The 115343-nt window shown below is 41.9% G+C and carries 122 protein-coding genes (2 of these 122 running past the window's edge); 78 read left to right on the top strand and 44 right to left on the bottom strand.

Features of this window, described 5'->3' with window-relative positions; all coding sequences use genetic code 11:
* The 6 genes in view from FBF75_RS08340 to ssuE are tightly spaced (at most 34 nt apart) and all read right to left on the bottom strand, a layout consistent with a single transcriptional unit that may run on beyond the window.
* Positions 1-240, bottom strand: partial view of a transporter substrate-binding domain-containing protein gene (locus FBF75_RS08340; RefSeq protein WP_056704190.1) — the start only. The gene continues 603 nt to the left of window position 1, outside the view; 240 of the gene's 843 nt are visible here — the first part of the coding sequence; the start codon lies at positions 238-240; its stop codon lies off the left edge, out of view.
* Positions 241-257: 17 nt separating this feature from the next.
* Complete coding sequence (locus FBF75_RS08335; RefSeq protein ID WP_008343545.1) at positions 258-1019, bottom strand: amino acid ABC transporter permease; 762 nt, start codon at positions 1017-1019, stop codon at positions 258-260.
* 13 nt (positions 1020-1032) lie between these two features.
* Entirely contained in the window at positions 1033-1596 is a 564-nt protein-coding gene (locus FBF75_RS08330; RefSeq protein ID WP_008343543.1) for a GNAT family N-acetyltransferase, read from the bottom strand.
* Positions 1597-1630: 34 nt separating this feature from the next.
* Positions 1631-1885 carry a glutaredoxin family protein gene (locus tag FBF75_RS08325; protein WP_008343541.1) on the bottom strand — a complete coding sequence of 85 codons (255 nt, stop codon included), beginning with the start codon at positions 1883-1885 and terminating at the stop codon, positions 1631-1633.
* On the bottom strand, positions 1885-2910 hold the full coding sequence (locus FBF75_RS08320; RefSeq protein ID WP_008343539.1) for an LLM class flavin-dependent oxidoreductase: 1026 nt from the start codon (positions 2908-2910) through the stop codon (positions 1885-1887). The genes FBF75_RS08325 and FBF75_RS08320 overlap by 1 nt, the downstream gene beginning before the upstream one ends.
* A complete protein-coding gene (gene ssuE, locus FBF75_RS08315; protein ID WP_025208150.1) occupies positions 2894-3445 on the bottom strand; it encodes an NADPH-dependent FMN reductase in 552 nt (183 codons plus the stop codon). The genes FBF75_RS08320 and ssuE overlap by 17 nt, the downstream gene beginning before the upstream one ends.
* 150 nt (positions 3446-3595) lie before the next feature.
* Between ssuE and FBF75_RS08310 the strand changes: the two genes are divergently transcribed.
* Positions 3596-4480 carry a LysR family transcriptional regulator gene (locus FBF75_RS08310; protein WP_076821284.1) on the top strand — a complete coding sequence of 295 codons (885 nt, stop codon included), beginning with the start codon at positions 3596-3598 and terminating at the stop codon, positions 4478-4480.
* 39 nt (positions 4481-4519) lie between these two features.
* On the opposite strand, the gene FBF75_RS08305 is transcribed toward FBF75_RS08310, so the two are convergent.
* Positions 4520-5848: an LLM class flavin-dependent oxidoreductase gene (locus FBF75_RS08305; RefSeq protein WP_025208149.1), complete on the bottom strand. Its 1329-nt coding sequence runs from the start codon at positions 5846-5848 to the stop codon at positions 4520-4522.
* A 374-nt stretch (positions 5849-6222) separates the two neighbouring features.
* On the opposite strand from FBF75_RS08305, the gene FBF75_RS08300 reads away from it, so the two are divergent.
* On the top strand, positions 6223-7035 hold the full coding sequence (locus FBF75_RS08300) for a zinc-dependent metalloprotease (protein WP_008343532.1): 813 nt from the start codon (positions 6223-6225) through the stop codon (positions 7033-7035).
* 52 nt (positions 7036-7087) lie between these two features.
* Here FBF75_RS08300 and FBF75_RS08295 read toward each other — a convergent pair whose 3' ends face one another.
* Positions 7088-7273: a 2-hydroxymuconate tautomerase gene (locus tag FBF75_RS08295; protein WP_008343530.1), complete on the bottom strand. Its 186-nt coding sequence runs from the start codon at positions 7271-7273 to the stop codon at positions 7088-7090.
* A 113-nt stretch (positions 7274-7386) separates the two neighbouring features.
* Between FBF75_RS08295 and FBF75_RS08290 the strand changes: the two genes are divergently transcribed.
* On the top strand, positions 7387-8043 hold the full coding sequence (locus tag FBF75_RS08290) for a site-2 protease family protein (protein WP_223255609.1): 657 nt from the start codon (positions 7387-7389) through the stop codon (positions 8041-8043).
* A gap of 12 nt (positions 8044-8055) precedes the next feature.
* Entirely contained in the window at positions 8056-8574 is a 519-nt protein-coding gene (locus FBF75_RS08285) for a YwhD family protein (protein WP_007497712.1), read from the top strand.
* Between the two features lie 125 nt (positions 8575-8699).
* Here FBF75_RS08285 and FBF75_RS08280 read toward each other — a convergent pair whose 3' ends face one another.
* Entirely contained in the window at positions 8700-10769 is a 2070-nt protein-coding gene (locus FBF75_RS08280; protein ID WP_136944616.1) for a transglycosylase domain-containing protein, read from the bottom strand.
* Positions 10770-10994: 225 nt separating this feature from the next.
* Between FBF75_RS08280 and speE the strand changes: the two genes are divergently transcribed.
* The 5 genes from speE to argS all read left to right on the top strand — a co-directional run bounded on the left by speE (position 10995) and on the right by argS (position 15408).
* A complete protein-coding gene (speE, locus tag FBF75_RS08275) occupies positions 10995-11825 on the top strand; it encodes a spermidine synthase (protein WP_003214614.1) in 831 nt (276 codons plus the stop codon).
* A gap of 69 nt (positions 11826-11894) precedes the next feature.
* Positions 11895-12767, top strand: a complete 873-nt coding sequence (speB, locus tag FBF75_RS08270) for an agmatinase (protein ID WP_017360073.1) — start codon at positions 11895-11897, stop codon at positions 12765-12767.
* 76 nt (positions 12768-12843) lie between these two features.
* Complete coding sequence (locus FBF75_RS08265) at positions 12844-13191, top strand: hypothetical protein (RefSeq protein ID WP_035389831.1); 348 nt, start codon at positions 12844-12846, stop codon at positions 13189-13191.
* 124 nt (positions 13192-13315) lie between these two features.
* Entirely contained in the window at positions 13316-13738 is a 423-nt protein-coding gene (locus FBF75_RS08260) for a YwiB family protein (protein ID WP_007497707.1), read from the top strand.
* Positions 13735-15408 (top strand): arginine--tRNA ligase, encoded by a 1674-nt coding sequence (argS, locus tag FBF75_RS08255; RefSeq protein WP_007497706.1) that lies wholly within the window; start codon positions 13735-13737, stop codon positions 15406-15408. The genes FBF75_RS08260 and argS overlap by 4 nt, the downstream gene beginning before the upstream one ends.
* Before the next feature lie 520 nt (positions 15409-15928).
* Here the strand turns inward: argS and FBF75_RS08245 are convergent.
* Positions 15929-16897, bottom strand: a complete 969-nt coding sequence (locus FBF75_RS08245; RefSeq protein WP_108611064.1) for a S66 family peptidase — start codon at positions 16895-16897, stop codon at positions 15929-15931.
* Positions 16898-17048: 151 nt separating this feature from the next.
* Between FBF75_RS08245 and cls (FBF75_RS08240) the strand changes: the two genes are divergently transcribed.
* The 3 genes from cls (FBF75_RS08240) (at position 17049) to FBF75_RS08230 (ending at position 21580) form a co-directional block, all read left to right on the top strand.
* Positions 17049-18551 carry a cardiolipin synthase gene (gene cls, locus FBF75_RS08240; RefSeq protein WP_025208143.1) on the top strand — a complete coding sequence of 501 codons (1503 nt, stop codon included), beginning with the start codon at positions 17049-17051 and terminating at the stop codon, positions 18549-18551.
* A 105-nt stretch (positions 18552-18656) separates the two neighbouring features.
* The gene (locus FBF75_RS08235) at positions 18657-20372 is read left to right on the top strand and encodes an ABC transporter ATP-binding protein (protein ID WP_048001119.1); all 1716 of its coding nucleotides are present in this window, start codon (positions 18657-18659) and stop codon (positions 20370-20372) included.
* 209 nt (positions 20373-20581) lie between these two features.
* Entirely contained in the window at positions 20582-21580 is a 999-nt protein-coding gene (locus FBF75_RS08230; RefSeq protein ID WP_136944615.1) for a S66 family peptidase, read from the top strand.
* A gap of 30 nt (positions 21581-21610) precedes the next feature.
* Here the strand turns inward: FBF75_RS08230 and FBF75_RS08225 are convergent, their stop codons facing one another.
* From FBF75_RS08225 to cls (FBF75_RS08215), 3 genes are all read right to left on the bottom strand, one after another.
* The gene (locus FBF75_RS08225; RefSeq protein ID WP_008343494.1) at positions 21611-21865 is read right to left on the bottom strand and encodes a hypothetical protein; all 255 of its coding nucleotides are present in this window, start codon (positions 21863-21865) and stop codon (positions 21611-21613) included.
* A 73-nt stretch (positions 21866-21938) separates the two neighbouring features.
* Positions 21939-22901, bottom strand: coding sequence for a UV DNA damage repair endonuclease UvsE (gene uvsE, locus FBF75_RS08220; RefSeq protein ID WP_136944614.1), 963 nt, complete (start codon positions 22899-22901; stop codon positions 21939-21941).
* 12 nt (positions 22902-22913) lie between these two features.
* Positions 22914-24110: a cardiolipin synthase gene (gene cls, locus FBF75_RS08215; protein ID WP_136944613.1), complete on the bottom strand. Its 1197-nt coding sequence runs from the start codon at positions 24108-24110 to the stop codon at positions 22914-22916.
* A gap of 143 nt (positions 24111-24253) precedes the next feature.
* On the opposite strand from cls (FBF75_RS08215), the gene FBF75_RS08210 reads away from it, so the two are divergent.
* The 6 genes from FBF75_RS08210 (at position 24254) to FBF75_RS08185 (ending at position 31134) form a co-directional block, all read left to right on the top strand.
* On the top strand, positions 24254-26365 hold the full coding sequence (locus tag FBF75_RS08210; RefSeq protein WP_017360061.1) for a (Fe-S)-binding protein: 2112 nt from the start codon (positions 24254-24256) through the stop codon (positions 26363-26365).
* Between the two features lie 103 nt (positions 26366-26468).
* Positions 26469-27644, top strand: coding sequence for an acetyl-CoA C-acetyltransferase (locus FBF75_RS08205; protein ID WP_048001114.1), 1176 nt, complete (start codon positions 26469-26471; stop codon positions 27642-27644).
* Between the two features lie 19 nt (positions 27645-27663).
* Complete coding sequence (locus tag FBF75_RS08200; RefSeq protein WP_079919286.1) at positions 27664-28527, top strand: 3-hydroxybutyryl-CoA dehydrogenase; 864 nt, start codon at positions 27664-27666, stop codon at positions 28525-28527.
* An 11-nt stretch (positions 28528-28538) separates the two neighbouring features.
* Positions 28539-29651 carry an acyl-CoA dehydrogenase family protein gene (locus FBF75_RS08195; RefSeq protein ID WP_136944612.1) on the top strand — a complete coding sequence of 371 codons (1113 nt, stop codon included), beginning with the start codon at positions 28539-28541 and terminating at the stop codon, positions 29649-29651.
* A gap of 16 nt (positions 29652-29667) precedes the next feature.
* Positions 29668-30810, top strand: a complete 1143-nt coding sequence (locus FBF75_RS08190; protein ID WP_136944611.1) for an acyl-CoA dehydrogenase — start codon at positions 29668-29670, stop codon at positions 30808-30810.
* Between the two features lie 126 nt (positions 30811-30936).
* A complete protein-coding gene (locus FBF75_RS08185) occupies positions 30937-31134 on the top strand; it encodes a hypothetical protein (protein ID WP_136944610.1) in 198 nt (65 codons plus the stop codon).
* A 13-nt stretch (positions 31135-31147) separates the two neighbouring features.
* Here the strand turns inward: FBF75_RS08185 and FBF75_RS08180 are convergent, their stop codons facing one another.
* A complete protein-coding gene (locus FBF75_RS08180; protein ID WP_240692339.1) occupies positions 31148-31621 on the bottom strand; it encodes a DUF2798 domain-containing protein in 474 nt (157 codons plus the stop codon).
* A 377-nt stretch (positions 31622-31998) separates the two neighbouring features.
* Between FBF75_RS08180 and rpoE the strand changes: the two genes are divergently transcribed.
* Positions 31999-32535 (top strand): DNA-directed RNA polymerase subunit delta, encoded by a 537-nt coding sequence (rpoE, locus tag FBF75_RS08175; RefSeq protein ID WP_035389808.1) that lies wholly within the window; start codon positions 31999-32001, stop codon positions 32533-32535.
* A 238-nt stretch (positions 32536-32773) separates the two neighbouring features.
* On the top strand, positions 32774-34381 hold the full coding sequence (pyrG, locus tag FBF75_RS08170) for a glutamine hydrolyzing CTP synthase (RefSeq protein WP_017360053.1): 1608 nt from the start codon (positions 32774-32776) through the stop codon (positions 34379-34381).
* 41 nt (positions 34382-34422) lie between these two features.
* Here pyrG and FBF75_RS08165 read toward each other — a convergent pair whose 3' ends face one another.
* Positions 34423-34953 (bottom strand): DUF2529 domain-containing protein, encoded by a 531-nt coding sequence (locus tag FBF75_RS08165; protein WP_136944608.1) that lies wholly within the window; start codon positions 34951-34953, stop codon positions 34423-34425.
* Between the two features lie 180 nt (positions 34954-35133).
* Here FBF75_RS08165 and FBF75_RS08160 point away from each other — a divergent pair, with 180 nt between their 5' ends.
* The 10 genes from FBF75_RS08160 to FBF75_RS08115 all read left to right on the top strand — a co-directional run bounded on the left by FBF75_RS08160 (position 35134) and on the right by FBF75_RS08115 (position 45526).
* Complete coding sequence (locus FBF75_RS08160) at positions 35134-35508, top strand: response regulator (RefSeq protein ID WP_003214681.1); 375 nt, start codon at positions 35134-35136, stop codon at positions 35506-35508.
* Positions 35509-35686: 178 nt separating this feature from the next.
* Positions 35687-36544 carry a class II fructose-bisphosphate aldolase gene (locus FBF75_RS08155; RefSeq protein WP_007497678.1) on the top strand — a complete coding sequence of 286 codons (858 nt, stop codon included), beginning with the start codon at positions 35687-35689 and terminating at the stop codon, positions 36542-36544.
* 111 nt (positions 36545-36655) lie between these two features.
* A complete protein-coding gene (fsa, locus tag FBF75_RS08150; RefSeq protein WP_003215343.1) occupies positions 36656-37294 on the top strand; it encodes a fructose-6-phosphate aldolase in 639 nt (212 codons plus the stop codon).
* A 246-nt stretch (positions 37295-37540) separates the two neighbouring features.
* The gene (locus tag FBF75_RS08145) at positions 37541-38830 is read left to right on the top strand and encodes a UDP-N-acetylglucosamine 1-carboxyvinyltransferase (protein ID WP_017360051.1); all 1290 of its coding nucleotides are present in this window, start codon (positions 37541-37543) and stop codon (positions 38828-38830) included.
* Between the two features lie 32 nt (positions 38831-38862).
* Positions 38863-39828, top strand: coding sequence for a class II fructose-bisphosphatase (gene glpX / locus FBF75_RS08140; RefSeq protein WP_007497670.1), 966 nt, complete (start codon positions 38863-38865; stop codon positions 39826-39828).
* Positions 39829-40193: 365 nt separating this feature from the next.
* Positions 40194-41477, top strand: coding sequence for a transcription termination factor Rho (gene rho, locus FBF75_RS08135; RefSeq protein WP_007497667.1), 1284 nt, complete (start codon positions 40194-40196; stop codon positions 41475-41477).
* A gap of 130 nt (positions 41478-41607) precedes the next feature.
* Entirely contained in the window at positions 41608-41808 is a 201-nt protein-coding gene (rpmE, locus tag FBF75_RS08130; RefSeq protein ID WP_003215407.1) for a 50S ribosomal protein L31, read from the top strand.
* A gap of 87 nt (positions 41809-41895) precedes the next feature.
* Positions 41896-42498 carry a thymidine kinase gene (locus tag FBF75_RS08125; protein WP_007497666.1) on the top strand — a complete coding sequence of 201 codons (603 nt, stop codon included), beginning with the start codon at positions 41896-41898 and terminating at the stop codon, positions 42496-42498.
* 279 nt (positions 42499-42777) lie between these two features.
* Complete coding sequence (gene malS / locus FBF75_RS08120) at positions 42778-44478, top strand: oxaloacetate-decarboxylating malate dehydrogenase (RefSeq protein ID WP_136944607.1); 1701 nt, start codon at positions 42778-42780, stop codon at positions 44476-44478.
* A gap of 91 nt (positions 44479-44569) precedes the next feature.
* On the top strand, positions 44570-45526 hold the full coding sequence (locus tag FBF75_RS08115) for an AEC family transporter (protein WP_007497662.1): 957 nt from the start codon (positions 44570-44572) through the stop codon (positions 45524-45526).
* 35 nt (positions 45527-45561) lie between these two features.
* Here FBF75_RS08115 and racA read toward each other — a convergent pair whose 3' ends face one another.
* Complete coding sequence (gene racA / locus FBF75_RS08110; protein WP_056704212.1) at positions 45562-46113, bottom strand: chromosome-anchoring protein RacA; 552 nt, start codon at positions 46111-46113, stop codon at positions 45562-45564.
* A 210-nt stretch (positions 46114-46323) separates the two neighbouring features.
* On the opposite strand from racA, the gene prfA reads away from it, so the two are divergent.
* From prfA to FBF75_RS08005, 21 genes are all read left to right on the top strand, one after another.
* Complete coding sequence (gene prfA, locus FBF75_RS08105) at positions 46324-47391, top strand: peptide chain release factor 1 (RefSeq protein ID WP_008343422.1); 1068 nt, start codon at positions 46324-46326, stop codon at positions 47389-47391.
* Positions 47381-48268 (top strand): peptide chain release factor N(5)-glutamine methyltransferase, encoded by an 888-nt coding sequence (gene prmC, locus FBF75_RS08100; protein WP_058213509.1) that lies wholly within the window; start codon positions 47381-47383, stop codon positions 48266-48268. Before prfA ends, prmC begins: the two co-directional genes overlap by 11 nt.
* 137 nt (positions 48269-48405) lie before the next feature.
* Positions 48406-48885, top strand: coding sequence for a hypothetical protein (locus FBF75_RS08095; protein ID WP_019743247.1), 480 nt, complete (start codon positions 48406-48408; stop codon positions 48883-48885).
* Between the two features lie 163 nt (positions 48886-49048).
* Complete coding sequence (spoIIR, locus tag FBF75_RS08090) at positions 49049-49699, top strand: stage II sporulation protein R (RefSeq protein WP_007497652.1); 651 nt, start codon at positions 49049-49051, stop codon at positions 49697-49699.
* A gap of 63 nt (positions 49700-49762) precedes the next feature.
* Complete coding sequence (locus tag FBF75_RS08085) at positions 49763-50206, top strand: GNAT family N-acetyltransferase (RefSeq protein WP_136944606.1); 444 nt, start codon at positions 49763-49765, stop codon at positions 50204-50206.
* A gap of 161 nt (positions 50207-50367) precedes the next feature.
* Positions 50368-51420, top strand: coding sequence for an L-threonylcarbamoyladenylate synthase (locus tag FBF75_RS08080; protein WP_024718758.1), 1053 nt, complete (start codon positions 50368-50370; stop codon positions 51418-51420).
* Between the two features lie 60 nt (positions 51421-51480).
* Entirely contained in the window at positions 51481-52035 is a 555-nt protein-coding gene (locus FBF75_RS08075) for a manganese efflux pump MntP (RefSeq protein ID WP_025208133.1), read from the top strand.
* A gap of 63 nt (positions 52036-52098) precedes the next feature.
* Positions 52099-52557 (top strand): low molecular weight protein arginine phosphatase, encoded by a 459-nt coding sequence (locus FBF75_RS08070; protein ID WP_017360042.1) that lies wholly within the window; start codon positions 52099-52101, stop codon positions 52555-52557.
* Between the two features lie 141 nt (positions 52558-52698).
* Complete coding sequence (gene rpiB, locus FBF75_RS08065) at positions 52699-53148, top strand: ribose 5-phosphate isomerase B (protein ID WP_025208132.1); 450 nt, start codon at positions 52699-52701, stop codon at positions 53146-53148.
* 12 nt (positions 53149-53160) lie between these two features.
* Positions 53161-53700 (top strand): TIGR01440 family protein, encoded by a 540-nt coding sequence (locus FBF75_RS08060; RefSeq protein WP_136944605.1) that lies wholly within the window; start codon positions 53161-53163, stop codon positions 53698-53700.
* Positions 53701-53877: 177 nt separating this feature from the next.
* On the top strand, positions 53878-55125 hold the full coding sequence (glyA, locus tag FBF75_RS08055; RefSeq protein WP_024718755.1) for a serine hydroxymethyltransferase: 1248 nt from the start codon (positions 53878-53880) through the stop codon (positions 55123-55125).
* A gap of 147 nt (positions 55126-55272) precedes the next feature.
* On the top strand, positions 55273-55902 hold the full coding sequence (gene upp, locus FBF75_RS08050; RefSeq protein ID WP_003214553.1) for a uracil phosphoribosyltransferase: 630 nt from the start codon (positions 55273-55275) through the stop codon (positions 55900-55902).
* Positions 55903-56400: 498 nt separating this feature from the next.
* Positions 56401-56784 carry an ATP synthase subunit I gene (locus tag FBF75_RS08045; RefSeq protein ID WP_007497639.1) on the top strand — a complete coding sequence of 128 codons (384 nt, stop codon included), beginning with the start codon at positions 56401-56403 and terminating at the stop codon, positions 56782-56784.
* A gap of 7 nt (positions 56785-56791) precedes the next feature.
* On the top strand, positions 56792-57526 hold the full coding sequence (gene atpB / locus FBF75_RS08040) for a F0F1 ATP synthase subunit A (protein ID WP_007497637.1): 735 nt from the start codon (positions 56792-56794) through the stop codon (positions 57524-57526).
* A gap of 48 nt (positions 57527-57574) precedes the next feature.
* Positions 57575-57787, top strand: a complete 213-nt coding sequence (gene atpE, locus FBF75_RS08035; RefSeq protein WP_003214968.1) for a F0F1 ATP synthase subunit C — start codon at positions 57575-57577, stop codon at positions 57785-57787.
* 120 nt (positions 57788-57907) lie between these two features.
* Positions 57908-58420: a F0F1 ATP synthase subunit B gene (atpF, locus tag FBF75_RS08030; protein WP_007497634.1), complete on the top strand. Its 513-nt coding sequence runs from the start codon at positions 57908-57910 to the stop codon at positions 58418-58420.
* A complete protein-coding gene (locus FBF75_RS08025) occupies positions 58417-58962 on the top strand; it encodes a F0F1 ATP synthase subunit delta (protein WP_007497632.1) in 546 nt (181 codons plus the stop codon). The genes atpF and FBF75_RS08025 overlap by 4 nt, the downstream gene beginning before the upstream one ends.
* 16 nt (positions 58963-58978) lie before the next feature.
* Positions 58979-60487: a F0F1 ATP synthase subunit alpha gene (gene atpA, locus FBF75_RS08020; RefSeq protein WP_008343398.1), complete on the top strand. Its 1509-nt coding sequence runs from the start codon at positions 58979-58981 to the stop codon at positions 60485-60487.
* A gap of 88 nt (positions 60488-60575) precedes the next feature.
* Positions 60576-61442, top strand: a complete 867-nt coding sequence (locus FBF75_RS08015) for a F0F1 ATP synthase subunit gamma (protein WP_007497628.1) — start codon at positions 60576-60578, stop codon at positions 61440-61442.
* A gap of 24 nt (positions 61443-61466) precedes the next feature.
* Positions 61467-62888 (top strand): F0F1 ATP synthase subunit beta, encoded by a 1422-nt coding sequence (atpD, locus tag FBF75_RS08010; RefSeq protein ID WP_008343395.1) that lies wholly within the window; start codon positions 61467-61469, stop codon positions 62886-62888.
* A 24-nt stretch (positions 62889-62912) separates the two neighbouring features.
* Positions 62913-63308, top strand: a complete 396-nt coding sequence (locus FBF75_RS08005; RefSeq protein WP_008343393.1) for a F0F1 ATP synthase subunit epsilon — start codon at positions 62913-62915, stop codon at positions 63306-63308.
* A gap of 42 nt (positions 63309-63350) precedes the next feature.
* Here FBF75_RS08005 and FBF75_RS08000 read toward each other — a convergent pair whose 3' ends face one another.
* A complete protein-coding gene (locus FBF75_RS08000) occupies positions 63351-63827 on the bottom strand; it encodes a hypothetical protein (protein ID WP_035389791.1) in 477 nt (158 codons plus the stop codon).
* 170 nt (positions 63828-63997) lie between these two features.
* Between FBF75_RS08000 and FBF75_RS07995 the strand changes: the two genes are divergently transcribed.
* From FBF75_RS07995 to FBF75_RS07970, 6 genes are all read left to right on the top strand, one after another.
* Positions 63998-64228, top strand: a complete 231-nt coding sequence (locus FBF75_RS07995) for a DUF1146 family protein (RefSeq protein ID WP_008343389.1) — start codon at positions 63998-64000, stop codon at positions 64226-64228.
* Positions 64229-64356: 128 nt separating this feature from the next.
* Entirely contained in the window at positions 64357-65091 is a 735-nt protein-coding gene (locus tag FBF75_RS07990; protein ID WP_048001103.1) for a YwmB family TATA-box binding protein, read from the top strand.
* 32 nt (positions 65092-65123) lie between these two features.
* Entirely contained in the window at positions 65124-66431 is a 1308-nt protein-coding gene (gene murA, locus FBF75_RS07985; protein WP_007497616.1) for a UDP-N-acetylglucosamine 1-carboxyvinyltransferase, read from the top strand.
* A gap of 256 nt (positions 66432-66687) precedes the next feature.
* Positions 66688-67710: a stage II sporulation protein D gene (gene spoIID, locus FBF75_RS07980; RefSeq protein WP_008343381.1), complete on the top strand. Its 1023-nt coding sequence runs from the start codon at positions 66688-66690 to the stop codon at positions 67708-67710.
* Between the two features lie 324 nt (positions 67711-68034).
* The gene (locus tag FBF75_RS07975; RefSeq protein ID WP_008343379.1) at positions 68035-68733 is read left to right on the top strand and encodes a VWA domain-containing protein; all 699 of its coding nucleotides are present in this window, start codon (positions 68035-68037) and stop codon (positions 68731-68733) included.
* 81 nt (positions 68734-68814) lie between these two features.
* Positions 68815-69489, top strand: a complete 675-nt coding sequence (locus tag FBF75_RS07970; RefSeq protein ID WP_026050166.1) for a VWA domain-containing protein — start codon at positions 68815-68817, stop codon at positions 69487-69489.
* Positions 69490-69540: 51 nt separating this feature from the next.
* On the opposite strand, the gene FBF75_RS07965 is transcribed toward FBF75_RS07970, so the two are convergent.
* Positions 69541-71889: an FdhF/YdeP family oxidoreductase gene (locus FBF75_RS07965; protein WP_017360033.1), complete on the bottom strand. Its 2349-nt coding sequence runs from the start codon at positions 71887-71889 to the stop codon at positions 69541-69543.
* 82 nt (positions 71890-71971) lie between these two features.
* Complete coding sequence (locus FBF75_RS07960) at positions 71972-73237, bottom strand: L-lactate MFS transporter (protein WP_017360032.1); 1266 nt, start codon at positions 73235-73237, stop codon at positions 71972-71974.
* Positions 73238-73371: 134 nt separating this feature from the next.
* On the opposite strand from FBF75_RS07960, the gene fdhD reads away from it, so the two are divergent.
* Positions 73372-74160: a formate dehydrogenase accessory sulfurtransferase FdhD gene (gene fdhD, locus FBF75_RS07955; RefSeq protein WP_017360031.1), complete on the top strand. Its 789-nt coding sequence runs from the start codon at positions 73372-73374 to the stop codon at positions 74158-74160.
* A 10-nt stretch (positions 74161-74170) separates the two neighbouring features.
* Positions 74171-75178 (top strand): GTP 3',8-cyclase MoaA, encoded by a 1008-nt coding sequence (moaA, locus tag FBF75_RS07950; protein WP_017360030.1) that lies wholly within the window; start codon positions 74171-74173, stop codon positions 75176-75178.
* 254 nt (positions 75179-75432) lie between these two features.
* On the opposite strand, the gene rpsN is transcribed toward moaA, so the two are convergent.
* From rpsN to FBF75_RS07930, 4 genes are all read right to left on the bottom strand, one after another.
* Positions 75433-75702, bottom strand: a complete 270-nt coding sequence (gene rpsN / locus FBF75_RS07945) for a 30S ribosomal protein S14 (RefSeq protein ID WP_008343369.1) — start codon at positions 75700-75702, stop codon at positions 75433-75435.
* Positions 75703-75718: 16 nt separating this feature from the next.
* A complete protein-coding gene (locus FBF75_RS07940) occupies positions 75719-76915 on the bottom strand; it encodes a GTP-binding protein (protein ID WP_017360029.1) in 1197 nt (398 codons plus the stop codon).
* Between the two features lie 80 nt (positions 76916-76995).
* Positions 76996-77145, bottom strand: coding sequence for a 50S ribosomal protein L33 (gene rpmG / locus FBF75_RS07935; RefSeq protein ID WP_003214771.1), 150 nt, complete (start codon positions 77143-77145; stop codon positions 76996-76998).
* Positions 77146-77285: 140 nt separating this feature from the next.
* Complete coding sequence (locus FBF75_RS07930) at positions 77286-77708, bottom strand: DUF5362 family protein (protein ID WP_007497598.1); 423 nt, start codon at positions 77706-77708, stop codon at positions 77286-77288.
* Between the two features lie 516 nt (positions 77709-78224).
* On the opposite strand from FBF75_RS07930, the gene FBF75_RS07920 reads away from it, so the two are divergent.
* Entirely contained in the window at positions 78225-78623 is a 399-nt protein-coding gene (locus tag FBF75_RS07920; RefSeq protein WP_017360028.1) for a hypothetical protein, read from the top strand.
* A 48-nt stretch (positions 78624-78671) separates the two neighbouring features.
* Here the strand turns inward: FBF75_RS07920 and FBF75_RS07915 are convergent, their stop codons facing one another.
* Positions 78672-79181 carry a hypothetical protein gene (locus tag FBF75_RS07915; protein ID WP_017360027.1) on the bottom strand — a complete coding sequence of 170 codons (510 nt, stop codon included), beginning with the start codon at positions 79179-79181 and terminating at the stop codon, positions 78672-78674.
* A gap of 98 nt (positions 79182-79279) precedes the next feature.
* Here FBF75_RS07915 and FBF75_RS07910 point away from each other — a divergent pair, with 98 nt between their 5' ends.
* Genes FBF75_RS07910 through FBF75_RS07900 form a run of 3 tightly spaced genes read left to right on the top strand, consistent with a single transcriptional unit; the run spans position 79280 to position 82177 of the window.
* On the top strand, positions 79280-81079 hold the full coding sequence (locus FBF75_RS07910; RefSeq protein WP_017360026.1) for an ABC transporter ATP-binding protein: 1800 nt from the start codon (positions 79280-79282) through the stop codon (positions 81077-81079).
* Position 81080: 1 nt separating this feature from the next.
* Complete coding sequence (locus tag FBF75_RS07905; protein WP_017360025.1) at positions 81081-81650, top strand: MauE/DoxX family redox-associated membrane protein; 570 nt, start codon at positions 81081-81083, stop codon at positions 81648-81650.
* Entirely contained in the window at positions 81647-82177 is a 531-nt protein-coding gene (locus FBF75_RS07900) for a TlpA family protein disulfide reductase (protein WP_007497592.1), read from the top strand. The genes FBF75_RS07905 and FBF75_RS07900 overlap by 4 nt, the downstream gene beginning before the upstream one ends.
* 236 nt (positions 82178-82413) lie before the next feature.
* Here FBF75_RS07900 and FBF75_RS07895 read toward each other — a convergent pair whose 3' ends face one another.
* Positions 82414-82911, bottom strand: a complete 498-nt coding sequence (locus FBF75_RS07895; RefSeq protein WP_017360024.1) for a GNAT family N-acetyltransferase — start codon at positions 82909-82911, stop codon at positions 82414-82416.
* A gap of 127 nt (positions 82912-83038) precedes the next feature.
* Here FBF75_RS07895 and spoIIQ point away from each other — a divergent pair, with 127 nt between their 5' ends.
* On the top strand, positions 83039-83935 hold the full coding sequence (gene spoIIQ / locus FBF75_RS07890) for a stage II sporulation protein SpoIIQ (RefSeq protein WP_008343344.1): 897 nt from the start codon (positions 83039-83041) through the stop codon (positions 83933-83935).
* Positions 83936-84020: 85 nt separating this feature from the next.
* On the opposite strand, the gene FBF75_RS07885 is transcribed toward spoIIQ, so the two are convergent.
* From FBF75_RS07885 to FBF75_RS07865, 5 genes are all read right to left on the bottom strand, one after another.
* Positions 84021-84368: a P-II family nitrogen regulator gene (locus FBF75_RS07885; protein WP_007497589.1), complete on the bottom strand. Its 348-nt coding sequence runs from the start codon at positions 84366-84368 to the stop codon at positions 84021-84023.
* 18 nt (positions 84369-84386) lie between these two features.
* Positions 84387-85595, bottom strand: a complete 1209-nt coding sequence (locus tag FBF75_RS07880; protein WP_008343343.1) for an ammonium transporter — start codon at positions 85593-85595, stop codon at positions 84387-84389.
* A 193-nt stretch (positions 85596-85788) separates the two neighbouring features.
* On the bottom strand, positions 85789-86529 hold the full coding sequence (locus tag FBF75_RS07875) for an amino acid ABC transporter ATP-binding protein (RefSeq protein WP_008343342.1): 741 nt from the start codon (positions 86527-86529) through the stop codon (positions 85789-85791).
* Between the two features lie 10 nt (positions 86530-86539).
* Positions 86540-87217, bottom strand: coding sequence for an amino acid ABC transporter permease (locus FBF75_RS07870; protein WP_007497584.1), 678 nt, complete (start codon positions 87215-87217; stop codon positions 86540-86542).
* 41 nt (positions 87218-87258) lie between these two features.
* Positions 87259-88146 (bottom strand): transporter substrate-binding domain-containing protein, encoded by an 888-nt coding sequence (locus FBF75_RS07865; protein ID WP_017360022.1) that lies wholly within the window; start codon positions 88144-88146, stop codon positions 87259-87261.
* A 176-nt stretch (positions 88147-88322) separates the two neighbouring features.
* On the opposite strand from FBF75_RS07865, the gene FBF75_RS07860 reads away from it, so the two are divergent.
* Positions 88323-89714: an MFS transporter gene (locus tag FBF75_RS07860; protein ID WP_136944604.1), complete on the top strand. Its 1392-nt coding sequence runs from the start codon at positions 88323-88325 to the stop codon at positions 89712-89714.
* Positions 89715-89747: 33 nt separating this feature from the next.
* Here the strand turns inward: FBF75_RS07860 and FBF75_RS07855 are convergent, their stop codons facing one another.
* From FBF75_RS07855 to FBF75_RS07845, 3 genes are all read right to left on the bottom strand, one after another.
* On the bottom strand, positions 89748-90347 hold the full coding sequence (locus tag FBF75_RS07855; protein WP_008343330.1) for an undecaprenyl-diphosphatase: 600 nt from the start codon (positions 90345-90347) through the stop codon (positions 89748-89750).
* A gap of 109 nt (positions 90348-90456) precedes the next feature.
* Positions 90457-91644 carry an MFS transporter gene (locus FBF75_RS07850; RefSeq protein WP_136944603.1) on the bottom strand — a complete coding sequence of 396 codons (1188 nt, stop codon included), beginning with the start codon at positions 91642-91644 and terminating at the stop codon, positions 90457-90459.
* 15 nt (positions 91645-91659) lie between these two features.
* Positions 91660-92073 carry a MarR family winged helix-turn-helix transcriptional regulator gene (locus tag FBF75_RS07845; RefSeq protein ID WP_025208119.1) on the bottom strand — a complete coding sequence of 138 codons (414 nt, stop codon included), beginning with the start codon at positions 92071-92073 and terminating at the stop codon, positions 91660-91662.
* A gap of 347 nt (positions 92074-92420) precedes the next feature.
* On the opposite strand from FBF75_RS07845, the gene spoIIID reads away from it, so the two are divergent.
* The 4 genes from spoIIID (at position 92421) to FBF75_RS07825 (ending at position 95708) form a co-directional block, all read left to right on the top strand.
* Entirely contained in the window at positions 92421-92699 is a 279-nt protein-coding gene (gene spoIIID, locus FBF75_RS07840; protein ID WP_008343327.1) for a sporulation transcriptional regulator SpoIIID, read from the top strand.
* Positions 92700-92884: 185 nt separating this feature from the next.
* Positions 92885-93886 (top strand): cell shape-determining protein Mbl, encoded by a 1002-nt coding sequence (gene mbl / locus FBF75_RS07835; protein ID WP_007497573.1) that lies wholly within the window; start codon positions 92885-92887, stop codon positions 93884-93886.
* A 134-nt stretch (positions 93887-94020) separates the two neighbouring features.
* Positions 94021-94860, top strand: a complete 840-nt coding sequence (locus FBF75_RS07830; protein WP_017360018.1) for a flagellar hook-basal body protein — start codon at positions 94021-94023, stop codon at positions 94858-94860.
* A gap of 29 nt (positions 94861-94889) precedes the next feature.
* Positions 94890-95708 carry a flagellar hook-basal body protein gene (locus FBF75_RS07825; protein WP_025208118.1) on the top strand — a complete coding sequence of 273 codons (819 nt, stop codon included), beginning with the start codon at positions 94890-94892 and terminating at the stop codon, positions 95706-95708.
* A gap of 14 nt (positions 95709-95722) precedes the next feature.
* Here the strand turns inward: FBF75_RS07825 and FBF75_RS07820 are convergent, their stop codons facing one another.
* On the bottom strand, positions 95723-96778 hold the full coding sequence (locus FBF75_RS07820) for a tetratricopeptide repeat protein (RefSeq protein ID WP_136944602.1): 1056 nt from the start codon (positions 96776-96778) through the stop codon (positions 95723-95725).
* Between the two features lie 219 nt (positions 96779-96997).
* Here FBF75_RS07820 and fabZ point away from each other — a divergent pair, with 219 nt between their 5' ends.
* Together fabZ and mscL are read left to right on the top strand one after the other, a co-directional pair.
* Positions 96998-97432 (top strand): 3-hydroxyacyl-ACP dehydratase FabZ, encoded by a 435-nt coding sequence (gene fabZ / locus FBF75_RS07815; protein WP_007497564.1) that lies wholly within the window; start codon positions 96998-97000, stop codon positions 97430-97432.
* A 126-nt stretch (positions 97433-97558) separates the two neighbouring features.
* On the top strand, positions 97559-97954 hold the full coding sequence (mscL, locus tag FBF75_RS07810; protein WP_007497563.1) for a large conductance mechanosensitive channel protein MscL: 396 nt from the start codon (positions 97559-97561) through the stop codon (positions 97952-97954).
* 224 nt (positions 97955-98178) lie between these two features.
* On the opposite strand, the gene FBF75_RS07800 is transcribed toward mscL, so the two are convergent.
* Positions 98179-98589, bottom strand: coding sequence for a YwpF-like family protein (locus tag FBF75_RS07800; RefSeq protein ID WP_003215215.1), 411 nt, complete (start codon positions 98587-98589; stop codon positions 98179-98181).
* A 117-nt stretch (positions 98590-98706) separates the two neighbouring features.
* Here FBF75_RS07800 and FBF75_RS07795 point away from each other — a divergent pair, with 117 nt between their 5' ends.
* The 3 genes from FBF75_RS07795 to ytvA all read left to right on the top strand — a co-directional run bounded on the left by FBF75_RS07795 (position 98707) and on the right by ytvA (position 101257).
* Positions 98707-99063, top strand: a complete 357-nt coding sequence (locus tag FBF75_RS07795) for a hypothetical protein (RefSeq protein ID WP_008343305.1) — start codon at positions 98707-98709, stop codon at positions 99061-99063.
* A 391-nt stretch (positions 99064-99454) separates the two neighbouring features.
* Positions 99455-100315 carry a Cof-type HAD-IIB family hydrolase gene (locus tag FBF75_RS07790; protein ID WP_208970838.1) on the top strand — a complete coding sequence of 287 codons (861 nt, stop codon included), beginning with the start codon at positions 99455-99457 and terminating at the stop codon, positions 100313-100315.
* A gap of 153 nt (positions 100316-100468) precedes the next feature.
* Positions 100469-101257, top strand: a complete 789-nt coding sequence (gene ytvA, locus FBF75_RS07785) for a YtvA family blue-light photoreceptor (RefSeq protein WP_019743575.1) — start codon at positions 100469-100471, stop codon at positions 101255-101257.
* A gap of 73 nt (positions 101258-101330) precedes the next feature.
* On the opposite strand, the gene FBF75_RS07780 is transcribed toward ytvA, so the two are convergent.
* Both FBF75_RS07780 and FBF75_RS07775 read right to left on the bottom strand, forming a co-directional pair.
* Positions 101331-104108 carry a DEAD/DEAH box helicase gene (locus FBF75_RS07780; RefSeq protein ID WP_017360014.1) on the bottom strand — a complete coding sequence of 926 codons (2778 nt, stop codon included), beginning with the start codon at positions 104106-104108 and terminating at the stop codon, positions 101331-101333.
* Positions 104095-105702 (bottom strand): SWIM zinc finger family protein, encoded by a 1608-nt coding sequence (locus FBF75_RS07775; RefSeq protein ID WP_008343292.1) that lies wholly within the window; start codon positions 105700-105702, stop codon positions 104095-104097. The genes FBF75_RS07780 and FBF75_RS07775 overlap by 14 nt, the downstream gene beginning before the upstream one ends.
* A gap of 186 nt (positions 105703-105888) precedes the next feature.
* Between FBF75_RS07775 and FBF75_RS19655 the strand changes: the two genes are divergently transcribed.
* Positions 105889-106032: a YwzD family small protein gene (locus FBF75_RS19655; RefSeq protein WP_003214884.1), complete on the top strand. Its 144-nt coding sequence runs from the start codon at positions 105889-105891 to the stop codon at positions 106030-106032.
* A 114-nt stretch (positions 106033-106146) separates the two neighbouring features.
* A complete protein-coding gene (locus FBF75_RS07770; RefSeq protein WP_136944601.1) occupies positions 106147-107466 on the top strand; it encodes a UDP-glucose dehydrogenase family protein in 1320 nt (439 codons plus the stop codon).
* A gap of 40 nt (positions 107467-107506) precedes the next feature.
* Here FBF75_RS07770 and chrA read toward each other — a convergent pair whose 3' ends face one another.
* From chrA to alsS, 5 genes are all read right to left on the bottom strand, one after another.
* Positions 107507-108040: a chromate efflux transporter ChrA gene (gene chrA, locus FBF75_RS07765; RefSeq protein WP_007497548.1), complete on the bottom strand. Its 534-nt coding sequence runs from the start codon at positions 108038-108040 to the stop codon at positions 107507-107509.
* Positions 108040-108600, bottom strand: coding sequence for a chromate efflux transporter ChrB (gene chrB / locus FBF75_RS07760; protein ID WP_041091499.1), 561 nt, complete (start codon positions 108598-108600; stop codon positions 108040-108042). Before chrB ends, chrA begins: the two co-directional genes overlap by 1 nt.
* A 37-nt stretch (positions 108601-108637) precedes the next feature.
* On the bottom strand, positions 108638-109114 hold the full coding sequence (chrS, locus tag FBF75_RS07755) for a chromate efflux transcriptional regulator ChrS (protein ID WP_017360010.1): 477 nt from the start codon (positions 109112-109114) through the stop codon (positions 108638-108640).
* 152 nt (positions 109115-109266) lie between these two features.
* The gene (gene budA, locus FBF75_RS07750) at positions 109267-110028 is read right to left on the bottom strand and encodes an acetolactate decarboxylase (RefSeq protein WP_370529243.1); all 762 of its coding nucleotides are present in this window, start codon (positions 110026-110028) and stop codon (positions 109267-109269) included.
* Positions 110029-110072: 44 nt separating this feature from the next.
* On the bottom strand, positions 110073-111773 hold the full coding sequence (alsS, locus tag FBF75_RS07745; protein WP_136944600.1) for an acetolactate synthase AlsS: 1701 nt from the start codon (positions 111771-111773) through the stop codon (positions 110073-110075).
* 150 nt (positions 111774-111923) lie between these two features.
* On the opposite strand from alsS, the gene alsR reads away from it, so the two are divergent.
* Together alsR and FBF75_RS07735 are read left to right on the top strand one after the other, a co-directional pair.
* Positions 111924-112811, top strand: coding sequence for an acetoin biosynthesis transcriptional regulator AlsR (alsR, locus tag FBF75_RS07740; RefSeq protein WP_047945714.1), 888 nt, complete (start codon positions 111924-111926; stop codon positions 112809-112811).
* Positions 112812-112870: 59 nt separating this feature from the next.
* On the top strand, positions 112871-113488 hold the full coding sequence (locus FBF75_RS07735) for a flavin reductase family protein (RefSeq protein ID WP_169476080.1): 618 nt from the start codon (positions 112871-112873) through the stop codon (positions 113486-113488).
* A gap of 235 nt (positions 113489-113723) precedes the next feature.
* Here the strand turns inward: FBF75_RS07735 and rbsB are convergent, their stop codons facing one another.
* Both rbsB and rbsC read right to left on the bottom strand, forming a co-directional pair.
* The gene (gene rbsB, locus FBF75_RS07730) at positions 113724-114641 is read right to left on the bottom strand and encodes a ribose ABC transporter substrate-binding protein RbsB (protein ID WP_024718716.1); all 918 of its coding nucleotides are present in this window, start codon (positions 114639-114641) and stop codon (positions 113724-113726) included.
* 13 nt (positions 114642-114654) lie between these two features.
* Positions 114655-115343, bottom strand: the 3' portion of a protein-coding gene (gene rbsC, locus FBF75_RS07725; protein WP_008343271.1) for a ribose ABC transporter permease RbsC. The gene runs 265 nt beyond the window's last position; 689 of the gene's 954 nt are visible here — the last part of the coding sequence; its start codon lies beyond the right edge, outside the window — the gene reads right to left on this strand; its stop codon occupies positions 114655-114657.

The following is a 115343-nucleotide window of genomic DNA, read 5'->3' as shown; positions in this document are numbered from 1 at the left end:
CACTTCATCTAATACAGCCTTCTCGTAGCCTGTTAATTTGCCGTTTTCATCTAAGTAAACGAAGGGTTGATAGGCGTTCCCTGTCCCGATGACGATTTCTTTTGCATCTGGGTCATTATTGTTTGCTTCTGCTTTGATTTCATCCGATTGCTCATTATTTCCGCAGGCGGCAAGGAGCAATGAACCAAGTAGAAGCAGGCCGATGATGTAATGATTACTGAATATTCTGTTATTTTTCATGTAAATTCCTCCTCAGTTTATTTTGCACGTTTTTCTACAGTAAAGGCCGCTTCGGCTCTTTTTAAGGGAAGCAATGCCGTCTGACGCTGTTTTTTTGTTTTCGGTGTATTGATCCGTTTTTCCAATAGGTCAAATGATTTTTCTAACACCATACTTAAAATGATAAATATAACGGCAGCAATAAAGTATCCTTCTAATACGCGATAGTATAAAGCCCCTAATGTTTGAACCTTTCCGATCATGTCCATCACACCTAATGTAAAGGCGAGGGAGGTATTTTGTAATAAGTTGACAATGGCCACGCCGATATTAGGTAGGGCGATTCTCCCTGCTTGAGGAATAAGCGTTCTTCTATAAATCTGCCATTTCGTCAGTCCAATCGAGGCGGCCGCTTCATATTGAGATGCTGGGACACTCGATAGGGCAGATCGGAATATTTCTGAAAAATACCCAGCTGTATTGAGTCCATATGTAATATACAGAAAGATCAATTTGTTCCACATGGAGATATCAAGCCCTATTGTTGCAAGCACACCAGGCAGGCCATAAAACACAATAAACATTTGAACAAGGATAGGTGTTCCGCGAATAAATGAGACATAAATTGCACTGAGCTGATGCAGGATGGGAATACGCTCAATTCGAAAATAAGCAAGAATGAATCCAAGAAAACTGCCAATCAAAGTGGCAAATAAAACGATCAGTAAGGTTGTTGGAAGAGCTGACAATACTTTAGGGAAGAGTGTGACGACATACTCCCATTTGAAAAACTCCCCCATGTTGAATCACCTCCTATGTTGAAGTCGTTTGGACTTTTTCTTCTGAGGGCGGTGCGCCTAATATGGCGGCATCGAACCGTTCAGGGATGAGGACTTTATACATTAATACACCTAAGTCGCCATTATCGGCTTCACGTTCAATATATGCTGTATAGCCTTTTCGTTCGTACATCTCTAGAAGCCAGGGGTGTTTCCGGCCAGAAGTGCCCAGTGTGTATGCTGGTGCTTTAAATGTCTGCCGGAGCAAGGTGTTTTCTACATAATCGAGCAGCTTATTTCCGATCCCTTGACCGGCTAAATCAGGAGCTGTGGCAAACCACCAAACAAATGGATAGCCTGAAACCGGTTGAGTGCTCTCCCACGGAAAACGTATGGTGATGGTTGATATGAGCCGCCCGTCTCGTTCTAACACAACAGCAACGGATTGTTTGATGTTTTCTGTGACCATTTCAAGTGTGGCGTTCGTGGATGGCCAATCAATGCCCATTTCTCCAAGCGGTTTAAATGCACTGGACAGCAATTCTAGAAAAGCCGGTGCATCTTCTTCGGTAGCGATGCGAAAAATATCTCGACTCATGACAAACCTCCAATCAAAAGGGTAGTGTGTAATGTCAGCTCAACGCTTTTCGTAAAGCATCGATATCTGGATTCAGCAATGCTTGATACACGTGGGGATCACGGCTGATTTCTACTACTGGCACGTAACGGACGCCGTATTTTTCTTCTAAAATATTTCTGTAATGATCATGTTCTGTTACATCAATGGTTGAATAAGTAATGTGCTGTTCGTTGAAATAGGACTGAATGTCCTGACAATAGCTGCATCCATTTTTGCTCCATAAAATGATTTTTTGATTATTTGACATTAGACGCTCACCTCTTGGTTTATTTGGTTTTTGGCTGTTAGTTCATGATCAAATGCTTCTTTTAATAATGTGATAGACGCTATTCTTGCCTCAATGTCTACAATCGGAGATAGCACAATGAACTCATTGATATCATATGTCTCGGCTAGTTCAGTCAGCCGGTGATGAACGGTTTCTTTTGTGCCAGCTGTATAACCGGTTTTTTGAACGTGAATGTTGTAGTGTTCCTTGTTTGTTCCTTTCACCAGCTTTTCTGCATCTTCTAGTGACGTCACATTAAGCTTTCTTCCATCGGAAAAGGAGACCTTTACTGTTTCCTTTTGCTTGATGTACGAGAGGGCTTGTTCATGGTCTTCTGCTACAGATACGGTGATGGCGAGAAGAAATTGCTGGTGCGTGTTCTGTGTCTTGAATTTTTGAAAAGTCTCTCTTGCTTCTTTTAATAATGCGTCATCCCCGTTAATAAAATAGGCAAACACAAAGGATATCCCAAGTTTTGCTGCGAATTCCGCGCTCTCAATACTGCCGCCTAGAAGGAACATGTCGGGTGATACGCTAGGAATTGGTTGAGCATTTAACTCATTTGCTTGTTCAGTAAGATACGTTTTGAGATCCACTAATTTTTGAGAAAAGTCTTTCCGTGACGCTTGATAATCTTCCTGAAGCGCTTGTGTCGAGAGGTTCAACCCTCCCGGTGCTTTCCCAACGCCTAAATCGACTCTGCCAGGCGCTAGTGATGCCAGTACATGAAATGTTTCAGCCACCTTAAACGGGCTGTAATGCTGAAGCATGACACCGCCAGACCCAATTCGCAAATGGTTCGTTTTTGCTAAAAGATAACCAGCGAGGGCTTCAGGGGATGATCCTGCCACTTGAGAATTATTGTGATGTTCAGACACCCAAAACCTGTGATAACCAAGCTGATCTGCTGCTTCAGCCAATCTGACAGTATGCTGAATACCGGTCTCTGCTTTCTCGTTTTCACTGACGAGGCTTTGATCAAGAATACTAAGGGTGAGCGACATTAGCTGTTCCTCCTATTAGACTTTGATATTGAGATAGTGCGAGATTTAATCTGTTTGTGGCATCTGGATCAAGCACATAGCTATTTGAATCCTGCTTTGTGACCTGTTGATCGACAACATACACACCAGATTGAACGACGGTTGCACCGAGTTGATGAATAATAGGTTTAAGTGCATATTCAATGACGAGTAAATGTCCGTATGTTCCTCCTAAAACACAGGGAAGAACGGGTTTCCCTTGTAACGCTTTCTGGGGGAGTAGATCTAAAAAAGTTTTTAAAATACCGGAAAAAGACGCTTTGTAGACAGGTGTTAACACAATGACACCGTCGCTCTCATTCACAAGATCAATGGCTTTCACAATGGCTTCGTTTGAAAAATCTGCTCCTATTAAGGCGCCGCTAGGAAGCTGGTGGACTTGAATGACATGAACATCAATCCCATGTAACGCCAAACGATGATGGATATGTTGCAGGACACCGGTTAACCGAGATTGGACGGAATGCCCGCCTGCTATAATCGTTACTTTTGCCAATTCGTCTCCTCCATTTCTGATAATTCCTTCTAAACAACTTGGAATAGTTGATAATATAAATTATAATAAGGCAAACCAATAGAAAAGTATAATTAGTAATCATAAATACACGATTCAGATATTTAAAATATAGGGAGAAGAGGGGTTTTCATGGAGATTCGAGCGATACGCACCTTTGCCACGATCGTGAAATACGGAAATTTTTTAAAAGCAGCAGAAGCGCTGAATTATTCTCAGCCAACCATCACTTTGCACATCAAACATTTAGAAGAGGAAATTGGAGAGAAGCTTCTAGAAAGAGGGAAGACCTTAAAGTTAACAGCATCAGGACAGCTTTTTTATGAAAGAGCCAATTCTTTACTCAATGAATATGAGAAATTGACGAAAACACTCCAAGATTTAGAAGTGGGCATTGCGGGGTTCATTAGAATCGGTGTTTCTGAGCCTACAGCCAGCTTAGAATTTCCTGCACTTATTGCAGAATTCAAGGAAAGGTTTCCGAATGTAGAATTTTCTGTGCAAGTAGCGGATGCGAATACGTTGAGTTCCTTACTTTCTCATGATGAGATTGATTTTGCGATTTGCGGAGCACCAGAAGCTTCGATGGAGAATAGCTATAAGCCTCTTTTTCAAGATGATATCGTGCTGCTCGTCCCATCTTCCCATCGATTAGCGGAAAAAAGGGTAGTGGAGGTGACAGATTTAAAGGATGAGACCATTTTATTCACGCCACACAATTGCCCCATCCGTATTCAAATCGAACAACAAATCGTCGATGTCATTGGGACCAATTACAATAAGTTAGAGATTACGAGCAGCATGTCCCATAAACATTATGTTCAGGCTGGATTAGGTGTCTCTCTTTTTACACGAACTGCTCATTCCTTTACCCTTCCAGGCACCAAGGTATTAGAGATAAAGGGCATTCATGTTTCTCCGCCAGTTGGTCTATTGAGAAAAACAAATGATTCGCCAGGAAGAGCCGTACTTCAATTCATTGATCTCATCGAAAATCGACTGCATCAACCAACATGAAAAGAGGGGGAGCCTTTGAGCTAACCCCTCTTTTCATGTTTATTTCACGGTTTGTTTAAGAAACTGATTCTTCTTGATAGGCAGACCCAAATTTTCACGAAGGGTATGAGCTGGATAATTCGGGTCGTAATATCCTCTTTCTACTAATATCGGAATGACGTGTTCCGTCCATTCAGATAAACCGCTTGCTAGAATAGGCGCGCCAAAAATAAATCCATCTGCGGCATCTTCTTCGATCCATTGGATCAGCTGGTCTGCCACTTGTTCATAAGTTCCGAAAAAAGCACTTTTGGGAGTGGTCACTCGTAGAGCGACTTCTCTTAAGGTCAAGTTTTGTTCTTTCGCCATTTTTTTAATCGATTCTGTTGTGGATTGAAAGCTGTTTGAACCGGCATCACCGATATCAGGAAATGGCTCATCAAGTGGAAATTGACTGAAGTCCAAGTGATCAAAGAACCTGCCCAGGTAATGAAGGGCTTCTTCAATAGAAACCAGATGTTGAATGGCTTCATATTTTTCTTCTGCTTCTTCGACTGTTCTCCCTGTAATCGGGTGGATGCCAGGGAAAATTTTGATATCAGCTGGATTTCTGCCCAGCGCTGCGGCTCTATTTTTCACGTCGCGGTAATATGCTTTCGCCTTCTCAAGTGAGTCTGCATTCGTAAATACTGCGTCCGCTTCTTTTGCGGCTAGATCCTTTCCTGCCTCTGACGCACCTGCCTGAAAAATCACGGGCTGACCTTGTTCAGATCGTTCGATATTCAAAGGACCTTTGACAGAAAAGTGTTTGCCATGATGGTTTAATGTGTGCAGTTTATCCCGATCGAAGAAAACCCCTGTTGATCGATCTCTTATAAAAGCATCTTCTTCCCATGAGCTCCATAGGCCGTTCACTACTTTTAAGTATTCTTCTGCAATTTCATATCGAAGTGAATGGCTTGGATGCGGACGAATGATGTGATTTTCAGCAGAGCCTTCAAGTGGGGAAGTCACAACATTCCATCCGGCCCGGCCTTTACTTAATTTATCTAGGGATGCGAATTGCCGTGCAATGGTAAAGGGCTCACTGTAAGAAGTGGATACGGTGCCCACAAGTCCAATCTGTTTCGTGACCGCTGCAAGAGCGGATAAGATGGTTAATGGTTCAAATCGGTTCAAGAAATGAGGAATTGAATGTTCATGAATATATAAGCCATCTGCGACAAAGACAAAACGGAAACCCGCTGCTTCTGCCTTTTTTGTCATTGCTTGATAATAATCAATGTTCACACTTGCATCTGCTGGAACGGATTCATCCTTCCATGCATTCATATGACCTCCTGGACCATGTAACATTAATCCAAATTGTATGTGCTTTTTTTCAGACATGTGGATCGTCCCTTCTGTTTTGAAGTAGCATTGTTTTTATGTTCTTCATCATAAGGGAGAATCGCAAAGAAGTATAATTCGTATCAGTAAAGTCTGACTTTATCTTTTCTAATATCAATTTTTTCTCCCTTATATGATGTGGCTGGGTCTATGACATCATTTTAGAAAAAGGCGGATGATTACTATGTAAATGACCCAGACCAAAAGTGCTGTTTTTTGATGAAATGTGTGTCAAAATATCCGAAAAATTAGTGAAAATGACATGTTTCGACTTTCTTCCTGTATATCCAATTCCCTGTTTTTGACTGAATAGAAGGAAAATGGTGAATTTTCAGTGAATATATAACTTTGTGAAAAACAAAGGAGGGATAGGAATGAAAAAGCGTTCAGTCTTTTTGTCATTTTTATTGGTAGGTAGTTTGTTACCGGGGGTAAGTTCAGCTTCTGCACCAGTTGCAAGTGCAGGTCATGGGCATGATCATGATCATGCGCCGTTTGAAACACATATTAGTGAAGGGTTGCCAAAGGCAAACGATTTTAAAGATTTGACGAAGGCACCTCCTATTGAAAGAGATGTGACAACAAAGATTTTAGATGAGTCTGGTAAACAGGTAGGGTCTAGAACCTTTAAAGCAAATACAGGAGATTCGATTTCAACAAAAGCTAGTACAGGCAGTCAGAAAGTGACCGTCTACGCAGTAGCTGATGCGCAGTATCGTGCGAAATATAGTGATTGGCAGACACGCATTGTCAGCATCATTGAGCAAGCGGATGTGACATTTAACCGTGATCATGATGTGGACTTTGTTGTACAAGCCGTAGGGTCTTGGACGTCTTCAGGATCAAATTCATCACAAATTTTGTCCAACCTTCAGCGCAGCTTTGATGGCAGAGGATACGATTTTGTCACAGGATTTACAGCAAATCCAAACTTTGATGCTGGCGGAATCGCTTATGTTTACAATAGTGCACCGAGCGGAAGTGCATTCAGTGTCAACCTTGATCAAGGAACAGCGAATACAGCAAAAGCGGCTACACATGAATATGGCCATAACTTTGGTTTGCCGCATGACCCTCAAGGCAGCGGAATTGTCTGCTTAATGAATTATGATTATTCTTACACTGTCGATTACTTCGATGCGGCTCATAAAAATCAAGTGAACCGTAATAAAGCTTGGTACAGATAAGGTAAGAGACAAAAGGACAAACACCGAAAAAGTGTTTGTCCTTTTTATATGCTTACAGGTCGCTCATTCGCTTTCCTGCTACAGCATAATGTTCTTTTTTCATTTCTTCAATAATGACAGAGACTTTTTCTGCACCTGCGCCTGTTGTTTCAACAACGGCATCTGTGACTTTCTCCACAAGAGCTCTTTTCTGCTCATCTGTTCTTCCTTCAAGCATTTGAACGGTGATAATTGGCATGGCGAAAACCTCCTTTTTCCTTTCATGCTACGCTTCCCTTTAGTTTAAGGGACTTCTTATAGTATACTGAATGAAGTAAATCATTGTATAGAAAGAAAGAGGGATTCATGCCTTTGGACCAATTTCTTGTTTATCCATTAGAACTGATTCCATATGTCGCCATTACGCTTGTTGTGGCTTTTACGATGCACGAGCTGGCGCATGCATATGTTGCGTATCGTTTTGGAGATCCGACAGCTAAAAATCAAGGCAGACTGACGCTCAATCCATTGAAGCACCTTGATATTTTCGGGACGATCTTGATCTTTGTGGCTGGGTTTGGCTGGGCGAGGCCTGTACCTGTGAATCGGTACCATTTCAAAAACCCGCGCTTAGCAGGAATTTGCGTCTCGATTGCTGGCCCATTAAGTAACTTGGTGTTGGCGTTTCTAGGCTTTTTTGTGTATGTGCTTCTTCAGAAATTTGGCGGGGAGTCGCTCATGCGCTTTGAGCCGGGGATCGATTATTTCTTCCAAATCTTTATTAACTTGAACGTGATTTTGTTCCTATTTAACTTATTACCGATCCCGCCGCTGGATGGATATCGTATTATTGAGGATGTTGTCAGTCCCGGCATCCGTGCAAAGATGACGCAATTTGAACAGTATGGAATTATCATTTTCCTCATCTTCGTCATCACACCGCTAGGTCAGTTTGTTTTTGGTCCGTTGATCGGAATGCGTAATCAAATTATTGACTGGTTCAATCTTATTTTTAAGCCGCTGCTTTAGGAGGTCTAATGAATGGAAGGTAAAAAGAAGAAACCAATTGGTTTTAATATCATTAAAAAAACAGATGCAACGGATGGGCATGGAGGTTTTGGGGCAGGTGCCCTCAGCCTTGATAATATCTCGCCAGTCATCATTGATGTGGAGGAAAAGGAAGCCGTCATTGATATTGGTGCGATGCATGCAAGAAGTGCCGTCGAAAAAGGAATTAAATTTTTAAAAACCAAAGAAGAGGTACCTAACGGAAAACCGTATTGGCTCGTATGGGTGACGATTGACCGTAGAGAAGAGGGGCCATATTATGCAGGAGTCACAGCTTGTGAAATGACGGTTGACCGCTCGATCCGCAGAGGATATAAGTCACTTCCTGAGCATGTGAATTTAATGGATAAATCCATGAAGCGTAAAATCGTTGTCAGTCATATGGATGATGGTTCGAAAAAGGTGCTCGCTGATTTCTTGAAGAGTCACAATGAGGCGTTATGGGAAGCATCCACAGATGAATTAAAAGAAGGATTGGCTGTTCCTGAGTAATTGTGAAATTTTTGTGAAGAATGATGAATGGATACCAATTCCAGTCGTTTTTTCAGTAAACTGGTGTTAAAGCTAGGACATGGAGAATCCCGAGATGCAGATCTCGGGGTTTTTCATGTCCATTTTTAACGTTTCAGCCACTTTTCCCACCATTTCTTAGGCTGTTGATCCTGAGCCGTGTCTTGCTCAGATGCTTTGTTCTCGGCACCATAGCAGACACCGGTCGGCTCCGTTCCTTCTATAAAATAGGTAAATACCTTTGATTCGCATCCTGGGCCTGCGAGATCACCGGTTTTTGGATTGATATATACGCCTTTTACACCGTCTGGCGGCATGAAGGAGGAGGCTGGCTGGTTTGAGAGGGCTGATTCCATAAAGGAAGCCCATATCTTTTTCGCATAGGCGGTTTCTTTGACCGAGTCAATGGTGCGTCCTTTATCATAGCCGGTCCACACACCTGTGACGAGCTGGGGAGAGAAGCCGATCATCCAGCTGTCAGCGCCTGTCGTCCCTGATTTTCCTCCATAATTTCTGGTAAGATCTTTTGAAATGGTACGTCCTGTGACACTTGTATAGCCATTTAATTGATCATTGAACATCCCTGACATCATGTCAGTGGTGACAAATGCTGCTTTTTCATCTAGTACTTGCTCTCGTTTTTGTTTCTCCTCAAATAGTACGTTGCCCTTTGCGTCCGTTACTTTCGTAATAAAGGTTGGTTTGACGCGTTTTCCTCCATTGACCAGCATCGCGTAAGCATTGGTCATTTCGATTGGTTTGACAGGTGAGGTACCTAGCGCAAGTGAAGGCACTTGATCTAGTTTTTCGTGAATCCCAAACGCCTTGCCTGCACGTACGAGCTGTTCCATTCCTAAAAACAGATGGGTTTTGACCGCATAAATGTTATCAGATAGAGCCAAAGCCTGAAGCATCGTAATACCGTCATTGGCGTAATAGCCGTGATAGTTGCTTGGTGAATAAGCAGCGCCGCTTCCTTGCTCATCCAGTTCAAAAACGGTTTCCTCACTGCGCATCACCGTTGCTGGTGTAAACCCATTTTGCAAAGCCATGTAATAGAGAAGTGGTTTCATTGTTGAACCCGGCTGTCTTTTTGCTTGTGTGACACGATTGAATGGGCTTTTCTCGTAATCTCTCCCGCCTATGAGGGCGAGTACATGCCCTGTTTGGGGATGGATGGCAGCAAAGCCGATTTGGATATCTGATTCAGAATCCATGATGTTGGTTAAAGTCTTTTCAGCGATTTTTTGTAATTCAGGTTGTAAGGTCGTTTCGATATGAAGACCATACGTTTCAATTTGTTCCTCGGTTAAACCCAGCGTTTGTTTCAGTTCGCGAATCACATCATCATAAAAATACGGGGCCTGCTTTGCTTGCAGCTGCTTTTGCTTGAGCGGGCGATAGGACAGCTTTTCCTTGCTGGCATCAGCAGCCGCTTTTTTCGTAATCATGCCATCCTCTTGCATTTGCCTCAGAATCATATTCTTTCTTGCGCTGGATTTCTCCTCATTCACATAAGGGGAGTAGAGAGAAGGCCCCTTTGGAATACCAGCAAGCAAGGCAGACTCAGCTAAAGTTAAGTTCTTCGCTTTTTTCCCAAAGTAAAGGCGGGATGCCGCTTCCACACCGTATGCGCCGTGGCCATAATAAATGGTGTTCAAGTATCCTTCCAATATCTCATCTTTTGTATAGTTTTGTTCTAAGCGGATCGTGTAAAAGGCTTCATTCCACTTCCGCTTCCATGTTTTATCATGATCTAAATATAAATTTCGTGCGTATTGCTGGGTGATCGTGCTGGCGCCTTGTACTTTTGCCATTGCACGAATATCTGCCACCGCAGCACCTGCCATTCGTTTCACATCAAAGCCGTGATGCTGATAAAAGGTTTTATCCTCAACCGCGACCACTGCCTGCTGTATATGAGGAGACATGTCCTTTAACGGAACCCAGTATCTCTTTTCTCCAAAGCTCGATTCGCCAAGTTTAGACCCATCGGCTGCATAAATGGTCGTGGATTGGGGAACTTGAACAGAGGGAGCGCCTTGCCACTTAGCAAGTAAAAGAATCGTCAAAAAGACTGTGCCTGCAAATAGAAAAGCGAGCAAGCCGATAAAAAAACAGGCCCGAATCGTTTTCACGGTCATGCGGATTTTTTTATTACTCATGATTGTGTCCATGCAAAGCCCCCATTTTGACGATTTTTTATCAGTATGGGACAAAGAAAACCGTTTTAAACAGGCGACTGCAAGGGTGCGCTTTAAAAATGAAGTTATCTCATGCGGTTCTTTACAATTTGATACGAATCCACTATACTTTTTTCTTGGACAATCGATATAGTCATAGCCGATAAAAGGCGCTAACAATAGATGTTTGTTTATTATTGGATGAGAGGAAGATGAACAATGAGCGAACTTTGGTATACAGAGAAGCAAACGAAGAATTTTGGCATTACATTGAAGGTGAACAAAACCCTTCACACAGAACAAACAGATTTTCAGCATTTAGAAATGGTGGAAACAGAAGAGTTTGGCAATATGCTGTTTTTAGACGGTATGGTGATGACATCAGAGAAAGATGAGTTTGTATACCACGAAATGGTGGCACATGTTCCTCTTTTCACTCATCCAAACCCTGAAAATGTTCTTGTCGTAGGCGGAGGAGACGGTGGTGTTATTCGTGAAATCCTGAAGCATCCAAGTGTGAAAAAAGCGACACTTGTTGATATTGATGGCAAGGTCATTGAATACTCGAAGAAGTTCCTTCCTTCAATTGCTGGGAAACTAGACGATCCTCGTGTAGATGTGAAAGTCGGAGACGGCTTTATGCACATTGCGGAAGCCGACAACGAATATGACGTGATCATGGTTGACTCAACTGAGCCAGTTGGACCAGCTGTAAACCTGTTCTCTAAAGGATTTTACGCAGGAATCTCAAAAGCACTCAAAGAAGACGGTATTTTCGTTGCACAAACGGACAACCCTTGGTTCACACCTGAGTTAATTACAAATGTACAGCGTGATGTGAAAGAAATTTTCCCGATTACCAAGTTATATACAGCGAATATCCCAACATATCCAAGCGGTCTTTGGACATTTACTATCGGTTCTAAGAAGTATGATCCACTTGCTGTAGAAGACAGCCGCTTCTTTGATATCGATACGAAATATTACACAAAAGAATTGCACAAAGCGGCATTCGTTCTGCCGAAATTTGTGAGCGACTTAATCAAATAAATCAAGCGAAGTGGAAATGCGCAAATGAAAGTTTGCGCATTTTTTGAAGCGTAAAAGGAGGAATCTTGCATGAGATTCGACGAGGCTTATTCAGGAAAAGTGTTTATTGGAAGTCATCCGACATGGGAAGATGCAAAAGTCATTTTATACGGGATGCCGATGGATTGGACCGTCAGTTACCGTCCAGGCTCACGTTTTGGCCCGAACCGTATTCGTGAAGTATCCATTGGATTAGAGGAATACAGCCCTTATTTAGATCGTGAACTGCACGAGGTGCCATTCTTTGATGCTGGCGACATCCCGCTTCCATTTGGCAATGCACAGAAAAGCTTAGATTTAATTGAAGAGTATGTCGACAGCATTTTAGAAAAAGGGAAGTTTCCATTAGGAATGGGCGGCGAGCATCTTGTGTCTTGGCCGGTTTTCCGTGCGATGTATAAGAAATACCCTGATTTGGCCATCATCCATATGGACGCACATACCGATCTTCGTGAGGAATATGAGGGTGAGCCGCTTTCACATTCGACACCGATTCGTAAAGTTGCAGGACTTATTGGACCTGAAAATGTATACTCTTTCGGCATCCGTTCAGGGATGAAAGAAGAATTTGAATGGGCAAAAGAAGCAGGCATGCACATTTCTAAATTTGAAGTGCTGGAGCCATTGAAACAAGTATTACCAAAGCTGAAAGGCCGCCCAGTTTATGTGACAATTGACATCGATGTACTCGACCCGGCACATGCGCCTGGTACTGGAACGGTGGATGCTGGCGGTATTACGTCAAAAGAATTACTGGCATCCATTCATGCTATTGCAGGTTCTGATGTGCATGTCGTCGGTGCAGACCTTGTAGAGGTAGCGCCTGTATATGATCATTCCGATCAAACGGCGAATACAGCAAGCAAACTTTTACGAGAAATGCTGCTTGGATTTGTGAAATAACATTGATAGAGGAGCTTGTCATCTCATATGGACAAGCTCTTTTTTTACATGGGTGACATGATAAAGGAGGCAGGTCGTGTTTTCTTCTGTATTGATGGTATTACTCGCTTTATGTGTGTTAGCGGCAGGCTTTCTTACGCTGAAAAGAGAGCTTGCAGCGAGTCCGCCTACTTTTACCTCGAAAAAAGAGGCAAAGGATGAGATGGTTCATCTGTTTCAGGATCGAGGCTTTTTCTATCTCACTGGCATCGCGCTGTTTATGCTATTTGTTTATAAGCAAGGGCATCTTCTCCCATTTGATTTCTTTCAGGCATTTTTGGCAAGTTCAGGTATCCAAGCACTGTTTTATCTCATCAATCGAAAAAGCGCAGGGCTCAAGACTGGACTCGTGATAGGCGTGAGCTTCATTTTTCTTTTTTTCTAAAGAGACAGGTGAAGATCAAGAATGGGGTTTCATCCACACGAAGATGAGAAATGATGGGATGATAGGCAATCGGGATTATGGTATACTATTTTAGTTAAACGGGTCTTAGCAAAGGAAGTGCAAAATGACACAAAACCAAATTTCAATTCATGTAAAGTCAGTGATGAAACCAGAGACGGAACCGGCTGAAACGATCGAATTCCGAACAACTGGAACGTATCAAGAGAAGAATGACAAAACGTATCTCACTTACCATGAAGAACATGAAATGGGTCAAGTAAAAACTGTTGTCAAAATAAGTGAAAAAGAAATTTTTGTCATGAGATCAGGTGCAATTCAAATGAAGCAGCGCTTTCTCATTGGAGAAACGACCGTGACACATTACACGATGCCATTTGGCACACTTCAGCTCGATGTGCACACACATGGCATTGATCTTGATGTAGACAATGGGCTTCTGCACATTACGTACGATATGCTGACAGGTGAAGATCAAAAGCATTTACATACATTATCGATTTCATATAAGGAGGATTTACGTTCATGAATATCGCAGAACAGGTCAAAGATGCGTTAAAAGAAGAAATCATTGCGGCAGTCGTCAAAGCAGGACTTGCTGATGAAAGCCAGGTGCCGGATGTTCTTTTGGAAGTGCCAAAAGACAAAACTCACGGTGATTATTCCACCAATATGGCGATGCAGCTTGCACGCATTGCGAAAAAAGCACCTCGTCAAATCGCCGAGGACATTGTGAATGCATTTGACAAAGGCAAAGCGTCAATTGAAAAACTGGATATTGCAGGTCCAGGATTCATCAATTTTTATATGAACAATCAGTATTTAACGAAACTGATTCCGGCAGTTCTTGAGGCAAAAGAGGCTTATGGCGAAACGAATACAGGCGGCGGTCAAAAAGTGCAAGTCGAATTCGTCTCAGCCAACCCAACAGGTGACCTTCACCTTGGACATGCCCGCGGCGCAGCTGTAGGAGATTCTCTTTGCAACATCCTTGATAAAGCAGGCTTCGACGTGAGCCGTGAATACTATATCAACGATGCAGGCAATCAGATCAATAACCTTGCTCTATCTGTAGAAGTACGTTACTTTGAGGCGCTCGGTCTTGAAAAAGAAATGCCAGAGGACGGGTACAGAGGAGAAGACATCAAAGGCATCGGACAGAAACTTGCGGATGAATTTGGTGACCGTTTCGTGCATGAACCAGAAGAAGAGCGTATGAAATTCTTCCGTGAGTACGGTTTAAAATATGAACTAGAAAAACTACGTGTCGACCTAGAGAATTTCCGTGTCCCATTTGATGTGTGGTATTCTGAAACGTCTTTATATGAAAACGGAAAAATCGAACCAGCGCTAGAAACACTTCGCGCTAAAGGCTATGTCTTTGAAGAAGATGGCGCAACATGGTTACGTTCAACTGATTTTGGTGATGACAAGGACCGTGTCCTGATTAAAAAAGACGGCAGCTTCACGTACTTGCTTCCAGATATCGCATATCACAAGGACAAATTGGACAGAGGTTTTGACCAGCTCATCAACATTTGGGGAGCGGATCATCACGGGTACATTCCTCGAATGAAAGCGGCGATCCAAGCACTCGGATATCCAGAGGACAAACTGGAAGTCGAAATCATTCAGCTTGTTCACCTTTACAAAAACGGTGAAAAGATGAAGATGAGTAAACGTACAGGTAAAGCCGTCACAATGCGTGACTTGATTGAAGAAGTGGGCTTAGACGCCACTCGTTATTTCTTTGCGATGAGAAGTGCGGCGACACATATGGACTTTGACTTAGACTTAGCGATTTCTACGTCTAACGAAAACCCTGTGTACTACGCGCAATATGCACATGCGAGAATTTGCAGCATGCTCCGTCAAGGGGAAGAAAAAGGCTACGAGCCAAACCTTGAAAAAGCAGATTTCTCTCACATTCAATCCGATAAAGAATACGATCTTCTGAAAATCATCGGCAGCTTCCCAGAGGTTGTAGCAGAAGCAGCAGAAAAACGTATTCCGCACCGCGTCACAAACTATATCTATGATCTAGCATCAGCCCTTCACAGCTTCTACAACGCCGAGAAGGTCATTGATGTTGAAAATGAAACAAAAACAACAGCACGTCTATCACTAATGAAGGCGACACAAATTACACTAGCCAACGCATTAAAACTCATTGGCGTATCTGCACCGGAAAAAATGTAATGCACAAAGCCCCGCTCTATTTTATGAGCGGGGCTTCTTTATATAAAAACCCGCTATTCTCGAGAGATAGCGGGTTTTGAAAATTAACCAAGCGTATTAATAATGTTAGAAATAGAATCGAATAATTGACTAAGTACATCAGAGAACATGAGCGTATCCTCCTTTCAGAAAGCATGTAGTATGTGCGTGTCATAGGAATTACCCAAGTGTGTTAATGATGTTAGAAATAGAATCGAATAATTGGCTAAGTACATCAGAGAACATAGTTTGTATCCTCCCTTCGGCAAGCATGTAGTATGTGTGCGTTAATGGGATTATCCAAGTGTATTGATAATGTTAGAGATAGAATCAAATAATTGGCTAAGTACATCAGAGAACATGTTTTTGCCTCCTCTCTTTTCTTTTTACATCTACTTAACGAAGGGGATGAAGGGTTGGATCACTTTTTCTAAAAAAATTTTAAAAAGAAATGATGGCATAGAAAAAGCACCAACAAATGAGGGTGCTTTTTAGGTTTTATTTATGGATGAACACGCCATTGGATTTGTCCGTCGTAGCAGGATAGCTCGGCACTCCCGCCAATCGGCAAGGTGAAGACCGGCTGTGTATGTCCTATGTCTACATCATAGATCACCGGGATGTGTTTGAGCATTGGATGTTTATCTAGAATGAACCTCAAATGTTCCTCTGTCATCTTGGATTTCTTTTGAAAACGTCCGATGATTAACCCTTTAATAGATTCGGCATGTTGCAAGAGCGAGGCAAGGTCTCTGGCGAACATTTCAGGAAAGACCAAGTCATCATCCTCCACAAATAAGATGGCATCCTTGAGGTGAGGCATAAAGGGTGTCCCTTGCAATAAGTTCAGTGTACAAAGATTTCCGCCATACAAGGTGCCTTCAGCTGTTCCTTCCTGATAAATCCCCCATGTTGTCGGATGAAACTGCCTATTTGCTTGATCAAGATACCACGCATCATCACTCCACTTTGTAGAAGGGGTGACATCAAATGGCTCGCTACTCATCACGCACGCTTGAAACATGGCTGTCTGCTCCTCTTGTCCTTGTTCCATTTGGAAACTGGAGAAATGAGGACCTGAGTACGTCACCATGTCACATTTGGCGGTAATGGCGTTTGCAAGTGCGGTAATATCACTGTAGCCGCAAAGAACTTTTGGGTGCTGACGGATCAAATCATAATCTATATAAGGCAAAAGCTCATTGCAGTTAAAGCCACCGATTGCTGTCAAAATGCCGTCGACTTCATCATTTGAGAATGCCTCATGTAGATCAGATAAACGGTATTCAATAGAAGAAGAGGAATGCAGATCACATTCAAACACGTGTTGTCCAAAAGAAACAGTGAACCCTAATGCCTCTAAACGTTTTTTCGCCTGAGCCATTCCTTCTTCTGATAAAATGCTGGCACTTCGGCTTGGAGCAATTACCCGAATGTGGCTTCCCTTTTTTAAAGCAGATGGTGTACACATAAGTCATTCGTCCTTTCCTTCACATATTTTCCATTATATCGGATCAAAACGCTCCAGTCTGTAAAAGCTAAAAGAAAGCAGCAAACCGTGCGTTTCAGACAAGCTGTGCAAAGGGTATGGAAAAGAAAAAGACAGAATGAGGGCGGAGAATGTGAAAAAGAGGAGACTGGAATTTCTATTTTTATATTTCATGATATTTGGGGCATATGTGGTGTTTTGGTGGCCGGTTCCAGCGTGGGGTTTTCAGCTTTACGCAGCTAGTTATATCGCCATCATTTTATTTAGTATTATCTCGCTTATGCTAGAGAACCGGACATCACAGCACACGCTGTTATGGATGTATGTACTGATCTTTTTCCCGATCATCGGCTATATGTTTTATTTGTTCTCGGGGCAGCTTTATGTCAAAGGACATTTGTTTAAATCAAAGAGAATGTATAACCGAGAAAAATTACGCAGAATATCAGAGCTTGAGAGTAAACCGGATGAGACGCGTTTAACCGATAATCAGCGTGCTTTTTTTCATTACACAGAAAAAGCAACAGGGATGCATGTAAATACAAATAGTGATATGGAGATTTTAAAGAATGGAGAGGAAACCTTTCCACGTATTTTTGAAGAATTAAAAAAGGCAAAAACGTTCATCCATATAGAATATTACATGTTCAAATCTGATTTTCTCGGTCACCGGATGATGGAGATCTTGATTGAAAAAGTGAAAGAAGGAGTAGAGGTTCGATTCATCTATGATGCGGCTGGCAGCATTCGCTTCTCACGAAAAGATATTAAACGATTGAAGCAGGCGGGGATAAAGGTCGCTCCTTTTCTGCCATTAAAATACGGATTCTTTAATCAAAAATTCAATTTCCGAAATCACCGAAAAATCGTGATTATTGATGGAGAAACAGGATTTGTTGGTGGGCTCAATGTGGGGAAGGAATATGTAGGACGCGATGAAAACATCGGCTTTTGGCGTGATACGCATACGATGTTAAAGGGTGAAGCCGTTCAGACACTTCACTCCATATTTATGCTGGACTGGGAGTATGTATCAGATGAAGTGTTAATTGATGATCCCAAGTATCACACCCCGCATCCTGTGACAGGAGAAGATGTCATACAGGTCGTGCCGACTGGACCTGATATGAAGGAAAGTATGAGTGATTTATATGACGCACTCATTTCGAATGCACAGCAATTTGTCTGGATTGCGACGCCTTATTTTGTCCCAAATGAATCCATTCGCACAGCGTTAAAAATTGCGGCCACAAGAGGGGTGGATGTGCGTGTGATGGTGCCTGAGATAAACGATGGCTTTCTCACGCAATACGCCACACGATCTTATTTTTCTGAGCTTTTGAAAGAAGGCATCAAGGTGTATCACTATCAAAAAGGATTCATGCATCAAAAGGTCATGATTGCAGACGGAGAGCTTGCCTCTGTCGGAACGGCCAATGTTGATATGAGAAGCTTCCAACTCAATTTTGAGGTCAATGTCTTTACAGCGGCAAAGAAACCGATCGAGCAATTGATGGCTCATTATGAGGAAGATATGAAGGAATGTGAGCAAATGGGGCCGGTTCATTTTTATAAAAGGGGCTTAAAGGAACGTTTAAAGGAATCGTTTGCTCGGTTGTTTTCAGGTGTATTGTGAGGGAATCCAGGGGAAGAAATCATTTCCTGATCTAGTATTTCGATAATGATTCCTCTATAATTGAAAATGATTATCAATTATAGAGGAAGTGAGGTTCTTTTACATATGCTAAAACGCTTTTTTGCCTATTACAGGCCCTATCGTGGTCTGTTCTTTTTAGATTTCTTTTGTGCTGTGGCCGTTGGGCTCATGGAACTCGGCTTCCCGCTGATCGTGAATTACTTCATTGATACATTACTGCCGACAGGGAACTGGACGGTCATTGCCTGGACCGCACTTGCGCTGTTTGTCATTTACGCACTCAGCTCAGTGATGCAATTTATTGTGTCATATTGGGGGCACATGCTTGGCATTAATATTGAGACAGATATGAGAAAAAAGCTATTTGATCATTTTCAGCGTCTGTCCTTCAAATTTTTCGATAATAACAAAACAGGCAAACTCATGTCACGGATGACAAATGACCTCATGTATATTGGTGAGGTGGCGCATCACGGACCTGAGGATTTGTTTATTGCGATTATGACCATTCTTGGCGCCTTTGCCGTCATGCTCATGATTAACTGGCAGCTTGCCATTTTAACCTTCTTGATTATGCCAGTCATCATCTGGTTAGCCCTTCATTTTAATAAAAAAATGACACAGGCAATTACACAACTCAACAATGACATTGGAGATTTTCATGCAAGGGTTGAGAACAATATTGGCGGTATTCGTCTTGTTCAAGCCTTTGCAAATGAACATTTTGAGAAAAAGCGCTTTGCTGAAAACAACAACCGCTTTCGAAAAGCGAAACTTCTTTCCTATAAAATTATGTCGGTTAACGGATCAATCAGCTATATTCTCACAAGGCTTGTGACGTTGTTTGTCCTTCTGGCAGGTACATGGTTTGTCCTTCAAGGTCAATTAACGGCAGGCGGATTTATCGCCTTTGTCTTGATCACAAATGTGTTATTCAGACCAATTGATAAGATCAACACGGTGATTGAAATGTATCCAAAAGGCATTGCCGGTTTTAAAAGCTATGTCGATTTGCTTGAAACAGAGCCAGATGTGAAGGATACAGAAGGAGCACGTGATATTTACGGCTTGAAAGGTGAAATTGAGTATCGAAACGTGACATTTGGCTACGATGAGCACAGTCATGTATTGAAGGATATCAACTTGAAGATCAAACAAGGGGAAACTGTTGCGTTTGTCGGGCCATCAGGAGCGGGGAAATCGACCATTTGTAGTCTGCTGCCTCGTTTTTATGATGTGGACGAAGGAGACATCACCATAGATGGTGTGAGCACAAAATCGATGACCTTGTCCTCTTTAAGACAGCAGATTGGCATTGTGCAGCAGGATGTCTTTTTATTCTCAGGCACCATTCGTGAAAACATTGCGTACGGTAACCTAGAAGCGAGTGATGCAGACATTTGGGAGGCGGTGCGACGTGCCCATTTAGAGGAGCTCGTTCAGCGTTTCCCAGAAGGGTTGAATACGGTCATTGGTGAACGCGGTGTTAAGCTATCCGGCGGTCAAAAGCAACGTCTGTCAATTGCACGGATGTTTTTGAAAAACCCATCTATTCTTATTTTGGATGAAGCGACGTCAGCACTTGATACAGAAACAGAAAAAGCAATCCAAGACGCACTAAACGAACTGGCAGTCGGCCGGACGACACTCGTCATTGCTCACCGCCTTGCGACAATTAAACATGCAGATCGAATCATCGTCGTGACAGAGGAAGGCATTGAAGAACAAGGCCGTCACCAAGATTTAATTCAAATGGGCGGTGTATACAGCAGACTGCACGAAGCGCAGTTTGGTCATTGAAGAGAAGTGATTGAATGAGTCCAGTTATTAAGCTGGGCTCTTTTTCGTATTGAGATATTTGCGACGCTGGTCATCAGTTTTACTGTCATCATATTTGGCCTGTTTAAGCTGTTAAATTGAAGTGTACTTTATTTTTAAATCGAGGCCCTTTTGAAAAAGGGCTTTTTTTGCTAGGATAGTAAAAACTCGTGTAGGAAGGATCTGATGGAATGAAGGGGCTTCGGCGTTTACAGAAGGGCGATAAAATAGGTATTTATTCTCCCTCAAGTCCAGCATCTGCCACCTCGCCTCTTAGGTATGAGCGGGCGAAGGAATGGCTTGAACAAAAAGGATTCATTGTGGTACCAGGATCATTAACAGGGAAAGAGGATCACTATCGTTCAGGAACGATTCAAGAACGAGCAGCTGAGCTGAATGAGCTGATGGCGAGAGAAGATTTGTCCTGTATCATGTCGATGATTGGGGGGACGAACTCGAATAGTTTGCTTCCTTATCTCGACTTTGAGCTGCTGATGAAGCATCCGAAAATCATGATTGGTTATTCAGATGCGACGGCAATTCTTTTAGCGGCTTATGAAAAAACGGGTCTTCCTGTTTTTTACGGGCCTGCACTTGTGCCGTCTTTTGGAGAGTTTGAACCATTTGTCAATCATACATATCAATCTTTCGAGGACATTCTCATTCATCCGCAGCCCATCCCATATCAGGTGAAAAAACCGCCCTTCTGGACGGAAGAACGGATCAACTGGGAAGAGAAAATACGAGAAAAAGAAAAACGTCCAAACGAGTGGATGTGCGTCATTGAAGGGCAGGCAGAAGGCAGACTGATCGGCGGGAACCTAAATGCCATGTATGGCATATGGGGAAGTGAATTCATGCCTCAAATCCAAAAAGGCGATATCCTTCTCATTGAAGATTGTATGAAAACAGCCTCCATCGTCGAAAAGAACTTCTCTCTGTTAAAGATAAATGGTGTGTTTGAACGGGTATCTGGTATCCTCTTAGGGAAACATGAGCTGTTTGATGATGAAGGAACGGGCAAAAGGCCGCACGATCTTTTACTTGAAGTACTGGGAGATACAAAACGGCCGCTCATTGCGGAATTTGACAGTGCCCATACGCATCCGATGCTCACGATGCCAATCGGTACACAAGTAAAAATGAATGCAACGTCACGCGAGGTTTGGCTGACAGAAGCGTGGATATAGAAAAAAGAGCGGCTCTAATGCTGCTCTTCTTTACGAAGCATTCTCTTTTTCAAATGGCTGTAGAAGGTCTTGTGCCTCTTTTCCTTCTACCACGATTAAATAGTCTGATTCTAAATGAGTAAGCCTAAAGGTTTCTAGCTCTACGATGTTCTTAATGTTGCACATTGTTTTTTTAGAATATACATATAAACGATGCTGAGCGTGCTGGCACTTTTCGTATAGAGAAATAAGCTTATGTAAATTCAATGCTTTCGCAGCAATTCGGATTGAATAGATTTGTGACATCTTCATATCCTCCTGTTAAATACTTTCTCACAATAGCTTTGTTACCCCCGTTGTGATAGAGGTAAACCTTTCTCTACGATTTCCACTCAATGGTGCCTCCGCCCGTCCGCCGATTGCCTCTGATCGCTGACAGCTCCTCAACAAGACGGAGCAAAGCCTGATCCTTTTTCTTTGCCTCAATCATAAAATCCACATCACGACCATACGGCTTTAAAGCTTGAAAAAGTGGCAAAACAAACGACATCTCCACTCCATCCGCATGGCTTCGTATCGCCTTTTCTGATTTTGGTGAGGATAAGTGGATTTTAGGCGGTATGCCAGTGTTTGCCCACGTGTCAAACACTCTTGGCAAAATGTCATCAAGTGCCGCATCATCATCTTTGTTTGCCATGTGATGGTGGTAATCAAATACAAACGGGATGCCATGCTTTTCACAAACATCAAGCGTTTCTAATGACGTATAGGTTTTGTCATCATTTTCAAGCGTCATTCTCGCCTTGATATGTGCAGGAAGCTGCTTTATATTTTCATCAAAACGCTGTAAAGCAGATGCCTTGTCGCCATATGCACCTCCGACATGAATGTTCATATAGCCTTCCTTTTCAAGCTTCATGGCCTCAAGCATTTCATAATGATAGGTCATATCAATGACGGCGTTTTCTGTAATAGATGGCTTTGGACTTGTGAACAAAGTAAATTGATTGGGGTGAAAGCTCACTCGTAATCCGTGCCGCTTTACGAGTTGACCAATCTCTAGAAATTCTTTGCGAAAGGGTGTCACAAAGTCCCACCGCACCTCAGGATGGGTGGCGAGCGGGACAATCGAGCTTGAAAAACGGTAAAGCGGAATATCATGGGCAATCGCAAAATAAAGCGTTCTTAATGTATTGGCGAGGTTGGCTTTCGTCGTTCGCAATAGAGCCTCTGTCCTCTCTTCCTTTGAGAGCTTACTGTATCTTGCAAAGGTCAGCGACTTGGCAGGTGAAGCTTCCCATAAAGTGACGGCGTTGGATACATAACCAAATCGATAACGCATAGGTCAACTCCTTTATAAAAAATACGAGAACAGGGCGCCTATCCACTCAATTGGACGCGTGAGAAGTGGGCGTTGTTTGTATTTTTCTTCAGTCATCAGTTCTGACACTTCCATGTGTTCACGAATCTTTTCCTCTACATGTGCGGTGAAGGCGGGATCATCAATGGCCACATCCACTTCTTCGTTGAAAAACAAACTTCGTTTATCAAAGTTCGCTGTACTGATCATACAACGGCTATGATCGATGAGAATGGCTTTCGCATGATAAAACCCTTTATAAAAACGATACACAAGACATCCAGCAGCAATCAGATCTTTCAAATAATGAAATCCAGCTTCTTTCACAAGCGGGTGATCTGCCTTCATTGGGATGATGATGTCGACAGTCACGCCTCGCTTCCGTGCGTCAAGAAGGGCGCTTAGAAGAGGAGCAGATGGAATAAAATAGGGCGTGCAGATGGTGATTTGCTTTTTCGCCTGTTGAATATCGTGAAGAAATAAGGCTTCTAAAGAAAAACCTGCCGTCGCACGTGTTGTACACTGTAATGTTCCCGGTTCCAGTGTAGGAAAAACCTCGTATTGCAGATGGTGAATACCAGATGACCGGTACAAATCATTCAGAAACACATGCTGGAGGTCTGCGACAACCTGTCCTGTCATGCGCAGGTGATAGTCTTTCCAAATGCCAAACCTACCGTTTTTCCCTACATATTCATCGCCGATATTAAACCCGCCAATGTAGCCGATCTTCCCATCGATCACCGTGATCTTTCGGTGATTTCTCATGTTTAAACGATAAATGAAAAAAGGAAAACGTGGTTTATTTAAAAAGTAAAATTGAATGCCACTTTTTTCTAGCATCTGAATGGATGTTTGATCAAATGGATAGGAGCCTAACCGATCAGTGAGCAAAAAAACCGAAACACCTTGCTCTGCTTTCGCTTTAAGTGCTTGCAGAATCCTTTGCCCAATCTTGTCGTTCTTTACAATAAAGAACATCATATGAATAGAAGAAGAGGCTTGCTGTATATCCGTAAGAAGCTGATCAAACAGTGGTTCGCCATCATGATAAAAGGCTGCATCGCCGCTTGTTTGGTCAAAAGACCGTTCAAAAGCATGGGTAGAAAAATATTTTCTCCCTATATAAAGATCTAGCCTGACGAGTAGAACAATGACGAAGACGACGAGTAAAATGATCCATGCGATCATGAAGGTTCCTCCTTTTTTACATATGACGATAGTGTACCCAAATGGGCAAAAAATATTGACTGAATACTCATTCATTATTTATGATAGAGGTACAACATGGAAACGGAACAAAGTGGGTCTTGGGGAATGAAAGGGGGAGCAAGATGAATAGCCTTTTAATTGTTAACTTGATTGCATTTGCGGCAGTGACCGCTTACGCTGTGTATTTGTTTATTTATCTCATTCGAACACGAGCGGCGTATATTCGTCTTGGCAAAAAAGAAGAATTTCAAAAAGACATGAAAAAACGCTTAGAACGTGTTTGGGTGAATGTGTTTGGGCAAAAGAAACTGCTGAAGGACAAGAAGAGCGGCATCATTCATGTGCTGTTTTTCTATGGATTTATTTTAGTGCAGTTCGGAGCCCTTGATTTTATTATGAAGGGACTTGTTCCAGACAGCGGGCTACCATTAGGTCCGCTTTACGGTGTCTTTACGTTCTTCCAAGAGGTAGTCACACTTCTCATTTTAGTGGCGGTGGTTTGGGCGTTCCATAGAAGATATGTCGAGAAGTTAGTCCGTTTAAAAAGGGGCTTTAAATCAGGGCTTGTCCTTTTGTTTATTGGCGGATTGATGCTGACCGTATTACTGGGAAACGGAATGAACATCATTTGGCATGGGCACTCACTATCAGCAACTGAGCCCATTGCTTCCGGCATTGCTTTCTTGCTGGGCTGGCTGTCACCACTTGCGGCAACAATTGTGTTCTATGTCGCATGGTGGGTGCATCTTCTCATTTTACTGACGTTCTTAGTGTACGTCCCGCAGTCTAAGCACGCCCATCTCATCGCTGGCCCGGTCAACGTATTTGTCAGCAGATTGGACCCGCCAGGCAAACTGCAAAAAATTGATTTTGAAGATGAGACACAAGAAACGTTCGGCGTTGGGAAAATTGAAGATTTCCGTCAATCTCAGCTGATCGATCTTTACGCTTGTGTGGAGTGCGGGCGCTGTACGAATATGTGCCCGGCGACAGGGACAGGGAAAATGCTGTCTCCAATGGATTTGATTTTACGATTAAGAGATCATTTAACAAATAAAGGGGCTGCCATTACTTCAAAGACACCGTGGGTTCCGCAACTTGCTTTCAAACAGACGACAGGAAATCAGCTGGCATTACAGGCAAGGGGAGCTGGAGCGGAAGAATCTGCGGCGAGCGCAATGTATCATCCTTCTCTCATTGGTGAGGTCATTACAGAAGAAGAAATCTGGGCATGCACCACATGCCGAAACTGTGAAGATCAGTGTCCTGTCATGAACGAACACGTCGACAAAATCATTGATATGCGCAGATACTTAGTGCTGACTGAAGGAAAAATGGACGCAGATGCACAGCGTGCGATGACAAGCATCGAGCGACAAGGGAATCCATGGGGATTGAACCGAAAAGAAAGAGAAAACTGGCGTGAACTAAGAGAAGATGTTCATGTTCCGACAGTGAAAGAGCTGAAAAAAGCAGATCAGACCTTTGACTATTTATTCTGGGTTGGATCGATGGGTGCATATGACAATAGAAGCCAAAAGATTGCTCTTGCCTTTGCAAAACTGCTCAATGAAGCAGGGGTTTCTTTTGCCATCCTAGGCAATAAAGAGAAAAACTCAGGCGATACACCGAGAAGACTTGGGAATGAATTTTTGTTCCAAGAGCTTGCTGCAAAGAACATCGAAGAATTCCAAAAAAATGACGTAACCAAAATTGTCACGATCGATCCGCATGCTTACAATTTATTTAAAAATGAATACCCAGACTTCGGGCTCGAGGCAGAGGTGTACCATCATACAGAATTACTGGCAGAGCTAGTAAAAGAGGGAAAATTAACGCCTATTCATGAAGTGAACGAAGTCATTACTTTCCACGATTCTTGCTACCTAGGCAGATATAACGAGGTCTATGATCCGCCAAGAGATATTTTAAAATCCATTCCGGGTGTGACACTGAAAGAAATGGAACGGAATCGTGAATCCGGGATGTGCTGTGGTGCCGGCGGCGGCTTAATGTGGATGGAAGAAGAGACAGGTACTCGAATTAACACAGCGAGGACGGAGCAGGCCTTACAGGTACAGCCATCCATCATCAGCTCAGGATGCCCATATTGTTTAACCATGCTTGGGGATGGGACGAAAGCGAAGGAAGTAGAAGAGCAGGTCGGAACATTTGATGTCGCAGAACTTCTTGAAAAATCAGTGTTTGGCGAAACGAGAACGCAGGCTTCATAAAGGTGTCAGGCCGATGGATCTTCTGTTCATCGGTCGATAGATGCCGATGTTTTAAGTGCTGTCTAGCATTTATGTAAGCGGTAACAAATAGGAGGGGAAAGAAATGAGCACGACGGTCATTGTATCTGGAGCGAGAACACCATTTGGAAAACTAGGTGGAACTTTAAGTCGTTTGACTGCTGCAGAATTAGGGGGGATGACGATAAAAGCTGCGCTGGAAAGAGCCTCAAATGTTCATGAAGTGGATGAAGTCATCATGGGCAGTGTCCTTCAAGGAGGACAAGGTCAAATTCCTTCAAGGCAGGCAGCTAGACATGCAGATCTTCCTTGGTCGGTTCCGACGCAAACCATCAACAAAGTCTGTGCTTCAGGAATGCGCAGTGTCACGACAGCCGATCAAATCATTCGAGCGGGAGATGCCAAGGTGATCGTGGCAGGCGGCATGGAATCCATGTCCCATGCTCCTTATCTTCTAAAAAAAGCACGATGGGGTTACAAAATGGGAGATGGTGCAGTACAAGATGCCATGATTTTAGATGGATTAACCTGTTCGTTTACAGGTGTTCATATGGGTGAGTATGGAAGCATGGCGGCGAAAGAGCTTGGCGTCACACGAGAAGAACAAGACCTTTGGGCGTTAAGAAGTCATGAACGAGCCATTGAGGCGCAAAAAAGCGGCTTTTTTAAAAATGAGATTATCCCCGTTACCGTCAAGAATAAAAAAGGAGATCAGCTGATTTCAGAAGATGAAGCCCCGCGGCGTGATACGTCATATGAACGTTTGTCAAAACTGATGCCCGTTTTCAATCAGGCAGGTACGATCACCGCTGGCAATGCACCTGGTGTCAATGATGGTGCAAGTGCGCTTCTATTAATGAAAGACACATATGCCATGCAGCAAGGTGAAAAACCTATGGCAGTTGTGCTTGGGCATGCCCAAGTAGCAGTAGAGGCAAAGGATTTTCCGAAAACACCAGCCTATGCCATCGAAAAAGTGTTAAAGAAAACAGGGAAGCGAGTAGAGGATATCGATTTGTTTGAAATCAATGAGGCTTTTTCAGCGGTTGCATTGGCATGCGAAAAAATGCTTGGACTGGATCGGCGGAAAATGAATGTGAACGGAGGGGCAGTCGCGATTGGTCACCCGATTGGAGCAAGCGGAACACGTATTATATTGACCTTGATCCATGCACTCAGACAAAGAGGCGGCGGGATCGGCATTGCGGCGATTTGCAGCGGCGGGGGTCAAGGTGATGCGATCATGATCAAGGTGGATTAAAAGGGAGGCGTTCATTGTCATGAGTATAGAAGAGACCGTCATGGTCGTTGGGGCTGGTCAAATGGGCTCGGGTATTGCCCAAGTATTTGCACAGTCAGGTTATACCGTCCTGCTCCATGATACGGAAGAGGAGCAGATTCATCGAGCCATTTCCTCTATGACCAAACAACTGACGAAACGAGCAGAAAAAGGAAAGCTGGCACATCAGGCAGTCCGTGATATTACACAGCGATTGGCTGTTTCAACTGATTTAAAGGATGTACAGCAGACGCATTTAGTGATTGAAGCCGCATCTGAACAAATGAAGATCAAAAAACAAATCTTTGAAACCCTCGATCAATTTGCACCTGATGACACGATATTTGCGACAAATACGTCTTCCTTGTCAATCACAGAATTAGCAGCCGTGACGAAACGGCCAGAGAAAGTGATTGGCATGCATTTTATGAATCCAGTTCCCGTGATGAAACTTGTGGAAGTGATCCGTGCGCTACAAACGGATGATGCCACGTACCAATTTGTTTTTGGCACCGCAAAGACATTAGACAAAACCCCAATTGAAGTGGAAGACTTCCCTGGGTTTGTGTCAAATCGCATTTTGATGCCGATGATTAATGAAGCCATTTACACCCTTTATGAAGGCGTGGCAGATGTAGAAAGTATTGACGGCATCATGACGCTTGGAATGAACCATCCAATGGGCCCGCTTCGTCTTGCCGACCTCATCGGGCTCGATACTTGTTTATTTATTATGAATACCCTTCACGAGGGTCTTGGAGATAGCAAATATCGACCTTGTCCTCTTTTGAAAAAATACGTGAACGCAGGCTGGTTGGGCAAAAAGACAAAGAGAGGTTTTTACACTTACCACGACCACTCATAGGGGGAGTCAAGATGGATGTGTTGCTGACAGAAAAACAACGTCTTTGGAGAAAACGAGTAGCAGAATTTGCACGCCAACATGTATTCCCTGAAATAGAAGCGATGGAACAGGGCGATTTCCCGAAAATGCTTTTAGCTGAAATGGGTCGGCTAGGCTTTTTAGGCATTCCGATCCCAGATAAGTATCACGGATTAGGGGCAGATTTTACAACCTATATCATGGCGATTCATGAATTATCCAAAGTAAGTGCAACCATCGGTGTCATTGTATCCGTTCATACATCTGTTGTGACGATGCCGATTTTGGCGTTTGGAACAACTGAACAAAAAGAATCCTACGTTCCCAAGCTTGCGTCCGGGCAGAAGCTGGGCGCCTTTTGTCTAACTGAACCGAAGGCAGGATCAGATGCCTCTAGTATTCAGTTGAAAGCAGAGCGCACAGACGATCACTATGTGTTAAATGGAACGAAAATTTTTATCACAAGCGGCGGTGAAGCGGAAGTGTATCTTGTATTTGCTGTGACAGACCCTGCTTCTGCTAAGAAAAATATATCAGCGTTCATTGTGGAGAAGGGGACACCAGGATTTACGATTGGAAAAGATGAGAAAAAGATGGGCCTGCATGGATCAAAAACAGTCACACTTCATTTTGACGGTGTTCGAATTCCAAAAAAACAGCTGCTCGGTGCAGAAGGAGATGGTTTTCGGATTGCCATGTCTAGCTTAAATGCGGGGAGAATTGGCATTGCGGCTCAAAGCCTTGGTATTGCAGAAGCCGCATTAGCTGAGGCGGTGACGTATTTAAAGCAGCATCCAGCTGGCCTTGAAACGACCATTCGGTTGGGCGATCTGGGCACCAAGCTGGAAGCGGCAAAACTTCTTGTTTATCAAGCGGCTTCTTATAAAGAGGCCAATCGCCCTGTCACGAAGGAAGCGTCGATGGCGAAGTTGTTTGCATCTAAAACAGCGGTTGATATTAGTACAGAAGTCATCCATTTGCTTGGTCTAGCCGGTTACACGAAGCAATACCGAGCAGAGCGGTACTTTCGTGATGCGAAAATTTGTGAGATTTATGAAGGAACAAGTGAAATACAAAGGCTGGTTATTTGTAAACAGCTAATATGAAGTGAGGTGGCTCATGATGCAGTTCCAATTAAGTGACGAACACGAAATGATACAAAAAATGGTGAGAGATTTTGCGAAAAATGAAGTGGAGCCAACAGCAGCAGAGCGAGATGAAACAGAATCGTATGATCCCGCTATTTTTCGTCAAATGGCGGAGCTTGGTTTAACGGGAATCCCTTGGCCAGAAGAAAATGGGGGGATTGGTAGTGATTATTTGGCCTATGTCATAGCGGTTGAAGAGCTCTCGCGAGTGTGCGCCTCAACAGGCGTCACCCTATCTGCTCACACATCACTCGCCTCATGGCCGATCTATACATTCGGAACAGATGGGCAAAAGGAGACGTATTTAAAGCCGCTTGCAGCGGGTCAGAAGATCGGCGCATACGCACTGACCGAGAGCGGCTCGGGCTCAGATGCCGGCGGAATGAAAACAACAGCAGTAAAAGCAGGGAATGAATACGTTTTGAACGGGGCAAAGATTTTTATTACCAATGGAGGCATTGCGGATTATTATATTGTGTTTGCTGTTACTGACAAGGATGCTTCATCGCGCAATACAACCGCTTTTATTGTAGAAAAAGAGACGCAAGGCTTCTCAATCGGCAAAAAAGAAAGCAAACTGGGCATACGCTCATCGCCAACGACAGAAATCATCTTTGAAGACTGTCGTATACCCGAAAGGAACCGGCTTGGTCAAGAAGGAGAGGGGTTTAAAATAGCGATGATGACACTTGACGGCGGCAGAAACGGTATTGCCGCACAAGCTGTTGGTATTGCTCAAGGTGCTCTGGATGCAGCAGTCAATTACGCAAAGGAGCGCAAACAATTCGGCAAACCAATCATTCAGCAGCAAGGCATTGCTTTTAAGTTAGCGGATATGGCAACGGCAATTGAGGCCTCAAGACTGCTCACCTATCAGGCAGCATGGCTTGAAACGAAAGGGCTTCCGTATGGGAAAGAATCAGCTATGTCCAAGCTCTTTGCCGGTGATACAGCCATGAAGGTGACGACAGAAGCTGTACAAATCTTCGGCGGATACGGCTATACAAGGGATTACCCAGTCGAACGCTACATGCGTGATGCGAAAATCACTCAAATCTATGAAGGTACACAAGAAATCCAGCGGCTGGTCATCTCACGGAAACTGCTAGATATGTAGAAACGAAGCAAAGACCACCTGATGTGAGGTGGTCTGTTTTTGTATCAAATGTGAAATCTCTCCAATATGATCTCATATCACCTGATCACTATGGTAAAATTGGGAAAAAACATGGAGGTTATCATGATGAACACAACATTGATTGGCATTTTAGCAATCGTCACAATGATCATATGGATTATGGTCTCCACAGAGCTTTCAAAGTCTCCAAAAAAGAAGGAAGAAAAAGAAAACAGCCGCAGAAAACTCATTGTACTCATGTCTGCGGGCACATTATTCACCGTACCTTTGGTTTTTTCACTCATTCAGAATATCCAGCTGTAACCTATCCATTCGACTAAACCGCTGCGGACTGTTTTAATTTCACCCATTTGAAAAAAACAAAACGGACAAGTGGTCCCATAATCAACATCTGCAAAGGGAACGCCAACATGACATTATGACCGAAAATCGTTAAGTAATCAGATAGAATCGATTGTGTTTGAAATCCTGTGCTGATGCTTTGAACGACATATCCGCATAAAGACATGAGACACACCATCCCAAACACGATAAAGATAGAAAGAGTGAGAATAAAATAGACTTTCTTGCCTTTTGGGGCAAAACGGTTGGCTGCTTTTTTTGCTGAAGGCCCAACAATACACATCTCAATCAACAACGTGATGGCAAAACCGATCACATAGGTGAGTACACCTTCTAACCATGTCATATGTCCAAGCCGTCCATTTAGAAATAGGTTATAAAAGAACAGCACTGAAAACATACAAAAACACATCAAGACACCAAATTGTATATCTTCTTTTTTTGTCATTGGCAATTCGATCAACCTCTCAAAATTAGTCTATTTATTATAGATTTCTGTTTCAATTCGTCGTAAGTGAACATTTTGTGAAGGAATAATTCCCCTTTTTTAAGAAGAGTAAATGACTTTGTATTCATCAAAAGAGAAGACAAAAAAGCATGCAAAACGTGTGCTTCACACATGAATTATGCCAATTCGGCACAAATGATTGACCGCTAGAGGCTCCTCTTGTGAAAAAATCAAAAATTAACATCAATAAAGGTGGCATAAACTCCCCTAATTTGTTTATAATGAGAGGTATGGTTTGTCGTAAGAATAAGGTATAAATACTTATTATTTCACTGATAAATGGATACATACATGTAATAGAAAGGGAGTGTCTGACCTTGAGTTTGAAAGAATACTCACAGGAACAGCTCAAACAAATGTCTTTAGTTGAACTTGCTTATGAAATTTTCAGAGACAGCAAAACGCCGATTACGTTTTCCGAGTTAATAGATGAAATGGTCCGTTTGCAAGGGATACAAAAATCTGATCTTGATGATCGACTTGCTCAATTTTATACAGACTTAAATATAGATGGCCGCTTTATTTCGTTAGGTGATCAGAGATGGGGACTTCGCAGCTGGTATCCAGTTGATCAAATTGAAGAAGAAGTTCAGCCAGCTGTGAAAACAAAAGCGAAAAAGAAAAAAACAAAAGCTGCTGTCGTTGAAGAAGACTTCGATGATATTGAAGAGGAAGAAGAAATCGACGAGCTTGAAGAAGATCTTGATCTTGTTGAAGACGACGAGGACCTTGACCTAGATGATGAAGAAATCGATGAAGAGATAGAAGACTTCGACGAAGATGATGATGAAGATGATGACGGCTTAACGGAAATTGATGAAGACGATTTAGACGATGATGAGGAAGACAAATAACCCTCACAAACCGGTCCTGAAAACAGGACAAAACCGTCTTGACTTTCCAGAGCGAACTATGTAGTATGTATTTTGGGCTCTCTAAAAAAGAGTACGTAAAGATACGTTCATTTACGCTCCCTTTCATTTATTTGAAAGGGAGCTTTCTTATTTTTCAAGAGATTTAGGGATACACTCTAAAAGGATGAAGCTGTGCATGTCTAGTCATGCAAGGGTAAAAAAGAGAGGAGCATACGAAATGACAAAGTATATTTTTGTAACAGGAGGAGTTGTTTCCTCACTTGGAAAAGGGATCACGGCTGCATCGTTAGGCCGCCTTCTGAAAAATAGAGGGATGGATGTCACCATTCAAAAATTTGATCCATATATCAACGTAGACCCAGGGACAATGAGTCCATACCAGCACGGTGAGGTATTTGTTACAGACGACGGTGCTGAAACAGACCTTGACTTAGGTCACTACGAGCGTTTCATTGACATTAACTTAAATAAGTACAGCAACGTTACAACAGGTAAAATCTACTCTACTGTTTTGAAGAAAGAGCGCCGCGGCGACTACTTAGGTGGAACAGTACAGGTTATTCCCCACATTACAAATGAAATCAAAGACCGTGTGTACCGTGCCGGAAAAGAAACGGGTGCAGATGTGGTCATTACAGAAATCGGTGGAACAGTAGGAGACATCGAATCCCTTCCATTCCTTGAAGCGATTCGTCAAATGAAGAGTGACATCGGCCGTGAAAACGTGATGTACATTCATTGTACCCTTGTTCCTTACATCCGTGCTGCAGGCGAACTGAAAACAAAACCAACACAGCATAGTGTAAAAGAACTTCGCAGTCTTGGTATTCAGCCAAACGTCATTGTGGTCAGAACTGAAATGCCATTGGCACAAGACATGAAGGACAAAATTGCGCTATTCTGTGATATTGATACGAAAGCAGTCATCGAATGTCAGGATGCAGATACCCTTTATTCGATTCCGCTTGATTTACAAAAACAAGGATTAGACAAGCTTGTATGTGAGCACATGAAGCTTGACTGTCAAGATGCGGACATGACGGAGTGGACGGCACTTGTTGATAAAGTGCAAAACCTTTCAAAACAAGTCACGATTGGTCTTGTAGGGAAATATGTTGAGCTGCAAGATGCATACATTTCTGTCGTTGAATCACTTCGTCATGCGGGCTATGCATTTGATGCGGATGTTCAAATCAAATGGATCAACGCAGAAGAAGTCACAGCAGAAAATATGGCTGATTTCGCTCAAGATGTAGACGGCATTATTGTTCCTGGAGGCTTCGGAGACCGCGGAGTAGAAGGGAAAATCATTGCAACACAATATGCGCGCGAAAACAAAGTGCCATTCTTCGGAATTTGCTTAGGTATGCAAGTCGCATCTATCGAATATGCGAGAAACGTACTAGGTTTAGAGGGAGCACATTCCGCTGAAATTGATCCAGAAACAGCATTCCCAATCATCGACCTTCTTCCAGAACAGAAGGATGTTGATGACTTAGGTGGAACACTTCGCCTCGGCCTATACCCTTGTAAATTAAACGAAGACTCAAAAGCATTTGCTGCATACAATGACGAAGTCGTGTACGAACGCCACCGTCATCGCTATGAGTTTAATAACGAATTCAGACAGCAAATGGAAGCAGCAGGTTTTGTCTTCTCTGGTACAAGCCCAGACGGACGCCTTGTTGAAATCATTGAACTGAAGGATCACCCATGGTTCCTTGCTTCTCAGTTCCACCCAGAATTCATTTCAAGACCGACAAGACCACAGCCATTATTTAGAGATTTCGTTGGTGCTTCACTACAGGCATCTGAATCAAAATAAAACAAAAAACTGCCGAGAATATCATCTTCTCGGCAGTTTTTTTATTCATATTCCTCAACGATTTCTTTCACAGTAAACGATAGAGCATGGTAGACATATAAGCAGGTTATCAGTGCAGGATAGCCGAACCTTGTTCCATCTTCTGCAGGCACAAGTGGTTTTTTGAGCTGAAAATCAATGTGGACATCACAATGCTCTTCAATGAATGACGTCTCCTTTTGTGCAGGGCCGACACCGACAATAGGTGTACCTTGTTCGTGCAGCTCTTTGACAAGGGATTGAATCTCTTGATCTTCTGGATCTGAATAAAATAAAAGCACCCTGTCACTTGGATGAAGTAAGCTGCGCTCCTTTTGATCCAGCGGCAGAACCTTCGCACCCGGAAACGGCTCTTTGCTCTCGGATGCCTCTAAGGCTACAGCCGCCAGTTCATTCTTGCCATGAAAATACACGGCATGGCCACTGACAACGGCCTGAGCAAGAAGGCGTGCACCGTCTTCGATCGCTTCGGCCTGTTTATCTCCAATACGTGAAAAAATACCTGATAATTGGGTAGTGAAAATTTTTAACAAGACTCATTTCCTCCTTCTGTCAGATCATTTTATAATAGAATATAAAGAGAATATTAGGAAAAATGCTCAGAAAATGTCGTAAAGTAAACTATTATAATTAAAGGAAATGTGAAAATCAAACAGAATTATTTAACAACAGCTCTTTTTATGGCGAAAAATGAAAGCAATGGGGTGTAACAGATGAATGAGAAAATTTTAATTGTCGATGATCAGTACGGTATTAGAATATTGCTAAATGAAGTGTTTCATAAAGAAGGCTATCAAACCTTTCAAGCCGCTAACGGACTGCAGGCATTAGATATTGTGAAAAACCATAGACCAAATCTCGTCCTGCTTGATATGAAGATTCCCGGAATGGATGGCATTGAGATTTTAAAACGCATGAAATTAATTGATGAAGACATCCGCGTGATCATTATGACAGCTTATGGCGAACTAGATATGATTCAAGAGTCTAAAGAGCTCGGTGCATTAACGCATTTTGCTAAACCATTTGATATTGATGAAATCCGTGATGCGGTCAAAGAATACTTGCCGCTCGAAACAAATGGCTAGATGGAAATGATTGAATCAAGTCATTCTGTTGCCGATTTGTCGAATAATTGGTATTCTAGATAAGAAGAAGAAAGCGATCTGACTTTGAAAGTTTACATATGGCGAGAAATTCTGGTCATGCTAGGGTGGAGAGCTTTTTTTAGTAAGCAAATTAGCTACATAGGGAGGATTTTTCATCATGCCTTTAGTTTCAATGACAGAAATGTTGAAAGACGCAAAGGAAAAAGGTTACGCTGTTGGACAGTTTAACTTAAATAACTTAGAATTCACGCAAGCGATTTTACAAGCTGCTGAAGAAGAGAAATCTCCAGTTATCTTAGGAGTATCTGAAGGAGCAGGACGCTACATGGGCGGCTTCAAAACAGTTGTCGCAATGGTAAAAGCGTTAATCGAAGAATATAATGTAACAGTTCCTGTTGCGATTCATTTAGATCACGGTTCAAGCTTTGAATCTTGTGCAAAAGCCATTCATGCAGGATTTACTTCTGTGATGATTGATGCTTCTCACCATCCATTTGATGAGAACGTAGCGACAACTGCAAAAGTAGTTGAGCTTGCACATTTCCACGGTGTATCTGTAGAAGCTGAGCTTGGAACTGTTGGTGGACAAGAAGACGACGTCATCGCTGAGGGCGTTATTTATGCTGATCCAAAAGAGTGCCAAGAGCTTGTAGAACGTACTGGTATTGACTGCCTTGCGCCTGCACTAGGTTCAGTTCATGGTCCATACAAAGGTGAACCAAACCTTGGTTTCGCTGAAATGGAAGAGATTGGTAAAACAACTGGACTTCCACTTGTTCTTCACGGCGGAACAGGTATCCCAACTGCTGACATCAAGCGTGCGATTTCACTTGGTACAGCAAAAATCAATGTAAACACTGAAAACCAAATTGCTTCTGCGAAAGCAGTTCGCGAAACACTTGCTGCAAAAACAGAAGAGTATGATCCACGTAAATATCTTGGACCAGCTCGTGACGCAATTAAAGCGACTGTTATCGGCAAAATGCGTGAATTTGGTTCTTCTAACCAAGCATAATTTGATGAGAACCGAAAGCCGCCTGAGTCACAGGCGGTTTTCTCCATATCTTGAGAAAGCGCAATCAAATTTACATTTCAGACAATTTATTGATAGGAGAGTGGCACAGTTATGTTATTTTTCGTAGACACAGCGAATATCGCAGACATCAAAGAGGCACACGAGCTTGGCATTTTAGCAGGCGTGACAACAAACCCTAGTTTAGTAGCGAAAGAAAAGGACGTATCGTTCCACGACCGCCTTCGTGAAATCACTGACGTGGTATCAGGTTCAGTTAGTGCGGAAGTCATTTCCCTCAAAGCAGAAGAAATGATCGAAGAAGGAAAAGAGCTTGCTGCTATTGCACCAAATATTACAGTTAAAATCCCAATGACAACAGACGGTCTTAAAGCGGTCAAAGCGTTAACAGACCTTGGGATTAAAACAAACGTCACGTTGATTTTTAGTGCAAACCAGGCACTTCTTGCAGCTAGAGCTGGTGCGACGTATGTCTCTCCATTCCTCGGCCGCTTAGATGACATTGGCCAAAATGGTCTTGATCTCATTAGTGAAGTGAAAACCATTTTTGATGTTCATGGATTAGATACACAAATCATTGCTGCATCCATTCGTCACCCGCAGCATGTGACAGAAGCTGCGCTTAGAGGTGCTCATATCGGCACAATGCCGCTGAAAGTCATCAAGCAGCTGACAAAACACCCATTAACGGATGCAGGCATTGAGCAATTTTTAGCAGACTGGAATAAATAAGTGATTGTGGCAGACGGATACGCATCCGTTTGCCGCAGTTTTCCTTAAATACGCTAAGAAATGTTTTGTGCAAAGAAGAGAACATCACAGCCTCGCAAAGCTTCGATTATTTTTCTTCCGACAAATTTCGTTTAACCTGTATTCTTTCTCTTGATATTGGCTAAATTTTGGACAAGACCTTTTAAAGCGCGACATCCACAAACAGTATAACTCCAACAGTGATCTTCTTTAAGAAGGGAGACAAATATGGAAAAGTTAAACATTGCCGGCGGTGACCCCTTGCGCGGGACCGTACATATTAGTGGTGCGAAAAATAGTGCTGTGGCACTGATTCCTGCCACGATTCTCGCTGATTCTCCAGTAACCATTGAAGGCCTTCCGCATATTTCAGATATTGACACATTACGAGATCTGTTAGAAGAGATTGGCGGAAAGGTCACGTTTGAAAAAGGTGAGATGGTTGTCAATCCTACCTCCATGATCAGTATGCCGCTTCCTAATGGGAAAGTGAAGAAACTACGAGCATCCTATTATTTAATGGGCGCCATGCTCGGTAGATTCAAGCAGGCTGTCATTGGGTTGCCAGGGGGATGTCACTTAGGACCTAGACCGATCGATCAGCATATCAAAGGCTTTGAAGCACTTGGAGCCGAGGTGACAAACGAACAGGGTGCGATTTATTTGCGCGCTGAAAAATTAGTCGGAGCCCGAATTTATCTTGATGTTGTCAGTGTAGGTGCGACCATCAACATCATGCTGGCAGCCGTGCTGGCTGAAGGGAAAACAGTGATTGAAAATGCCGCAAAAGAACCCGAAATTATTGATGTAGCGACACTGCTTGCAAGCATGGGAGCTAAAATCAAAGGTGCGGGGACGGATGTGATTCGGATCGAAGGTGTGGAATCTCTCCATGGTTGCAGGCATTCCATCATCCCTGACCGCATAGAAGCAGGTACATTTTTAATTGCAGGTGCAGCGATGGGGGATGAAGTTGTGCTTGATAATGTGATCCCAACTCATTTAGAATCAATTACGGCGAAACTTAGAGAGATGGGGTTCACAATTGAAACAAGCAACGATCAAATGCTGATCGTTGGCAGAAATGAAGGACTCAAGCCTGTCGATATCAAAACCCTTGTGTATCCGGGCTTTCCGACCGATCTTCAACAGCCGATGACGGCTTTGTTAACAAAAGCGAAAGGCACGAGTGTCGTGACAGATACCATTTACTCTGCCCGCTTTAAACACATTGACGAATTGCGTCGAATGGGTGCTAATATGAAGGTGGAAGGAAGATCTGCCATTATTACAGGTCAAACGCAGCTTCAAGGTGCAAAGGTCAAAGCAAGTGATCTGCGAGCAGGTGCTTGTCTCGTTGTTGCAGGGTTAATGGCAGACGGTGTGACCGAAATCACAGGGCTTGAACATATAGACAGAGGATATAGTATGCTTGAGGAGAAGCTTGAAGGCTTGGGTGCAACCATCTGGCGTGAAAAGCTGAGTGACCAAGAAATAGAAGAACTTCAAAATTCATAAGGCTTTGACTGTGAGAGGAGATTTGGACAAAAATGGAAAGAAGTTTATCGATGGAACTAGTACGGGTGACAGAAGCAGCTGCATTAAAATCTGCTCGTTGGATGGGTAGAGGTTTAAAAGACGAAGCGGATGATGCTGCAACAAGTGCCATGCGTGATGTATTTGATACGATTCCGATGAAGGGAACTGTGGTCATCGGCGAGGGAGAAATGGACGAAGCGCCAATGCTTTATATTGGGGAAAAGCTTGGAAACGGATATGGACCTCGCGTGGATGTCGCTGTTGATCCATTGGAAGGAACAAATATTGTAGCAAGCGGCGGCTGGAATGCTTTAGCTGTTATCGCTGTTGCAGATCATGGCAACTTGCTGAATGCACCTGATATGTACATGGATAAGATCGCAGTAGGTCCAGAAGCGGTAGGCTGCATCGACATTGAAGCGCCTGTCATTGACAATCTTCGTGCTGTTGCAAAAGCAAAGAACAAAGATATTGAAGATGTTGTTGCGACAATTTTAAACAGAGAGCGACATGAAAAGATCATTGCTGAGCTGAGAGAAGCTGGAGCAAGAATCAAGCTGATCGATGATGGTGACGTTGCAGGAGCCATTAATACAGCATTTGATCACACAGGTGTTGATATTCTATTTGGTTCAGGTGGAGCGCCTGAAGGTGTCCTTTCTGCTGTTGCGTTAAAAGCACTTGGTGGAGAAATCCACGGTAAGCTTCTTCCACAAAGTGAAGAAGAGCTGAGACGCTGTGAGAAAATGGGGCTGGATGTTGGAAAAGTCCTCAGAATGGAAGACCTCGTGAAAGGCGATGACGCCATTTTTGCAGCGACAGGTGTAACAGATGGCGAGCTATTAAAAGGTGTTCAATTTAAAGGCTCTGTTGGAACAACACATAGTGTTGTCATGCGTGCGAAATCAGGTACTGTTCGATTCGTCGATGGCAGACACAGTTTAAAGAAAAAACCGAATCTTGTCATTCGTCCGTAATATGAAAGCGGGTATTCTTTACCCGCTTTTCATATAGGTGTCAAATATATATCATTTTCTTTTTAAAGTTGAATATTCCCTGCAAATGAGGTAAAACTAAAGAGTGCTGCGAAATTTTCTGCGAATTTACTTCTTTTTAAGCTTCAACAAGTTTAAATACTGCCGCATCATGACGATATACTCATTATCCTTCTCTATGTTGACAAAGCTCAATTTCACATTGTTCCTATCTTTACGATAAAACGAGTGGGAGCGTTACCATGAGAGCGAGGTCATTCCAACAAAAACGGAATTAAAAGCTAATCAAATACAATGGTCATGCATTTGTAATGAAATACATTGACTAGAAAAGTGTGGTGTCCATATTGAAAGATGTTTCGATTTCATCTTTGGAAAATATGAAATTAAAAGAGCTGTATGAGTTAGCAAAAAAGTACAAAATCTCTTATTACAGCAAACTAACAAAAAAAGAATTAATTTTTGCCATCTTAAAGGCGAATGCTGAGCAAGAGGATCTCTTATTTATGGAAGGGGTTCTAGAAATTATTCAGTCAGAGGGATTTGGTTTCTTAAGACCAATTAACTACTCCCCAAGTTCTGAAGACATTTATATTTCAGCTTCACAAATCAGACGCTTTGATTTAAGAAATGGTGATAAGGTGTCTGGAAAGGTACGACCTCCAAAAGAGAATGAACGCTACTATGGCCTCCTTCATGTCGAAGCGGTAAATGGGGACGACCCAGAATCAGCTAAGGAACGTGTTCACTTTCCTGCACTCACGCCGCTATTCCCTGATCGTCAAATGATTCTTGAAACACAGCCTAATCACCTGTCTACTAGAATTATGGATATGATGGCGCCAGTTGGGTTTGGGCAACGTGGTTTAATTGTTGCACCGCCTAAGGCTGGGAAAACCATTTTGCTCAAAGAAATTGCCAACAGCATCTCTGAAAATCATCCAGAGGCAGAACTGATTGTTCTTCTTATTGACGAACGTCCAGAGGAAGTAACAGATATCGAACGTTCTGTTGCAGGGGATGTCGTTAGCTCAACCTTTGACGAAGTACCGGAAAACCACATTAAAGTAGCAGAGCTTGTATTAGAGCGTGCGATGCGTCTAGTTGAACATAAAAAAGATGTCATCATCTTAATGGACAGCATCACAAGGCTTGCTCGTGCATACAACCTTGTCATCCCGCCAAGCGGTCGAACGCTTTCCGGCGGTATTGATCCAGCGGCTTTCCACCGTCCAAAACGCTTCTTTGGTGCTGCGCGTAACATCGAAGAAGGTGGGAGCTTGACCATTTTAGCTACTGCACTTGTTGATACGGGGTCGCGTATGGATGATGTGATTTATGAAGAGTTTAAAGGAACAGGAAACATGGAGCTCCATTTAGATCGTTCTCTTGCAGAAAGAAGAATTTTCCCAGCCATCGACATTCGTCGTTCCGGTACAAGAAAAGAAGAACTGCTTGTGCCTAAAGAACATCTTGATCGTCTATGGGCGATGAGAAAATCAATGTCAGATACACCTGATTTCGCTGAGAAATTCATGCGCAAAATGAGAAAAACAAAGACAAACCAAGAATTTTTCGATATTTTAACGCAAGAGTGGAAACAAGCAAATATGTCTGCATCAAGAAGATAGCTTCCTGAAAAAATACATTTGCAATCATAGACTCACACTGTTATAATTTTATCATGTGCGTTTCAGAATTTATTCTGAGATATTAACTCTGTTTCCGAATTGGATTCAGGGCGGAAGGAGATGACAGTAGATGAAAACAGGAATTCATCCTAACTACAAAAAAGCTACAGTCAAATGCGCTTGTGGAAATGAGTTTGAAACTGGATCAGTAAAAGAAGAGGTACGCATCGAGATTTGCTCTGAGTGCCATCCTTTCTATACAGGCCGTCAAAAATTCGCTTCTGCTGATGGACGTGTTGACCGCTTTAACAAAAAATACGGTCTTAAGTAATAATAGATACAATAAACAGGCAGGAATCCGTTCTTGCCTGTTTTTTTACGTGGATTGATGGAACTTTAAAACGGGGGAGAAGACCTTATGTATGTGATGAAACAAAGCGGTTGGCTTGAAGTCATCTGCGGAAGTATGTTTTCTGGAAAGTCGGAAGAATTGATTCGGAGAGCCAAAAGAGCCACCTTTGCCAAACAAGAAGTAAAAATATTCAAACCAGCGATTGATAACCGGTATAGCACAAGCTCAGTTGTGTCACATAACGGTTCATCCGTCGATGGGATTGCAGTAACCTCACCAAAAGACATAATAACGCACATATCAGAACGAACCGATGTCATTGGCATTGATGAGGTGCAATTTTTTGATGAGACAATCATTGATATTGTCACTCAGTTGGCTGATAAAGGCTACCGAGTCATTGTTGCAGGCCTTGATCAAGACTTCAGAGGAGAGCCATTTGGTGTTGTTCCACATTTAATGGCATGTGCAGAGCTTGTAACAAAACTTCAAGCAGTTTGTTCGGTATGCGGCTCCCCAGCGAGTAGAACACAACGCTTGATCGACGGTAAACCCGCATCCTATGATGATCCCATTATTTTAGTAGGTGCGCAGGAATCATACGAAGCACGATGCAGACATCACCATGAAGTACCAAAACTAGATGTTGGTACAACACTTGACAATTAAAAAAATAGCAAATGCCGCTGTGTTTCGTTTTTCGAGTTTTTGGCTGAACACCCATCATTTGTACTTAAATAAATTAAATAACGCTACGAAAAAATTATCTAATTTTCAACGCTTGCGTTTTGGTATAAGCAGGCATAAAATGACTAACTGTAGTGTAAAGCATTTAAACGAAAAGTTCGATTTCTTGTCATAATTTTTTTGATTAAGGATTTTTCTCCTTGATCGTTCTTTGTATTAATAGTTCACTTTATTTATATTTTAGAAAGAGGGTAGTTTTTGATGAACAACGTGAAGAAAACAAAAGAAGGGTACCTCGAAACCACTTTGACAGGTAAAGATGTATTATCGATTCCAACGTTGAACAAAGGCGTTGCTTTCTCTGAAGAAGAAAGACAAGAGCTTGGACTAGAAGGATTACTTCCTCCAACTGTTCTGACTTTAGAACAGCAAGCAGAGAGAGCATACAAACAATTTCTAGCTCAGCCAGATCGTCTTCGTCAAAACGTATACTTAAGTGATTTGCAAAACCGTAACGAAGTATTATTCTATAAGCTTCTAACGGACAAGCTTCGTGAAATGCTTCCTGTTGTTTACACACCAACTGTTGGTGAAGCGATTCAAGAATACAGCCATGAATACAGAAGACCTCATGGTGTCTACCTTTCAATCGACAACATTGACGGTATTGAGAAAGCATTTGAAAACTTACATGCAACAGCAGGCGACATCGACCTCATCGTAGCAACTGACTCTGAGAGTATTCTTGGAATTGGTGACTGGGGTGTTGGTGGTATCAACATCGCAATTGGTAAATTAGCTGTTTACACGGCTGCAGCAGGGATTGATCCAAGCCGCGTCATTCCAGTTGTATTAGATGTTGGAACTAACAATGAGAAATTATTAAATGATCCATTGTACATCGGGAACCACCACAAACGTGTACAAGGTGAAAAATACGAAGAGTTCATTGATGCGTATGTCAAAGCAGCACTTAAATTCTTCCCGAAAGCATTGCTTCACTGGGAAGACCTTGGAAACAAAAATGCGCGTAACATCATGAAAAAATACAACGACAACATCTTAACATTTAATGATGATATCCAAGGTACTGGTGCCATTACTTTAGCGGGTGTTCTTGCAGCTGTCAAGAAAACTGGTACTCAATTGAAAGATCACCGTGTGATGATTTTCGGAGCTGGATCAGCTGGAATCGGAATCGCCGATCAAATGCGTGACACAATGGTTCTTGAAGGTCTAAGTGAAGAAGAAGCAAACAATGCATTCTGGACGTTAGACTACAGAGGATTGCTAACAGATCAGTTTGAAGATGAAGTGCTTGATTTCCAAAAACCATACCTTCGTTCTTCTGATGAAGTAGAAGGCTGGGCTCGTGATGAAAAAGGACAAATCTCATTTGCTGAAGCTGTTCGCAAGGTGAAGCCAACTATTCTTATTGGTACATCAGGTCAAGGCGGCGCATTCACTGAAGAAATTATTAAAGAAATCGCAGCTCATACAGAGCGTCCAGTGATCATGCCGATGTCTAACCCAACACCACTTGCTGAAGCAGTACCGGAAGATCTATTCAAATGGACAGACGGTCGTGCGCTTGTTGCAACTGGAAGCCCATTCGAAAATGTCGAGTATAACGGAATTGAACATGAAATCGGACAATCAAACAATGCGTTCGTTTTCCCTGGACTTGGTCTTGGTTCAATCGTAACGGAATCAAAAATCATCACAAAAGGCATGTTCGTTGCTTCAGCGGATGCGATTGCTGAAATGGTTGATCATGATAAACCAGGTGCTGGTCTACTTCCAAGCATTGATAAGTTACAAGAAGTTTCTATCAAAGTAGCTATTGAAGTGGCAAAAGCAGCAATTAAAGATGGTGTCGCAAGAAGAACACCTGACAACATCGAACAAGCTGTGAAAGATGCTATGTGGATTCCTGAATATAAAAAAATTGTAAGAGCATAATAAAATGTGTAACGCGGCATTGTTTCGGGTAATGTAAGCAATGCCGCTATAAAATAAGAAACATGTAAAGGATTCAAGGAGGAATAGTAAGATGGACTTTTTAAATATTTTGATCCTCCTAGCACCGATTTTTTTCGTTATCGCGCTGGGTTGGTTCGCAGGGAACTTCGGCAGCTATGACGCTAAATCTGCAAAAGGTGTAAGTACACTTGTTACAAAGTATGCTTTACCAGCGCACTTTATCGCCAGCATTCTGTCAACACCAAAAGATAAATTCTATAGTCAAATTCCATTTTTCGTTGCATTGATTCTCGGAATCGTAGGCTTTTATATCATTATCCTTTTAGTTACGAAATTTGCTTTTAAATATGATTTAACAGATTCATCTGTTTTCTCATTAAACTCAGCACAACCGACCTTTGCATTTATGGGGATTCCGGTCTTGGGCAGTTTATTTGGGGCTCAAGAAGTTGCAATTCCGATTGCTATTACCGGAATAGTTGTAAATGCATTGCTTGATCCAATTGCTATTATTGTGTCAACTGTCGGTGAAAAAACAAAAGGAAAAGCCAAAGACGGCGAAAGTTTCCTAAAAATGACGACGAAAGCGATTTTGCACGGTTTATCTGAGCCGCTTGCGCTTGCACCGTTAGCAAGTATCATTCTTGTTCTTTTAGGATTTAAACTTCCTGAAATCGGACATGAAATGCTAGAGGAAATTGGAAGTGTGACATCAGGGGTTGCGCTCTTTGCAGTCGGTGTCACAGTCGGTATCCGCAAAATTAAACTGAGCTTACCAGCTTTCAGTATCGCATTGCTCAAAGTAGCTGTACAACCGTTACTTATGTATTTTATCGCCATTCTTATGGGTCTTTCGGCGGATGAAATTACAAAAGCTGTATTGCTTGTTGCCTTCCCAGGTTCAGCTGTTGCGGCCATGATCGCCACTCGATTTGAGAAACAGGAAGCAGAAACAGCATCGGCATTTGTGATCAGTGCAATCATGTCACTCATTACATTACCGATCATTATTGCACTTACCGTATAATATAGTAGAAAGGCTGCCTCGTTAGGCAGCCTTTCTTAGCGAAATGAATGAAACAGAGGGAAGAGCACACGCTTTTTTTTCATGTCGGGGTGTGCCTTTTCCTTTTCTTCTTCTTTTGATGGTTTTGGTTTTGTCAATGTGGCTGTGAGGCGTTCTAATTTTGCAGTTAATTCTTCAATTTCTCTTCTGTGCTGGAGGAGCTGGTAGGAAACGCCTTCATCTGCTTTCTTAGCGAGTTTCCGTTCTATTTCTTGGAAACGGGCTTCAATATGACTGACATGTGATTGCTCTTGAAGGAGCTGTTTCACTTGTTCTTCTAAGGCTTCTATCCGTTTTGATGAGTCAGAAGTTTCTACAGTAGGTGATAATTGCTGGGCGGTTTCTTCATGGATCGGCAGTCTAATGTCATGGAGAATCACACCTTCGTTCATTTGGTGTTGGACCTCTTTGAGCAGCTGGACAATGTCATCATGAAATTCGTAATGTCCAAGTTCATTCCGGGCGACAGGGATGTTGAGCTGTTTGACCCAGCGCTGAATGGTTTTTGAAGATACACCAATTTCCTTTGCAACCTCATTTGTATTCAAACCAATTGCCCTCCCTTTTTTCAATTACAAGTACCATTCTCTTTCGTGAGCATCCGTTCCTTCACGTTAGACAAAACAAGTAACCAATCGCCAAAGATCGTGTTTTCTAGTGAAAAATTGCAGAAAATCAATTGTTTTGGAAATTTTTTTGACTGTCATACCCCGCTATACTATAATTAGACTGTTACGCACAAAACAGAGGTGAAGACCATGTTAGACCGTTTAAAATCAATTGAAGAACGCTATGAAAAGCTAAATGAATATTTAAGTGACCCTGAAGTGGTGAACGACCCTAAGAAGCTTCGTGAATATTCGAAGGAACAATCTGATATTCAAGAAACTGTTGAGGTATATAGACAATATCGTGCGGCATATGATCAGCTAAGTGATGCGAAAGCCATGCTGGAAGATAAGCTCGATGCCGATATGCGCGACATGGTCAAGGAAGAAATTTCAGAGCTCACAGAGGAAACAGAACGTTTAGAAGACGAGCTGAAAATCTTGCTCATCCCGAAAGATCCGAATGACGATAAAAACGTTATTGTGGAGGTTCGTGGTGCAGCGGGCGGAGAAGAGGCTGCGCTGTTTGCAGGAAACCTGTACCGTATGTACAGCCGTTATGCTGAAATGCAAGGCTGGAAAACGGAGGTCATGGAAGCGAGTGTCACTGGAACTGGCGGTTATAAGGAGATCATCTTTATGATTAGCGGTAAAGGTGCATATTCTAAACTAAAGTTTGAAAACGGTGCACACCGCGTGCAGCGTGTTCCTGAAACTGAGTCAGGCGGCCGTATTCATACATCAACAGCGACAGTTGCTGTATTACCAGAGGCTGAGGAAGTTGAAATTGATATCCACGAAAAAGATATTCGTGTGGATACATTCGCATCAAGCGGACCAGGGGGACAAAGTGTTAATACCACAATGTCTGCTGTTCGTTTGACTCACCTTCCAACCGGTGTAGTGGTTTCCTGTCAGGATGAGAAATCACAAATCAAAAACAAAGAAAAAGCGATGAAAGTTTTGCGTGCGAGAATTTATGATAAATTCCAGCGTGAAGCACAAGCTGAATATGATCAAACCCGTAAATCTGCTGTTGGAACAGGGGATCGTTCAGAGCGTATCCGTACGTACAATTTCCCACAAAACCGCGTGACGGACCACCGTATCGGATTGACGATTCAAAAGCTTGATCAAATTTTAGAAGGAAAACTTGACGAGGTCATTGATGCATTAATTATGGAAGACCAAGCAAGAAAACTTCAAAATGCAAAATAAAGAGCGAACGATCTTTGAAGCCCTTAAATGGGCTTCTTCTTTGTTAACGGAAGCGGGCAGAGACCAAAATGCAGCAGAGTTAATGTTGATGCATGTGCTTGGATGGAGCAGAAGTGAACTTCTTGCCAGTTTTCATGATCCACTGCCAGAGGAGCTAGATTCACAATTCAGCAAGTTCGTCACACAGCACAAGCGTGGAGTGCCTGTGCAGCATTTAACGGGTGTTGAATTTTTTTATGGGCGTCCTTTTGAGGTAAACAAACACGTTCTGATTCCTCGTCCTGAAACGGAGGAAGTGGTGCTGGCGGCATTGAATATGATGAATCGTGTGTTTCCTAATGATCAGCCGCTCAAAGCTGTTGATGTAGGAACAGGTAGCGGTGCAATTGCGATTACGTTAGCTCTTGAAAAAGAATCTCTCACTGTGACAGCGACGGATATTTCACATGAAGCACTTGAAGTAGCAAAGCGAAATCAAGAAGCGCTTGGTGCAGACGTTCATTTTGTCCAAGGGGATTTACTTGAACCGATTATGGCTCAAGGCATCAAAGTCGATGTGTTTATTTCCAATCCTCCTTATATTGCGGCAGAAGAAATGGATGGTTTATCAGAGGTTGTCACAAAGCATGAACCTGTCAATGCGCTGACAGATGGGCGTGATGGCCTGTGGTTTTATGAGCGTATCGCCTGTGATCTCCACAAGGTACTTCATCAGCAAGCAGTGGTTGTCCTTGAAATAGGACATACACAAGCACAAGATGTAAAAGCGCTTCTTTTGCAGGCGTTCCCTTCAGCTGATGTTCATATCATCAAGGACATCAACGGAAAGGATCGAGCGGTTTGCGTACACATTCAAAACGGAAGTCCGGCTGAATAAAGTCGGACTATTTTATTATGTAAAGATGAAACTTATGGTAAAAGGGAAACGTATATATAGAAGAATGAACATTCTGATCATGATTTTTTACATAAATTTGTTTTGAAGGAGCGAATGGTGTGAACAGAAGGTATACGATGGTGTTGGTCATCGTCAGTGTACTATTGATTGTGAGTGCTTGCGGTAAACCGAGCTTTAAAAAAGAAGCAGCAGCATTTGGGGAAAACTATAAAAAAGCACAATACACAGTGAATCGGACGGATGACCTATCTGACATGAAGGAGAAGTTGAAGGATTATTTAACCGAGCATGAATATCAAGAATATACAGAAGACAGTATGTTTCCAAGTGTATTAGAAGCAGCAAAAGATCAAGATTGTCAAATTAAACTGAAAAAAATTACGTTTACACCTTCAGATGAAAGCGATGACAGGATTGAATTTGACTATGAAATGATCATTCAATTTATTGACCATAAAGGAAAGGTCAAAAAGGAAATTGAGAAAAAAGGTGCAATGACAGTTATCAAAACAGATTCGGGATTAAAAATCAGCCGAGATTGGGATGGAAGACTGTACCCTTCCGATTACCAATCCTCACTAAAAAGCCGTTCATAAGTTGTTGAATGGCTTTTTTGCATGCAGAAAAAACATTGATTCGCTCACCTCATGTAGTTGTTTTTTACTCATAATCTATTAAAAAAATCATTTTTGCTGTTTACGAGATGCGTTTCCTGGACACAATGTTTGTAGCGAAGAGAAAAAGTGGGGGGAACACATCATGTTCAAAAGTAAAATGATGATTTGTCTTTATATGTTTCTATTATTATGTGGTGCTTTTGCAAACCTTGGAAAAGAGGAGACGGCGGCTGCTTCTGCCAATCAGCCTGTTGTGATTCCAGATGAAGCCATTCGTTTACGCATTTTAGCCAACAGTGACCGGTCGGCAGATCAAGATGTGAAACGAAGTATTCGAGATGAGGTCAATGCCAATATAACGGAGTGGGTGAAAGACCTCACATCCATTGAAGAAGCCAGACGTGTGATTCGTTCAAAGCTTCCAGACATCAATCGTATTGCCAAAGCAAAATTAAAGGAACAACACATTGATCAATCCGTATCGGTCAGCTTTCAAAAAGCCTCATTTCCAACAAAGCTATATGGCAACTTTGTTTATCCTGCTGGGAAATATGAAGCCATTTTGATTACGTTAGGGGAAGGAGACGGAGCCAATTGGTGGTGTGTGTTATTCCCACCGCTCTGCTTTATCGATTTTTCAAACGGAGAAGCGATCGCCTCACCAGAAGGAGATGATAAAGAGCAGGTAGCCGCAGAGCCATCAAATGAATCTGTCAATGAAGTGGTAAAAGAAGAAGAGACGGGTGAAGTGAAATTCTTTCTGTTCGAATGGGTCTCTAGTCTTTTCTCTTAAAAAAGGTCTAAATCTGTTTTTGCCTCATAGAGTTGAAGTAAGAGAACAAAAAGAGGTGAAAGCATGTATTATCAATTAAGAATAGCGACAGAAGAAGATGCCCCGGCCATTAATGCTTTTCTTGAAAAAGGCCAAGCAAAAGGCGGGGTGACGATTGCAGAGCGTACGTCATTTGTGGTCATGGAAGATGCAGACGGTGAGCTTGCAGGCTGTTTAGGTCTTGAACGACTAAATGAACAAGAAGGATTGCTAAGATCACTTGTGATATCAGATAAACTTGGTCAGGGGCATATCGTTTCTCTGTTCCAAAGTGTTCAAACGCTAGGGGGAAAGCAAGGTGTGGACACCTTTTATGTTGTAGCCAATCACTCCTCTTCGCATGATTTTTTAGCGCTGATGGGCTTTACGCCTATAGAGGAAATCCCAGAAAGTGTGTGGGTATCTGAGCATGCAAAAGAGTCGTTGGGAAAAGAGCAGGCGGTTGTGCTGCAAAAAACAGCGAGTTAATCACATAACACCGGACTTATTCACATACTTATCCACTGTAAAACAAGCGTTATCCACAAATTGTGGACAACGCTTGTTTTATTTAGCATCATCTTTTATACTTTCAAAAGGATAATTGAGATATATCAACAGTTTTATCTTTTTTAAAAGGAGTTTGTATGATGTTAAATACAAAAAGGTGGTCTGTGGATTTAAAAAAGGATTTATCCACATACTATCCACAAATTGAACAAGCAGCTCTGTTGTTGCGGCAGAATGAAGTGGTCGCTTTTCCGACAGAAACGGTTTATGGACTAGGGGCAAATGCAAAAGAGACAGAGGCTGTGAAGAAAATTTATGAAGCGAAAGGACGCCCAAGTGATAATCCGTTGATTGTTCACATTGCGGACGTTCAACAGCTTCATGAATTTGCGCAAATAGAAAATGAAAAAGTAACAGCGCTGATGGATGCCTTTTGGCCAGGCGCTCTTACCATTGTTCTACCTTGTAAGCCGGGCACATTATCAAAGCAGGTGACGGCAGGTTTAACGACAGTAGGCGTAAGAATGCCTGATCATCCTGTTGCGCTTGAACTCATCAGAGCAGCTGGTCTACCAATTGCCGCGCCTAGTGCCAACCGTTCGGGAAAACCGTCGCCGACACTTGCGGATCATGTCGCAAGTGATCTTGATGGGAAAATTGCTGGCATTGTCGATGGTGGTTCAACAGGTATTGGCGTGGAGTCAACGGTTGTATCCTGTGTAGACGAGATTCCAGTGATCTTAAGGCCGGGCGGTATTACAAAAGAAGCGTTAGAAGAGGTCGTAGGAACGGTCAACACGGATCCAGGGTTGACGAAAAAGGATGAGGCGCCAGTATCGCCGGGAATGAAATACACACATTATGCACCTGAAGCACAAATGTATATATTTCATGGAAGTGATGAAGACATGCAGCTGCACATTCAGAAGTACCGAGCTGAAGGGCTAAAAGTAGGTGTGCTGACAACAGAAGAAAAGAAGGAATGGTTTGCGGCAGATGTTATCTTTAGCTGTGGATGGAGAGAAAAGCCTGAAACGGTTGCGGCAAACTTATATCGTGTGCTGAGACAATTTGATGAAACGGATGTAGACTTGATCATTTCAGAAGCCTTCTCAGAGCAGGGAGTTGGTTCTGCGATCATGAACCGTCTGCAAAAAGCGGCAGGAGGGCGTACCCTCTCTTCATTCAAATAGTTCTAACCTCTCTTGGACAAACATAGGTTAAAGGAGAATGCGTGTCCAAGGGGGATTTACATGAATGAACTAGCTGGCGAATTGCTGACACTCAGTATCATGGCTTTTGCACTTGGAATGGATGCCTTTTCGGTTGGACTCGGCATGGGGATGATTCAGCTGAGATTCCGCCAGATCCTTTATATTGGACTTGTCATTGGGATATTTCATATGTTTATGCCTCTTTTTGGCATGCTAACAGGTCAGCTTTTATCTGGTTGGCTTGGGCTCCTAGCAACCTATATAGGCGGGGCGCTGCTTTTGGTGCTGGGTCTGCAAATGATCATCGCTTCTATCCGAAAAGAAGATAAGCCATTTATCGCACCTGTTGGGGCCGGTCTCGTTCTTTTTGCAACAAGTGTGAGTTTAGATAGTTTTTCCGTTGGCTTAAGCCTGGGGATTTACGGTTCTCGGGTGTTGATGACCATTTTATTGTTTGGCTTTTTTAGTATGATGCTCACATGGCTTGGATTATTACTCGGTAAACAGGTTCGGTCATGGGTAGGTTCATACAGCGGTGCGCTTGGCGGATTGATTTTACTAGCCTTTGGAATCAAATTATTATTTCCGCTCTAGCCAGTCTCCTTACATAACATGTAGAATGAAATGCTATATAATAGAAGAAAAGGAGGTCGAAAGATGAATATCTTATTTGTTTGTACGGGAAATACCTGCAGAAGTCCGATGGCTCAAGCCCTTTTTTCCTCCATTGCAGATGAAAAAGGCTTACAGGTCACTGTAAAATCAGCGGGCATCTTCGCCTCTGATGCAGGGAAGGCTTCTCCTCAAGCAGTCGAAGCATTATTTGAGAAAAGCATTCCACTGAATCACTCGTCGTCTAAACTAACAGAAGAACTTCTTCATGAAGCAGATTATGTCTTCACCATGACGATTCAGCATAAGCAGTTGATTGTGGAGCAATATGCTCATGTGAAAGACAAGGTCTTCACTCTAAAAGAATTTGCGACAGGATCAGAAGGTGACGTGTCGGATCCATTTGGAGGGAGTCTCTCCATTTATCAGGAGACACGAGATGAACTAGAAACGCTATTGTATCAACTTGCTAAAAAGCTTAAACAGGATCACAAATCCTCATAAATGGACAACCTGTAAAACCGTTGCGCAAACGGTTTTTCTGCTTTTGTTTGCAAATGACTAGGTAGAGGTTAAAATATAACTGTAAATAAAGAATGAATGTAAGACATGACAGATTAACTCACCCTTAGGAGGAATTGCCCGATGAAAGTAGCCATTGCATCCGATCACGGCGGAACGAATATTCGTGAAGAAATCAAACAACTAATGGATGAATTAAAGATTGAATACATTGATATGGGTTGTGAATGTGGATCAGGTTCTGTAGACTACCCTGACTATGCTTTTCCTGTAGCCAATATGGTGGCAAACGGGGAAGTCGATCGAGGCATTTTGATTTGCGGGACAGGTATCGGTATGAGCATTTCAGCAAACAAAGTGAAAGGCATCCGCTGTGCACTGGCGCATGATACATTCAGTGCAAAGGCGACGAGAGAACATAACGATACAAATGTTCTTGCGATGGGAGAACGAGTCATTGGACCAGGATTGGCAAGAGAGATTGCTCACATTTGGCTGACAACGGATTTTACTGCAGGACGTCATGCTGTGCGGATTGGTAAAATCGCTGATTACGAAGAAAAGCACCTGTAAGGAGCGCTTAACATGAACATTAGTCAAGATTGGCTTGAGATGTTAAAAGAGTTTCATCAAACAGTTGAACTGCGAGCCGGCCACATTTTAGTAATTGGCTGCAGTACATCAGAAGTGGCTGGCGAGCACATTGGGACAGCGGGAAGTGAGCAAATTGCTGAAGCTATTTATCAAGAGCTCGATCAACTGAGACGCGAGACAGGAATTGAATTGGCCTTCCAATGCTGCGAGCATTTGAATCGTGCCCTCGTTGTGGAAGAAGAGGTGGCGTACCGGCTTAACTTAGAAATTGTAGCGGCTGTACCTGTCCGTCAGGCGGGTGGTTCTATGGCGGCGCATGCGTATCAGCAAATGGAACACCCTGTGCTGGTTGAATCCATTTCAGCACATGCAGGGATTGATATCGGTGATACATTCATCGGCATGCACTTAAAGCGGGTAGCCGTACCGGTCCGTCTCAGCCGTCATCAATTAGGACAAGCACATGTGACGTTTGCAAAAACTCGTCCAAAGCTGATTGGCGGAGAACGAGCCGTTTATACAAGATCATAGTTCGGATATATTTCTAATATAATGTTGAATGATGAAGACGCTTCACCCTTTGAATATTCGGGTTTTCATAAAAAAGAAGTCGATTTTCCAAAAAAAACTTTTACATTTTACTCAAAAACCGTGTACAATGAGATGGTGAAAACATCGAATGGAAATAGATTGGAGAGGATTTCGCTGATGAAACATTTACCTGAGCAAGACGCACAAGTATTCAAAGCAATTCAACTAGAGCGGAAACGCCAGCAGGACAAAATCGAATTAATTGCATCAGAAAACTTCGTAAGCGAAGCAGTCATGGAAGCACAGGGCTCTGTCTTAACAAACAAATATGCAGAAGGTTACCCTGGTAAACGCTACTATGGCGGCTGTGAACATGTAGACGTTGTAGAAGATATCGCACGTGACCGCGCAAAAGAAATTTTTGGCGCTGAGTATGTGAACGTACAGCCTCACTCAGGAGCTCAAGCGAATATGGCCGTATACTTTACAATCCTTGAGCATGGCGATACAGTGCTAGGCATGAACTTATCACATGGCGGGCATTTAACACATGGAAGCCCTGTAAACTTTAGCGGCGTACAGTACAACTTTGTAGAATACGGTGTAGATAAAGAAACACAACATATCGACTACCAAGATGTACTTGAAAAAGCACGTGAGCATAAGCCGAAACTAATCGTAGCGGGGGCAAGTGCTTACCCACGTCAAATTGATTTCAAAAAGTTCCGTGAAATTGCCGATGAAGTCGGTGCTTACTTTATGGTGGACATGGCTCACATCGCGGGTCTTGTTGCAGCAGGTCTTCATCCAAATCCAGTTCCTTACGCTGATTTTGTGACAACGACAACTCACAAAACATTGCGCGGACCTCGCGGCGGAATGATTCTATGCCGTGAAGAGTTTGGTAAAAAGATCGACAAATCGATCTTCCCTGGTATTCAAGGTGGACCACTCATGCATGTGATCTCTGCAAAAGCTGTTTCTTTCGGTGAAGTATTGAACGGAGATTTCAAAACATATGCACAAAACGTGATTGATAACGCAAAACAACTAGCTGAAACACTTTTATCTGAGGATATTCAGCTTGTATCTGGTGGAACAGATAACCATCTTGTTCTCATCGACTTGCGCTCTCTTGGCATTACAGGAAAAATTGCAGAAAACGTTCTTGATGAAATTGGTATCACGGTGAACAAAAATGCAATTCCATATGATCCAGAGAAACCATTTGTTACAAGTGGTGTACGTGTAGGTACAGCAGCAGTGACAAGCCGTGGCTTCGATCAAGAAGCGATGAAAGAAGTCGGTTCCATTATTGCGCTTGCTCTGAAACATCATGAAGATGAAGCGAAATTAGAAGAGGCGAAAAAGCGTGTATCTGATCTGACAGCTCGTTTCCCTCTATATCAAGAATTAGATTATTAAGATGCAGACCCATTTGCCTATTTTTGGCATGTGGGTTTTTTTTGTAGGATTTGCGAATCATATTGAAAGATGATGTCTTTTTATGTAGAATTGTAGGAAGTGTGCAAAGTTCACCGGAAGATGACAGAAAAGGAGTTGTAGCAAGCAATGGCAAAGGTTTATGTATTTGATCACCCGCTTATTCAGCACAAACTTACATATATTCGTGACGTTCATACAGGAACAAAAGAATTTAGAGAGCTAGTGGATGAAGTCGCAACATTAATGGCATTTGAAATCACAAGAGACTTACCGCTTGAAGAGGTAGATGTAGAAACACCTGTACAAGTCGCTAAATCAAACGTGATCTCAGGTAAAAAACTCGGAGTTGTGCCGATTTTAAGAGCAGGTCTTGGAATGGTAGACGGGATTTTGAAACTCATTCCAGCTGCCAAAGTGGGACATGTCGGTTTATACCGTGATCCGAAGACATTAAAGCCTGTTGAATATTATGTGAAGCTTCCATCTGATGTGGAAGAGCGTGAATTTATCGTAGTAGACCCAATGCTTGCAACGGGCGGATCAGCAGTAGAAGCATTAAACAGCTTGAAAAAACGCGGTGCGAAAAACATCCGCTTCATGTGTCTGATTGCTGCGCCAGAAGGTGTAGAAGAAATGCAAAAGCATCATCCAGATGTTGATATCTACATTGCAGCATTAGATGAGAAGTTAAACGAAAAAGGTTACATCATCCCAGGTCTTGGTGATGCTGGTGACCGTATGTATGGAACAAAATAAGAATGATTATGAAAAGCCCACATGCAAACGTGCATGTGGGCTTTTTTTGAAAAATATGACAAACGGTTGATATCGTTCTTAGAAAAATCAATGTATACTGAACATTAGCAGTTTTTTTGAATGAATGTCACAACTCTCCTAAAGTTTGATGAAATTGTGAACATTTTGTGTGCTCTCTCATTATAGAAAAGTTTTTTAACTTTCAACGGATTGACACATCATAGACGCTATTGTATGCTAAACGAGGGTATTATGGTAAGGTTTTCATAGCCTATAGCACTCTACTAATCCTCATTGTGAACCCTTTAATAATCAGGGTTTGTATCAGCGAATGAAGCAGAATCCCATAGATCTAAAGATTTCAAGTCTGATTGCACAATTAGACCGATGGGTGATTGATTTTTTTCAAATAGGACGGCTTATCATAAGCGTCTTCTACGCAGTTTTCATCACCATTTATCACCTTTTTTACAATATTTTTCATCGGGAGTCAGATGAATGAACGATCCAAACGTCATTTTCCGCAGACAGAGTAAATATATGTTCTATTTATTGGCAATTTTTGTGTTTGGCTATGCCATGCCTGGTTTTAAACCACTGTTTCTTGGTTTCATTATCGGCACAATTTTTGCTTTCTTTAATTTATTCCTGCTTATTCGGAGAATGCATGCTTTTGATCGAGCAGTTAAAAAAGGAAAATCTATTCGTTCAATGGGAAGTACAGCCAGGTGGGCCAACGCAATTCTCGCAGTAGCGATTGCTTGGCGTTACCCTAACGAAGTTCATCTGGCAGGTGTTGTTATAGGATTAATGACAATATATCCTGTCATTATGATAGATTCCTTCATTCAACTTAAACGTTCTACTATGGAAGAGAGGTGAATACTCTTTGGGTCACAGTTCAAAAACTACAGAATTTTTAGGGTTAACGTTCAACTTATCCAATGTTCTCATGATTACGATTGCTAGTATCATCGTTCTTCTCATAGCGGTGCTGACTACTCGTGTTCTGGCTATTCGTCCGACAAAGGCGCAGAACTTCATGGAATGGATTGTTGATTTTGTTCGAAATATCATAGGTAGTTCGATGGACATGAAAACAGGAGCCCCATTTCTAGCGCTTGGCGTTACATTACTCATGTACATATTTGTTTCAAACATGCTTGGACTGCCATTCTCGATTACGGTCGATCACAACTTATGGTGGAAATCACCAACTGCTGATCCTGCAATCACAATGACACTAGCGGTTATGGTCATGGGATTGACACACTACTATGGTGTTAAAGCAAAAGGAGTCAAGGAATATACAAAAGACTACTTTAGACCAATCCCACTCTTAGTACCGCTGAAAATTATTGAAGAATTTGCAAACACATTAACACTTGGTTTGCGTCTTTATGGAAATATTTTCGCTGGAGAGATTCTTCTTGGTTTACTTGCAGGACTTGCGACTAATTTCTATTCGCAAAACCTTGCACTAGGTATCATTGGTACATTAGGTGCCATCGTGCCGATGATTGTATGGCAGGCATTCAGTTTGTTTGTCGGAACCATCCAGGCATTTATCTTCACCATGCTGACAATGGTGTATATCTCCCATAAAGTCAGCGACGAACACTAAAAAATTGAGAGTCCAAAATGGACGTTATTTTAAAGGAGGAGCTTTTTAATGAATTTAATAGCAGCAGCAATTGCAATCGGTTTAGGAGCACTAGGAGCAGGTATTGGTAACGGTCTAATCGTATCTAAAACAGTTGAAGGAATCGCTCGTCAGCCAGAGGCTGGTAGAGAACTAAGAACACTTATGTTCATCGGGGTAGCTTTAGTTGAGGCACTTCCAATTATCGCTGTCGTTATCGCATTCTTGGCATTCTTTGGTTAATATGTGAGAAGCGTTCTAATATGAATTTTAATGGCGAAGATCAGATTAGTTCGAAACTTCGCCATTCCTTTATGTTTTGTTTCTTAACATATTATTTAAAGAAGGGAGTTGCCGTACTAAATGTCTCAGTTACCAGTAGTTTTAGGAGCAGGTCTAAACACCGGAGATATCATATTCCAGCTGATCGCTATGCTCATCCTGCTTGCACTTTTAAAGAAATTTGCGCTTAAGCCTTTATTAGGGATTATGAAACAGCGTGAAGATTATATAGGAAATGAAATTTCAAGTGCTGAAGAAAAGCACGTTCAAGCTGAAAAGCTTCTTGAAGAACAACGTGTCTTATTAAAAGAAGCACGCGAAGAATCACATACACTCATCGAAAATGCGAAAAAGATTGGTGAGAAACAAAAAGAAGATATCATTCAAGCAGCGCGTCAAGAATCAGAGCGCTTGAAAGAGTCTGCTAGAACTGAAATCGTGAAAGAAAAAGAACAAGCTGTGGCTGCACTGCGTGAGCAAGTTGCATCACTATCTGTATTAATTGCTTCTAAAGTGATTGAAAAAGAACTTGATGAGCAAGCACAAGAGAAATTGATTCAAGAGTATCTTAAAGAGGCAGGCGAAAGCCGATGAGCGTGACTATTGTCTCTAAGCGTTACGCTTCTGCTCTTTTTGACATCGTTCTTGCTTCTTCGGCAGTAGACGAAACTGAAAAAGAGCTGAATGAGATCAAAAAAGTTCTGAAGGCTGACCAAGAATTAAATGACTTTCTTGTTCATCCGAAGATTACGGCAGACAAAAAGAAACATCTGATTGCAGAAGCTTTCAAAGGTGTTTCGACATATGTTTTGCACACAATGTATTTACTGATTGACCGCGGGCGCACGAATATTTTTCCTGAAATGGCGTCTGAGTTTGTGAAACTTGCAAACCGTACGAAACAAATAGATGATGCGATCGTGTATTCAGTGAAACCGCTCAGCGGAGCTGAAATTCAATCTTTATCTGAAGTATTTGCCAAAAAAGCCGGAGTCACATCACTGCGTGTAGAAAACGTGATTGACAAGGATCTAATAGGCGGAGTGAAAATCCGTATCGGAAACCGCATTTATGACGGCAGTGTCAGCGGAAAGCTTTCCCGCATTGAACGTCAGCTTGCAGGCGAAAATCGTTAGAAGGGGTGAAACCTTAGTGAGTATCAAAGCTGAAGAGATTAGCGCGCTGATAAAGCAGCAAATCCAAAACTATCAATCTGAAATTGAAGTAAAAGATGTCGGTACAGTCATTCAAGTAGGGGACGGTATCGCGCGTGTACATGGCCTTGACAACATTATGGCAGGAGAGCTTGTTGAGTTCTCTAACGGTGTAATGGGTATGGCTCAAAACCTTGAGGAGTCTAACGTAGGTATCGTAATCTTAGGACCTTACAAAGATATCCGTGAAGGTGACGACGTAAAACGTACAGGTCGTATCATGGAGGTTCCAGTAGGAGAAGAGTTAATCGGACGTATTGTGAACCCACTTGGTCAGCCTGTTGATGGACTAGGTCCAATTTTAACAAGCAAAACACGTCCAATCGAAAGTGAAGCACCAGGCGTTATGGATCGTAAATCGGTACATGAGCCGCTTCAAACGGGAATTAAAGCAATTGATGCCTTGATTCCAATCGGACGCGGACAGCGTGAATTGATCATTGGGGACCGTCAAACAGGTAAAACATCTGTTGCAATCGATACGATCCTGAACCAAAAAGATCAAGACATGATCTGTATCTATGTAGCGATCGGACAAAAAGAATCAACTGTTCGTGGTGTTGTTGAAACACTTCGTAAGCATGGTGCGCTTGACTACACAATCGTTGTCACAGCTTCTGCATCACAGCCAGCTCCACTTCTTTACCTTGCTCCTTATGCAGGTGTAACGATGGGTGAGGAATTCATGTATAACGGCAAGCATGTGCTTGTTGTGTATGATGACCTTTCTAAACAAGCGGCAGCTTACCGTGAGCTTTCATTATTGCTTCGTCGTCCTCCAGGTCGTGAAGCATTCCCTGGTGATGTTTTCTATCTTCACTCTCGTTTATTAGAGCGTGCAGCGAAGCTTAGTGATGAAAAGGGTGGCGGTTCTATCACAGCATTGCCTTTCGTAGAAACGCAAGCTGGTGATATCTCTGCATATATCCCAACAAACGTTATCTCAATCACAGATGGACAGATCTTCTTACAATCTGACCTCTTCTTCTCAGGCGTACGTCCAGCGGTAAACGCAGGATTGTCTGTATCTCGTGTAGGTGGTTCTGCACAAATCAAAGCGATGAAAAAGGTAGCAGGTACACTTCGTCTGGATCTTGCTTCTTATCGTGAGCTTGAAGCATTCGCTCAGTTTGGATCTGATCTAGACCAAGCGACTCAAGCCAAATTAAACCGTGGTGCTAGAACAGTTGAAGTCTTAAAACAAGACTTGAACAAACCGCTGAAAGTTGAAAAACAAGTAGCGATTCTTTATGCACTGACAAGAGGATACTTAGATGATGTAGCGATTGCTGATGTCAAACGCTTTGAAGCTGAGTTATTCATGTACATTGAAGAAAACCATAAAGACTTGTTTGACACAATCTCTCAAACAGGAAACATGCCTGCTGATGAAGAGTGGAAAGCAGCGATCGAAGGCTTTAAACGTACGTTTGCACCAAGCAACTAATTAGTAATCTTTCCGAGAGAAAAAGATTCTCTTTTTCTCTCTTTTCACGTAAATGAACACGGATTCCTGAAAAAAGGTGGTGAAATCTTTGGCCTCATTACGCGATATTAAGTCAAGGATCACGTCAACAAAAAAATCGAGTCAGATCACAAAAGCGATGCAAATGGTATCAGCTGCGAAACTGAATCGTGCTGAAAATAATGCGAAGTCCTTTGTTCCTTACATGGAGAAAATCCAAGAAGTCGTTGCGGCAATTGCAACTGGAACAAGTGCTAAGCACCCAATGCTTCTTTCAAGACCTGTTAAGAAAACAGGGTATCTCGTCATTACATCTGATCGAGGACTTGCAGGACCTTTTAACAGCTCGATTTTACGTGCCGCTTACCAAGCCATTCAATCTCGTCATCAATCTGCTGATGAATATGCGGTGATTGTGATTGGTAAAATCGGACGCGACTTCTTCAAAAAGCGTGGTATTCCAGTTATTTCTGAAGTAACAGGGCTTGGAGACGAAGTAGCGTTTGCTGATATTAAAGAATTAGCAAGCAGTACAGTGCAAATGTTCTCTGATGAAGCGTTTGATGAGCTTTACATGTTCTATAACCATTTCGTCAGTGCCATTTCACAAGAAGTAACAGAGAAAAAATTATTGCCGCTAACGGACCTTTCGGCCGCAGCGACACCAAATAAACGTTCCGCATCTTATGAGTTTGAGCCTTCTGAAGAAGAAATTCTTGAAGTTCTCCTTCCTCAATATGCAGAGAGTTTGATTTTCGGTGCGCTTCTTGACAGCAAAGCAAGTGAACATGCTGCAAGGATGACAGCAATGAAGAGTGCAACAGACAACGCAAAAGAATTGATCGACAGCCTGACACTCTCTTACAACCGTGCTCGTCAAGCAGCGATTACACAAGAGATTACAGAAATTGTCGGCGGAGCAGCTGCCTTAGAATAGAAATAATTGTCAGGAGGGAATGCAATGAAAACAGGACGCATCAGTCAGATCATGGGACCAGTCGTAGACGTTCGTTTTGAAGACGGTCACTTGCCTGAGATTTATAATGCGATCAAAGTTTCGCATAAAGCGGAAAGCGAAAGTGAAGTTGATATCGACTTAACTTTAGAAGTAGCACTACATTTAGGTGATGATACAGTGAGAACCATCGCAATGGCATCAACAGACGGTGTGAAGCGCGGTATGGAAGCTGTAGACCTTGGAAAACCAATTTCAGTACCAGTTGGTAACGTAACACTTGGACGTGTATTCAACGTACTGGGAGATAACATTGACTTAGATGAGCCACTTGGTGTGGAAGCGCAAAGAGACCCAATCCACAGACAAGCGCCTTCTTTCGATCAACTTTCTACAGAAGTTGAAATTCTTGAAACAGGTATCAAAGTTGTTGACCTTCTTGCTCCTTACATCAAAGGTGGAAAGATCGGTCTATTCGGTGGAGCCGGTGTTGGTAAAACCGTTCTGATTCAAGAATTGATCAACAACATCGCACAAGAACACGGCGGTATTTCTGTATTCGCTGGTGTTGGAGAGCGTACACGTGAAGGAAATGACCTTTACTACGAAATGAAAGATTCTGGCGTTATCGAAAAAACAGCGATGGTCTTCGGCCAAATGAACGAGCCACCAGGTGCGCGTATGCGTGTAGCTCTAACTGGTTTGACAATGGCAGAGCATTTCCGTGATGAACAAGGTCAAGACGTATTGTTCTTCATCGATAACATCTATCGCTTTACACAAGCAGGTTCTGAAGTATCAGCCCTACTTGGACGTATGCCTTCAGCGGTAGGTTATCAGCCAACTCTTGCAACAGAAATGGGTCAACTTCAAGAGCGTATCACGTCTACAAACGTAGGATCGGTTACATCGATTCAAGCGATCTATGTACCTGCGGATGACTATACAGATCCAGCTCCAGCTACAACGTTCGCTCACCTTGATGCAACGACAAACCTTGAGCGTAAGTTGACAGAGATGGGGATTTACCCAGCGGTAGATCCACTTGCTTCAACATCTCGTGCCCTTGCACCTGAGATTGTTGGCGAAGAGCATTATGCGATCGCGCGTGAAGTTCAGCAAACATTGCAGCGTTATAAAGAATTGCAAGATATCATTGCCATTTTAGGTATGGATGAATTATCTGAGGACGATAAGCTTGTGGTACACAGAGCTCGTCGTGTTCAATTCTTCCTATCTCAAAACTTCCACGTAGCAGAACAGTTCACTGGCCAAAAAGGTTCTTATGTGCCATTGCAAGAAACTGTTAAAGGCTTCAAGGAAATCTTATCTGGTAAATACGATCACCTTCCAGAAGATGCATTCCGCTTAGTCGGCCGCATTGAAGAAGTGGTTGAAAAAGCCAAAGAGATGGGTGTAGAGGCCTAATCTGGTCCTTAGGAGGGTAAAAGCATGAAGACCGTTCAAGTCAATATCGTTACTCCCGACGGCCCAGTGTATGAAGCGGATGTGGAAATGGTCAGTGTAAGAGCAGAAAGCGGTGAGCTTGGGATTTTAGCTGGCCACGTTCCAATGGTTGCTCCGCTAAAAATCGGTGCAGTTCGCTTAAAACATAGTGGATCAACTGAATTGGTTGCAGTAAGCGGTGGATTTGTTGAAGTTCGCCCCGAAAAAGTAACCATTCTTGCTCAGGCTGCTGAAACATCAGACAAAGTTGATGTCGATCGTGCAAAATCAGCGAAACAGCGTGCTGAAGAGCATTTGAACCACCCGAATGAAAGTGATGTACGCAGGGCGGAACTCGCATTAAAACGGGCATTAAACCGTTTAAATGTAGCAGGGAAATAAAACAGAAAATCCTTCTTATCACTGTGATAAGAAGGATTTTTTTTAGGATGACATGAGAGATTGATACATCGACACATAAGGATGAGATGCTTGCTTTTCTAGATATAACTGCTCGCAAAATTGGGTACTGCAATGCCATGTTTTATTATTTCTGCGTAAGCCAAGCGTATATTGGTGCGAAGAGTCCATATAAGGCCGCACGACCCAGTCAGCATCTGAATGATGACGGATGATAACCTCTCCTAAATACACACTCATCATCGCTTCTAATGCATCTATTGGCATTTTCCACTCAGCAAAAAGCTGCTGACGGAAGGCATCGAAGTATAATGACTCTAACTGATAAAGGCTTTCCTCTGAGTAATCCAAAGAAATGTTATGAAAATGACACAATTGTGCTAATTCTTCTAGCTGTGTCTGTCTATAATCAAAGTAGAAAGCAATGGCTTCCCATTCATGTTCAAATGAGGGAACCAGTTCTCCGTACAAATCAACAAAGTCAGGAAAAGAATCTTTCAAATATGATCAGCTCCTTCCACCGCAGTATATCATCTCCTTCGCATCAGAATAAGAGGGGATTCACTCTAAATGTAGCTCTTTTTTCCAAATGATTCATCTTTCCGATTTTGGAGGATATAATGAAAGGGAGTTTTCCTTTACAGAAATCAATAAAAGGAGGATTCAAGTGTATGGAAGACGTAGGACAACAAGCAATTGTCAGTATTGTGATCCACCTATTTTTTATCGCCATTACGTGGTGGGCATTGCTTGCGGTGAATATCGATCCACTGATTAAAAAAGGAAAAATTATTCAAGCTAGATTGCTCATGATGCTGCTCACGATTGCTATTGCATCGGCAGTCAGCAATTTCTTCCTTGATTATTTAAATTTCTCCAGACAAATCCCTTATATGTTTTAACATAAAAGGTTTGGTCACTGCCTTCTGCGGGAACGTAAAAAGAAGTGTCAAAAATATGGCCTTTGATGACTTTTCCACGTATGCATTGATCTCCTTGCGGCAACACTTGTAGCAAGGGGGAATGACAAGTGAGAAAGTATTTAAAAGGTTGGCCATTATTTGCATTTATTCTTTTTTTTGTTCTGATGATTCAAGGTGTTCGGGCAGAAGAAACATCGACGCTCGCCCAAATAGCAGAAGGTATGAAAAACCAGCAAATCGAAGTAAGTGGATGGACGCTTCATGCCAAAACAAATATAAACATTTCATCCGAACAATTTTCAAAAAAAGTGAAACGTTTGAAAGACGAACTACGACAGTATGAGTGGACCGAAAAAAAAGAGAAACATGTCACCAAAGTCACAGGAATTTACAAAGATGAAAAAAATGATACATTATCGAAAATTTTACTCGTGAAGACCGACACAAAATCAAACCAAAAGTCGTATTTATTATATGAGCAAAAAGGTGCTCGCCCACTGAATACCTGGGAGCATACATATGATCAGTTCGTACGTCATGCAAAAAGCATATTACAAGAAAAATTTGTGATTTTTACTTGTCTCGATGGTCATGTAAATGGTATGATGGATGTTGTTTTGCAAAAAAAAGCTGAAATGATAGCAAATGAATTTCAAGCAAAACCAGTTGAGTATCTCGTTGAGTCTAATTTTGTGTCGCTTTCCGCTTACACAGAGAAGTGGGAACAGTTCATTATGACTTCAAATGATAAAATGAATGTTCAAATTGCCATCAGAAGTTCGGAAATGAACGAAAATCATACGATTACGGTTGGCACACCAATCGTAACGACTGAATATTAATATAGAGAATTTGGGACGCGGAGGGGAAGACCTTGGAAAAAATCATCGTCCGCGGCGGTCAAAAGTTAAACGGCACAGTTAAAGTAGAAGGCGCAAAAAATGCCGTTTTACCAGTTATCGCTGCATCTTTGTTAGCAAGTACAGAAAAAAGCGTAATTTGTGATGTACCTACGCTCTCCGATGTATATACAATCAATGAAGTGTTACGTCATTTAGGAGCAGAAGTACATTTTGAAAATAACGAAGTATCAGTAGATGCATCTCATGCACTAGAAACTGAGGCTCCGTTTGAGTATGTCCGTAAAATGAGAGCATCTGTGCTCGTCATGGGACCACTTTTAGCTAGAACAGGTCATGCAAGAGTTGCATTACCTGGTGGTTGTGCGATTGGTTCAAGACCAATTGATCAGCATTTAAAAGGCTTTGAAGCAATGGGAGCTAAAATTCAAGTAGGTAATGGTTTCATCGAGGCTGAAGTAAATGGCCGTTTAAAAGGTGCAAAAATCTATTTGGATTTCCCAAGTGTAGGGGCAACTGAAAACATCATCATGGCAGCAGCATTGGCTGAAGGAACGACGATTTTAGAAAACGTAGCAAAAGAACCTGAAATTGTTGATTTGGCAAACTATATCAATGCCATGGGCGGTAAGGTTCGCGGTGCTGGAACTGGTACAATCAAAATCGAAGGTGTAGAAACACTTCACGGTGCAAAACACAACATCATCCCTGACCGAATTGAAGCTGGTACGTTTATGGTGGCAGCAGCCATTACTGAAGGAAATGTTCTTGTAAAAGGCGCTGTGCCTGAGCACATGACTTCACTTGTGGCGAAAATGGAAGAAATGGGTATTCAGATCATTGAAGAAGAAGAAGGTTTAAGAGTCATTGGACCATCTGAGCTCAAGCCAATCGATCTAAAAACAATGCCGCATCCTGGTTTCCCAACGGATATGCAATCTCAGATGATGGCGCTATTGCTTCGTGCGAACGGAACAAGCATGATCACAGAAACTGTGTTTGAAAATCGTTTTATGCATGCTGAAGAATTCCGCCGCATGAATGGCGATATTAAAATTGAGGGTCGCTCTGTGATAATCAATGGACCTGTTCAACTTCAAGGTGCTGAAGTGGCAGCGACTGATTTAAGAGCAGGAGCAGCACTTGTACTTGCTGGATTAGTGGCAGAAGGTCATACACGTGTCACTGAATTGAAGCATATTGACCGTGGATATGTGAACTTCCACCAAAAACTAGCAGCAATCGGTGCAGACATTGAAAGAGTAAATGATGAATCAGCAGATGTGACACAAGAACAAGTTGTATCAGATCTAAACGCATAATCATAAAAGAAATCAGTGTGTCCATTTGGGCATGCTGATTTTTTTTAGAATCATAGACTGGTTGCATTTTCAAAAGCTTATCATTAGTGTATCCAATCGTTTTAAATTTTATTCATAAAGACGAACAGTAAATCAAATGAAGAAGAGCACAAACATATCAGCAAAAGACTTGTCCAATGAATGAAAGAAGCTGTCATATTAGCTTGTCCTTGCCCATAGGATAAAAGAGATTCAATGACAAATGGGGGCAGCCAATATGAAACCAATGATATGGACAATCGCAGGAATTTGCATCATCATTTTAATGATTCCAACCTTACTCGTGTTGCCAACGTTCCAAGGAAAACCAGCAGCCAGCCAACACGTAGCAGCAGAACCATCAGTTAAAAAAGAAGTGAAAGGTTCAGTCAAATTGAAACAATCACCCGTCTCCATTCCCGTCTACCGTTCAGCGCATCAGCAGGTAGAAAACATCCCCTTAGAAGAGTATGTGATCGGTGTCGTCGCTTCTGAAATGCCAGCCGATTTTGAAATTGAGGCGCTCAAGGCACAGGCACTCGCCGCTAGAACGTATATCGTCAGACAAATGATCATTGATAAAACCGTCAAATCTCCACAAGGTTCTCTTGTAGATGACACTCAAATGTTCCAAGTGTACAAAAATAAACAGGAACTGAAGAAAATTTGGGGAAAAGCGTACAATTGGAAATTAAAAAAGGTCACAGAAGCTGTCGCCAGTACACAAGGGAAAGTACTGACGTATGACGAAAAACCAATTGATGCTTCCTTCTTTTCAACAAGTAATGGGAAAACCGAAAATGCAGAAGCTTATTGGAAAAATGAAATCCCTTATTTGAAAAGCGTCTCAAGTAAATGGGACGAAAAATCACCCAAATTCCAAAACAAGAAAACCATCACAGTGAGCGAATTTCAGCAAAAACTGGGTGTGACCCTTGGCCAGCAGCAGGTGGGAGAAATTGTAGAACGTACACCAGGCAATCAAGTAGCCAAAGCCGTCATTAACGGAAAAACATTGTCGGGTAGAGACATTCGCGAATCACTAGGATTGCACTCTGCGGACTTTACATGGGAACGAAAGGGTCAGCAAATCGTGATTACGACAAAAGGGTATGGCCATGGTGTGGGCATGAGTCAGTATGGTGCACATTATATGGCACAGTCAGGTAAAAAAGTAGAGGCGATCGTGAAACATTATTATCAAGGGATAAAAATTGAATCAGCTGATCGCTTTCTGAACACATATATGGCTAAGAAATAAAAGCAAAGGTGCCTCAAAATGGGGGCATCTTTTTTTATGTGTGAAGAGGTTTGAACAGAATGTGACAAATTGCGACTTAAGACGCACCTCAGGAAATCTTAAACATTTACATCCCGACAAGAACCGATGGCCGATACAAAGCCCCTCGAAAGAATGAGAAAACGAGGGTGACAAAAGAGTCGTTAGGTGAATATATCTAGACATCTGACAGAATTTTAGTGATTTTGATGAAAGAGAAAAAGGGATCGAGTCCTATACCATTCCAAGACAGAATATTTTACGATTAAGATGTTTCAATCAAATACATAAGGAGGAAGGAAAAGCATGTTGAAAAAAGTATTTACACTCGTAACCTTAGCTGTATTGACATTATCAATGTCAATCTCTTCACCAGTATTTGCAGAAGCAGCATCAGCCAAAAAACATAAGAAAGATGTAAGAGTGACCATCTTACTTGATGCAAGTGGAAGTATGGCAAGAAAAGTGGATGGAGAGCGCAAATTCGATTTAGCAAAACAAGAGGTATTTAAATTTGCTCAGTCTCTTCCGAAAGATGCTAAAATCCGTATGAGTTTGTTTGGGTCTGAAGGGAACAACAAAAACTCAGGTAAAGCTCAATCATGTGAAGTCATTAGAGGCGTTTATGGCGTTCAGCCTTATGAAAAGGATAGTTTCGAAAACTCTCTAAACGGTCTTGGACCAAATGGCTGGACACCGATTGCACGTGCTCTTGAAAGTGCAAAGCAAGCAGATAAGCAGCTTCATAAAGGAACAAAACACATTGTGTACTTAATTACTGATGGTGAAGAAACTTGTGGTGGAGATCCAGTGAAAGTAGCGAAAGAGCTTCATAACTCAAAGGGATCTACTGTAGTCAATGTGATTGGATTAGACTTTAACGATGGCTATGAAGGTCAATTGAAGCAAGTAGCTAAAGCTGGTAAAGGTCATTACTACCAAGCAAGCACAGGGAAAGAAATGGGTTCTATCCTTACAGCAGAATCATTAAAACTACACGAATAACTTGCTGAAGAAAAGGGAAACGATTGATTGATGCTTTCGTTTCTCTTTTTCTGTACAAATGAAAAAAAGGGAGATTTTTTAATGAAAAGAAATATTATATTAACCATTTTAGCGAGTCTTGTTCTGCTTCTTTCTTCACCAGCTCATGCTGTAACGAAAAAGGAGCCTGCTCATGTGGTGATTTTACTTGATTTAAGCGGAAGCATGGCACAATCAGTTGAAGGCGAAAAGAAAATTGATATCGCAAAACGCTCGATCCAAAGTTTCGCAAGTATTTTATCAGAAGATACACAAGTCTTGCTTCGTGTTTTTGGTCATGAAGGAACGAATAAAAATGCAGGAAAAGCCGTTTCTTGTGCAAGTTCCGAAGCAGTTTATGGATTTGGAACATATGAGCAAGCAGCCTTTCAACAAGCGCTGAATGTGTATGGTCCAACAGGCTGGACACCACTTGCCAAAGCATTAACTGATACGAAACAAGATTTTGAAGATCACCAAGCTGAAGGGAAAAATATTGTATATGTTGTCAGCGATGGTGAGGAAACATGTGGCGGAAGCCCATCACAAGCAGCGAAGCAATTACATGAAGAAGGTATTGACACAATCGTCAACATCATTGGCTTCGATGTAAATGAAAAAGAAGCAAAAAGTCTAAAATCTGTTGCCAAAGCTGGTGGTGGACAATATCAACCAGCAGCAAATGCAGAAGAATTGAATCATATTCTTCAAAAAGAAGCGAACTCTTTTGGTCAATAAGATGTGAATAGACAGCTGGGGAGAAACCCCCAGCTGTTTTTTCATAAAGGATCAATTTAAAGTCGTTTCTAATTCATCAATCCGTTTCTCCACGTAGTGCTGATCTTTTCTTGCATGAAAGGTTTCGGCTTTTTCTAATATCGCGGTGGTATTGTATTCTGGAATCTGGGAATAGCTTTCGTAAACTCCTTTTGGTATTAACACGTTTCCTTCAGGCCAATAAACTGCAATATTTCCACGTTTCAGCTCTCCGAATTGAGCAACTCCTTGGTAGGATCCATATTGATTGAAAAGGACAACAGGATCGCCTTCTTGGACGTAAAGCTCTTTCGCATCTTCTTCATTCATCAAGATAGAATGCCGCTTTCCGCCATTAAAGGCATCCTTTTCACTGTAAATCATAGAGTTGAATTGCTTGCCTCGTCTTGTCGTGATATTGAAATGCCCCTCAGTTTTTCGATATTGGGGAAGCTGTGCTGGGAGCAGGTGTCCTTTTCCATCCGGTGTTGGACACACCCCATCTTCGCAAAGCCATGCGCCACCCCATTGAAAGACATCCCCTTTATGACACAAATGCTGGATCCCATCATAGTTCCGATTTGCGATGGCAATCTCACGACGAATGTCTTCAGCATGGTCAAAATGAATCAGCTTCGCATCTTCTGGACGAACCCTTTTTGCTAGGTCAATATAAATGTCCCATTCAGCTCTAGCTTCTTCAATGCGTGGCCCTTCAATTTCCGGACTGAAATACACCATGCGTTCCGTACTGGTTGATGTACCGCCGCCTGGCTGTTCATATCTTGTCATTGCAGGCAGAACAATCACAGTCTCTTCTGCTTCTACCAGTGTAGAGGTGTTCAAAATAATATCCTGATGGACACGAAGTTCAAGCTCGGATAGTGCTTTTTCAATCGCTTCAGGATTTGGCATCGTTTCTAAAAAGTTTCCACCGCTAGTAAACAGCATCTTCAGCTTTTGCGGGTGTTCTTTTGGAAGAGCCATTTTTTCAAATGATTGCCCAATCGTGTCACCATGCCATTTTGGAATATCAAATCCCCATATCTTCTCGATTCTTTTAATATTCTCTTCATCAAAATCACTGCCGGGCAATACGAATGGATCGGCACCCATTTCGCCTGAACCTTGGACACCGCTATGGCCACGAATAGGCATAACGCCACAATGTTTTCTGCCAATAAATCCGCGTAACATGGCAAGGTTTGCGACTTGTGATATATTATCAGTTGCAAAGCGATGCTGAGTGAGACCCATACTCCAAATAAACACGCCTGAATTGGCATTGGAAAGAAGTACAGCGAATTCCTTCATTCTTTCTTTAGATAAGCCTGACGATGCTTCGAGATCCGACCATTTTAACTGAGTGACATGCTGCTTTACATCTTTTATGCCGGTTGTATGCGCTTGGATAAATTCATGGTCAAGAGCGGAATGAGGCGCTTGCTCTTCCATTTCAAACCAATGTTTGATGACACCATTCATAAACGCAATATCGCCGCCTATATTGACTTGATAAAAATCATCCGCTATTTTTGTGCCGAATAAAGCACTTTCTGGGATAGAAGGGACCCAATATTTTTCCATTGCAGGCTCTTTATATGGATTGATGACAATGATCTTGGTTCCTTTCTTTTTAGCGGCGTACATATATTTAGTGGAAACCGGCTGGTTGTTTGCTGCAACAGAGCCCCAAAAAATCAATACATCTGTTCCAATCCAATCACTGTAATTACAGCTGGATGCACCTATACCAAGGGAGCGTTTAAGAGCGGTTTTGCTTGGTGAATGGCAAATACGAGAAGCATTATCGATATGATTTGTTCCAATATATCGCGCAGCTTTCGCCGCAGTATAGTACACTTCATTCGTAATCCCTCTAGCTGTTAAATAGAAAGCAAGCTGACGTTTATCAATCGATTTGATTTTAGCGGCGATTTGATCTAATGCACCATCCCAAGAAATGCGTGTAAAGGCATTCTCACCTTTTTTTCGAATCAGGGGATAAGGAATACGCCCAAGTTTTCGAAGAGACGTGCTATCCATTTGTTTGAGCCGCTCAATATCTTCGAACCATTTTGGATCAATAGCTGGCATTGTGTTAAGCCGTAGCACATTCAGTCTTGTTGTGCATATATGGGGTCCTGCTAGTGTTTGATCGTATAAACCTGATACACCAAGAGCACAGCCGTCACAAACGCCCTGAGTCAATATACGGTACGCATAGGGGAGGTTATCTTTGTTCTCCCATGCCACTTTCATTGTGTCTCGAATGTGTTTCGGTTTTACTTTTCCAAGCCCCATAGGAGCAAAAGAGGCCCATAGCTTTGGTGAGGGTTTTTTGTTGAGTTTAATAGGCCCCTTGTGTTTTGTTTTTCCCATGATATCGTCACCCTCCTATTACTTTGTAAAGCGTTTTCATATCTAAAAATTACCTGTAGATTGTCATTCTGTCAAATTCATATTAAGAGCGGACCGTGACAGAAGAAGGAGCAGTAAGATTTGATTCACGAAGTTGTTTAATATCCTTCCGAATGAGAAGAGATATGATAAACGCAATGAAAAATAGGCCAGAGAAGACCATGAGACTTTGTGTGTAATTGCCTGTAATGTCACGAATAAAGGAGGAAAATAAAGGTCCTGCTAAACCAGCAGCGGCCCAAGCGGTGAGAATATAACCGTGTATGGCACCTAGCTGCTTCGTACCAAATAAATCTCCGATATAGGCTGGAATTGAAGCAAACCCTCCTCCGTAGCACGTATAAATGATCGCCATCACGATTGAAAAGATGAGCGGATCTTTTAAGTAGGGAAGTAAGGGAAAAGCAATGAGCTGTATAGTAAAGAAAATCGTATACGTATTTGGCCTTCCAATATAATCAGAGAAAGATGCCCATCCGATCCGTCCTAGCCCATTAAAGGCACCTAAAATTCCAACAAGAGTAGCTGCTGCACCGGCCGTGAAACCAACACTTTCTTGAGCAAGCGGTGATGCTACAGAAATAATGGCAATTCCGCATGTGATATTAATAAAGAGCATGACCCACAAATAATAAAAACGCCGTGTTTTAATGGCTTCATTTGCTGTGAGCTGTGATAAATCTTGAGGAATTTTCCTTTGGCTTGTTTTTAGCACGTTAAATTGTTTGACATCATCAGGTGTTGGTGGTGATAAATAAAGAGATGAAACGACCATGATGATAAAATAAGAGATTCCGAGAATATAGAAGGTATTTGTAATATCAACTTTTTCAATGAGAAATTGAATAATGGGACTGCAAATAAGAGAAGCAAATCCAAAACCCATAATGGCTAAACCCGTTGCGAGTCCTCTTCGATCTGGAAACCATTTGACTAATGTTGAAACTGGTGCAATATAGCCTACACCTAATCCGATTCCAGCGAGTACACCATAAAATAAATAGAGGAGAGGTAATGAAGACATGTGAACAGCAAACCCTGATCCAGTCATCCCAATGCCGAAGAAAATAGCTGAGAAGAGCCCTGATGCCCTCGGCCCATACTTTTCAACGAAATGCCCCATAAAGGCAGCCGATAAACCTAAAAATAAAATAGCGATGCTAAATGTCAGGCTTATTTCTGTTAATGACCATTGAAAGGTTTGATGTAAAGGATTCGTAAAAACACTCCATGCATAAACAGATCCGATAGATAAATGAATCCCCACAGCACTTGTAGCGATCAGCCAACGGTTTTTTGTTTTGTTCATTGTGTTCCCTCCATATAAAGCAAACAAAAAGTTTGATAAGATAGAAATATGTTACATTTTTATGACTTTTTAAAATAATATCACAATTCGTCTGGTTCATATAACTAAATTTGTGTTGAAAGGAAGATCAGATCATGAATCCTTCTGTTAAAACGAAACGACGCATACACCAATATCGCAGTGGTCAAATGACATGTAAAACAGATGAAGTTGTAGAAGAATTCCCTTTAACCGTGCTGGTGAATGGTGAAGAGTTTGTCACACTCGTTTGTTCACCGGATCATTTGAAAGAATTGGTGATCGGTTTTTTAGCTTCAGAAGGAGTCATTCGATTTGAAAAAGAGATTAAAAGGTTTACAATAGATGAAAGTATGGGTTTTGCATATGTTGACTTACATCACTCAACTCAGTTCCAATCCTCAGATTTTACAAAACGAGTGATCGGATCTTGCTGTGGGAAAGGAAGACATTTTTATTTTCTCCAAGATGTGAAGACGGCAAAAACAGCCATTGACCGAATCAGTATTTCTGCTGAAACTTGTATTCATTTAATGAAATGTTTACAGGAGGAAAGTCAGTTATTTCAACATACTGGTGGTGTCCATAATGCTGGACTGTGTGATACAGAAAAGCTATTCATCACTAGGACGGATATAGGACGGCATAATGCGTTGGATAAAATCTATGGATATTGTTTACTTCATAAAATCCCACTGAGAGATAAAATCCTTGTATTTAGCGGCCGGATATCGTCTGAAGTTCTGTTGAAGGCAGCAAAATTAGGGGTATCAATCGTCATATCAAAATCAGCTCCTACTGAGTTAGCACTTAAAATGGCAGAAGAATTAAATATAACAACAGTTGGATTCGTAAGAGGAGAATCTTTTAATATCTATACTCATCATCAGCGTATTACAGAATAGGAGGCTAAGTATGGTCAGTATTTTGGATAAAAGACATCGACCATTGCGCGATTTAAGAATATCCGTAACAGATCGCTGTAATTTTAGATGTACGTACTGTATGCCTGCTGAAATCTTTGGACCAGATTATCCTTTTTTAGATAAAGAAGAGCTGCTTAGCTTTGAGGAAATTGAACGACTTGCTGCGCTTTTTGCAAAGGAATTAGGTGTGGTGAAATTACGTATTACGGGTGGTGAACCTTTAATGCGTAAAGATTTGCCCGTTTTGATAGAAAAACTCGCAAAAATTCCAGGTATTGAAGACATCGCGATGACAACCAATGGAACGCTGTTACCTTTGTACGCAGATAAGCTAAAGAAAGCAGGTCTGAATAGAGTCACCATTAGTTTAGATTCTTTAAATCCAGATCGTTTTAAGCAGATGAATGGAAGACACATTTCTATCCAAAAAGTATTTGATGGGATAGAGGCTGCAAAAAAAGCTGGACTTGCTATTAAGATCAATATGGTTGTCCAAAAAGGTGTGAATGATCAAGATATCTTACCAATGGCAGCCTATTTTAAAAAAGAAGGACACATTCTACGATTTATTGAATTCATGGATGTTGGCAATACGAACAAATGGAATCTCAAGCATGTATTGACGAAAAAAGAGATTATGGAGCTAATTCATTCAAAATACCCTATCAAACCAGAACCCCCTCGATATCAAGGTGAAGTAGCCAAGCGTTATTTTTATGAGGATGGGTCAGGAGAGATTGGCATTATTTCTTCCGTTTCAGATGCTTTTTGTGGATCGTGTAATAGAGCTAGACTATCTGCACGTGGCGAATTATTCACCTGTCTTTTTGCATCATCGGGTTTTGATCTGAGACGATTCATCCGTAATTCAGAAAATGATGAATATCTAGTGAACATATTGAAGGAACTTTGGTCAAACAGACAGGATCAATATTCAGCTGAGAGAGAGCAAAAGAAAGATCAGAAAAAAGTTGAGATGTCCTATATCGGCGGGTAATGACAACAAAGTATCATGATCATCGATTTTTGAAAAGAAGAGAAAATGCTATAATCACTGTTGAAAATCTTCTTTTAACATCAGGACAATCTTTCCTATAAGCTCATCCCCATAAAAAAACAGCAGAGATTCTGCTGTTTTTTTAAAATGCTATTTTGTACCTCAAAATTGACGGAGTAAGGATGAAAAAAAGATTTTTATTCATTTTGTCCTGCTTTACATTTACAGGAACTATGCTAAGATCAAATCAATCTTTACCAACTCGATTTTTTCACTCCTGGAATCTGTCCTTTATAGGCAAGCTCACGAAAAGCAATTCGAGACATTTTAAATTTTCTCAAGTAACCTCTAGGACGGCCAGTTAATTCACAGCGGTTTTTTAAGCGAGTGGGTGAAGAGTCTCTAGGTAGTTTCTGCAAAGCTTCATAGTCACCTTTTTCTTTTAGCTCTTTCCTTAATTGTGCATATTTCAAAACGAGCTGCTGCCGCTTTTTTTCTTTTGCTATTTTTGATTTCTTTGCCATTTAAAACCCTCCTGGTTTAAGTGTGTATGTTCCATTGAAAGGGGTCTTCAAACGTTGTCCAATCTTGATCAAATTCTTCAGGTGTGAGTAAGCATTGATCTAGTGTACGAATAATATCTGCTTTAGGTAAATCTACACCGATAAAGACAAGTTTTGTATGTCGATCACCAAACTCTGCATCCCACTCATCTAAAATTTCTGGTTCCTGATTTAAGATCCGTGATCGTTCTTGCTCAGGCAAGGCAGCAATCCAGTATGCGATTGGTTCAATTGCAACAGATTTTCCGGCTTGTGAAATTAAAATGGTTAAATCATGATGTGTCACTAGCCATGTAAATCCTTTCGCTCGAACAATCTGCTCTGGCATTTGATCTAACCATGCATTCAGTCTGCCAGTATGAAAAGGAAGCCTTCTTTCATAAACAAAAGATGAGATTTGGTATTCTTCTGTTTCAGGCGTATGCTGAGAGTGTCCAGCATTAATTTCTTTGATCCAGCCCGCAGAAGCACTAGATTTTTCAAAATCGAATAAACCAGTATTCAAAATATCACTAGGCTGTACGTTACCTTTAGAGGTTCTAATAATGGCTGCTTCTGGTTGAAGTTTGGTTAACACGTGCTCAAGCCGATCTAGTTCTGATGCTGATACAAGATCACATTTATTGATAATGAGCACATCACAAAATTCAATTTGATCAATAAGTAAATCGGAAATCTCTCGTTCATCATCATCTGAAACTGCTTCTTTACGATCCAATAAACTTTCTCCTGACTGGAAATCTGTCCAGAAACGGTTTGCATCTACCACCGTTACCATCGTGTCTAATCTGCAAAAACGTGTCAAATCTATGCCCATTTCTTCATCAATGTAAGAGAAAGTTTGAGCGACAGGAATTGGTTCACTAATACCTGTAGATTCAATGACAATATAATCGATATTCCCAGCCTTACAAAGGCGTTCTACTTCAATTAATAAATCTTCTCTCAATGTGCAACAAATACAACCATTAGATAGTTCAACCAGTTTCTCATCTGATCGAGAGAGTTCTCCGCCTTGCTTAACTAATTCTGCATCAATATTTATTTCGCTCATGTCATTGACAATAACAGCTACTTTTAGCCCTTTACGATTCTGTAGAACATGATTTAATATCGTGGTTTTTCCAGCTCCTAAAAAGCCGCTTAGAACTGTGACAGGTATTCTCTTATCCATTTGGTTTAGTCCTTTTGAACATAATCATTTTGTATGCCGCCTCGCTTAAATAGTAATTGTTACGATTTGAATCCCAAAAATTATTTTGTTTCCCGATGAAGGGTGTATTTCTTTAATCGTGGAGAATATTTTTTTAACTCCAATCTGTCTGGGTTCGTTCGTTTATTTTTTGTAGTGATATAGTTTCTGTCACCTGTTTCTGTACAGGCTAAGGTGATTTTCACGCGCATAAGTGCTATAACCCTCCTTTATTCCGTAATGATTACGATTTGTATTTTAAAATGATAAAGGCTGATTGTCAAGTTTAGTATCAAGGCTATGCCAACTCAAATAAAAAAGGGGTATCGCATTTTATTGATACCCCTTTCTATTAATAAAAGTCACCAAGTTCTTCTTCGTAATAATCTTCGTACTGTTGGACATCGGTAGGAAGCTCTTGGAGAAAGGCTAGCCCGCCTAGTATAAACATCAAAACGATAGCGATGAATGAGAGAATAACTGCGGCAATACTTGAAATGGCAAACAGTGTCTGCATTTTCATCATCTTAGCATATTGTTCCAATAATTCTTCGTAAGAAGTATCAGGCGCTTGAATCAATTGTTCAGCTGCTTTCACGGATTTTTGGACATGAATTCCCATCATAATCAGAAAAACGCCAATGGCAGCAGGAAGAACAAGCCAAAACCCACTGAGGATGGATAGACCACCTGAAATATAAAGAAAGATGCTCCCAACCTTTCCCCACTTTGTTATTGAATGAAGAGATTGAATGATTTTCTCAGTTTGTTGCAATTGTGTTCACTCCTTTATGTATTCACTCTATATCATACTTGAGCAAGTAGTACTTTAGGAAGAGTGAATTGACCTTATTTCTATCTTTTATTTACTTTTTATGGATAAATAAATTATTTTCGAATAAGAAAAAAGTAACAATTACTACAATTATAATCGAAAAATTTTGTCGTAAATAAGAAAAGTAGTTTGAAGTAATTAGAAAATTTATCAAAATATGTTGTTAGTTGTCTATCAATTGGTTATTATTGTATTGTATTACCATAAAAATTGGAAGGTGGAATTCATATGTTAGATCGAATTTTAAACAAAATGACCAATGTTCAACCTGCAGCTGCTAGATGTATTTTGCAAAGATTGGTAACTTCTTGCCAATCAGCACCAACTTGTTTCCTTCAAGGCGTTGGAACTTTCCGTTACTATGTGGATCGTGACACAGGTGAGATTTGTACTAGCCAAGAACGCGTTAAATGTGGCTGCTAAATTTAAGTATCTTATTTATTAGGGTGTGAACGCATGAGCATAACTCCAATTTCATTAGTAACAAATGCTATGCAGACGTCAAATAAGCGTCAAGCTGGCCATACATCAAATTCTTTTTTGACCCAAGCAGCGCAAATTGTTCAAGGCGACCATTCTCCAGAAGAGAGAAAGGCGTTATTTCAACAACTGACTTTAGTTCAGCAAGGAAAAGATTTAGAGCTTCATGTTTCTAAATTAAAGGAACTAGAGAAAGAGGTTCAAAAAGAGGGGTCTTCTTCCGTTACTGTGAATCAGCACGGTGATCAAGTTGACATTTCAAATGAAGCTCGCAGTGAGTTTGAACAAGCTGAGGAACAAACATCCGCTTCAAGCGAAGCTAATGAAATCGCTGCAGAGGAAAAAAGGAAGGATGTTCAGCCAAATTCACAATAATAAAAAATGAGGCATGTGTTTGATGCTCTTCACATGCCTCATTTATCTTTAGTTTGCAGCTAGTCTTGAATAAAGACCGTCTGGAAAAGGTGCTGCATATGAGATGGTATCATTGTCTTCTACCATGATGTAGAACGGGAACTCCTGAATTTGGAATGCGTTTATCAATTGTTCGTCTACCGGAATAATTCGCAAGTTTGTTTCGTTATCACGATATAATTCTTGGTCCTTTTTTTGCCCGTTTTTCAACAAAATACTCAATGAAACGTTTAGTTTACGCTGCTTTTTTGTTTCTAGGAATTGTTCGAGTGATGGAATGCAGTGCGGACATGCTGTGTCAGTGAAGATCAGTAATTGTTGTGTACGATTTGTTTGCAGCAGATCATTCATGTGAATGGGTGATGGCTGTTCGAGAAGTGGATGCGCAAGTTTCTGCCCCACGTGTTCTATAGGTAAGATGATAAGCTGCATCTGTTGTTTTAAATAGATGATAATTCCAGCCGTTAATAGAAGACTGCAAATCATAAGAGCGAGCTGTATAAGAAAAATTGAATTCATCGTATATCGTCCTCTCAAAGTGAAGTTACGCAAAGCTATCATATTACAAATATCAAAAATATGTCAATTATACTAAATGGTGTAAGGTGGAGCATCTCATGAGTACAGTGAACCATTGTTTATATGCAATCTCCTATACTTGGAAAAAAAGTCGTTCTTATCTTCTTTTAACTTTGTTCATTCAAGTGATCGTTGGTTTTATGCCTTTGGCTAGTGTCTGGATTATTCAAACTTTGATTAATGAAATTATTTTATTTATGACGTCTTCAGGTGACATCCAAAAGGTTTTGTGGTTATTTGGACTGCAAATGGTCATTGTGATTTTAGGATATGGGCTTCAATTTATTCTTCAGCTTAGTCAACAGAAAGCAACAAATCTGATTGGTCTCCATTTGAAAGGTGAATTGCTTCAAAAAGCGATAAGACTGCCGTTTATTACGTTTGAGCACCCGTCCTTTTACAATGAAAGTCAACGTGTGATGAACAGTCATCAGCATGTTCTCAGTATGGTGAGAAGTATTTTTACAATGATGAGCGCGTTGATTACTGTTGTATCACTTCTTATTTATATGATCGGTATTCATTGGGGCTTAGCGGTCATATTGTTCTTGTTTACCTTGCCTGTATTATGGATTGAACTTTTCTTTGGAGGCGCACGTTATCGATTAAATCGTTTGTTAACGGCTAATGATCGAAGAGAAATGTATGTATCTGATCTCGTCGCACAGCGAGATTCTTTAAAGGAAGTTCGTTTATATGGAATAGGGAATTATCTTCTTCAAAAGTGGAGAGGTCACTACGTTAAAAGTGCAGATGAAAAATATAATTTGCTGAAACGCCAAGTGCGCTGGGAGATGGCAGGCGGGTTGCTCATGACATTGGCCTATGTGTGCTGTGGTTTATTGATTGTCTTTCTTATTTTTCAAAAAAAATTAGCTGCGGGTACGTTTGTTGCAGTGCTACAAGCTGTACAAAACATTCAAAGTGGGTTTCAAGATTTAACGAGGGAATGTTCTAGTTTATATGAAACGAGCCTATATGTTGATGAAATGAGAGCTTTTCTAAAGAGAGAAGAGGAAATGCATGAACAGACGGAAGAGGCAGCGTCGCTTCAGGGAATTGAGCATATCCAGTCCATTACATTAGACAATCTCTCTTTTACTTATCCGAATATGAAAAAACCAGCGATTGAGCATATTCATTTTCATATGAATAAAGGTGAACGAATTGCATTAGTAGGAGATAATGGGTCCGGTAAAACCACTTTAATCAAATGTTTAACCGGCTTATACGATCCAGATCAACAGAATATGCACAAAGTCAATGGAGAGGATATTTCCACCATCCATAAAAAGACCTATCATGCGAGAATGGCTGTTCTTTTTCAAGATTTTATGAAGTACGAATTCACTGTGAGAGAAAACATAGGGTTTGGCCGTATTGATGATATAGAAGAGGAAGAGCGGTTGATTTCAGCCGCCCGTCAAGCAGGTATAGAGAAAAGAATTAATGAAATGGAAGACACATATGATGCGCAGCTAGGTCGCTTTTTTGAAGAGGGACATGAATTGTCTGGCGGACAATGGCAAAAGCTTGCGATGGCGAGAACCTTCTTTAGAGAAAGTGATTTTATTATTTTAGATGAACCGACCTCTGCTCTCGATCCATTGTCGGAGATCTCACTCATTCGAAAGTTGTTCGATCATACGCAGGATCAAGGTGTTTTGTTTATTACACATCGTATGGGAGCGGCCCGCTTAGCAGACCGTATCATCGTCATGAAAGATGGTGCTTTCATTGAAGAGGGCAACCATGATGAACTGATGGCATTACACGGAGAATACAGAAGGCTATACGAGGCACAATCTCAACTATTTCAACAAAAGGAGATGGTGTAAGGTGAGTGTCTTTTATTTCATAGGAGTCTATTTACTAGGAATCATTTTTGCAGGTGCATGGCTGGATAAAGCAAGGAAACAGAAGGCACATGTCCAGCAGATCAATGCTTATCGGCTGCTGCCGCCTTCTTTCGCGGCACCCATGTTTTATGTATTTTTGTTGATTGAGTTGGTTTGTACGATTCATTTGTTTATATGGAACATGTCTGTCCTGCCTGCAGTGGGCCTTACAGCCCTGTTATGTATTTACACTGGAGCGGTTACGTTCAATTTAATGAGGGGGCATCGTGATATTTCGTGCGGTTGTGGAGGATTACTGGAAAACGATCGCCTGCATTGGGGGATTGTGATTCGCAATCTGCTGATGCTTACTCTTGTGGCAGGGTTATTTTATGTACATCCTAGTGTTGAAATGATTTCATTGCGGTTGAAAATGATTTGTTTTCTCATTGCAGCGGCTGTCTGTTTGATCATAGCGGTCAGCCAAGAAATTGTGCTATTGAAGCGAAAGTGGATCGACTCATTCCAGATTGCAGATGGATCAATTATAGAAGGAGATAAAATGAAATGACAGATATTTTATTAATCATTGTGTTATTAATTGTCATTGCCCAGCTGGCTGTCGTGTTTTTGCTTGCCCGTTTTATCGGGAGATTTATGAATAAAATAAAATCTCTTGATGGAATTGAATTGAAGGAAGCGGATATTGGTGACCCGGCTCCGTTATTTCGCAGTTATTCGCATGTAGGTGAAAAGGTGATCTTGAAGGAGTATTTGCAAAATGGGCGAGCTGTGATGCTGTTATTTGTGAATTCTACTTGTATGACTTGTAAAAGTATTTTGTCTGATGTACAGCCTCAAACTTCACATGATGATGCTCATGTGATTGTTATTAATGGAGATGAACAAGCCGATGATGCCTCGCTTCTTCAATTGCTGCCGGAGCAAGCTGTTTATATGCGCTCATCACAAATTATGGAGTTGTATGGAGTAACAGTTGTTCCGCAAGCGCTTCTGATTGATGAACATGGTATCATTCTGAAAAGAAAATCGCTTCAAAATGCGAAGCAATTTGAGCAGTTGGTGCATGCTTCATAAAAAAAGCGTCTCTTTCTTCAAGAGACGCTCCAGCGTGTAGACAAACCCTCGCATTCTTTGTCAGTCCTGCGTGCTGGTGCTTACGAATGTGACATTCGCTCCGCGCCAGTACTCGTCCTTCCTCGGGCTGCAAAGGTTTTCTATCACGCTGAAAAGAAAACAAAGGGCTAAAATCAAGTTCATTTTAGCCCTTTGTCAACAATCTAAAGCGTCTCTTTCTTCAAGAGACGCTCAGTTTATAATTCTTTTCCTAAAATATCTAAGTCGTACCGATTGCCGTCCATTTCTGCGATGCGTGGCAAATGTCCCCAAGTCTCAAATCCGTGCTTCTTAAATAATTTGATGCTGGCTTCGTTGTGGCCGAAAATAAAGGCAAGTAACGTTCGGATGCCTAATGAGGGTGCCAATTCGAGCGCCTCTTGTAAGAACAGTGACCCTAAACCTTTTCCTCGATAGTTTTGGTTCAAGTAAATACTCATTTCAACAGTACCGTTGTATGCAGGTCTGCCGTAAAACGTTTCAAAACTGAGCCAGCCGTAGATATTTCCTTCCTCATCTGTTTTCACATAGAGAGGACGTTTCTCTGAATGATGCAAAAACCACTGACGGCGGTCTTCTACTGTAACAGGTTCTGTATCGGCCGTTACTTCTCTTGAAGCAATCGTTGAATTGTAGATATCGACGATCTCTTTGAGGTCATCTTCTGTTGCCATGCGGTTGAAAGTTTTCACCATATGTACCCCCATCTTTTTTCATTCATCATACATATTATTGATGCGATTGCGCAAAATAAAAAGAAAAATAATTTCGTGTGTATATATTTTTTGAAAAGTGTTCAGAATGTTGCTGAGGTGATGAAAAATGAGAGAGGAAGAAAAGAAACGTACTTCCAAAATCACAAAAGTTCAGCAATTTTTCCGTAAGCGCTGGGTATTCCCTGCTATTTACTTGGTCAGCGCAGCGGTCGTGTTAACAGCCGTTCTTTGGTATCAAGCTGTATCGAAAGATGTGAAAGACCAACTATCTGATGGAAATCAAACAGGACAAGAACAGCGTGATGATGCCGTTGAAGTTGGAAAGCCAATTGAAAATGTTGCTATGCCGGTCCAGAATTCTGAGAATGTTTCTGTCGTGAAAAAGTTCTATGAAGCAGATGCTGATCAAAAAGAAAAAGAAGCAGCACTTGTAAACTATAATAACACCTATACCTTAAGCAAAGGTATTGATCTTGCAGATAAAGATGGCAAAGTGTTTGATGTCACAGCTGCTCTTAGTGGAACAGTCGTTCAGGCGAAAAAAGATCCAGTTCTCGGTCACGTTGTTGAAATTGAACATGAAGATGGATTGTCTACTGTTTATCAATCGTTGTCTCAAGTGAGTGTAAAAGAAGGCGATGAAGTGAAACAGAATGATGTCATCGGTGCTTCTGGTAAGAATCTATATGGTGCTGAAAGCGGCAACCATGTTCACTTTGAAATTCGTATGGAAGGTTTAGCGCTTAATCCACTTAGCTTCATTGATAAGCCTGTTTCTTCCATTGAAAAAGCAGCGCAAGAAGTGACGGAAGAAGCAAAAGAACCTGCTCAGCCAAAAGCTGATGACAAAATGAAGGAACCTGCTGCTGACGATAAGGCAAAAGAGCCGACTGAAGAAAAATCTGAAGATAAGTCTGATGAAAAGGGGAAATCCTCTGATCAAGAAAAGTCTTCAGATTCCTCTAAAGACCGCAGTCAGTCAGAAGAAACAAAACAATCTTAATGTCATGTCAGATCCTCTGTGTAGATAAATGCACAGAGGTTTTTTTCTGTCTTTAAAAAACCTCCGCCATATGGCGGAGGGGATGCTATAAGGCGGCAGGTCCTTCTTCACCTGTCCGAATGTTGATTGTATTTTCTATCTCATATATAAAAATCTTCCCATCCCCTGGTTCTCCTGTACGAAGTACCTTTTGAGCCGTTTCCACGACCTGTTCAACAGGTACTTTGCTTAAGACGATTTCGATCTTTAAACGTTCGTACACATTGCTTTCCTTTTTGACGCCACGGTATAGTTCCGTATGTCCCTTTTGTAATCCGCAGCCGTGCACATTGGAAAAGGTAATCGAGGTGACACCAATCTTTCCAAGCTCCACCTTTAATGTTTCAAAATTAGCTGGACGTGTGACAATCTCCACTTTATACATTTTGCTCATAGAGACACCCCTTTTTCTTTAATCTTGATATGCTTTTTCGCCGTGCATCGTTAAATCAAGACCGACTGATTCTTCTTCTTCAGTTGCGCGAATCTTGAAGAAGATGTTGACGACTTTGATGATCACATATGTGACAACTGCAACAAAGACGTATGTGGCCACGATGGCGACAACTTGTTTCCAAAGTAAGCTTGGATCGCCATAAAATAAGCCGTTGGCTCCGCCATCATTGACAGATGTAGTGGCGAAAAGGCCTGTAGCAATGCCTCCCCAAGTACCGCCGATTCCGTGGAGACCGAATGCATCCAGTGCATCGTCATAGCCGAACTTGGCTTTGAGTGAATAGACGCCCCAGAAACAAACGATTCCGCCGATGATCCCGATGATAATCGAAGCAAATGGTGTGACAAAACCTGCGGCAGGTGTAATCGCTACTAGGCCTGCAATGGCGCCAGAGATTGCACCTAGCATCGTTGGTTTTTTGTTGATCATCCATTCGACCAACAGCCAGCCGATGATTCCTGCAGCAGCTGCTGTATTCGTGTTAATAAAGGCATACATGGCGACACTATCTAATGTGAGGGCACTTCCTACGTTAAATCCAAACCAGCCAAACCAAATCACAGCTCCACCAAGAAGTGTGTAGATCAAGTTATGCGGAGAAGAACTTGCCGCTTCTTTTCGCTTCCCGAGAACAATGGCTACGACTAGACCAGCCACACCTGATGAAATGTGGACGACGTTTCCACCGGCGAAGTCAAGTGCTCCCATTTCGCCAATCCAGCCGCCACCCCATACCCAGTGAGCGACTGGAGCGTATACAAATGTGACCCAAAGGAGTGTAAACACGACCACCGCTGAGTAACGAATACGTTCAGCGAAGGCACCAGAGATAATGGCTGTTGTGAGGACGGCAAAGGTCATTTGGAACATCATGAACAATGAATGTGGAATCGTGTCACTATATGAACCAGGTTCAAAGCCAACGCCTTTTAGTCCAACCCAGTCAAAGCCTCCGATCCATGCATTGCCTGGCGCAAAGGCCAGTGAATAGCCAAACACGATCCAGACGATAGAGACAATGGCTAGTGAGGTTAAGCTGTGCATTGTCGTACTTAACACGTTTTTACTTCTCACAAGTCCTCCGTAGAATAAGGCTAAACCCGGTGTCATTAACCACACGAGTAGTGCGCAGAAGAACATAAATACTGTATCACCCATTTGCATGCTGCATTCCCCCGAATCATTCAGAATTAATAGATTTCTTAATTCTTCATTATAGAGAGAAAAGTCATATATAACATATTCATGTAAGTTTATCTAACATGGTTTTTTGGTCATTATCAATATAAATGGATGAAAAGTTCGTAAAAAATGAGAATAAACGTGCATGAATCACGAAAAATAAAGGGCGTTTGACCTATAAAATCGAACTGAGAAACAATTTGGTTCGCTCCTCTTGAGGAGAATCAAATAATTCTGATGGGGTACCTTGTTCGACAATTCGTCCTTCATGCATATAAACAACTCGGTCAGCTACTTCTTTTGCAAAGCCCATTTCATGAGTGACGATGACCATTGTCATGCCTTCTTTGGCAAGACTTTTCATGGTTTGCAGCACTTCGCCTACAAGCTCTGGGTCCAGCGCAGAAGTAGGCTCGTCAAATAACATGACATCGGGCTTCATGGCGAGAGCTCGTGCGATGGCAACGCGCTGTTTTTGACCGCCTGATAGCTTTGAAGGGTACACTTTTGCTTTATCCGCTAGTCCGACTTTCTCTAATAAGACATTGGCTTCAGTTATCGCTTGTGCTTTCTTTGTTTTTTTCACCATGACCGGTGCTTCGATGATGTTTTCAAGCACGGTTTTGTGCGGAAAGAGATTAAAATGCTGAAACACCATGCCTATTTTCTGCCTCATTTCGTTTAATTGATCTCGTTTTGGATGAACGGGACTGCCATCAATGATGATCTGACCGTCATTTTTTATTTCTAAAAAATTCATACAACGGAGTAAGGTGCTTTTCCCAGAGCCGCTTGCACCAATTAAGACGACGACATCATTTTCATATACAGTGAGATCGATATCTTTTAAGACATGCAGCTCTCCAAAGTATTTATTCAGTTTTTCAACACGAATGATCTCTTTTGATTCTGTCATGCTTCTCCTCCTAATGATCACTGACTGATAGTTTTTTCTCAACGGTTTGCACAGCGAATGTTAACAGCAGGACAAGAACTAAGTAATAGACAGCCACGACAAGTAAGTACGTCATGTTGTCAAAACTGTTGGAGCCTTGAGTAGTGGCTATGTTAAAGAGTTCATTGACGCTGATGAAGGCAGCAAGTGATGAATCTTTTAAGCCGATGATAAACTGATTGCCGAGAGGGGGAAGGGCGCGCCGCATCGCTTGCGGGAGAATGATACGTCTCATGGTTAGAAATCGCCCCATGCCAAGAGAACGTCCTGCTTCTTTTTGACCTTGATCGATTGATTGAATCGCCCCTCTGAATATTTCTGCTATATAGGCACCGTTATGGAAGGCAAGCGCAATAGAGGCTGCCCAAAAGTCGGGTATATTTAATTCTGTCAGCCCAAAATACAGGATAAAAATCTGCACAATGAGTGGTGTCCCGCGTACAAGGAAGATATAGGCATTTGCGATATAACCGAAAACAGCCACGCGGGATATTTTTAGTAAGGCAAAGAAAAGCCCGATGAACATGCCGATGAAAATACTGATGACAGTGAGTTGTAAGGTGAGCAGCATTCCTTCTAAGAAAACGCCTCTAGAATCAATCAGCGTTTGAAAAAAGTGTGATAAGGTAGGCAAAACAATCATCTCCATTTGAAGAAAGTGCGCCTAGAGAAAGGCGCACAATCGTGGTTTTAATCCTGTTTGACGGTAATATCTTCGTCAAAATACTTTTCGCTAATTTGTCTTAATGTTCCGTCTTTTTTGAGTGCATCAATCGCATCATTGATCTCTTTCATGAGCTCTTTATTGTCTTTAGAGACAGCGATTGCTTGCTCACTTTGCCCGAGTCTTTCTTGTGCTTCAATTTTAAGTTTTTTCTTCATGGCTTCTGCACCTGTGGCAAAATCAGTGACGACCGCATCGTGTTTGCCGTTGGCTAGTGCTTCTAAAGCGACAACATCACTGTCGTAATATTTTGGTTCCTGCCCGCTATGTTCTTTGGCAATATCCGCATAGGACGAACCTTTAGAGACAGCGATTTCTTTGTTTTTTAAGTCATTTGCACTGTGAATGTCTGCGCCGGGTCTTGTGAAGATTTGCGGACCGGAGTAGTAATACGGTTGAGAAAAAAGGACGTGTTTTTTTCGTTCCTCGTTGATGGTATGACTTGCAACGGCCGCATCAAATTTGCCTGCTTTGACGCCTTCGACGATGCCTGCGAATTTATATTTTTTCTGTACAGGCTCGAGGCCTATCTTGTCGCTAATCGCATTGCCGACATCAATATCAAAGCCGGACATCTGGTTTCCATCCATGTAACTGAATGGGTGGAATTCACCTGATGCTGCAAAAATAAATTTCCCATCTTCCAAAATCGGCGACCCTTTCGCTGTAGAATTACGTTTATCTCCGTTCCCATTTGTTTCATTTGAACCGCACGAAGACAGAAGTAATACTGCAACCGAGAAAAGGGCTGGGACCCAAAACCGTCTTTTTTTAATAATAAGCTTCTCCTCCTTTTCAGCCGTTCTCCGTATAAGGAGAAAGTAGGCTTTTAAATATGTGTAGCATCTTACCATTTGTTCCTCATATTCTCAATTTTATATGCGCTTTTCCAACACTTGCCCTTTTTAGAATGTATGTCTTGCTTTTCGGAGAGAGAACTTGAATTGCTAAGGGTAAAAAAGGGAAATGAATCTCATAATAACGAGGAGATAGACAAAGAACGTGTATGTCAAAAGAAGGGGGCGGGTGTATGATCAAATGGAAAGACAACCGGAATGTTTTTTTAACGGCGATTGCTTTTGGCACGATGTTAAATCCACTGAATTCCTCGATGATTTCTTTAGCCTTGCATCAAATTCAGCATGAGTTCGGTTTGTCGTTTACGACGGTATCTTGGCTCATTTCAACCTTTTATTTGGCCAGCGCGGTCACGCAGCCGGTGAGTGGACGAATTGGAGATCATGTGATGAGCCGGAGAACCTTATTTTTATTTGGACTAGTTCTAGTGGCAGTCTCAGCCATTTGTGCGCCGTTTGCCCCGACTTTTGCGGTGCTGATTGTGATCCGGCTTCTTCAGGCGATTGGAAGCAGTGCGATCTATCCTTCAGGTGTTGGACTGATTCGGGATCATGTGAAGGAACGACAAGCTTCTGCTTTAGCGGTATTGTCCATCTTTGCTTCAGCGATGACAGCACTCGGGCCGACACTTGGCGGGTTTTTGATGACGATCGGCAGCTGGCCGGCGATCTTTTTAGTGAATCTGCCATTCATATTGATCAGTTTTTTTCTAGGCTTTTCCTTATTTCCTAAGGAGAAGAAGAAAAAATTGCGTATCGGAGACACTGTCCGAAAGCTTGATTTGCCAGGGATGTTGCTATTTACAGTTTGTATTGTCCTTTTGCTTTCTTTTTTATTATCACTATCTGATGGTATTCAGTATGTACAGGGCATTCTCTGTCTTTTGAGTGCGGGTGCTTTTATATGGTGGGAGCATCAGGTGGATGAGCCATTTATCCAAATTCGGATGTTCAGGCAGGAGAAACGGCTTTCACTTGTGTATGTGCAATTTATCATTTTAAATATTTTCTTCTATTGTCTCTTTTTTGGCTTGCCAAGTTATTTTCAGGATGAATTGGGCTGGCGTGTGGAGATGACGGGTCTCTTTATGCTTTGCATGTCTGGCGTGAGCATAATGGTATCACCGCTGACTGGCAAGTGGGTAGATCGCGGCGATGAACGGCACCCTGTTTTGGCAAGTGCTGTGCTGATGCTGGCCGGCGCTTCCGCCATGACTTTCTTTTTTATTCCTGCGCCATTCTGGGGGAAAGGACTGGTTCTTGCTTTGCTTGGACTCAGTTACGGGATTGGAAATGTTGCGCTTCAAGCTGCGATGTTAAAAGCCAGTCCTCAACAAATGATTGGCACGACCTCTGGGCTTTTTCAAACATGCAGGTACCTTGGCTCCATTCTGTCATCTGCCGTGCTTGGCATGCTGTTTGGTGAGGAAATTGCAGGTTCTCATTTTGAACAATTAGGCTGGACATTGATCATGATTTCTCTTGTCGGCATTAGCGTCAGCCTTTATTTTTCGAGTATGGTCAGAGGAAAACAAACAATGAAAAGAGCGGCTGGGATAAAGTAGAAGAGAGGTCTTCCATACTTTATCGCAAGCCGCTTAAGAGTTGGACAGGTCTGATCCTTGGTCCTTTTGCTTCCTTCTGAAAATTTTGCCCACAATGTTCTCGTAAAATGTCACGATACGGTCAATTGGAGAGTCAAAGAACTTCCATAATTTATTCATGATAAAGACAACCACAATCGATACGATCAAGCTGCCTAATACATCAAATGGATAATGATGACCGACCCAGATGCGGGAGAACCCTGTCAGTAATCCAAAAACAAGCAAAATATTGCCGAGTTTTTTATTACGGGATCGAATGGCTAGTGAAAGAGCCAGTGCACCTGTTGTGTGGTCACTTGGGAAGGAAGCGTCTGCTGAGTGCGGGATGAGTGTGTCGACTTTGTGCGCCACAAACGGCCGCTCTTCATAATAAAACAGCGTAATGGCAAAATTGACGATGAGTGCCACGATGCCTGTTACACCGGAAAAGAAGACATGCTTCTTAAATTTGTGATTACCTAAAAACCAGCAAATCAATAAGACGAGGGCATATACGAGAATGGCCTTTTTCGTAATGAAAATCATGGCCTGATCTAAAAACTCAGAATGATGAGCCATCCCGTGTATGACTTTAAACAATTCGTAATTCAAAACATCACCTATACTTTCGCTTAACGCCAACTATTTTTCAAAAGACCTATCTGTTCATTTGAAATATCCTATATTTTAGCATGTTTTCAGTGAAGTTTAAAACAGTATCCTATTCTGATAGGGAAACCTTTTGTGCTTTTGCTTCTTGCGGTTTTCGTTCGCTCCAATAAAAAACGCCCATGCTGAGTAACACGACAACGCCCGCAATGAGATATACATTTGAAAAATCTGTGAAGCTGACAAGCAGTCCGAAGACAAATGATCCAGCGGCAATCCCCGTATCATATAGGGTAAAGAAAGTTGCTGTGGCGTAGCCTGTACGGTGTGCTGGTGAGTGCTGTATCGCAAGTGTTTGTAGACATGGCACCAAAGAGCCGTAGCCAAGGCCGATGACAGCGCCGGATAAAAGAAGCATGGTGGCTGTTTGTGTAGCGGTCAGCATCCATAAACCAATCGCAAAGAGAGCAATCGATGGATAGATCACAATATGAGGCCCGACTCGGTCAAACAGTCTGCCTGTAAATGGACGTGATCCAAGCATCGCAGCTGCAAAAACAATGAAGAAATAACTGCTTGCACCCATTAGGTTCAGGGAATTGGCATAGACTGAAATAAATGAAATGATTGGCGAGTAACAGAAGGAGATAATGATTCCAACTGCTGCCGTTTTTAAAGCACCTTTTTCAAACAGGTGAGAAAAAGTGAATCGAAAGATGACACTTCCGCCGTTTTCAGGCTCTGGCTGTCTAATCAGCATCGTGAAAGCTGCACCGATGGAGACTATTATCGAAAAGAGAAGAAATAAAGAATGGAATCCTACTTTTCCGACTTGATTCAGTGCGATAAACGGACCGATGACCACGGCAAGGTTCATCGACATCACAAAGTATCCAAGACCCTCTCCTCGTTTATGTTTCGGAATCATATCAGCTGCAATAGCACTTGCTACGGTTGTCAAAATGCTGAAGAAGATTCCTTGCACGAAACGCAATATGAGAAGTGTTTGGAATTGATCAATTGGAATGTATAAATAAGTGAGCAGGGCAAAAGCCGTTGAAGAAAAAATCGCCATGCGTTTCTTGCCGAATTTCTCAATAATGGCCCCTGAAAATGGTCTTGTCACAATTGCTGATAATAAGAAGACCGTCACAAGGAGGCCGCCCTGTGATTCTGTTCCATTTAATTCATCCATTGTGTAAATGGGGAGTAGTGTCAAAAGGGCATAAAAAGAGGTGAATGTAAATAAATTCACCAGGACAATCATGATAAAGTCTTTTGTCCAAATGCGTTCGTTCATGGTGTAAGTCACTTCCTATTCAGTTGATAATTTGTGTAAAAGTGTATGGAGGAGTTGTTTTTCTTCGTAGGTAAAATCTGAAAGACATTCTTCTTCAAATTGTTCCATCGTCTGTTTGATTTCTTTAAACTTTGCTTTTGCATCGTCTGTCATGACGATGAGATTCTCACGTTTGTCTTTTCCTTGGACTCGTTTCACCCAGCCGTTTGCTTCTAGACGCGTCACGGTTCTGGTAATCGTCGGTGCTTCGACGTTCAAATAGGTCCAAATGTCTTTTTGCGTTTTAGGACCGAATGTATCCAAACAAAAAAGTACAGTCCACTGGGACATGTACAAGTCATAAGCAGCAAGCGCTTCGTTCGCTTTTTTAGACAGCAGCCGGGCGCTTTGATGTATTTGATGTAAACACTCTCTGTTTAACGTATCCATAGGCTCACCTTTATTCATTATTTATCTAGGTAAATAAATTCACCTTTCCTATTTTACGTGTTACACCGATGCTTGTAAAGTGAAAATTTTCGCCACTCGAAATGATTTTTTGTTTTGTCTTTTCTGATAAATCCCTTGTCCCATCTTCATTTTTAGCATATTCCCTATGCAATGCTAATACACTGTTACAAACCTGACAAAGAGAGTGTTTGAGGTGAGGGATCGTGTTTGGCATTTACTACCTAATGGATGAGAAATTAAGACGAACAAGCGCCGCTGAAAATGGATAATATTGATACGGATCTCATTTCACACTTCTCACATCCATTTTAGGGAGGTCGAGTGGTGTGCACGATTACATCAAAGAGCGAACAATCAAGATAGGAAAGTATATCGTGGAGACAAAGAAAACCGTTCGTGTAATTGCGAAAGAATTTGGAGTCTCTAAAAGTACTGTACACAAGGATCTAACAGAAAGACTGCCAGAAATTAATCCAGATCTGGCTAACGAAGTGAAGGAGATACTGGATTATCATAAATCAATCCGTCACCTGCGAGGGGGAGAAGCCACAAAGTTAAAGTATAAAAAAGAAGAAATTTTAGAAGGTGAGCCTGTAAAACAGTAAGCTTTAGTTCTTTGTTCATAAACATGATATATATATCTTCCTCTTATCGGTAGTTTCTAACCACAAATTTTGTAAAGACTTTTGTAAAGAAATATCTTTTTTTCTTCAAATTATGATAGAATATATAATTAGGGCAGAATGTGGTATTTGCTATGGAAACAGATTTTCAAGGAGGATATATATAGATGTTTGCTAGGGATATTGGAATTGATCTTGGTACTGCAAATGTACTGATTCATGTCAAAGGAAAAGGAATTGTGTTAAATGAACCATCTGTTGTCGCTCTTGATAAAAACAGCGGGAAAGTATTAGCTGTTGGAGAAGAAGCGAGACGTATGGTTGGACGTACGCCTGGGAATATTGTTGCGATTCGTCCATTAAAAGATGGCGTAATTGCTGATTTTGAAGTAACTGAAGCGATGCTCAAGCATTTTATTAACAAATTGAATGTGAAAGGGCTGTTCTCTAAGCCGCGTATGCTCATCTGCTGCCCGACAAACATTACATCTGTTGAGCAGAAGGCAATCAAAGAAGCTGCTGAAAAAAGCGGCGGGAAGCATGTATTTCTTGAAGAAGAGCCAAAAGTAGCAGCAATTGGTGCTGGTATGGATATTTTTCAGCCAAGTGGAAACATGGTCGTAGATATTGGAGGCGGAACGACAGATATCGCTGTCATCTCGATGGGTGACATTGTAACCGCCTCTTCTATTAAAATGGCTGGAGACAAATTTGATCTGGAAATTCTCAACTACATCAAAAAAGAGTACAAGCTGTTGATCGGTGAGCGAACTGCAGAGGACATTAAGATCCAAGTTGCAACGGTATTCCCAGACGCACGTCACGAAGAGATCTCGATTCGTGGACGAGATATGGTGACAGGATTACCAAGAACGATTACCGTCACAAGCAAAGAAGTAGAAGAAGCATTACGTGAATCTGTATCTGCCATTGTTCAGGCTGCGAAACAAGTTCTTGAAAGAACACCACCTGAATTATCAGCTGATATCATTGACCGCGGCGTCATCATTACTGGTGGCGGAGCGCTTCTAAACGGGCTTGATCAATTGCTTGCAGAAGAGCTGAAAGTACCAGTTTTCGTTGCAGAAAATCCAATGGATTGTGTAGCAGTTGGTACTGGCGTGATGCTTGATAATATGGACAAGCTGCCAAAGCGTAAACTCAGCTAATGATTTCCCTCATTCTTTTTAGAAAGAATGGGGGATTTTTATTAAAGAAGCCTGCCAATATGCCGATATATTTCATAGAAGATTGTGTACTGATGATTTTAGGTCATGTGAAAGAATTTGAATGAGGTGAGCACGTGTTAAAAGGACTATACACCGCAACATCTGCCATGATCGCTCAAGAGCGGCGGACAGAAATGCTTTCAAATAATATCGCAAATGCGAATACTCCAGGCTATAAAGCAGATGAAGGGGCCATGCGCGCATTTCCAGAAATGCTGCTAAGCCGAATGGAATCAGGACGTTTCCAAACATCTTCAGGCAAAGGCTTTAGTATCCCGCAGCAAACGGCGATTGGCGGAATTAATACGGGAACATACATGCAGGAGTTAATTCCTCAATTTACACAAGGAACATTAAAAACAACGGATCAAACAACGGATATCGCATTAGTAGAAAATAATGTACCCATCAACCCAGAGACAAATCAAAAGTCAGCGCTTTTTTATGCTGTGAATACACCAGAAGGCGTTCGTTATACGAAAAGCAGTTCCATTACATTGAATGATCAAAATCAGTTGACGATCAATGGACGTGCCCTTCTTTCCGTGACGGGCCAGCCGATTACCGTTCAAAGTGAGAATTTCAAAGTGAACGCAGATGGAACCGTGAGTGAAAACGGACAAAACCTTGGACAAATTGATGTACGTGTTGCAATGGATACAAGAAACCTTGCGCGTGAAGGAAATGATTTATACCGTACAGCTGATAATCAGCCTCTTCCAAGTGCGGTCAATAACGGTCAAATGTCCTATACATTAAGCCAAGGTGTATCAGAGCTGTCGAACGTTGATGTGACGAAATCATATACAGAAATGACAACAGCCTACCGCGCATTTGAAACAAACCAAAAAGTGGTTCAGGCATATGATAAGAGTTTAGAAAAAGCAGTGAACGAAATCGGAAGAGTGTATTAATGAAGAAATGAAGAGAGAGGAGGATTCTCATGCTTAGAACGATGATCAATGCAGCTGTGTCGATGAACGAGGTGCAAAAGCAGCTTGATATCATTAGTAATAACATCGCAAACAGTGAAACAACAGGGTATCGCGCGAAAAACACCCGTTTTTCAGAGCTGGTCAGACAACAGTTTAATCAGGTAGATGAAAAAAATGAGCAGGTGGCAAACAGTCGTCTGACACCTGCTGGTTTAAGGCTTGGAACTGGAACGATGGTCAATGCATCCATTAACTCATTGCAAGGGTCTATTAAAGAAACAGGCCGTGACCTTGATGTTGCATTTGGTGCGCCATCTCAGTATTTGCAGGTTAATGCTGGCGGTAACATCCGGTATACAAGAGATGGCTCTCTTTATTTACAGCCAGGAAATAATCGGAATCAAGTCCAGCTGGTGACAAGCGAAGGCCATCCGATTCTTGACGAAAACGGGAATGAGATTGTCTTAAATGCGAATTTCCGTGATATTTCTATCGATAAAAATGGCCGGCTTACAGCTATTTCTCGAGGCAATCAACCGAATCAGCAGGTGAATCTTGGGGTTGTTCAAGTGAATAATTCTTCAGCACTCATCTCTGAAGGAGAAAATTTGTTCTCAGTCGACGGCAACTATCAAGGCGCTTTAATGGCACTGAATGGGGCAAACCGTCAGGCCATTCAACTTCAGCAAGGTGCACTTGAAACGTCGAATGTGGACATGTCTAAAGAATTAACAGACCTCATGACAACACAGCGTTCGTATCAGATGAACTCAAGAACCATTACGATGGGCGATCAGATGCTAGGACTCATTAATACCATTCGATAATGAGCAGGCGGATGTCAGCCTCTCATGATAAAAAAGGCGGCTCGCTCAAAGTCGCCCTTTTTTTTATAAAAATCTGAGACATCTGCAAGCAGATCTTCAAGATCAATCCAGGCTTCTTTTCGTTCAAGACATGTGACGAGTGTAGCAATCTGTTCATCTGCCTTGGGCGTTTGGCTGTAGAGAAGGAATAAAATTTGGAACTTGATTCTTAATAGATCAAATTGGGCATCAACGGCTTCTTTTAGCCCTTTTTGAATATATTTCATTCCTTCATCAGTTAAATTCTCTTTAAAGCAGGAACGCACAGTTTCATAGAGACACGATACATAGGAGTGGGCAGATTTCCGGTATGCTGGGAGCCGAAGCGCTTTTTTAAAGTATTCTAGTGCTTCCTTATGACGGTTTTGTCTTGACTTGATAAAACCAGCGTCATAATACACGATACCAAGCAGTTCTTGGTCATCAATCATTTTCACGTATTCGATAATTTCAATAAAAATAGCTTCTGCTTCTTCATATTTTTTTTGGTCACTAAAGTTAAGTGCGAGCACAATTTTGCACCGATAAATGCTGTGGATATCCCCGTGCTTTGCAAAGATATTCATGGCTTTTTCAACATGTCGAATGGATAACAGTGAATAGCGGTTGTTATAATAAACACCACTTGTACGGAAATGAAACTCTGCTTCCTCTAGCTCATCGTCTAGCAGGGGCAGTTTCTCTTCTGCTTTTTCAAGATAATGAATGGCATCATTTTGATCGCTCTTTAAAGATTCGTATAAACCGAGAAAAAAGTAAAAATAATATTGTAGTTGATCGTTCATTTGATCTTTTTGGAGCATGAGTTCATGCTTCAGTTTTTCTAAGTCTTCTGTTTGGTTCATCCAGAGCTGATGGCGAAAAAGCATAAGCTGATAATGTAAATGAAGCTCCTGTTTCTTTGACAATCTACGTTTATATTTGGTTAAGGACGTTTTGATCTCTTCAGCCTTCGAAAAGTGTCGATGTTTTAGCATTGTATACCACGAATGGAGAAGTTTTTTAATGGATTTATCGCTTATAAAATTCATTTTTACCCTCTTATTCAATCAATGATGTAATATATATTACCATATTTGTGAAAAAACGATGAGTGTAGAGTGGATTATATTTCATGACAATAGGTAATAATAGATGTTATTTTTTACCATAATTGTTGGCTAGACATTGAAAAATGACTGCATTCATAATATACTTCAATAGGAATCAAATGAAGATTAGCGATATAGAAAAGAAGGAGAGATCAAGACATGCTTGATGCTCAGCAAATTCAAGACATTATTCCACACCGTTATCCATTTTTATTGGTTGACCGTATTTTAGAAGTTGATGGTGAGAAAAGAGCGGTTGGAATCAAAAATGTCACAGTAAATGAAGAATTTTTTAATGGCCATTTCCCAGGATACCCCGTCATGCCAGGTGTGCTTATTGTAGAAGCGCTCGCTCAAGTTTTTGGGGTCATCATGTTAGGTAAAGAAGAGAACAAAGGGAAAATTGGTTTGTTTGCAGGGATTGACAGCTGCCGATTCAAAAGACAGGTCAAGCCCGGCGATCAGCTACGTTTAGAGGTTGAAGTCACGCGTCTTCGCGGTCCAGTTGCCAAAGGAAAAGCAGTTGCAACAGTAGATGGCGAAGTGGCATGTGAAGCAGAACTGACATTTTCTATCGGTCCGAAAGTATCGTAATGTGTCTGACGGTTCATCTTGTATGAACCGTTTTTTATATGGAAACATTCAGCCAGAGCGGATAAGGACTTGCTTTTTTGACAAAAAAACGTCATATTAGACAAAAAAAGATGAAGGTGATAAAGAATGCTGAAAGAATTTAGAGAGTTTGCCGTCAAGGGGAATGTGATTGACCTTGCTGTCGGTGTCATCATCGGGGGAGCATTTGGCAAAATTGTCACTTCTCTTGTGAATGATTTAATTATGCCGCTTGTTGGTATTATTGTTGGGGGGCATGATTTTAGTGGATTGTCTATTAAAATCGGTTCTGCTCAAATTTTGTATGGAAGTTTCATTCAAACAGTGGTCGACTTCTTGATTATCTCCTTTTCCATTTTTATCTTTATTCGTTATTTAAATAAATTAAAACGGAAAAAGGTAGAGGAAGAAGAAGTGGTTGAAACGCCAGATCAAACGGAAGTGTTGTTAACCGAAATTAGAGATTTATTGAAAAATCAAAGCCAATCGAAAGATGTGCAATAGAAAAAGAGCGGCTCATCCCGCTCTCAGCGTGTAGACAAACCCTCGCATTCTTTGTCAGGGCTGTGCTCCGGTGCTCACGAATATTAAATTCGCTCTGCTCCGGTGCTCGCCCTTCCTTGACTTCAAAGGTTTTCTATCACGCTGAAAAGGAAGACAAAGGGCTAAAATAAAGTTCATTTTAGCCCTTTGTCAATCATCTAAGAGCGGCTCATCCCGCTCTTTTTTTATGTGTTCTGTTTAAAAGCATCCAGCAGTTTTTCTCCTGACAGCCCCTCTTTGACGAGGTCTTTTAATACTTCTTCGGTTTCTGTTCTGTAACGATTTGTGATCATTTTACCGTCGAGTAATACAGATATGTTTTCTTCTAAGGCAACGATGTTTTTGACTTGGACCGATAGATGAACAGGGCGGTTGTTTTCTTTTGTAATCGTCACGAGAATCTTTACTTCTGTATGCTGCTGGAAGAGCACCTCAAACACTTGTCTATGCTTCTTTGGAATCAGTGCCTCGATCATCCAGTGATTTTCGCCATCTTCTTTATTAATGATTAAGCCGTCACGAAGGGGAATGCTGGACATTTTATCTTGCTTTGGATCAAGTTCGATTTTTAAATCAATCAGCCTAAAGGTTTTCATATTTATCACCTCACAAGCGTTCATTATTCGTAAGTATCATTATAGCATACAACATCTGTATAAATGAAACCGCTGCCTACTCAGAACTAGCTGCATATAAGTGAAAGGAGATGTTTTATGGAGTCCTATCAACTTCGAAACATACATATTGGTGAGGAAAAGGAAAGCAATGTGAGGGTCTATACATGGGGAGATATTCTCTCATTTTGTGATGTGTATATGGAAGAAGGGGAGTCCCTCACTTTTCAATACGTGACAGACGATCAAATGGACTGTTTTGAATTTCAATTGTCCATTCATGATGGAAGGCTTTGTTTTTATTGGTTTGCATGGGACGGGTCTGACTATATTCACATGCCTTCTAGTAATTGGATTCATTCAGATGTTTTTTATCAATTTATGAAAAATAAGTATTTCGTCAAACAAAATAAGATGATGTTTTATACGCAAGCGGTAAAAAGTAAAAATGATTGAGAAAATAAAGAATTTGAAGAACGATTTTGTCATTTTCGTTTTTTGTCTCTTGTGCAATTTCTCAGTAGACTAGGGTTAGCTGAAAGGAAAGGAGGCAAAAGGCAAAGGTCTAGCATCTCGCGGCCCCCCTCTAGCTATAGCTGATAGACTTTGCCTTGTACACATATTCACTGCGTAATAGTAGAACCAAGGTTTATTTGTATCAGTCATGTGTCCCCTGTGAATCCCCTTATGCGTATCCGGTCATGTAGCGTGACCGGGTACTCTTATATTCATTGATAAGCCGATCATCCCTTGCAAATAGTGGATACTCATTTCATAATGATGATGGATTTGATAAACGGAAGGTCAACTGAAAATGAAGGCAAAAAAGGAGAGACCGATGACAAACATTCAATTAATCGCAACGGATTTAGACGGAACTTTATTGAACAGTGAGCACAAAGTGAGTCAGGAAAACGAGCAGGCGTTAAAGGAAGCAGCAGCGAGCGGGATTGAGGTTGTCGTTTCAACAGGAAGAGCGTATTTTGATGTGAAATCTATTTTTGATCAGCTTGGGATGAATACGTGGGTCATCAGTGCAAATGGAGCTGTGATTCATGATCCAGAAGGTCAGGTATATCATTCGGCTGTTCTAGAAGAAGAAAAAGCAAAACACATCTTATCATGGCTTGAGGAGCGTGATTATTATTATGAAGTGTTTACGAATGAAGCCATTTACACACCAAACCGCGGCAGAGAGCTTCTGGCGATAGAAATGGACCGCTTAAAGAGTGCAAATCCAGAAACGGATCAGCGTGTTCTTGAGCAAGCGGCTGAAGTTCAATACAGCCAGTCAGGTTTTGCTTATATTGATACATATCAAGAATTGTTTCGTGAGGATCAGAAGCTTTCATTTTATAACATCTTAGGTTTCTCATTTTTTCAAGACAGATTGAAAGCCGGATGGGATGCGTTTGGACATGATTCTGAATTAACATTGGTCAGTTCGGCTGATCATAACTTTGAAATTGGTGCAAAGGAAGCGTCGAAAGGGCAGGCGTTAACCAGGCTGGCGGAAAAGCTCGGTATTCCATTAAGCCAAACAGCGGCTGTAGGAGACAGTTTAAATGATGAATCGATGATTCGGGCAGCTGGGGTTGGAATTGCAATGGGGAATGCGAGAAAGGATATAAAAGAATTAGCTGATCACGTCACGTTAACAAATGATGAACATGGTGTGGCACATATGATTCAACATCTTTTGAAATAATTGAATCGTATGTATTTGTATAAATGACATAGGATGAAGCGCATTCTACAAAAGAGGAATTCAGAACTACTTCTATTTACACCTGCTATGGAACATCATATAATTTAATTATGAATATAACCCGCTTGTAAGGAAGTTAAGGAGAGTAAACGAATGGCGCTGGAATCTTATAAGTCCGACAATCTGCATTTAATCAAGGAAGCCTTAGACTATACTCAGGTTGGCCTGACGGTGACGGACCCGTCTTTACCTGATAATCCTTTAATATATGTGAACAAGGGCTTTTTAGATATGACAGGCTATCAAGAAACCGAAGTATTAGGAAAGAACTGTCGTTTCCTTCAAGGAGATGAAACTGAACAGATTGCTCTCAAACAAATTAGGACAGCCATTGAAAACAAAGAGGCTGTCACTGTTCAGTTGAAAAACTATAAAAAATCTGGTCAAATGTTTTGGAACGAGTTAAGTGTGGCGCCTCTATGGATTGATGAAAATGAAGGGAAACGCCTTTATTTCGTTGGTCTGCAAAAGGATGTTACGAAAGAGAAGGAACAGCAAGAGCTTCTTGAGCAATCCATTGATGAAGTATTGAATATTTCTGTCCCGATTGTTCCGGTGAAGGATGGTATTTCTGTCCTGCCCATCATAGGTACGTTAACAGCGCCAAGATTTGATAAAATCATCTCAACGGTTTCCACTTATATCTCTCAATCCAAAGACGATTACTTCATTGTGGATCTGTCTGGTTTATTAGAGGTGGATTCATTTGTGGCGGATGCGATCTTTAAGCTAAATGATTTGATTTTAATGACTGGCACAGAACTGATCGTGACAGGTATTAAACCAAATCTTGCGATGAAAATGGGAGAAATGAGAGAGGACTTCCGTGAGTTGAACACGTATATGAATGTGAAATCTGCATTGAAAAAGCTGCAAATTTAAGCATTCCTTTAGATGAGATTAAAAAAAGAGGACTTTTCATCACGCCCTGAGAAAAGTCCTCTTTTTGCTGTCATTACGATGATTGAGCGGCTGCACTTAACGTGAATAAATCTTCTAGTTCGTTCGTTGACAGCTCTGTAATCCAGCTTTCACTTTGGATAATTTGATCATTTAACGTTTGTTTTGTTTCGAGCATTTGATCAATTTTTTCCTCTATCGTGCCGGTTGTGATCATCTTATGGACATGAACAAACCGCTTTTGCCCGATGCGGTAAGCACGGTCTGTTGCTTGGTTTTCTACAGCAGGATTCCACCATCTATCGTAGTGAATGACATGATTGGCGGCGGTTAAGTTTAGTCCGGTTCCTCCTGCTTTTAAAGAAAGAATTAAGATGTTGAACTCTTTTTTCTGGAAGCGTTCCACCATTTTGTCCCGATCATGTTTGGATAAGCTCCCATTTAAAAATTGAACTGGTTCTCCAAACATCTTTTCGGCGAGCTGTTTGATCATGTTGCCCATTTCAATATACTGCGTAAAAATGAGGCAGCTTTCTCCTTGTTCGTGTATGGCTTTTAACAGCTCTGCTAATTTATCCATTTTTAATGAACGCTTCAACAATTTTACATCTGTTCCGCTCTCTTTTAAATAAAGAGCAGGGTGATCGCAAATTTGTTTGAGTCTGCCAAGCATACTTAAAATGATGGCTTTCCGCTGCATCCCTGTTAATGAGGCCATATGTTCGAATGTATCTTTGACCAGCTGTTCATATAAAGATGCCTGCTCTGCAGATAACGGGATGAATTCTTTTTCTTCTAGTTTCTCTGGCAGATTGAGTGCGACTTCTTCATCTTGTTTTGTCCGTCTTAATAAGAATGGCTTGATCAGCTGCTGCAGCTGTTGGATTCTTTTTTCTTCACGGTCTTTTTCAATCGGAAGGACGAATTTTTTATGAAAACTGGTCAGGCTGCCGAGATATCCTTTGTTCACGAAGTCGAAAATAGACCAAAGCTCTGTCAAACGGTTCTCCATCGGTGTCCCGCTGAGGGCAATGTGGTGCTGTCCTTTTAATTGCCTAATGGCTCTCGATTGTTTCGTATGGGCATTTTTAATGTTCTGGGCTTCGTCTAAGCAAATGGTATTCCATTTGGCTGCTGTTAATTCATCACGGTCAGAATGTGAGAGACCATACGAAGTGAGGACGATATCTGTTGATTCGTACGCTTTTGTAAAGTTCTCACCTTGTGGACGTGATGGTCCATAATGCAGAGCGACATTCAAATGTGGTGCGAATGTTTCTAGCTCTCTTTGCCAGTTCCCTAATACGGAAGTCGGTGCAATGATGAGAGATGGAGCGGCGTCTTGTTGATGCTCCTTCAAATAGGTGAAATAAGCGATCATTTGAATCGTTTTTCCAAGACCCATATCATCTGCTAAACAAGCCCCGAATCCATGAGACCTTAAGAACAGAAGCCAGTTGACACCGTGCTGCTGATACGGGCGCAGTGTGCCCTTAAAGGACTCACTCATCTCGTAGGATGGCAGCTCTTGTGTATCATTTAACTGATGAACAAGCCCTCGTAATTGAGACGAAAGTTCAAATTGAATATGGGCAAAGGCCGAACTGTCTAGCAGCTCAGGAATCGACTCAGAAGAGGCCTCTTGGTCTGCGAGTTCACGTGACAAAATATCCGACATATGAAGTCCTTCGTTCTCAGCGCGCTCCATCCATTTCTTCATTTGCTGGATAAAGGTCGGATCGATTTTAATCCATTGTCCACGAATATTGACAAGACGACGTTTACTTTGAACAAGCTCGTTGAACTCATCTTCTGTCAGCTCAATCCCGTTTGTGGCAAAGCGCCAATTAAAGTCCATAAGGGCATCCATTCCAACGTGCGATTCGCCTCGTGGTGTGGAGGAAATCCGTGCTTTTAGCATCATGGTGCTTTCTTTGACGATTTGCCACCATGATGGGAGCAGGATCTCAATCCCCATGTTCACAAGTGTTTCACTCGCTTCAGACAGGAAGAGCCACGCTTCTTCTTCTGACATGAGGGTGGTACCAGATGTAAATGAGAGCCAAGGGACAATCTGACCGAACCGCTCCAGCTCTCTGGTGATTTTTTCTTGAAACGGACGCCATGATTTTTTTAAAGAACGGATGCCTTCAAAGAAATGCAGATCACTGTTTTTCTTATCACGCAAAAACAGTTCAATTTTCCAATCATCTCCGTCGAAATCAGGCTCATTTAAACGCAAGCCGACAGTGAAAGGCGTCTCATCATCGATCCAGCCGATCGTTTCCAAGAAATCCTGTTCATCTAAAAAATGTCCTTGGAAGGAGGAAAGAGCAGGCGATTGAGCAGTCATTCGGTTCCATTTGTGCTGCAAGGCATCATCATATTGAATGTAATCCTGTACGGCAAAGGAGAACCAATCAGCTGTGTAGCCATCTAACAGGCCTTCTTTGTCTTTAAAGCGAAGCATGCCTTTTGTCCATGCCTCGAAATCTGGGACAAAATCTTCATCCTCGATGAATTCGTAAATGGTTGAGGCTGTTTTCATAAGCGGCTCTGTTTCATCCGTTAACGTCACATGGCTGAAAGTATTGAATGAATTTTTCCCTAGCAATTCAACGGTCATCCAAGGACTTAACAGGAAGGCAGGTGTGCCAATAAAGCTCACATCTTCTAAGAATGTTCCGTAAAAAGATGATTCGTGCCATTGGAAAAGCTGCCTCTTCATTTCATTTAGTGGTACAGGCTGTCCGTCCTCTGCTTGCGCTGAAATGGTGAAAGAGAAATCTTCGGTTTGTTCTGCATGAATGACAATTTGTTTATGGCGTGTCATCAATTAATTTTCCTTTCTTCATTTCCTCTTGGAACGCACGCAGCCGTTTTGTTGAATCTTGCAGCTGCTGTACATATCTTTCCCACACCGCGTTTTTTTTCGTTTTATGATAAAGCGTACGCAGTTTTTTGAGCATTTTCACAGATTCCCGGTAAGCACTTCGATTCTTTTGATCGAGAAGCAGTGAGATTTCCCGGTGGTATGAAGGAATGAGTGCTTCAGGCTCTTCCTTTGCAATCTGTTTGATCAGTTCTTTCTCCAATTCACTGATGGAGAAACCAACGAGGCTGTGTATTTCAATCCATTCTGCATAGCGTTCTTGTGCATATAAGAGCTGACTATATTCAGTAAATGCATAAGGCATACAGATTTGGAGATAGCGTTCATACAAGAAATGATCTTTCGTCTGTTTAAAGTACGCGTCTAAATAAAAGAAGAAATCGCTGACGGCTCCACGCAGTTCTCTATAAGATAGGTCAAGCTGGCAATATTCTTCTAATACATATGTGATTTCTTGATACCAAAGTTTGAGACGCTTCCAGTCCTTGCGGTTTGTGAGATCCTTTAGCCAATTGAGCACATTTGGCAGCATATCTGCATTGAGCAATTTTAATTGCTGGAAGAGTCTTTCGTCTTCTTTTAGCAAATAATCCATATGCATCAGCCCAATGGTGCGCTCAACCGTTTGCTCCTGCTGTTGGGCGCTCTTGAGTAATTCTGTTTCTTTTTTGACCCATTTCCCTCTATTTAATATAGTTCCCCACATTTCCATAAAGACCGCAACTCGTTCATGCTGGAAAGGTCCGCTGATTTGAAGAAGTGTCCGAACGGCAGTTGGTGTGTTTTCAAGAAACGGATCGAGGGAAAAGGAAAGGGCGTATGTCCTCAAATGATCCACTGAATCAAAAATGGTGTTCATGAGCTGTTCTACATATGGATTCATTGAATAAAAGTCTTTTTCGGCATCAAGGCGGCCGAGGTCGATTAGCTCATGGAGCCTTAACCACACATCGATGGACGTATGAATCGCATACAAACTCTTGAATTCAGGTGAAGTGGGTGCGTGTTTTTTCAGGATCGATAAATAGCCGTAATACAAATGTTGTGGTGTTTGCTGGTGCTTCGGTGTCCGTTTCAGCCAGAGGTGAAATTCCTCCTGGAAAAAATTCAGCCAGCTCTGAAGTGATTGTTCATCTGGGCGCTTCACTTGGAAGTGCTGGCGAATGAGTTCTTTGCTGCGCTGTAATTCATCCTTCTCTGACCAATTTTCTGTAAAGCCGGTCACACTCTCTACTTGAGCGTATAGCGAAAAGAAAACAGCGAGGATGTGTTTACATAGTCCATCAGCTGGACATGAACAGCTGCTTCTCACTGGAAACAGCACATGAAGGTGGACTCTTGCTGCCACGACATCATGTACATAAGCTGACCATTCGGTATCAGACTCTTGCTTGAGCCGATATACGCTGTCCTGTCTATAAGTAATCAATGCTTTTTTGATGAGTTGCTTGTTTTCATCTGTTGCAGGAAGAAGTTCTTTGATCTGTTCGGCTGTTTGTTTGATTTCTTCTTCGTTGATGTTGTGCTGAAGCATTTGATCCGCTCCTAACCAAGTAAAAGATTCCAATTCTTTTATTATAGCTCAATGGTGATTTATAAAAAAGTTTTTCATGAAAATGGTCATAAATTTCAAAAGCTGTCGAATGATGTATTAGAGTATTGCATAAACCAACCATACAGCATATAATAATGAAATTAGTGGAATCGAAAGGATACAGACATGGATAATAAGGGTTTAAATCAAGAAGAGTTTTTAAAGATTTTGATGTACGCTCATGATATTGGTGAAAATTCAAATGATGTCACAACAAAAGAAATGCTTGAAAATTTGATTGCTCATATTCGAAATGGCCTTGTTTCATAAAAGTAGCCCCCTGCTCTCTCAGCAGGGGGTTTTTGTATGCTTTTATGAATGGAACGAAAATCCCCGGCATACGATGACATTACAAGCATAAGGAGTATGGGGAGCTGATGTGACATGAAGGTTGCGATTGCAGGCTGTGGGTATGTAGGGCTTGTCACAGGTGTGTGTTTAGCAGAGGCGGGTCACGACGTGACATGTATGGATATTGACCGGCGGAAGGTCATGCAGCTGAAGCAAGGGAATCCTCCGATGTACGAGCCGGGATTAAAAGAACTGCTCAAACGGAATATGGAGCAAGGACGCATTCGTTTTCATATTGATGGAGCGTCAGCCTATTTGCAGGCTGACGTGTTAATGATTGCTGTCGGTACCCCGCAACAGGCAGACGGTCAAGCTGATTTGCAGTATGTCTTTCAAGCGGCAAAGGAGATGGGCTTACAAGCAAAGCCAGGCGCAGTGCTTGTCGTGAAAAGTACAGTGCCTGTCGGAACGGGCGATCAAATTGATCATTTGATTCATCACGTGTTAGGTCGTAAGGAGCCATTATCTATCGCATCTAATCCAGAATTTTTACGAGAAGGGTCTGCTATCTCAGATACGCTGCGAGCGGATCGGCTGGTGATTGGAGCCGAAACAAAGAACGGATTAGATCAGCTAGAGTCTATGTATGCGGATTTCCACATTCCATTCGTGAGAACAGATCGGAAAAGCGCAGAGATGATCAAATACGCATCAAATGCATTTCTTGCCACAAAAATCAGCTTTATGAATGAAATTGCTTTGATTTGTGGAAAAACAGGAGCTGATGTTGAGAGAGTTGCAGAGGGGATGGGACTCGATCAGCGGATTGGTGCTTCGTTTCTTAGGGCAGGCATTGGTTACGGAGGTTCCTGTTTTCCGAAGGATACAAATGCCCTTGTCCAAATTGCAGGGCATGTGTCCCATGATTTTGAGCTATTGAAGGCTGTTATCAAAGTCAACAATGAGCAGCGGGCTAATTATATTCGAAGTGTGAAGGAGCGAATGGGAGAAAACTTGGAAGGGAAGAGAATGGCTCTTCTTGGCCTTTCATTTAAGCCGAATACTGATGACATGAGAGAGGCGCCGTCGATCCCAATCGCTCATCAGCTCCATCAATTAGGAGCGGAGATCGTAGCCTATGATCCTGCTGCCGCTCGCAATGCCGCTCAAGAACTGCCTGATCAAGTCCTTTTTGCTCAAACGATTGAAGAGGCGATCAAGGATGCTGATGCTGTCTGTATATTAACTGAGTGGGCGGATATTCAGTCCTTTCCACTTTCAGCTTATAAAGATTTCATGAGGCAGCCGATCATTTTTGATGGCCGGAATTGTCATACGCTTGAAGCGGCAGAAGCAGCTGGTGTCGAGTATCATTCTATTGGGCGCAGGCCTGTCTCTCCTATTTATATGTAATGAGAAAAACCGATAACTTCACGTGTTATCGGTTTTTGCGTTAATGCGGAAGAATGAATCCGCCATATAAAAATGCAGCCACTATCAGAAAGGCAGGGTGCAATTTGAATTTGGTCATAAAGAAAAATGAAATGGCGGCAATGGCAAGTGATTGCGTCCAGCCAATGGCTTTCACGGCATCTCCGCCAATTTCCCATGTTAATAAAAGCATCATCATCGCAATGACAGGCTGCACAGATAAGGTCATACCTTTGACGACAGAAGATTGGCGAAAACGATCAATGAGTTTTAGCAATAAAATCAATCCAATCGCAGACGGCAGGACCGTCGCAAGCAGTGCAACGATAAAGCCTGGCCATCCCATGACATCATAGCCTACATAAGCCGCAATTTTCGTAGCGATTGGACCTGGAAGTGCGTTGGCTAATGCGAGCATATTGGAGAACCCTTCGTTTGTCATCCAATGAAAATGATTGACGATTTCTTCATAATTGAGTGGAATGGAGGCAGGTCCTCCACCATACCCTAACAGATTGGATAAGAAGAATGCCCAGAATAAAAAGAGAATCAGCATCACGAAGACACTCCTTTCTCTTTATTTGTTCGATTCCAGCGATCTTTCAGTCTAAAATGAAAGGCACCATAACATAAAAAGATGATGACAATGATTCCTGGATGAATCGAGAGTACTTGAAGACCGACAAATGCCAAAAGGAATAGGGCGATTCCGAAGATCATGCCGAAGCCCTTCAACGCTTTTTGTCCAAATTCATATGCCATCATTCCTAACAGAACGGCAATCACTGGTGTCACAGCACCGATCATATTTTGAATGATGACTGAAGAGCTTAAGACGCTGACAAGTGTAACAAGTGCCACCATAGCGAGACATGTCGGTAAAATATGTGCAGCTGTTGCAACAATGGCGCCAGATACACCTTTTAATCGATAGCCGAGGTATGCCGACATTTTCGTAGCAATTGGTCCAGGTAATGCGTTGGCGATGGCGAGTGTTTCTCCAAATTCGTCATCATTGATCCATTTGTATTTGACGACCGCTTCATGGCGAATGAGCGGGATCACAGAAGGTCCTCCGCCAAATCCCAGAATACCGGTTCGCACCATGGCGATCATGAGTTCAAGATATGATTGCAAGTGGTTCAACTCCTATCTACAATTTCATGCCCATTCGGCTTTTGTATCGTTTAATGAGCATTTGACAGTCAACACTGACGACGCCTTCAAGCGGGTACAGCTTCTTTGTCAGGAACGTCTCCATTTCCTGTTCATTTTGAAAAATGCCATGCATATGCAGCTTGCTTGGTCCTGTCATATGATAAAGGCTTGTGACGGCTGTTTCCTGCTCAAGCTGAAGGGCGACTGTTTCTAAACATTTCGGCTCAACCTCTACGTTAAAAAAGACAGAGACATGAATGCCGATCTTTGCTGGATTAATGACAGCGGTGAATCGTTCAATGACACCTGCTTCAATGAGCTGCTGAATACGGGCTTGTACAGCAACACGGGAAAGGCCGACTTGTTTCCCTAGATCTGTATAGGACATACGCCCGTCCTCGTGTAATAAGGAAAGAATTTGTTTATCTCTTTCATCTAATGTTAAGTTTGGAATGCGATATTCATGTGCCACCGTATAACCACCTTTCTTCTGTTGATATTCTATCATATTTTATTACGAATAGAATGCCTGATTTTTAATTGAATAACGAAATGAAATAATAAAGGAATATAAAGCATCTTTTTGCATAAAAAACACCCCAGTATCACCGGGGTGTGTTCATTTTATTTTTCTGGGCTGCTTTCCGCACTGGCAATTTGTTGTGCAAGGTCAGCACGATCAATGTCTGCTTGGAAGAACTCCTGCGTATTTGGAAGGTGTAAATTCATGTGACGTTTTTGGGAAATTCGAATGGTCACTTGATCCACAGTGTAATCAAATACATGCCCGCCTACGCTGCGATCATCATCAATAAAGTGGAGATGATATCCGCTTACCGCAATGCCATGTGCGTACTGTGGTGTACGGAAGCCTGCGATCGTCCCGCGAATATTTTCAAAATCGAAAATAGGCTGTGACTTGACTGCTTCCACCATCGGAACGTAAGGTTTTTCCTGTTTTTCAACCGTACGGGTTTGAACCTTTTTGAATGACCCATCGATGCGGATCGCATAAAAGACATTTTTGCTTGGTAAGATTCGGTCGATTTCTTCCTCTAGCTCTTTGGACGTCATCGGTGCATCAATTCGATGAACGATGTCCGTTTCAAAGAATGCTAGAGAGCAGAATGGTGAATAATCTTGATCGGTTACTGGTGTGGCTGTTCCATCAGAGCGCAGTCGATAAAAAGCGCCATCAAAGCCGATTAGTTCCCCATCTAATTGATTGAATGTGCCAATGCCAAAATCACCGTGCTCGGGAATATGTGATAGGGAGAAATCTCCATCGTATACGGCTTCCAGCAAGGAGGTCATGGTTGATACTTGATAGACCTCTTGCTTTTTGTCCTGCGGTATTGTGTTGTTTTGTTGATTCATTGGGTGCATCATACCCATATCCGCTCACTCCTTTAAAGTAATGTATCGAAGTCTTATCTGACGTTCGTTGTGTGTTTTTCACGAAAGACTTCTGGCCATTTTTGACTGGCGAGGTCTGGGTTGTCTTGATAGTCTATCGGAATATCAATAATAACGGGTCCTTCTATGTTTATACCCTTTTGAAGGACAGTTGAAAGCTCTTCAGGTGAGTTGACACGTAATCCAGTTGCTCCAAAGCTTTCTGCATATTTCACTAAGTCGATCTGACCGAACTCAACACAAGACGTACGGTCATACTTCATTTCCTGCTGGAATGCCACCATATCGTATGTGCTGTCGTTCCAAACGAGATGAACGAGATTTGTTTTCATGCGCACGGCTGTTTCTAATTCCATGGCGGAGAAGAGAAAACCGCCATCACCTGAGACTGAAATGATCTTTTCATCTGGATTTAATATGGAGGCTGCAATCGCCCATGGTAATGCCACGCCAAGTGTTTGCATTCCGTTACTCACTAGGAACGTGTTCGGTTCATAAACACGGAAGTGGCGAGACATCCAAATGGCGTGCGATCCGATATCACATGTCACTTTCGTGTCATCTGGGATGATACGTCTCAACGTATGAATGACATCCAGCGGGTGTGATAAATGACTTTCTCTTTCTGGTGTTTTTTCGATATCACTTAACAACTCTTGTAATTCTGTGACGAGATCTACGTTCTTTTTGCATAATGAAAGTGGAACGCTGTCGTGGGCTAGATGTTGCACCGTTTCAGATATATTGCCCACAAGCTCAAGCGTCGGTTCATAGAAATGGTCAATATCTGCCTGCATGTCATCCACATGGATGATGTGACGCTGCTGCGGTTTCAAATTCCAATGCTTCGGATCGTATTCGATTGGATCAAAGCCAATAGTTAAAATCACATCCGCTTTCTCAATGAGAAGGTCGCCTGGCTGATTACGGAATAAACCGATTCTGCCCACATATTGAGGCTCAAGCTCTCTTGAGAGAACACCGGCTCCTTGGTACGTTTCGACAAATGGGATACCAAGTGTTTTTAATAATGTTCTTGTCGCATTTGCCGCAGCTGGACGGCTAGCTTTCATTCCCACAATTGCAACAGGTAAGTGCGCATTTTGAATTTTGGCGATGGCCGAACTGATGAGAGCATCCGGTGCAGGACCTAGTTCTGGAGAAGGGTGAGCAGACACTGGTGTTTGTGTGGTGTGTTCGGTCACGACATCTTGTGGAAAGCTGATAAATGCTGCCCCAGCTTGACCTCTTTGTGCCGCGCGAAAAGCATTTGTTAAGGCTTCTGGTATATTGTTTACGTCTTGTACTTCAACGCTATATTTTGTCACTGGTTTGAATAATGCCGCATTGTCGAGTGATTGATGTGTTCGTTTGAGCCGATCCGCACGGATGACGTTTCCAGCGATTGCAACAACAGGGTCACCTTCTGTATTGGCAGTTAATAGACCTGTCGCTAAATTGGATGCGCCAGGACCTGATGTAACGAGACAAACGCCTGGTTTGCCAGTTAAACGACCGACAGCTGCTGCCATGAATGCCGCATTTTGTTCGTGTCTGCATAGCACAAGCTCTGGACCTCTGTCTTTTAATACATCAAATACTGCATCAATTTTTGCACCTGGAATCGCAAAAACATGGGTCACACCTTGGGCAATGAGCGTATCGACAATCAACTCTGCTCCTCGTTTTGTTAGGGGTTGTGTTTGAGAATTCATTTACCCCGCACTCCTTTCGGCAAGTAAAATTTTTTATGAAAATATATTTTCATGATATGATTTACTATACATTTCACAAAATAAATTTTCCAATATATGTTTAACGTAGTTTTAATATGTTTCACGAATAAGTGTTTGAGGAGTGAAAGGATGGAACTGAGACATTTGCAGTATTTTGTCACAGTCGCGGAGGAGCTGCATTTCGGCAGAGCGGCCGCACGATTGAACATGACACAGCCTCCACTTAGTCAGCAAATTAAGCAGTTTGAGGAAGAATTGGGATTTCCTTTGTTTCACCGGTCTAAAAGGGTGGTGGAGTTAACAGCTGCTGGAAAGGTTTTTTTACATGAGGTCCGGGGGGTGCTGCATCAGCTTGATAAAGCCGTTGATCATGCCCGGCATACGGCAAGAGGGGAGCTTGGGAAGATTATCATCGGTTTCGTTGGTACAGCGACATATGATATTCTGCCGCCAGTTGTCCGTGAATTCAGAGAGCGGTACCCCTCTGTCAGTATTGAGCTGCAACAGCTTTCTGTCCCGCAGCAGCTTGAGGCGCTTTTGAATGGTGAGATTGATATTGGTTTTTTGCATCCTACATCACCGCAAGAAGAATTGGTCAGTCGTTTAATGAAGCAAAGTGAATGTATTTTTGCGATTCCGAAAAACCATCCGCTGGCGGAAAAAGAAGCAGTCACGATTGAAGATATTCGTGATGAGCCGATTATTTCTTTATCAAAGGAATCATGGCCGTCCCTTTATCAGCATTTTGTCCTACTTTGTGAAAAGTATGGATTTTCACCTAATATTGTGCAGGAAGCAGCAGAATATCAAATGGTCATTGGGCTTGTCACAGCGGGAATCGGAATTGCTATCATTCCAACATCGGCCCGGCGTTTATTTAATTTAGATGTGGTGTATCGGTCAATTGAAGGTGAGGAGCTACTCGCGGAATGGACCATTTCTTATAGACGAGAAAATCATAATCCGGCATTGTTTCATCTTGTCCATCATATTCTCCATCGCGCTGAGCCGGAATAAGGGAAGAGAGAACGGGGTATGGTATGATGTCGTTACATACAAGAGGAGGCATGTCTGAAGTGATTACATTACAAATGGATCAGTTGTCACGAAAAGAAGCATATAAAGTATTATCTGGTTCCGTCGTTCCAAGACCCATTGCATTTATTACAAGCCTTTCTAAAGAAGAAGTCGTCAATGCTGCACCATTTAGTTTCTTTAATGTCATCAGCGGCCATCCTCCGCTGATCGCTGTTTCTATTGGACGTCGTCAAGGAGAGATGAAAGATACAGCAAAACATATCATCGACAGGGAAGAATTTGTTGTCCATGTGAGTGATGAAGCGATGATTGAAGATATTAATGAAACAGCTGCTACTTTGCCAGAGGAAGAGAGTGAGCTGACTCGTACCGGTCTTCATCAAGTGAAGAGCAGCGTGGTGTCAGTGCCAGGAATCAAGGAAGCACGCATTCGCTTTGAATGTCAGCTGGAAAATCATCTGACCTTTCAAAATGATGAAGGGGAGATCACAGTCGATCATATCATTGGCCGGGTGGTGTGTGCGCATTTAGATGAATCCGTCTATGATGCGGAAAAAGGATATATTTTTACGAATGAATTAAAGCCAGTTGCGCGCCTAGCAGGGAATGATTATGCCCATTTAGGCACGCCATTTGTACTGAAGAGACCGGAATAACATCTAAAACTCCCGAGGCTATTGGGGGTCCAGCGTGTAGACAAACCCTCGCATTCGGTGTCAGTCCTGCGCTTCGGTGCTCACGAATGTTAAATTCGCTCCGCGCCGATGCTCGTCCTTCCTAGACTGCAAAGGTTTTCTATTACGCTGAAAAGAAAACAAAGTGCTAAAATAAAGTTCATTTCAGCACTTTGTCTACAATCTAATACCCCCGAGGCTATCGGGGGTTTAGTGTTTATTTCTTTTGTTCTAGTTTCAATGGAGCGGCGATATTTTTTTCTACCTTTTTGCCTTTTAATACATCGTCCGCAGCGCCGACTGCCAGTTGACCGATCAGCTCTGGCTGCTGCGCGACTGTTGCAGATAGTTTTCCTGCTTTGATCGAGTTGAGTGCATCTTCGTTACCGTCAAAACCAACGACAAGAATGTCTTTTCCAGAGCTTTGGATGGCCTCTAGTGCGCCAAGCGCCATTTCATCATTGTGGGCAAAAACGGCTTTGATGTCAGGGTTTCCTTGAAGAAGGTTTTCCATCACGTTGAGCCCTTTTGTCCGGTCGAAGTCAGCGGCTTGTTTTGCTGTGACATCTAACTTTTTGTCTGCAATTTGATGAAAACCTTTTCCTCGTTCGCGTGTCGCAGAAGCACCTGGTACACCTTCTAGTTCAGCCACTTTTGCTCCTTTACCGACTTTGTCGATAATAAAGTTAGCTGCCATTTCGCCGCCTTTGATGTTATCAGAAGCAACAAGCGCTTCAACCTTTCCGCTTTCTGCCGAGCGGTCTAATGTGATGACCGGTATGTCTGAAGCATTCGCAGATTCGACAGCCGTTGATATGGCAGAGGAATCGGCTGGGTTAATGAGTAATGCATCGACCCCTTGTTGAATTAAATCTTCTACATCACTTGTTTGTTTGGCTGAATCATTTTGTGCATCGGCAATGACAACTTCAATGCCAAGCTTTTTCGCTTCTTTTGTCACACCGTTTTTAAGAGAAACGAAGAATGGGTTATTTAAAGTCGAGATCGACAGTCCGATTTTCATGTCTTTTTTCTTGCCATCCTTTGTTGATTTGGCCCACTCTGGCGGTTCAAGCGAGCAGGCAGAAAGCATGAATAATGAGAGAGTCACGATCAGGATTACATATTTTTTCATAGCAGCTGCCTCCTTAAGCAGATTTCTTTCTGTCGAGTAGGACTGCAATCAAGATGACAATCCCTTTCACAACAGACTGATAGAATGATGAAACACCAAGTAAGTTCATACCATTGTTCAAGACCCCGATAATGAGTACCCCAATGAGTGTACCGACAATTCGCCCTCTTCCGCCGGATAGGCTTGTCCCGCCAAGTACAACGGCAGCAATTGCATCAAGTTCATACGACGTACCAGCTGTTGGTTGGGCTGAGTTGAGACGAGATGTTAAGATCGCACCGGCTAAAGCAGACATAAAGCCGGCTAATGAGTAAATCATGATTTTGACGCGTGGTACTTTAATACCTGAGATGAGGGCTGCTTTTTCATTTCCGCCAATGGCATACGTTCTTCTGCCAAAAGGTGTTTTATGAAGCAAGACCCAAAGAACGATAAAGGTGAGAAGCATGGTGATCGCTGGAACAGGAATGCCTAAGAAATATCCACGGCCAAATAGCTGAAATGCATAGTTAGAGCCAAGCCCTGTAATTGGGTTTCCGTCTGTATAAACAAGCGTCAATCCTCTGAAAATCGTCATCGTCGCAAGTGTTGCGATAAAAGGAGCCATTTTTCCTTTTGTGATTAAAAGACCGTTGATCATTCCAAGGATGGCACCGATGATACATCCAACGATGATGGCAAGAATCGGGTCCAAACCAGATA

The sequence above is a fragment of the Bacillus sp. S2(2019) genome, from assembly GCF_005144805.1.
Taxonomy (GTDB): domain Bacteria; phylum Bacillota; class Bacilli; order Bacillales; family Bacillaceae; genus Bacillus; species Bacillus altitudinis.
Note: the sequence above shows the minus strand (reverse complement) of the source record. Positions and strands in the feature narration are given on the sequence as shown.

Bases quoted from the DNA above. Each gene is read 5' to 3' on its own strand.
- FBF75_RS08335 (WP_008343545.1), bottom strand. From the start codon at position 1,019: ATGGGGGAGTTTTTCAAATGGGAGTATGTCGTCACACTCTTCCCTAAA.
- FBF75_RS08330 (WP_008343543.1), bottom strand. From the start codon at position 1,596: ATGAGTCGAGATATTTTTCGCATCGCTACCGAAGAAGATGCACCGGCT.
- FBF75_RS08325 (WP_008343541.1), bottom strand. From the start codon at position 1,885: ATGTCAAATAATCAAAAAATCATTTTATGGAGCAAAAATGGATGCAGC.
- FBF75_RS08320 (WP_008343539.1), bottom strand. From the start codon at position 2,910: ATGTCGCTCACCCTTAGTATTCTTGATCAAAGCCTCGTCAGTGAAAAC.
- FBF75_RS08310 (WP_076821284.1), top strand. From the start codon at position 3,596: ATGGAGATTCGAGCGATACGCACCTTTGCCACGATCGTGAAATACGGA.
- FBF75_RS08305 (WP_025208149.1), bottom strand. From the start codon at position 5,848: ATGTCTGAAAAAAAGCACATACAATTTGGATTAATGTTACATGGTCCA.
- FBF75_RS08300 (WP_008343532.1), top strand. From the start codon at position 6,223: ATGAAAAAGCGTTCAGTCTTTTTGTCATTTTTATTGGTAGGTAGTTTG.
- FBF75_RS08295 (WP_008343530.1), bottom strand. From the start codon at position 7,273: ATGCCAATTATCACCGTTCAAATGCTTGAAGGAAGAACAGATGAGCAG.
- FBF75_RS08285 (WP_007497712.1), top strand. From the start codon at position 8,056: ATGGAAGGTAAAAAGAAGAAACCAATTGGTTTTAATATCATTAAAAAA.
- FBF75_RS08280 (WP_136944616.1), bottom strand. From the start codon at position 10,769: ATGGACACAATCATGAGTAATAAAAAAATCCGCATGACCGTGAAAACG.
- speE (WP_003214614.1), top strand. From the start codon at position 10,995: ATGAGCGAACTTTGGTATACAGAGAAGCAAACGAAGAATTTTGGCATT.
- speB (WP_017360073.1), top strand. From the start codon at position 11,895: ATGAGATTCGACGAGGCTTATTCAGGAAAAGTGTTTATTGGAAGTCAT.
- FBF75_RS08260 (WP_007497707.1), top strand. From the start codon at position 13,316: ATGACACAAAACCAAATTTCAATTCATGTAAAGTCAGTGATGAAACCA.
- argS (WP_007497706.1), top strand. From the start codon at position 13,735: ATGAATATCGCAGAACAGGTCAAAGATGCGTTAAAAGAAGAAATCATT.
- FBF75_RS08245 (WP_108611064.1), bottom strand. From the start codon at position 16,897: ATGTGTACACCATCTGCTTTAAAAAAGGGAAGCCACATTCGGGTAATT.
- FBF75_RS08235 (WP_048001119.1), top strand. From the start codon at position 18,657: ATGCTAAAACGCTTTTTTGCCTATTACAGGCCCTATCGTGGTCTGTTC.
- FBF75_RS08230 (WP_136944615.1), top strand. From the start codon at position 20,582: ATGAAGGGGCTTCGGCGTTTACAGAAGGGCGATAAAATAGGTATTTAT.
- FBF75_RS08225 (WP_008343494.1), bottom strand. From the start codon at position 21,865: ATGTCACAAATCTATTCAATCCGAATTGCTGCGAAAGCATTGAATTTA.
- uvsE (WP_136944614.1), bottom strand. From the start codon at position 22,901: ATGCGTTATCGATTTGGTTATGTATCCAACGCCGTCACTTTATGGGAA.
- cls (WP_136944613.1), bottom strand. From the start codon at position 24,110: ATGATCGCATGGATCATTTTACTCGTCGTCTTCGTCATTGTTCTACTC.
- FBF75_RS08210 (WP_017360061.1), top strand. From the start codon at position 24,254: ATGAATAGCCTTTTAATTGTTAACTTGATTGCATTTGCGGCAGTGACC.
- FBF75_RS08205 (WP_048001114.1), top strand. From the start codon at position 26,469: ATGAGCACGACGGTCATTGTATCTGGAGCGAGAACACCATTTGGAAAA.
- FBF75_RS08200 (WP_079919286.1), top strand. From the start codon at position 27,664: ATGAGTATAGAAGAGACCGTCATGGTCGTTGGGGCTGGTCAAATGGGC.
- FBF75_RS08195 (WP_136944612.1), top strand. From the start codon at position 28,539: ATGGATGTGTTGCTGACAGAAAAACAACGTCTTTGGAGAAAACGAGTA.
- FBF75_RS08190 (WP_136944611.1), top strand. From the start codon at position 29,668: ATGCAGTTCCAATTAAGTGACGAACACGAAATGATACAAAAAATGGTG.
- FBF75_RS08185 (WP_136944610.1), top strand. From the start codon at position 30,937: ATGAACACAACATTGATTGGCATTTTAGCAATCGTCACAATGATCATA.
- FBF75_RS08180 (WP_240692339.1), bottom strand. From the start codon at position 31,621: ATGACAAAAAAAGAAGATATACAATTTGGTGTCTTGATGTGTTTTTGT.
- pyrG (WP_017360053.1), top strand. From the start codon at position 32,774: ATGACAAAGTATATTTTTGTAACAGGAGGAGTTGTTTCCTCACTTGGA.
- FBF75_RS08160 (WP_003214681.1), top strand. From the start codon at position 35,134: ATGAATGAGAAAATTTTAATTGTCGATGATCAGTACGGTATTAGAATA.
- FBF75_RS08155 (WP_007497678.1), top strand. From the start codon at position 35,687: ATGCCTTTAGTTTCAATGACAGAAATGTTGAAAGACGCAAAGGAAAAA.
- fsa (WP_003215343.1), top strand. From the start codon at position 36,656: ATGTTATTTTTCGTAGACACAGCGAATATCGCAGACATCAAAGAGGCA.
- FBF75_RS08145 (WP_017360051.1), top strand. From the start codon at position 37,541: ATGGAAAAGTTAAACATTGCCGGCGGTGACCCCTTGCGCGGGACCGTA.
- glpX (WP_007497670.1), top strand. From the start codon at position 38,863: ATGGAAAGAAGTTTATCGATGGAACTAGTACGGGTGACAGAAGCAGCT.
- rpmE (WP_003215407.1), top strand. From the start codon at position 41,608: ATGAAAACAGGAATTCATCCTAACTACAAAAAAGCTACAGTCAAATGC.
- FBF75_RS08125 (WP_007497666.1), top strand. From the start codon at position 41,896: ATGTATGTGATGAAACAAAGCGGTTGGCTTGAAGTCATCTGCGGAAGT.
- malS (WP_136944607.1), top strand. From the start codon at position 42,778: ATGAACAACGTGAAGAAAACAAAAGAAGGGTACCTCGAAACCACTTTG.
- FBF75_RS08115 (WP_007497662.1), top strand. From the start codon at position 44,570: ATGGACTTTTTAAATATTTTGATCCTCCTAGCACCGATTTTTTTCGTT.
- prfA (WP_008343422.1), top strand. From the start codon at position 46,324: ATGTTAGACCGTTTAAAATCAATTGAAGAACGCTATGAAAAGCTAAAT.
- prmC (WP_058213509.1), top strand. From the start codon at position 47,381: ATGCAAAATAAAGAGCGAACGATCTTTGAAGCCCTTAAATGGGCTTCT.
- FBF75_RS08095 (WP_019743247.1), top strand. From the start codon at position 48,406: ATGGTGTTGGTCATCGTCAGTGTACTATTGATTGTGAGTGCTTGCGGT.
- spoIIR (WP_007497652.1), top strand. From the start codon at position 49,049: ATGTTCAAAAGTAAAATGATGATTTGTCTTTATATGTTTCTATTATTA.
- FBF75_RS08085 (WP_136944606.1), top strand. From the start codon at position 49,763: ATGTATTATCAATTAAGAATAGCGACAGAAGAAGATGCCCCGGCCATT.
- FBF75_RS08080 (WP_024718758.1), top strand. From the start codon at position 50,368: ATGTTAAATACAAAAAGGTGGTCTGTGGATTTAAAAAAGGATTTATCC.
- FBF75_RS08075 (WP_025208133.1), top strand. From the start codon at position 51,481: ATGAATGAACTAGCTGGCGAATTGCTGACACTCAGTATCATGGCTTTT.
- FBF75_RS08070 (WP_017360042.1), top strand. From the start codon at position 52,099: ATGAATATCTTATTTGTTTGTACGGGAAATACCTGCAGAAGTCCGATG.
- rpiB (WP_025208132.1), top strand. From the start codon at position 52,699: ATGAAAGTAGCCATTGCATCCGATCACGGCGGAACGAATATTCGTGAA.
- FBF75_RS08060 (WP_136944605.1), top strand. From the start codon at position 53,161: ATGAACATTAGTCAAGATTGGCTTGAGATGTTAAAAGAGTTTCATCAA.
- glyA (WP_024718755.1), top strand. From the start codon at position 53,878: ATGAAACATTTACCTGAGCAAGACGCACAAGTATTCAAAGCAATTCAA.
- upp (WP_003214553.1), top strand. From the start codon at position 55,273: ATGGCAAAGGTTTATGTATTTGATCACCCGCTTATTCAGCACAAACTT.
- FBF75_RS08045 (WP_007497639.1), top strand. From the start codon at position 56,401: ATGAACGATCCAAACGTCATTTTCCGCAGACAGAGTAAATATATGTTC.
- atpE (WP_003214968.1), top strand. From the start codon at position 57,575: ATGAATTTAATAGCAGCAGCAATTGCAATCGGTTTAGGAGCACTAGGA.
- atpF (WP_007497634.1), top strand. From the start codon at position 57,908: ATGTCTCAGTTACCAGTAGTTTTAGGAGCAGGTCTAAACACCGGAGAT.
- FBF75_RS08025 (WP_007497632.1), top strand. From the start codon at position 58,417: ATGAGCGTGACTATTGTCTCTAAGCGTTACGCTTCTGCTCTTTTTGAC.
- atpD (WP_008343395.1), top strand. From the start codon at position 61,467: ATGAAAACAGGACGCATCAGTCAGATCATGGGACCAGTCGTAGACGTT.
- FBF75_RS08005 (WP_008343393.1), top strand. From the start codon at position 62,913: ATGAAGACCGTTCAAGTCAATATCGTTACTCCCGACGGCCCAGTGTAT.
- FBF75_RS07995 (WP_008343389.1), top strand. From the start codon at position 63,998: ATGGAAGACGTAGGACAACAAGCAATTGTCAGTATTGTGATCCACCTA.
- spoIID (WP_008343381.1), top strand. From the start codon at position 66,688: ATGAAACCAATGATATGGACAATCGCAGGAATTTGCATCATCATTTTA.
- FBF75_RS07975 (WP_008343379.1), top strand. From the start codon at position 68,035: ATGTTGAAAAAAGTATTTACACTCGTAACCTTAGCTGTATTGACATTA.
- FBF75_RS07970 (WP_026050166.1), top strand. From the start codon at position 68,815: ATGAAAAGAAATATTATATTAACCATTTTAGCGAGTCTTGTTCTGCTT.
- FBF75_RS07965 (WP_017360033.1), bottom strand. From the start codon at position 71,889: ATGGGAAAAACAAAACACAAGGGGCCTATTAAACTCAACAAAAAACCC.
- FBF75_RS07960 (WP_017360032.1), bottom strand. From the start codon at position 73,237: ATGAACAAAACAAAAAACCGTTGGCTGATCGCTACAAGTGCTGTGGGG.
- fdhD (WP_017360031.1), top strand. From the start codon at position 73,372: ATGAATCCTTCTGTTAAAACGAAACGACGCATACACCAATATCGCAGT.
- moaA (WP_017360030.1), top strand. From the start codon at position 74,171: ATGGTCAGTATTTTGGATAAAAGACATCGACCATTGCGCGATTTAAGA.
- rpsN (WP_008343369.1), bottom strand. From the start codon at position 75,702: ATGGCAAAGAAATCAAAAATAGCAAAAGAAAAAAAGCGGCAGCAGCTC.
- FBF75_RS07940 (WP_017360029.1), bottom strand. From the start codon at position 76,915: ATGGATAAGAGAATACCTGTCACAGTTCTAAGCGGCTTTTTAGGAGCT.
- rpmG (WP_003214771.1), bottom strand. From the start codon at position 77,145: ATGCGCGTGAAAATCACCTTAGCCTGTACAGAAACAGGTGACAGAAAC.
- FBF75_RS07920 (WP_017360028.1), top strand. From the start codon at position 78,225: ATGAGCATAACTCCAATTTCATTAGTAACAAATGCTATGCAGACGTCA.
- FBF75_RS07915 (WP_017360027.1), bottom strand. From the start codon at position 79,181: ATGAATTCAATTTTTCTTATACAGCTCGCTCTTATGATTTGCAGTCTT.
- FBF75_RS07910 (WP_017360026.1), top strand. From the start codon at position 79,280: ATGAGTACAGTGAACCATTGTTTATATGCAATCTCCTATACTTGGAAA.
- FBF75_RS07900 (WP_007497592.1), top strand. From the start codon at position 81,647: ATGACAGATATTTTATTAATCATTGTGTTATTAATTGTCATTGCCCAG.
- FBF75_RS07895 (WP_017360024.1), bottom strand. From the start codon at position 82,911: ATGGTGAAAACTTTCAACCGCATGGCAACAGAAGATGACCTCAAAGAG.
- spoIIQ (WP_008343344.1), top strand. From the start codon at position 83,039: ATGAGAGAGGAAGAAAAGAAACGTACTTCCAAAATCACAAAAGTTCAG.
- FBF75_RS07885 (WP_007497589.1), bottom strand. From the start codon at position 84,368: ATGAGCAAAATGTATAAAGTGGAGATTGTCACACGTCCAGCTAATTTT.
- FBF75_RS07880 (WP_008343343.1), bottom strand. From the start codon at position 85,595: ATGCAAATGGGTGATACAGTATTTATGTTCTTCTGCGCACTACTCGTG.
- FBF75_RS07875 (WP_008343342.1), bottom strand. From the start codon at position 86,529: ATGACAGAATCAAAAGAGATCATTCGTGTTGAAAAACTGAATAAATAC.
- FBF75_RS07870 (WP_007497584.1), bottom strand. From the start codon at position 87,217: ATGGAGATGATTGTTTTGCCTACCTTATCACACTTTTTTCAAACGCTG.
- FBF75_RS07865 (WP_017360022.1), bottom strand. From the start codon at position 88,146: ATGGTAAGATGCTACACATATTTAAAAGCCTACTTTCTCCTTATACGG.
- FBF75_RS07860 (WP_136944604.1), top strand. From the start codon at position 88,323: ATGATCAAATGGAAAGACAACCGGAATGTTTTTTTAACGGCGATTGCT.
- FBF75_RS07850 (WP_136944603.1), bottom strand. From the start codon at position 91,644: ATGAACGAACGCATTTGGACAAAAGACTTTATCATGATTGTCCTGGTG.
- FBF75_RS07845 (WP_025208119.1), bottom strand. From the start codon at position 92,073: ATGGATACGTTAAACAGAGAGTGTTTACATCAAATACATCAAAGCGCC.
- mbl (WP_007497573.1), top strand. From the start codon at position 92,885: ATGTTTGCTAGGGATATTGGAATTGATCTTGGTACTGCAAATGTACTG.
- FBF75_RS07825 (WP_025208118.1), top strand. From the start codon at position 94,890: ATGCTTAGAACGATGATCAATGCAGCTGTGTCGATGAACGAGGTGCAA.
- FBF75_RS07820 (WP_136944602.1), bottom strand. From the start codon at position 96,778: ATGAATTTTATAAGCGATAAATCCATTAAAAAACTTCTCCATTCGTGG.
- fabZ (WP_007497564.1), top strand. From the start codon at position 96,998: ATGCTTGATGCTCAGCAAATTCAAGACATTATTCCACACCGTTATCCA.
- mscL (WP_007497563.1), top strand. From the start codon at position 97,559: ATGCTGAAAGAATTTAGAGAGTTTGCCGTCAAGGGGAATGTGATTGAC.
- FBF75_RS07800 (WP_003215215.1), bottom strand. From the start codon at position 98,589: ATGAAAACCTTTAGGCTGATTGATTTAAAAATCGAACTTGATCCAAAG.
- FBF75_RS07795 (WP_008343305.1), top strand. From the start codon at position 98,707: ATGGAGTCCTATCAACTTCGAAACATACATATTGGTGAGGAAAAGGAA.
- ytvA (WP_019743575.1), top strand. From the start codon at position 100,469: ATGGCGCTGGAATCTTATAAGTCCGACAATCTGCATTTAATCAAGGAA.
- FBF75_RS07780 (WP_017360014.1), bottom strand. From the start codon at position 104,108: ATGACACGCCATAAACAAATTGTCATTCATGCAGAACAAACCGAAGAT.
- FBF75_RS07775 (WP_008343292.1), bottom strand. From the start codon at position 105,702: ATGCTTCAGCACAACATCAACGAAGAAGAAATCAAACAAACAGCCGAA.
- FBF75_RS19655 (WP_003214884.1), top strand. From the start codon at position 105,889: ATGGATAATAAGGGTTTAAATCAAGAAGAGTTTTTAAAGATTTTGATG.
- FBF75_RS07770 (WP_136944601.1), top strand. From the start codon at position 106,147: ATGAAGGTTGCGATTGCAGGCTGTGGGTATGTAGGGCTTGTCACAGGT.
- chrA (WP_007497548.1), bottom strand. From the start codon at position 108,040: ATGCTGATTCTCTTTTTATTCTGGGCATTCTTCTTATCCAATCTGTTA.
- chrB (WP_041091499.1), bottom strand. From the start codon at position 108,600: ATGATCGCCATGGTGCGAACCGGTATTCTGGGATTTGGCGGAGGACCT.
- budA (WP_370529243.1), bottom strand. From the start codon at position 110,028: ATGCACCCAATGAATCAACAAAACAACACAATACCGCAGGACAAAAAG.
- alsS (WP_136944600.1), bottom strand. From the start codon at position 111,773: ATGAATTCTCAAACACAACCCCTAACAAAACGAGGAGCAGAGTTGATT.
- alsR (WP_047945714.1), top strand. From the start codon at position 111,924: ATGGAACTGAGACATTTGCAGTATTTTGTCACAGTCGCGGAGGAGCTG.
- rbsB (WP_024718716.1), bottom strand. From the start codon at position 114,641: ATGAAAAAATATGTAATCCTGATCGTGACTCTCTCATTATTCATGCTT.